Source organism: Streptomyces sp. NPDC001714 (assembly GCF_042892755.1).
Taxonomy (GTDB): domain Bacteria; phylum Actinomycetota; class Actinomycetes; order Streptomycetales; family Streptomycetaceae; genus Streptomyces.
Window position 1 is genome coordinate 1 of the sequence record NZ_JBIAUL010000017.1, and the last position, 111945, is coordinate 111945.

General features: G+C 70.6%; 119 protein-coding genes, 2 pseudogenes and 1 riboswitch (1 of these 122 only partly in view). Of the genes and pseudogenes, 56 read left to right on the plus strand and 65 right to left on the minus strand.

Translation table 11 applies throughout. From position 1 onward, the window contains the following. Positions 1-231 precede the first annotated feature (231 nt). The 7 genes from rsmD (at position 232) to mutM (ending at position 5274) form a co-directional block, all read left to right on the plus strand. Positions 232-819, plus strand: coding sequence for a 16S rRNA (guanine(966)-N(2))-methyltransferase RsmD (gene rsmD / locus ACFY0P_RS36465; protein ID WP_388923241.1), 588 nt, complete (start codon positions 232-234; stop codon positions 817-819). A 26-nt stretch (positions 820-845) separates the two neighbouring features. After that, positions 846-1325, plus strand: a complete 480-nt coding sequence (gene coaD / locus ACFY0P_RS36470) for a pantetheine-phosphate adenylyltransferase (protein WP_294004943.1) — start codon at positions 846-848, stop codon at positions 1323-1325. Positions 1326-1382: 57 nt separating this feature from the next. Then, the gene (locus ACFY0P_RS36475) at positions 1383-2477 is read left to right on the plus strand and encodes an ATP synthase F0 subunit B (protein ID WP_388923244.1); all 1095 of its coding nucleotides are present in this window, start codon (positions 1383-1385) and stop codon (positions 2475-2477) included. Between the two features lie 165 nt (positions 2478-2642). Next, the gene (locus ACFY0P_RS36480) at positions 2643-3293 is read left to right on the plus strand and encodes a YceD family protein (protein ID WP_388923247.1); all 651 of its coding nucleotides are present in this window, start codon (positions 2643-2645) and stop codon (positions 3291-3293) included. Positions 3294-3295: 2 nt separating this feature from the next. Further along, positions 3296-3469 carry a 50S ribosomal protein L32 gene (gene rpmF / locus ACFY0P_RS36485; protein ID WP_003951102.1) on the plus strand — a complete coding sequence of 58 codons (174 nt, stop codon included), beginning with the start codon at positions 3296-3298 and terminating at the stop codon, positions 3467-3469. Between the two features lie 8 nt (positions 3470-3477). Then, positions 3478-4332, plus strand: coding sequence for a ribonuclease III (gene rnc / locus ACFY0P_RS36490; protein ID WP_388923250.1), 855 nt, complete (start codon positions 3478-3480; stop codon positions 4330-4332). Between the two features lie 81 nt (positions 4333-4413). Continuing rightward, positions 4414-5274, plus strand: coding sequence for a bifunctional DNA-formamidopyrimidine glycosylase/DNA-(apurinic or apyrimidinic site) lyase (gene mutM, locus ACFY0P_RS36495; RefSeq protein WP_388923252.1), 861 nt, complete (start codon positions 4414-4416; stop codon positions 5272-5274). Here the strand turns inward: mutM and ACFY0P_RS36500 are convergent. Together ACFY0P_RS36500 and ACFY0P_RS36505 are read right to left on the minus strand one after the other, a co-directional pair. After that, positions 5247-5648: a winged helix-turn-helix transcriptional regulator gene (locus ACFY0P_RS36500; RefSeq protein WP_388923255.1), complete on the minus strand. Its 402-nt coding sequence runs from the start codon at positions 5646-5648 to the stop codon at positions 5247-5249. The two genes, mutM and ACFY0P_RS36500, sit on opposite strands and share 28 nt — an antisense overlap. Positions 5649-5760: 112 nt before the next feature. Beyond that, on the minus strand, positions 5761-6906 hold the full coding sequence (locus ACFY0P_RS36505) for a CAP domain-containing protein (RefSeq protein WP_388923258.1): 1146 nt from the start codon (positions 6904-6906) through the stop codon (positions 5761-5763). 189 nt (positions 6907-7095) lie between these two features. Between ACFY0P_RS36505 and ACFY0P_RS36510 the strand changes: the two genes are divergently transcribed. The 4 genes from ACFY0P_RS36510 (at position 7096) to ACFY0P_RS36525 (ending at position 13697) form a co-directional block, all read left to right on the plus strand. Then, complete coding sequence (locus tag ACFY0P_RS36510; protein WP_388923261.1) at positions 7096-7377, plus strand: acylphosphatase; 282 nt, start codon at positions 7096-7098, stop codon at positions 7375-7377. Positions 7378-7758: 381 nt separating this feature from the next. Continuing rightward, the gene (locus ACFY0P_RS36515) at positions 7759-7962 is read left to right on the plus strand and encodes a hypothetical protein (RefSeq protein ID WP_093498859.1); all 204 of its coding nucleotides are present in this window, start codon (positions 7759-7761) and stop codon (positions 7960-7962) included. A gap of 248 nt (positions 7963-8210) precedes the next feature. Then, entirely contained in the window at positions 8211-11984 is a 3774-nt protein-coding gene (locus ACFY0P_RS36520; protein ID WP_388923264.1) for an AAA family ATPase, read from the plus strand. 294 nt (positions 11985-12278) lie between these two features. Continuing rightward, positions 12279-13697 carry a sugar porter family MFS transporter gene (locus ACFY0P_RS36525; protein ID WP_388923267.1) on the plus strand — a complete coding sequence of 473 codons (1419 nt, stop codon included), beginning with the start codon at positions 12279-12281 and terminating at the stop codon, positions 13695-13697. 317 nt (positions 13698-14014) lie between these two features. Here ACFY0P_RS36525 and ACFY0P_RS36530 read toward each other — a convergent pair whose 3' ends face one another. Both ACFY0P_RS36530 and ACFY0P_RS36535 read right to left on the minus strand, forming a co-directional pair. Next, a complete protein-coding gene (locus ACFY0P_RS36530; RefSeq protein ID WP_388923269.1) occupies positions 14015-14986 on the minus strand; it encodes an LLM class flavin-dependent oxidoreductase in 972 nt (323 codons plus the stop codon). 60 nt (positions 14987-15046) lie between these two features. Continuing rightward, positions 15047-16519, minus strand: a complete 1473-nt coding sequence (locus ACFY0P_RS36535; protein WP_388923272.1) for a cytosine permease — start codon at positions 16517-16519, stop codon at positions 15047-15049. Positions 16520-16647: 128 nt separating this feature from the next. Between ACFY0P_RS36535 and ftsY the strand changes: the two genes are divergently transcribed. Beyond that, positions 16648-17850, plus strand: a complete 1203-nt coding sequence (gene ftsY / locus ACFY0P_RS36540; protein WP_388923274.1) for a signal recognition particle-docking protein FtsY — start codon at positions 16648-16650, stop codon at positions 17848-17850. A 108-nt stretch (positions 17851-17958) separates the two neighbouring features. Here the strand turns inward: ftsY and ACFY0P_RS36545 are convergent, their stop codons facing one another. Beyond that, on the minus strand, positions 17959-18615 hold the full coding sequence (locus tag ACFY0P_RS36545) for a bifunctional DNA primase/polymerase (RefSeq protein ID WP_388923277.1): 657 nt from the start codon (positions 18613-18615) through the stop codon (positions 17959-17961). 457 nt (positions 18616-19072) lie between these two features. Between ACFY0P_RS36545 and ACFY0P_RS36550 the strand changes: the two genes are divergently transcribed. The 6 genes from ACFY0P_RS36550 to ftsH all read left to right on the plus strand — a co-directional run bounded on the left by ACFY0P_RS36550 (position 19073) and on the right by ftsH (position 28691). Continuing rightward, complete coding sequence (locus ACFY0P_RS36550) at positions 19073-20557, plus strand: hypothetical protein (protein WP_388923280.1); 1485 nt, start codon at positions 19073-19075, stop codon at positions 20555-20557. 332 nt (positions 20558-20889) lie between these two features. Further along, the gene (locus ACFY0P_RS36555) at positions 20890-22230 is read left to right on the plus strand and encodes an ammonium transporter (RefSeq protein ID WP_388923282.1); all 1341 of its coding nucleotides are present in this window, start codon (positions 20890-20892) and stop codon (positions 22228-22230) included. Beyond that, positions 22227-22565 carry a P-II family nitrogen regulator gene (locus ACFY0P_RS36560; protein ID WP_093498850.1) on the plus strand — a complete coding sequence of 113 codons (339 nt, stop codon included), beginning with the start codon at positions 22227-22229 and terminating at the stop codon, positions 22563-22565. The genes ACFY0P_RS36555 and ACFY0P_RS36560 overlap by 4 nt, the downstream gene beginning before the upstream one ends. Positions 22566-22600: 35 nt before the next feature. After that, on the plus strand, positions 22601-25057 hold the full coding sequence (locus tag ACFY0P_RS36565) for a [protein-PII] uridylyltransferase (protein WP_388923284.1): 2457 nt from the start codon (positions 22601-22603) through the stop codon (positions 25055-25057). Between the two features lie 93 nt (positions 25058-25150). Next, positions 25151-26698 (plus strand): signal recognition particle protein, encoded by a 1548-nt coding sequence (gene ffh, locus ACFY0P_RS36570; protein ID WP_388923287.1) that lies wholly within the window; start codon positions 25151-25153, stop codon positions 26696-26698. 49 nt (positions 26699-26747) lie between these two features. Further along, the gene (gene ftsH, locus ACFY0P_RS36575) at positions 26748-28691 is read left to right on the plus strand and encodes an ATP-dependent zinc metalloprotease FtsH (RefSeq protein ID WP_388923290.1); all 1944 of its coding nucleotides are present in this window, start codon (positions 26748-26750) and stop codon (positions 28689-28691) included. Between the two features lie 129 nt (positions 28692-28820). On the opposite strand, the gene ACFY0P_RS36580 is transcribed toward ftsH, so the two are convergent. Continuing rightward, positions 28821-29681, minus strand: coding sequence for a class I SAM-dependent methyltransferase (locus ACFY0P_RS36580; RefSeq protein ID WP_388923293.1), 861 nt, complete (start codon positions 29679-29681; stop codon positions 28821-28823). Between the two features lie 586 nt (positions 29682-30267). On the opposite strand from ACFY0P_RS36580, the gene ACFY0P_RS36585 reads away from it, so the two are divergent. From ACFY0P_RS36585 to ACFY0P_RS36650, 14 genes and pseudogenes are all read left to right on the plus strand, one after another. Then, a complete protein-coding gene (locus tag ACFY0P_RS36585) occupies positions 30268-30864 on the plus strand; it encodes a hypothetical protein (protein ID WP_093498845.1) in 597 nt (198 codons plus the stop codon). A 384-nt stretch (positions 30865-31248) separates the two neighbouring features. Continuing rightward, on the plus strand, positions 31249-31668 hold the full coding sequence (rpsP, locus tag ACFY0P_RS36590) for a 30S ribosomal protein S16 (protein WP_352363426.1): 420 nt from the start codon (positions 31249-31251) through the stop codon (positions 31666-31668). A 5-nt stretch (positions 31669-31673) separates the two neighbouring features. Then, a complete protein-coding gene (locus tag ACFY0P_RS36595; RefSeq protein ID WP_003973401.1) occupies positions 31674-31913 on the plus strand; it encodes an RNA-binding protein in 240 nt (79 codons plus the stop codon). A 100-nt stretch (positions 31914-32013) separates the two neighbouring features. Next, entirely contained in the window at positions 32014-32559 is a 546-nt protein-coding gene (gene rimM / locus ACFY0P_RS36600; protein ID WP_388923296.1) for a ribosome maturation factor RimM, read from the plus strand. After that, on the plus strand, positions 32556-33389 hold the full coding sequence (trmD, locus tag ACFY0P_RS36605; RefSeq protein WP_388923299.1) for a tRNA (guanosine(37)-N1)-methyltransferase TrmD: 834 nt from the start codon (positions 32556-32558) through the stop codon (positions 33387-33389). The genes rimM and trmD overlap by 4 nt, the downstream gene beginning before the upstream one ends. Before the next feature lie 136 nt (positions 33390-33525). Continuing rightward, positions 33526-33876, plus strand: coding sequence for a 50S ribosomal protein L19 (gene rplS / locus ACFY0P_RS36610; RefSeq protein ID WP_093498841.1), 351 nt, complete (start codon positions 33526-33528; stop codon positions 33874-33876). 83 nt (positions 33877-33959) lie between these two features. Then, positions 33960-34667, plus strand: coding sequence for a signal peptidase I (gene lepB, locus ACFY0P_RS36615; RefSeq protein WP_388923303.1), 708 nt, complete (start codon positions 33960-33962; stop codon positions 34665-34667). Next, positions 34660-35805 (plus strand): signal peptidase I, encoded by a 1146-nt coding sequence (lepB, locus tag ACFY0P_RS36620; RefSeq protein ID WP_388923306.1) that lies wholly within the window; start codon positions 34660-34662, stop codon positions 35803-35805. Before lepB (ACFY0P_RS36615) ends, lepB (ACFY0P_RS36620) begins: the two co-directional genes overlap by 8 nt. Then, complete coding sequence (gene lepB / locus ACFY0P_RS36625; RefSeq protein WP_388923309.1) at positions 35705-36667, plus strand: signal peptidase I; 963 nt, start codon at positions 35705-35707, stop codon at positions 36665-36667. The genes lepB (ACFY0P_RS36620) and lepB (ACFY0P_RS36625) overlap by 101 nt, the downstream gene beginning before the upstream one ends. A 135-nt stretch (positions 36668-36802) precedes the next feature. After that, positions 36803-37588, plus strand: coding sequence for a signal peptidase I (gene lepB, locus ACFY0P_RS36630; protein ID WP_388923312.1), 786 nt, complete (start codon positions 36803-36805; stop codon positions 37586-37588). Next, complete coding sequence (locus ACFY0P_RS36635; RefSeq protein WP_388923315.1) at positions 37578-38084, plus strand: NUDIX hydrolase; 507 nt, start codon at positions 37578-37580, stop codon at positions 38082-38084. Before lepB (ACFY0P_RS36630) ends, ACFY0P_RS36635 begins: the two co-directional genes overlap by 11 nt. A gap of 56 nt (positions 38085-38140) precedes the next feature. Continuing rightward, entirely contained in the window at positions 38141-38449 is a 309-nt protein-coding gene (locus ACFY0P_RS36640; RefSeq protein ID WP_008745401.1) for a DUF2469 domain-containing protein, read from the plus strand. A 144-nt stretch (positions 38450-38593) separates the two neighbouring features. Beyond that, entirely contained in the window at positions 38594-38980 is a 387-nt protein-coding gene (locus tag ACFY0P_RS36645) for a YraN family protein (RefSeq protein WP_388923318.1), read from the plus strand. A gap of 1 nt (position 38981) precedes the next feature. Beyond that, a pseudogene (locus ACFY0P_RS36650) lies at positions 38982-39980 on the plus strand (ATP-binding protein); the annotation flags it as partial. A 1032-nt stretch (positions 39981-41012) separates the two neighbouring features. On the opposite strand, the gene ACFY0P_RS36655 reads toward ACFY0P_RS36650, so the two are convergent. From ACFY0P_RS36655 to ACFY0P_RS36665, 3 genes are all read right to left on the minus strand, one after another. Then, positions 41013-41474, minus strand: coding sequence for a glycine-rich domain-containing protein (locus ACFY0P_RS36655; RefSeq protein WP_388923321.1), 462 nt, complete (start codon positions 41472-41474; stop codon positions 41013-41015). A gap of 120 nt (positions 41475-41594) precedes the next feature. After that, positions 41595-42074, minus strand: a complete 480-nt coding sequence (locus ACFY0P_RS36660; protein ID WP_388923324.1) for a hypothetical protein — start codon at positions 42072-42074, stop codon at positions 41595-41597. After that, complete coding sequence (locus ACFY0P_RS36665; protein WP_388923327.1) at positions 42071-42511, minus strand: ATP-binding protein; 441 nt, start codon at positions 42509-42511, stop codon at positions 42071-42073. The genes ACFY0P_RS36660 and ACFY0P_RS36665 overlap by 4 nt, the downstream gene beginning before the upstream one ends. 152 nt (positions 42512-42663) lie before the next feature. Between ACFY0P_RS36665 and ACFY0P_RS36670 the strand changes: the two genes are divergently transcribed. Then, a complete protein-coding gene (locus tag ACFY0P_RS36670) occupies positions 42664-44016 on the plus strand; it encodes a transcriptional regulator (protein ID WP_388923330.1) in 1353 nt (450 codons plus the stop codon). Between the two features lie 62 nt (positions 44017-44078). On the opposite strand, the gene ACFY0P_RS36675 is transcribed toward ACFY0P_RS36670, so the two are convergent. The 18 genes from ACFY0P_RS36675 to ACFY0P_RS36760 form a co-directional block, all read right to left on the minus strand. Beyond that, positions 44079-44342, minus strand: a complete 264-nt coding sequence (locus ACFY0P_RS36675; protein WP_121891635.1) for a hypothetical protein — start codon at positions 44340-44342, stop codon at positions 44079-44081. Continuing rightward, positions 44339-44596, minus strand: a complete 258-nt coding sequence (locus ACFY0P_RS36680; protein ID WP_388923334.1) for a hypothetical protein — start codon at positions 44594-44596, stop codon at positions 44339-44341. The genes ACFY0P_RS36675 and ACFY0P_RS36680 overlap by 4 nt, the downstream gene beginning before the upstream one ends. 78 nt (positions 44597-44674) lie before the next feature. Continuing rightward, positions 44675-45592 carry a GH25 family lysozyme gene (locus ACFY0P_RS36685; protein WP_388923337.1) on the minus strand — a complete coding sequence of 306 codons (918 nt, stop codon included), beginning with the start codon at positions 45590-45592 and terminating at the stop codon, positions 44675-44677. Between the two features lie 71 nt (positions 45593-45663). After that, the gene (locus ACFY0P_RS36690; RefSeq protein WP_388923340.1) at positions 45664-46071 is read right to left on the minus strand and encodes a hypothetical protein; all 408 of its coding nucleotides are present in this window, start codon (positions 46069-46071) and stop codon (positions 45664-45666) included. Between the two features lie 11 nt (positions 46072-46082). Continuing rightward, positions 46083-49277 carry a carbohydrate binding domain-containing protein gene (locus tag ACFY0P_RS36695; protein WP_388923343.1) on the minus strand — a complete coding sequence of 1065 codons (3195 nt, stop codon included), beginning with the start codon at positions 49275-49277 and terminating at the stop codon, positions 46083-46085. Between the two features lie 2 nt (positions 49278-49279). Then, a complete protein-coding gene (locus ACFY0P_RS36700) occupies positions 49280-51490 on the minus strand; it encodes a phage tail tape measure protein (RefSeq protein WP_388923346.1) in 2211 nt (736 codons plus the stop codon). A 43-nt stretch (positions 51491-51533) separates the two neighbouring features. Then, positions 51534-51755: a hypothetical protein gene (locus ACFY0P_RS36705; protein WP_388923349.1), complete on the minus strand. Its 222-nt coding sequence runs from the start codon at positions 51753-51755 to the stop codon at positions 51534-51536. Further along, positions 51752-52243, minus strand: coding sequence for a hypothetical protein (locus ACFY0P_RS36710; protein WP_388923351.1), 492 nt, complete (start codon positions 52241-52243; stop codon positions 51752-51754). Before ACFY0P_RS36710 ends, ACFY0P_RS36705 begins: the two co-directional genes overlap by 4 nt. Next, positions 52243-52737, minus strand: a complete 495-nt coding sequence (locus ACFY0P_RS36715) for a phage tail tube protein (RefSeq protein ID WP_388923354.1) — start codon at positions 52735-52737, stop codon at positions 52243-52245. The genes ACFY0P_RS36710 and ACFY0P_RS36715 overlap by 1 nt, the downstream gene beginning before the upstream one ends. Positions 52738-52749: 12 nt before the next feature. Next, entirely contained in the window at positions 52750-53181 is a 432-nt protein-coding gene (locus ACFY0P_RS36720; protein WP_388923357.1) for a minor capsid protein, read from the minus strand. Next, positions 53178-53528 (minus strand): hypothetical protein, encoded by a 351-nt coding sequence (locus tag ACFY0P_RS36725; RefSeq protein WP_388923360.1) that lies wholly within the window; start codon positions 53526-53528, stop codon positions 53178-53180. The genes ACFY0P_RS36720 and ACFY0P_RS36725 overlap by 4 nt, the downstream gene beginning before the upstream one ends. Then, positions 53525-53842: a hypothetical protein gene (locus ACFY0P_RS36730; RefSeq protein WP_388923362.1), complete on the minus strand. Its 318-nt coding sequence runs from the start codon at positions 53840-53842 to the stop codon at positions 53525-53527. Before ACFY0P_RS36730 ends, ACFY0P_RS36725 begins: the two co-directional genes overlap by 4 nt. Continuing rightward, on the minus strand, positions 53815-54231 hold the full coding sequence (locus tag ACFY0P_RS36735; protein ID WP_388923364.1) for a hypothetical protein: 417 nt from the start codon (positions 54229-54231) through the stop codon (positions 53815-53817). The genes ACFY0P_RS36730 and ACFY0P_RS36735 overlap by 28 nt, the downstream gene beginning before the upstream one ends. A 3-nt stretch (positions 54232-54234) precedes the next feature. Continuing rightward, on the minus strand, positions 54235-54519 hold the full coding sequence (locus ACFY0P_RS36740; RefSeq protein ID WP_388923367.1) for a hypothetical protein: 285 nt from the start codon (positions 54517-54519) through the stop codon (positions 54235-54237). A gap of 2 nt (positions 54520-54521) precedes the next feature. Beyond that, the gene (locus ACFY0P_RS36745; protein WP_388923370.1) at positions 54522-55529 is read right to left on the minus strand and encodes a major capsid protein; all 1008 of its coding nucleotides are present in this window, start codon (positions 55527-55529) and stop codon (positions 54522-54524) included. Between the two features lie 46 nt (positions 55530-55575). Next, the gene (locus tag ACFY0P_RS36750) at positions 55576-56250 is read right to left on the minus strand and encodes a hypothetical protein (protein ID WP_388923373.1); all 675 of its coding nucleotides are present in this window, start codon (positions 56248-56250) and stop codon (positions 55576-55578) included. 82 nt (positions 56251-56332) lie between these two features. Beyond that, positions 56333-56509 carry an Rmf/CrpP fold protein gene (locus tag ACFY0P_RS36755; RefSeq protein ID WP_388923376.1) on the minus strand — a complete coding sequence of 59 codons (177 nt, stop codon included), beginning with the start codon at positions 56507-56509 and terminating at the stop codon, positions 56333-56335. A 3-nt stretch (positions 56510-56512) separates the two neighbouring features. Further along, a complete protein-coding gene (locus ACFY0P_RS36760; RefSeq protein ID WP_388923379.1) occupies positions 56513-58741 on the minus strand; it encodes a phage minor capsid protein in 2229 nt (742 codons plus the stop codon). A gap of 80 nt (positions 58742-58821) precedes the next feature. Between ACFY0P_RS36760 and ACFY0P_RS36765 the strand changes: the two genes are divergently transcribed. Then, positions 58822-59316, plus strand: a complete 495-nt coding sequence (locus ACFY0P_RS36765; RefSeq protein WP_388923382.1) for a hypothetical protein — start codon at positions 58822-58824, stop codon at positions 59314-59316. Here ACFY0P_RS36765 and ACFY0P_RS36770 read toward each other — a convergent pair. From ACFY0P_RS36770 to ACFY0P_RS36785, 4 genes are all read right to left on the minus strand, one after another. After that, positions 59309-60793: a phage capsid protein gene (locus ACFY0P_RS36770; RefSeq protein WP_388923385.1), complete on the minus strand. Its 1485-nt coding sequence runs from the start codon at positions 60791-60793 to the stop codon at positions 59309-59311. The two genes, ACFY0P_RS36765 and ACFY0P_RS36770, sit on opposite strands and share 8 nt — an antisense overlap. A gap of 411 nt (positions 60794-61204) precedes the next feature. Further along, positions 61205-62443 (minus strand): PBSX family phage terminase large subunit, encoded by a 1239-nt coding sequence (locus ACFY0P_RS36775; RefSeq protein ID WP_388923388.1) that lies wholly within the window; start codon positions 62441-62443, stop codon positions 61205-61207. A 6-nt stretch (positions 62444-62449) separates the two neighbouring features. Next, on the minus strand, positions 62450-62980 hold the full coding sequence (locus ACFY0P_RS36780) for a helix-turn-helix domain-containing protein (RefSeq protein WP_388923391.1): 531 nt from the start codon (positions 62978-62980) through the stop codon (positions 62450-62452). 69 nt (positions 62981-63049) lie between these two features. After that, a complete protein-coding gene (locus ACFY0P_RS36785; RefSeq protein WP_388923394.1) occupies positions 63050-63466 on the minus strand; it encodes a hypothetical protein in 417 nt (138 codons plus the stop codon). 366 nt (positions 63467-63832) lie between these two features. Between ACFY0P_RS36785 and ACFY0P_RS36790 the strand changes: the two genes are divergently transcribed. Then, the gene (locus ACFY0P_RS36790) at positions 63833-64060 is read left to right on the plus strand and encodes a hypothetical protein (protein WP_388923397.1); all 228 of its coding nucleotides are present in this window, start codon (positions 63833-63835) and stop codon (positions 64058-64060) included. A gap of 110 nt (positions 64061-64170) precedes the next feature. Here the strand turns inward: ACFY0P_RS36790 and ACFY0P_RS36795 are convergent, their stop codons facing one another. The 20 genes from ACFY0P_RS36795 to ACFY0P_RS36890 all read right to left on the minus strand — a co-directional run bounded on the left by ACFY0P_RS36795 (position 64171) and on the right by ACFY0P_RS36890 (position 76695). Continuing rightward, positions 64171-64575 (minus strand): hypothetical protein, encoded by a 405-nt coding sequence (locus ACFY0P_RS36795; RefSeq protein ID WP_388923400.1) that lies wholly within the window; start codon positions 64573-64575, stop codon positions 64171-64173. A gap of 79 nt (positions 64576-64654) precedes the next feature. Then, positions 64655-65335: a hypothetical protein gene (locus tag ACFY0P_RS36800; protein ID WP_388923403.1), complete on the minus strand. Its 681-nt coding sequence runs from the start codon at positions 65333-65335 to the stop codon at positions 64655-64657. A gap of 63 nt (positions 65336-65398) precedes the next feature. Further along, positions 65399-66580, minus strand: coding sequence for a hypothetical protein (locus tag ACFY0P_RS36805; protein WP_388923406.1), 1182 nt, complete (start codon positions 66578-66580; stop codon positions 65399-65401). Between the two features lie 202 nt (positions 66581-66782). After that, positions 66783-67595 (minus strand): hypothetical protein, encoded by an 813-nt coding sequence (locus ACFY0P_RS36810; RefSeq protein WP_388923409.1) that lies wholly within the window; start codon positions 67593-67595, stop codon positions 66783-66785. Beyond that, positions 67592-68404: a hypothetical protein gene (locus tag ACFY0P_RS36815; RefSeq protein WP_388923412.1), complete on the minus strand. Its 813-nt coding sequence runs from the start codon at positions 68402-68404 to the stop codon at positions 67592-67594. The genes ACFY0P_RS36810 and ACFY0P_RS36815 overlap by 4 nt, the downstream gene beginning before the upstream one ends. Then, positions 68401-68622 carry a hypothetical protein gene (locus ACFY0P_RS36820; RefSeq protein ID WP_388923415.1) on the minus strand — a complete coding sequence of 74 codons (222 nt, stop codon included), beginning with the start codon at positions 68620-68622 and terminating at the stop codon, positions 68401-68403. Before ACFY0P_RS36820 ends, ACFY0P_RS36815 begins: the two co-directional genes overlap by 4 nt. Further along, positions 68619-69149, minus strand: a complete 531-nt coding sequence (locus ACFY0P_RS36825) for a hypothetical protein (RefSeq protein ID WP_388923417.1) — start codon at positions 69147-69149, stop codon at positions 68619-68621. The genes ACFY0P_RS36820 and ACFY0P_RS36825 overlap by 4 nt, the downstream gene beginning before the upstream one ends. 160 nt (positions 69150-69309) lie before the next feature. Continuing rightward, a complete protein-coding gene (locus tag ACFY0P_RS36830; RefSeq protein ID WP_388923420.1) occupies positions 69310-69813 on the minus strand; it encodes a single-stranded DNA-binding protein in 504 nt (167 codons plus the stop codon). Further along, a complete protein-coding gene (locus tag ACFY0P_RS36835) occupies positions 69813-70328 on the minus strand; it encodes an HNH endonuclease signature motif containing protein (RefSeq protein ID WP_388923423.1) in 516 nt (171 codons plus the stop codon). The genes ACFY0P_RS36830 and ACFY0P_RS36835 overlap by 1 nt, the downstream gene beginning before the upstream one ends. A gap of 298 nt (positions 70329-70626) precedes the next feature. Then, a complete protein-coding gene (locus ACFY0P_RS36840) occupies positions 70627-71088 on the minus strand; it encodes a hypothetical protein (RefSeq protein ID WP_388923426.1) in 462 nt (153 codons plus the stop codon). After that, complete coding sequence (locus tag ACFY0P_RS36845; RefSeq protein ID WP_388923428.1) at positions 71085-71789, minus strand: cell surface glycoprotein; 705 nt, start codon at positions 71787-71789, stop codon at positions 71085-71087. Before ACFY0P_RS36845 ends, ACFY0P_RS36840 begins: the two co-directional genes overlap by 4 nt. A 4-nt stretch (positions 71790-71793) precedes the next feature. Next, positions 71794-72681: a hypothetical protein gene (locus ACFY0P_RS36850; protein WP_388923431.1), complete on the minus strand. Its 888-nt coding sequence runs from the start codon at positions 72679-72681 to the stop codon at positions 71794-71796. Between the two features lie 74 nt (positions 72682-72755). Beyond that, positions 72756-72920 (minus strand): hypothetical protein, encoded by a 165-nt coding sequence (locus ACFY0P_RS36855; protein ID WP_388923434.1) that lies wholly within the window; start codon positions 72918-72920, stop codon positions 72756-72758. Next, complete coding sequence (locus ACFY0P_RS36860; protein WP_388923437.1) at positions 72917-73696, minus strand: DNA methylase; 780 nt, start codon at positions 73694-73696, stop codon at positions 72917-72919. The genes ACFY0P_RS36855 and ACFY0P_RS36860 overlap by 4 nt, the downstream gene beginning before the upstream one ends. Continuing rightward, complete coding sequence (locus tag ACFY0P_RS36865) at positions 73693-74448, minus strand: hypothetical protein (protein ID WP_388923440.1); 756 nt, start codon at positions 74446-74448, stop codon at positions 73693-73695. Before ACFY0P_RS36865 ends, ACFY0P_RS36860 begins: the two co-directional genes overlap by 4 nt. Next, positions 74445-75509: an ERF family protein gene (locus tag ACFY0P_RS36870; protein WP_388923443.1), complete on the minus strand. Its 1065-nt coding sequence runs from the start codon at positions 75507-75509 to the stop codon at positions 74445-74447. The genes ACFY0P_RS36865 and ACFY0P_RS36870 overlap by 4 nt, the downstream gene beginning before the upstream one ends. Continuing rightward, positions 75506-75880 carry a hypothetical protein gene (locus ACFY0P_RS36875; RefSeq protein ID WP_388923446.1) on the minus strand — a complete coding sequence of 125 codons (375 nt, stop codon included), beginning with the start codon at positions 75878-75880 and terminating at the stop codon, positions 75506-75508. Before ACFY0P_RS36875 ends, ACFY0P_RS36870 begins: the two co-directional genes overlap by 4 nt. Further along, positions 75877-76191, minus strand: coding sequence for a hypothetical protein (locus tag ACFY0P_RS36880; protein WP_388923449.1), 315 nt, complete (start codon positions 76189-76191; stop codon positions 75877-75879). The genes ACFY0P_RS36875 and ACFY0P_RS36880 overlap by 4 nt, the downstream gene beginning before the upstream one ends. 91 nt (positions 76192-76282) lie before the next feature. Then, positions 76283-76474, minus strand: coding sequence for a hypothetical protein (locus ACFY0P_RS36885; RefSeq protein ID WP_388923452.1), 192 nt, complete (start codon positions 76472-76474; stop codon positions 76283-76285). Then, a complete protein-coding gene (locus tag ACFY0P_RS36890) occupies positions 76471-76695 on the minus strand; it encodes an XRE family transcriptional regulator (protein ID WP_388923455.1) in 225 nt (74 codons plus the stop codon). The genes ACFY0P_RS36885 and ACFY0P_RS36890 overlap by 4 nt, the downstream gene beginning before the upstream one ends. 319 nt (positions 76696-77014) lie before the next feature. On the opposite strand from ACFY0P_RS36890, the gene ACFY0P_RS36895 reads away from it, so the two are divergent. The 7 genes and pseudogenes from ACFY0P_RS36895 (at position 77015) to ACFY0P_RS36925 (ending at position 83169) form a co-directional block, all read left to right on the plus strand. Then, positions 77015-77476: a helix-turn-helix domain-containing protein gene (locus ACFY0P_RS36895; protein WP_388923458.1), complete on the plus strand. Its 462-nt coding sequence runs from the start codon at positions 77015-77017 to the stop codon at positions 77474-77476. Positions 77477-77498: 22 nt separating this feature from the next. Further along, complete coding sequence (locus ACFY0P_RS36900; protein ID WP_388923461.1) at positions 77499-77840, plus strand: hypothetical protein; 342 nt, start codon at positions 77499-77501, stop codon at positions 77838-77840. Then, a complete protein-coding gene (locus ACFY0P_RS36905; protein WP_388923464.1) occupies positions 77837-79483 on the plus strand; it encodes a recombinase family protein in 1647 nt (548 codons plus the stop codon). The genes ACFY0P_RS36900 and ACFY0P_RS36905 overlap by 4 nt, the downstream gene beginning before the upstream one ends. A 50-nt stretch (positions 79484-79533) precedes the next feature. Continuing rightward, positions 79534-80175: pseudogene (locus ACFY0P_RS36910) on the plus strand (ATP-binding protein); the annotation flags it as partial. Then, complete coding sequence (gene dprA / locus ACFY0P_RS36915) at positions 80172-81317, plus strand: DNA-processing protein DprA (protein WP_388923466.1); 1146 nt, start codon at positions 80172-80174, stop codon at positions 81315-81317. The pseudogene ACFY0P_RS36910 and the gene dprA, both read left to right, overlap by 4 nt. Positions 81318-81641: 324 nt before the next feature. Further along, positions 81642-82484, plus strand: coding sequence for an RNA polymerase sigma factor WhiG (gene whiG / locus ACFY0P_RS36920; protein WP_089098491.1), 843 nt, complete (start codon positions 81642-81644; stop codon positions 82482-82484). Between the two features lie 127 nt (positions 82485-82611). Continuing rightward, entirely contained in the window at positions 82612-83169 is a 558-nt protein-coding gene (locus ACFY0P_RS36925) for a TetR/AcrR family transcriptional regulator (protein ID WP_388923929.1), read from the plus strand. A 283-nt stretch (positions 83170-83452) separates the two neighbouring features. Here ACFY0P_RS36925 and ACFY0P_RS36930 read toward each other — a convergent pair whose 3' ends face one another. After that, positions 83453-84037, minus strand: coding sequence for a peptidoglycan DD-metalloendopeptidase family protein (locus ACFY0P_RS36930; RefSeq protein ID WP_388923469.1), 585 nt, complete (start codon positions 84035-84037; stop codon positions 83453-83455). Between the two features lie 271 nt (positions 84038-84308). Between ACFY0P_RS36930 and rpsB the strand changes: the two genes are divergently transcribed. The 4 genes from rpsB (at position 84309) to frr (ending at position 87867) form a co-directional block, all read left to right on the plus strand. Beyond that, positions 84309-85226, plus strand: a complete 918-nt coding sequence (gene rpsB, locus ACFY0P_RS36935) for a 30S ribosomal protein S2 (RefSeq protein ID WP_351959659.1) — start codon at positions 84309-84311, stop codon at positions 85224-85226. 133 nt (positions 85227-85359) lie between these two features. Then, positions 85360-86196: a translation elongation factor Ts gene (gene tsf, locus ACFY0P_RS36940; RefSeq protein WP_388923472.1), complete on the plus strand. Its 837-nt coding sequence runs from the start codon at positions 85360-85362 to the stop codon at positions 86194-86196. Between the two features lie 208 nt (positions 86197-86404). Next, the gene (gene pyrH / locus ACFY0P_RS36945) at positions 86405-87163 is read left to right on the plus strand and encodes a UMP kinase (protein ID WP_388923475.1); all 759 of its coding nucleotides are present in this window, start codon (positions 86405-86407) and stop codon (positions 87161-87163) included. Positions 87164-87309: 146 nt separating this feature from the next. Beyond that, a complete protein-coding gene (frr, locus tag ACFY0P_RS36950; protein WP_089098486.1) occupies positions 87310-87867 on the plus strand; it encodes a ribosome recycling factor in 558 nt (185 codons plus the stop codon). 191 nt (positions 87868-88058) lie between these two features. Here frr and ACFY0P_RS36955 read toward each other — a convergent pair whose 3' ends face one another. Further along, positions 88059-88322, minus strand: a complete 264-nt coding sequence (locus tag ACFY0P_RS36955; RefSeq protein WP_388923950.1) for a hypothetical protein — start codon at positions 88320-88322, stop codon at positions 88059-88061. Between ACFY0P_RS36955 and ACFY0P_RS36960 the strand changes: the two genes are divergently transcribed. From ACFY0P_RS36960 to ACFY0P_RS36990, 7 genes are all read left to right on the plus strand, one after another. Next, positions 88215-89234 (plus strand): phosphatidate cytidylyltransferase, encoded by a 1020-nt coding sequence (locus tag ACFY0P_RS36960; protein ID WP_388923478.1) that lies wholly within the window; start codon positions 88215-88217, stop codon positions 89232-89234. The two genes, ACFY0P_RS36955 and ACFY0P_RS36960, sit on opposite strands and share 108 nt — an antisense overlap. Before the next feature lie 222 nt (positions 89235-89456). After that, the gene (locus ACFY0P_RS36965; protein WP_388923481.1) at positions 89457-90689 is read left to right on the plus strand and encodes a cytochrome P450; all 1233 of its coding nucleotides are present in this window, start codon (positions 89457-89459) and stop codon (positions 90687-90689) included. Positions 90690-90716: 27 nt separating this feature from the next. Continuing rightward, on the plus strand, positions 90717-91505 hold the full coding sequence (locus ACFY0P_RS36970) for a VOC family protein (RefSeq protein ID WP_388923484.1): 789 nt from the start codon (positions 90717-90719) through the stop codon (positions 91503-91505). 67 nt (positions 91506-91572) lie between these two features. After that, a complete protein-coding gene (gene rlmN, locus ACFY0P_RS36975) occupies positions 91573-92679 on the plus strand; it encodes a 23S rRNA (adenine(2503)-C(2))-methyltransferase RlmN (protein ID WP_388923487.1) in 1107 nt (368 codons plus the stop codon). 24 nt (positions 92680-92703) lie between these two features. Beyond that, positions 92704-92811: riboswitch (TPP riboswitch) on the plus strand. Between the two features lie 72 nt (positions 92812-92883). Beyond that, complete coding sequence (locus ACFY0P_RS36980) at positions 92884-93954, plus strand: thiamine ABC transporter substrate binding subunit (protein WP_388923490.1); 1071 nt, start codon at positions 92884-92886, stop codon at positions 93952-93954. Between the two features lie 44 nt (positions 93955-93998). Then, positions 93999-95597 carry an ABC transporter permease gene (locus ACFY0P_RS36985; RefSeq protein WP_388923932.1) on the plus strand — a complete coding sequence of 533 codons (1599 nt, stop codon included), beginning with the start codon at positions 93999-94001 and terminating at the stop codon, positions 95595-95597. Beyond that, entirely contained in the window at positions 95597-96616 is a 1020-nt protein-coding gene (locus ACFY0P_RS36990) for an ABC transporter ATP-binding protein (RefSeq protein ID WP_388923493.1), read from the plus strand. Before ACFY0P_RS36985 ends, ACFY0P_RS36990 begins: the two co-directional genes overlap by 1 nt. A 78-nt stretch (positions 96617-96694) precedes the next feature. Here the strand turns inward: ACFY0P_RS36990 and ACFY0P_RS36995 are convergent, their stop codons facing one another. From ACFY0P_RS36995 to ACFY0P_RS37030, 8 genes are all read right to left on the minus strand, one after another. Next, the gene (locus ACFY0P_RS36995; protein WP_388923495.1) at positions 96695-97417 is read right to left on the minus strand and encodes an LAETG motif-containing sortase-dependent surface protein; all 723 of its coding nucleotides are present in this window, start codon (positions 97415-97417) and stop codon (positions 96695-96697) included. Between the two features lie 138 nt (positions 97418-97555). Beyond that, complete coding sequence (locus ACFY0P_RS37000) at positions 97556-98725, minus strand: LOG family protein (RefSeq protein ID WP_388923498.1); 1170 nt, start codon at positions 98723-98725, stop codon at positions 97556-97558. Positions 98726-98814: 89 nt separating this feature from the next. Next, positions 98815-99126, minus strand: a complete 312-nt coding sequence (locus ACFY0P_RS37005) for a LamG-like jellyroll fold domain-containing protein (RefSeq protein ID WP_388923500.1) — start codon at positions 99124-99126, stop codon at positions 98815-98817. Between the two features lie 164 nt (positions 99127-99290). Then, positions 99291-99698, minus strand: a complete 408-nt coding sequence (locus ACFY0P_RS37010; RefSeq protein ID WP_388923503.1) for a VOC family protein — start codon at positions 99696-99698, stop codon at positions 99291-99293. A gap of 95 nt (positions 99699-99793) precedes the next feature. Further along, on the minus strand, positions 99794-101248 hold the full coding sequence (locus ACFY0P_RS37015; RefSeq protein WP_388923506.1) for a hypothetical protein: 1455 nt from the start codon (positions 101246-101248) through the stop codon (positions 99794-99796). Then, positions 101230-101970, minus strand: a complete 741-nt coding sequence (locus ACFY0P_RS37020) for an ABC transporter ATP-binding protein (protein WP_388923508.1) — start codon at positions 101968-101970, stop codon at positions 101230-101232. Before ACFY0P_RS37020 ends, ACFY0P_RS37015 begins: the two co-directional genes overlap by 19 nt. A gap of 203 nt (positions 101971-102173) precedes the next feature. Further along, on the minus strand, positions 102174-103556 hold the full coding sequence (locus ACFY0P_RS37025) for an aspartate aminotransferase family protein (protein ID WP_294008897.1): 1383 nt from the start codon (positions 103554-103556) through the stop codon (positions 102174-102176). Continuing rightward, a complete protein-coding gene (locus ACFY0P_RS37030; protein ID WP_388923935.1) occupies positions 103541-104059 on the minus strand; it encodes an Lrp/AsnC family transcriptional regulator in 519 nt (172 codons plus the stop codon). Before ACFY0P_RS37030 ends, ACFY0P_RS37025 begins: the two co-directional genes overlap by 16 nt. Positions 104060-104224: 165 nt before the next feature. Between ACFY0P_RS37030 and ACFY0P_RS37035 the strand changes: the two genes are divergently transcribed. Then, the gene (locus ACFY0P_RS37035; protein WP_388923511.1) at positions 104225-105664 is read left to right on the plus strand and encodes a gamma-aminobutyraldehyde dehydrogenase; all 1440 of its coding nucleotides are present in this window, start codon (positions 104225-104227) and stop codon (positions 105662-105664) included. A gap of 218 nt (positions 105665-105882) precedes the next feature. Next, positions 105883-107076, plus strand: coding sequence for an extracellular solute-binding protein (locus tag ACFY0P_RS37040; RefSeq protein ID WP_388923514.1), 1194 nt, complete (start codon positions 105883-105885; stop codon positions 107074-107076). 79 nt (positions 107077-107155) lie between these two features. Here the strand turns inward: ACFY0P_RS37040 and ACFY0P_RS37045 are convergent, their stop codons facing one another. After that, a complete protein-coding gene (locus ACFY0P_RS37045) occupies positions 107156-107662 on the minus strand; it encodes a hypothetical protein (protein WP_388923517.1) in 507 nt (168 codons plus the stop codon). A 332-nt stretch (positions 107663-107994) separates the two neighbouring features. On the opposite strand from ACFY0P_RS37045, the gene ACFY0P_RS37050 reads away from it, so the two are divergent. Then, on the plus strand, positions 107995-109401 hold the full coding sequence (locus ACFY0P_RS37050; RefSeq protein ID WP_388923519.1) for an alpha/beta hydrolase: 1407 nt from the start codon (positions 107995-107997) through the stop codon (positions 109399-109401). Positions 109402-109421: 20 nt separating this feature from the next. On the opposite strand, the gene ACFY0P_RS37055 is transcribed toward ACFY0P_RS37050, so the two are convergent. The 3 genes in view from ACFY0P_RS37055 to ACFY0P_RS37065 are tightly spaced (at most 51 nt apart) and all read right to left on the minus strand, a layout consistent with a single transcriptional unit that may run on beyond the window. Then, entirely contained in the window at positions 109422-109595 is a 174-nt protein-coding gene (locus ACFY0P_RS37055) for a hypothetical protein (RefSeq protein WP_388923522.1), read from the minus strand. Positions 109596-109629: 34 nt separating this feature from the next. Beyond that, positions 109630-111645, minus strand: coding sequence for a beta-galactosidase (locus tag ACFY0P_RS37060; RefSeq protein ID WP_388923524.1), 2016 nt, complete (start codon positions 111643-111645; stop codon positions 109630-109632). A gap of 51 nt (positions 111646-111696) precedes the next feature. After that, positions 111697-111945: the final stretch of a carbohydrate ABC transporter permease gene (locus ACFY0P_RS37065; RefSeq protein ID WP_388923526.1), read on the minus strand. Its footprint extends 642 nt past the window's final position; only the last 249 of its 891 coding nucleotides appear in the window; its start codon lies beyond the right edge, outside the window; its stop codon occupies positions 111697-111699.

Below are 111945 nucleotides of genomic sequence, written 5' to 3' on the forward strand. Positions count from 1 at the left end.
CCGGTCAGGGAGCAACGGCTCGATCCGCGACCACTGCGCATCAGTTAACGGCACACCCAGACCAACGACCGACTGATCCAAACGAAACGGCCTAGAGGCGACTGACTCAGGGGCGCGAGGAACTGGGCGAGCAACCACGTCGGACCCGCACCCCCCGTCCCAGACCAGGCACCCACCCCAGTAGCCCTGCCAGACTGAACCCGTAAGCAGCCCTCGAAGAAGGACCCCCCCATGACCCGCGTGATCGCCGGCCAGGCAGGCGGACGGCGCCTCTCCGTGCCGCCCGGCACCGGAACCCGCCCCACCTCCGACCGCGCACGCGAAGGCCTCTTCTCCACCTGGCAGTCCCTCCTCGGCGGCCCCCTGGACGGCGAACGAGTCCTCGACCTCTATGCCGGCTCAGGAGCCGTAGGCCTGGAGGCCCTCTCCCGGGGCGCCGGCCACACCCTCCTCGTGGAGGCGGACCCCAGAGCCGCCCGCGTCGTACGTGAAAACGTGAAGAATCTGGGCCTCCCCGGCGCCGAGGTAAGAGCGGGCAGAGCCGAGCAGATCATCCAGTCCCCGGCACCGGCACAGCCGTACGACATCGTCTTCCTGGATCCTCCGTACGCCGTCACGGACGACGATCTTGGGGAGATTCTCCTCACACTCCACTCTGAGGGCTGGCTCGCGCCGGACGCGCTCGTCACCGTGGAGCGCAGCACCAGAGGTGGCGTTTTCAACTGGCCGGCCGGCTTCGAAGGCCTCCGGTCCCGTCGCTACGGCGAGGGAACGTTTTGGTACGGTCGCGCCGCCTCTACGTGCGAAGACGCACGATGACCGGACCGGAGAGCGAGGGATCACAAGTGCGCCGCGCCGTCTGTCCCGGGTCGTTCGACCCGATCACCAACGGACACCTCGACATCATTGCCCGCGCGTCCCGTCTCTACGACGAGGTCTACGTCGCGGTGATGATCAACAAGTCCAAGAAGGGCCTGTTCGAGATCGACGAGCGGATCGACCTGATCCGCACGGTCACCGCCGACTACGGCAACGTCCGGGTCGAGGCGTTCCACGGCCTCCTCGTCGACTTCTGCAAGCAGCGCGACATCCCGGCCATCGTCAAGGGCCTCCGGGCGGTCAGCGACTTCGACTACGAGCTGCAGATGGCCCAGATGAACAACGGTCTGTCGGGTGTCGAGACGCTGTTCGTGCCGACCAACCCGACCTACAGTTTCCTCTCCTCCTCGCTGGTCAAGGAGGTGGCCCAGTGGGGCGGCGACATCGCCCACCTGGTTCCGCCGGCCGTTCTGGAGGCCCTCAACAAGCGTCTCGGCAAGGACTGATGGGGCTACAGTCGTCCCGTCCGTCTCCAACCCAGCTGTAGAGAGTGGCGAGCACAGGTGGACGTGCAGAAGAAGCTCGACGAGATCGTGAGCACGGTCTCCGGCGCCCGGTCCATGCCCATGTCGGCGTCGTGCGTGGTCAACCGTGCCGAGCTGCTCGCGATGCTCGAAGAGTTGCGCCAGGCGCTGCCCGGCTCGCTCGCGCAGGCCGAGGAGCTGATCGGCGGCCGGGACCAGATGGTCGAGCAGGCCCGCATGGAGGCCGAGCGGATCATCGAGACCGCGCACGCCGAACGCGGCTCGCTGATCTCCGACACCGAGGTGGCCCGCCGCTCCCAGGCCGAGGCCGACCGGATCCTCGCCGAGGCCCGCAAGGAGGCCGAGGAGGTCCGCGCCGACGCGGACGACTACGTCGACTCCAAGCTCGCCAACTTCGAGGTCGTCCTCACCAAGACCCTCGGCTCGGTCGGCCGCGGCCGGGAGAAGCTGCTCGGCACCGGCCCCGGCCTGGACGAGCAGGGGTACGAGGACGAGGACGCCCCCGAGCGCAGCCACGACCCCGAGACCCTGCGCCGGGACGCCGACGCCTACGTGGACGTCAAGCTGGGCGCCTTCGAGGCGGTCCTCGCCAAGACCCTGGAGGCGGTCGGCAAGGGCCGGGCCAAGCTGCACGGCCGGATCGCCACCGACGCGCTCGGCGCCCTCGCCGACGACGACACGACGTTCCAGCACTCCAGCGACGCCGACTACCTGGCCGACCTCGCGGCCCTCGCCGACCAGGACGACCGGGCGGCCCAGGCGGCCCAGGCCGAGCAGCCCGCCGCCGCCCAGCCGCAGTATGACCAGCAGCCCATGCAGCAGCCCGTGGCGCAGGATCCGTACGGCTACCCCCAGCAGCAGCCCGTCTACGCCCAGCAGGACGCCTACGGCTACCAGCAGGACCCCTACGGCTACCAGCAGGCCGATCCCTACGCCGCCGCCTACCAGGGCTACGACACCGGCCAGCAGCCCGTCTACGACCCCCAGCAGCAGCAGCCGGCGGCCCAGCACCAGCAGCACCAGTCGTACGCCCTCGACGAGACCAGCCTCTTCGACACCAGCATGATCACGCCGGAGCAGCTGCGGGCCTACGAACAGGGCCGGGGCCTGTAGAAACCGGGCGGGCGACGGCCGGCAGGGGGGCCGAAGACCGGCGGATTGGGCCGACAGCGAAAGGTCCAGTATCCTGGCTCTTCGGTCGCGTCTACGTCCGCGATCAACGCTGCCCGGAGAGACCTCCGGACGGCGTCCCTCTGAACTCGAAGATCGAAAGCAGGAATGGCTCCTCACGCGCGCCTCGACCACCGCAACCCGTTCGTGTTCGACACGCACGAGCTGGGACGGCGTCCTGGTGCCCTGCAGCGCCTGACCCGCACGATCGACGCTCCCGAGGACTTCGGGATCAAGGGGGTCATCGGAGTGCCGCAGGGCGCCCCGGTGGAGCTCGAACTCCGGCTCGAGTCGGTCATGGAAGGTGTGCTCGTCACAGGCACCGCCCGTGCACAGGCCGAGGGGGAGTGCGTAAGGTGTCTGGAGCCGGTCGAGCAGGAGCTCGAAGCGGACTTCCAGGAACTGTTCTCGTACCCTGACGCCGACGACCGGGGCCGCGTGATCGCGGAACCGGGCGACGACGCCGAGGACGACGAGGACAGGTTCTTCATCGAGGACGGCCTGTTCGACCTCGAACCCGTGCTGCGCGATGCGGTGGTGCTCGCACTGCCGATGCAGCCGGTGTGCCAGGACGACTGCCTGGGCCTGTGCTCCGAGTGCGGAGCCCGGCTCACGGACGACCCGGACCACCACCATGACGCCGTCGACATCCGTTGGGCGGCTTTGCAGGGACTCGCCGGATCCATGAAGGACGGCGAGAAGGACGAGATGAGCGGCGCTGACGCGGAAGCGGGCGTCGACGAGAAGCAGGAGAAGTAGCCGTGGCTGTTCCGAAGCGGAAGATGTCGCGCAGCAACACGCGCCACCGCCGGTCGCAGTGGAAGGCTGCGGTCCCCACCCTGGTTGCGTGCGAGCGCTGCCACGAGCCCAAGCAGCAGCACATCGCGTGCCCGTCTTGCGGCACCTACAACAAGCGCCAGGTCCTCGAAGTCTGAGCGGCCAGGTGAGAGGCACTGTGTCCAGTCCCAAGAAGGGCGAAGAGCCCAACGCGGACCCATCCGCCAAGAAGAAGGCGGACAGCACGGCCTCGTCCCACACGCTTCTGGAAGGGCGGCTCGGCTACAAGCTCGAGTCCGCCCTTCTGGTGCGTGCGCTGACCCACCGTTCCTACGCGTACGAGAACGGCGGCCTGCCGACGAACGAGCGGCTGGAGTTCCTCGGTGACTCCGTCCTCGGCCTCGTCGTCACGGACACGCTGTACAACACCCACCCCGACCTGCCCGAGGGCCAGCTGGCCAAGCTCCGGGCCGCGGTGGTGAACTCGCGTGCGCTCGCGGAGGTGGGCCGCGGTCTCGACCTGGGTTCCTTCATCCGGCTCGGCCGGGGTGAAGAGGGCACGGGCGGCCGGGACAAGGCGTCCATCCTCGCCGACACCCTTGAAGCGGTGATCGGCGCGGTCTATCTCGACCAGGGCCTCGACTCGGCGTCCGAGCTGGTGCACCGGCTCTTCGACCCGCTGATCGAGAAGTCCTCGAACCTCGGAGCCGGCCTGGACTGGAAGACCAGTCTCCAGGAGCTCACCGCGACGGAGGGCCTCGGCGTGCCCGAGTACCTGGTCACGGAGACCGGCCCCGACCACGAGAAGACCTTCACTGCTGCCGCCCGCGTCGGAGGCGTCTCGTACGGCACCGGCACCGGCCGCAGCAAGAAGGAGGCGGAGCAGCAGGCCGCCGAGTCCGCCTGGCGCGCCATCCGCGCCGCGGCGGACGAACGCGCCAAGGCCAAGGCGGCCGAGCAGGCCGCCCGGGCCGAAGCCGAGGAGGACGACGGCCCGCCGTCGTCCGCCGCCTCCGCCTGACGAACAGCGCAGCCCGAGCGCCCGCCACCTTTCCAGGGAGGCGGGCGCTCGGATCGTCCACGGTCCTTCCCGGGAGTCCCGATGCCTGAATTGCCCGAGGTGGAGGTCGTCCGGCGCGGCCTGGAGCGGTGGGTCGCCCATCGCGTCGTGGCCGAGGCCGAGGTCCTGCACCCGCGTGCCGTACGACGGCACCTCGCCGGCGCCGACGACTTCACGCACCAGCTCAAAGGCCACCGCATCGGTACCCCGAGCCGGCGCGGCAAGTACCTGTGGCTGCCGCTGGAGGACACCAACCAGTCGATCCTCGCGCACCTCGGCATGAGCGGCCAACTACTGGTCCAGCCGCACGAGGCGCCGGTGGAGAAGCACCTGCGCATCCGCGTCCGGTTCGCCGACGGCCTGGGCACGGAGCTCCGCTTCGTCGACCAACGCACGTTCGGCGGACTGTCGTTGCACGACAACACGCTCGACGGACTGCCGGACGTCATCGCGCACATCGCCCGCGACCCCCTCGACCCGCTGTTCGACGACGAGGCCTTCCACCAGGCGCTGCGCCGGAAGCGGTCCACCATCAAGAGGGCGCTGCTCGACCAGTCGTTGATCAGCGGAGTCGGCAACATCTATGCGGACGAGGCCCTTTGGCGCGCCCGCATCCACTACGAGCGGCCGACCGCCGGCTTCACCCGCCCGCGCACCGCCGAACTCCTCGGCCATGTACGGGACGTGATGAACGCGGCCCTGGCCGTCGGCGGCACCAGCTTCGACAGCCTGTACGTCAACGTCAACGGCGAGTCCGGCTACTTCGACCGCTCGCTGGACGCCTACGGGAGGGAGGGACTGCCCTGCCGGCGGTGCGGTACGCCGATGCGCAGGCGGCCCTGGATGAACCGGTCCAGCTACTTCTGCCCGCAGTGTCAGCGGGCGCCGCGCGTCTCGTCGTAACGCTCGCGGGCGGCCAGCACCTCGTCCATCCGGCCCTCCACGAAGTGGACGACGGCGAGCAGGTGTTCGGCGACCCCGCGGCCGAGCGGGGTGAGTTCGTAGTCGACGCGCGGCGGGTTGGTCGGCTGTGCCTCGCGGTGCACCAGTCCGTCGCGCTCCAGGACCTGGAGCGTCTGGGAGAGCATCTTCTCGCTGACGCCGTCCACGCGCCGGCGCAGCTCGTTGAACCGGAACGACCCCTCGTGCAGCGCGCTCAGGGTGAGCCCGCCCCAGCGGCCCATGACGTGCTCAAGGGTGGTTCGGGAGGGGCAGGCCCGGGCGAAGACGTCGTACGGAGGCTGCGGCTCCGCGACGCCGTCCTGGGTGATGGTCATGCGTCAAGCGTACGGGAGCACAGCGCTAACCGACAGGGTGCGCTAACTATGGGTTAGTGCCCTGACCGGTGACTCGGTGACTCGGTGACCCGGTGACTCGAGACCGGTGCGGCTAGTAGCCGAAGTCCTGCGTCCACCACGGGCCGCCCTCGCCGAAGTGCACACCGACCCCGAGGGTCTTGAAGTCGCAGTTCAGGATGTTGGCGCGGTGGCCCTCGCTGTTCATCCAGGCGTCCATGACGGCCTGGGCGGTGGCCTGGCCGCGGGCTATGTTCTCGCCGCCGAGGTTGGTTATGCCGACCGCCGCGGCCCGGTCCCACGGCGTCTTGCCGTCCGGGTCGGTGTGGTCGAAGAAGTCCCGCGCGGCCATGTCGTCGCTGAACGCCTCGGCCAGCTTGGTCAGCGAGGAGTTCGCCGACACCGCGCTGCAGCCGACCTTGGCCCGCTCCTCGTTCACGAGCTTCAGCACCTCGGCCTCGACGACGGCCTCCTCGGAGGAGGTGATCGGCGCGGCGGTCTTCACCGGCGCCTTGGTGGCCGTCCTGCTCGGGGTGGCCGTCGCCTTCTTGGACGGCGTGGCGGCGGGCGTCGGCTTCTCGGTCGCCGTCTTCGTCGGGGTGGGCGACGAGGAGGCGGGGGCGGAGGCCGACGCGGAGGCGGACTTCGAGGCGGACGCGGACGGGGTCGGCGAGGCGGAGCGCCGGGTGTCACGGCTGGTCGAGGAGCCGGTGCCGCGGCTCTCGGCGCTGCCGGAGGTGCCGCCCTGCTCGGCGGCCGTGTTGCTGGGCGCGCCGTCGGCCTGCACCCGCTCGCCGCCGGTCGTGCTGCTGCCGCCGCCGAGCTTGTAGTTCTCGAGGCCCGGCACCACGCCGGTGGCCACCGCGACCGTGCCGATGGCGACGGCGGCGGAGACCCCCAGCAGCCCGGTGGCCACGGGCCGGCCCGACTTCTTCCGGCGCCGGTGCCCGCCACCCGAGGTGGGGCCGCCGACCGGGGTGAACTCCTCGGCCGGGAAGTCGGCGGTGTTCATGAAGCGGGCGTAGTCGTCCTCGGTCGCGAACAGGTAGGCCGAGCTGCGCGCGTTGGTGTCGGCGTACTCCTCCTGGCGCAGGTAGGCCGCCGTGCCCGTGCCGTAGCGAAGGCCTGCGTACGAGTCCTGTGGGTCGTGGCCGCCCGGGTACGAGCCGTCGTTCTCCGTGACCCCCGTGGCGTGGCCCGTGGCGGCGCGGCCGGCGGCGTGGCGTCGGTGGCGTCCCATGTCCTTGCCTTCTTCCCTCGTCCTCGCGGTCGGGGTCGACCAGGGGCCGGTGTGGCCAATGACTCCTTCTGGTCAACCAGACTCACCCGATCGAGTGAGTTTCATATGAGATTCATTGGGTGGGGACGGTACCGCATGCCGCCGAACGAGGAAGTGCCCCGAGTGACATTGGCCGGTTAGGTTGCACCCATGAGCGAGGATGTGCGACTGGTCGCCTGGGTCCGTGGACGGGTACAGGGCGTGGGGTTTCGCTGGTTCACGCGGGCCAAGGCGCTGGAGATCGGGGGCCTGAGTGGTTTTGCTCTCAATCTGGGCGACGGCCGCGTCCAGGTGGTCGCGGAGGGCCCCCGGGCGGGCTGCGAAGGGCTGCTCGACTGGCTCCAGGGCGAAGACACGCCCGGGCGGGTGGAGGGTGTCACCGAGATCTGGGACACACCCCGGGGCGGCTACGACGGCTTCGCCATCCGCTGAGCCCGCCCTGTGAAGCGAGGCGGGTGAAGCGGAGCGATCTGCCACCGGCATGTGCCCCGAGCAGAAATGGCCTGGTGGTTGCCAAGAACCGCGTGTCGTGGCAGGCTCCGCACTTACAGATGATCGCCACGCCCTGAGGGCCCCGCAGGAGTCGCAGCGCCGCCCGTCCAGGGCCGTCCGATCCCGGGTTCGCCCGCCAATACGGGCGTGATCGTGTTGACCGTCAAACTTTTTGGTGAGACGCTGAAAGCCCCGCGCACCTTAGCTGTTTGGCATGGCGCAACAGTCGAGCAACACTCGGATGTGTCAAGCACCGCGGGTGCGAATCCCTCACGACCCACACCGCTTCGGTCGGTCACTCAGTGTGGAGGACCATCCATCATGGCAAAGGCGCTTCTCGGTTACGTCGGCGGCTCCGACCCGCGACTCCTCGCCGAGATGCGACGGCTCCAGCAGCGTGTCCAGGACCTCGAATCCGAGCTCGTACGGATCCAGGCCGAGAACGACGCGCTGACGGCTGCCGCTTCTCCCGACAGGATCATGGAGAGCATCGACGCAAACCAGGCGGAGCCTGCGCTCACCTGATCGCTGCATCGCTCCACAACAGCACATGCGGCGGTTGGGCAGCCCTTTCAACCGCTTGAGTTGTCAAGATTTGCAAGGGACGCCCCGGCGTCCCTTCTTTCTTGCGCCCCCGCTCCGAGCCCCGTTCCAGCCCCGCGCATCCTTTCACCTTCTTTAACGTCTGGTGTGCCCTGCATGTTCATGCGCGAAACCGCGAGGTTGCGAGGGGTCGTGGAGTGCGGTAGCGGCGCCGGGTAGAGTCCGACGGCGTGCACCTCAAGGCCCTGACCCTCCGCGGGTTCAAGTCGTTCGCCTCGGCGACCACGCTCCGGTTCGAGCCGGGGATCACGTGCGTCGTCGGTCCGAACGGCTCGGGCAAGTCCAATGTCGTCGACGCGCTCACCTGGGTCATGGGCGAGCACAGCGCCAAGTCGCTGCGCGGCGGCAAGATGGAGGACGTCATCTTCGCCGGCACCACCGGCCGCCCGCCGCTGGGCCGCGCCGAGGTGTCCCTGACCATCGACAACTCCGACGGCGCGCTGCCCATCGAGTACGCCGAGGTCACCATCACGCGGATCATGTTCCGCAACGGCGGCAGCGAGTACCAGATCAACGGCGACACCTGCCGTCTCCTGGACATCCAGGAACTCCTCTCCGACTCGGGCATCGGCCGCGAGATGCACGTCATCGTCGGCCAGGGCCAGCTCGACTCCGTCCTGCACGCGGACCCGATGGGCCGCCGCGCCTTCATCGAGGAGGCGGCCGGCGTCCTCAAGCACCGCAAGCGCAAGGAGAAGGCGCTGCGCAAGCTGGACGCGATGCAGGCCAACCTCGCCCGCGTGCAGGACCTGACCGACGAACTGCGCCGCCAGCTCAAGCCCCTCGGCCGCCAGGCAGCGGTCGCCCGCAGGGCCGCGGTCATCCAGGCGGACCTCCGCGACGCCCGCCTGCGCCTCCTCGCCGACGACCTCGTACGACTGCGCCAGGCACTCCAGACCGAGGTCGCCGACGAGGCCGCCCTCAAGGAACGCAAGGAGGCCGCCGAGCAGGAGCTGAAGAAGGCCCTCCAGCGGGAGGCGCTCCTGGAGGACGAGGTACGGCAGCTCACCCCGCGCCTGCAGCGGGCCCAGCAGACCTGGTACGAGCTCTCCCAGCTCGCCGAACGCGTCCGCGGCACCATCTCGCTGGCCGACGCCCGGGTGAAGAGCGCCACCTCCACGCCCCCCGAGGAACGGCGCGGCCGCGACCCCGAGGACATGGAGCGCGAGGCCCACCGCATCCGTGAGCAGGAGGCCGAGCTGGAGGCCTCGCTGGAGGCGGCCCAGCACGCCCTGGACGACACCGTCGCCCACCGCGCCGAGCTGGAGCGCGCGCTCGCCCTCGAGGAGCGGCGCCTGAAGGACGTGGCCCGCTCCATCGCCGACCGCCGCGAGAGCCTGGCCCGGCTGAACGGCCAGGTGGGCGCCGCCCGCTCCCGCGCCGCGTCCGCCCAGGCCGAGATCGACCGGCTGGCCGCCGCCCGCGACGAGGCCCAGGAACGGGCGGTCTCGGCGCAGGAGGAGTACGAGGCGCTGAAGGCGGAGGTCGACGGCCTCGACGCCGGCGACGAGGAACTGGGCGGACAGCACGACCAGGCCAAGCACCGGCTCGCCGAGGCGGAGGCGGCCCTGACCACGGCCCGCGAGGCCGTCACGGCGGCGGAACGCAAGCGCGCCGCGACCCAGGCCCGCCACGAGGCGCTGGCGCTGGGCCTGCGTCGCAAGGACGGCACCGGAATACTGCTCGGCGCCCGGGACCGCCTCACCGGCCTCCTCGGCCCGGCGGCCGAACTGCTCACGGTGACCCCGGGCCACGAGGTCGCCCTGGCGGCAGCCTTCGGCACAGCGGCGGACGCGATCGCGGTGACGACCCCGGCATCGGCGGCCGACGCGATCAGACTGCTGCGCAAGCAGGACGGCGGCAGGGCGGCCCTACTGCTGGCGGGAGCCCCTGAGGCACCCCAGTCCGTAGCGCCCCAAAGGGGCGCGGGGAACGGCGCGACCAGCCACGACGCACCCGCACCCGAAGACGCCGAGGCCTGGGTAGCCCCCCATGGGGGCGCGGGGAACGGCGCGACCAGCCACGACGCACCCGCACCCGAAGACGCCGAGGCCTGGGCAGCGCCCCATGGGGGCGCGGGGAACGGCGCGACCAGCCCCCACGCACCCGCACCCGACCGCCGACCCACCACGGCACCCCCGTCAGGGCACCTCGCAGCCGACCTGGTGCGGGGCCCGTCCGACCTCATGCCCGCTGTACGACGCCTCCTCAGGGACATCGTCGTCGTCGGCACCCTCGAGGACGCCGAGGACCTCGTCTACCGCCACCCCCACCTCACCGCCGTCACCGCCGAAGGCGACCTCCTCGGCGCCCACTTCGCCCACGGCGGTTCCGCCGGCGCCCCCAGTCTGCTGGAGGTCCAGGCCTCCGTGGACGAGGCCGCCGCCGAGCTGGAAGAGCTCGCCGTCCGCTGCGAGGAGCTGTCGGAAGCCCAGGAGTCGGCCCAAGCACTCCGCAAGGAGTGCGCGGCCCTCGTCGAGGAGCTGGGCGAGCGGCGCCGCGTCGCCGATCGCGAGAAGTCGGCCGTCGCCCAGCAGCTCGGCCGCCTCGCCGGACAGGCCCGCGGCGCGGCAGGCGAGGCGGAACGTTCCACGGCGGCCGCCGCCCGCGCCCAGGAGTCCCTCGACAAGGCCCTGGAAGAGGTCGAGATCCTGGCCGAGCGGCTCGCCGTGGCCGAGGAGATGCCCGTCGAGGAGGAGCCGGACACCTCGGCGCGCGACCGCCTCGCCGCCGACGGCGCCAACGCCCGTCAGACCGAGATGGAGGCCCGCCTCCAGGTACGTACCCACGAGGAGCGCGTCAAGGGGCTGGCCGGCCGCGCCGACTCCCTCGACCGCGCCGCCCGCGCGGAACGCGAGGCACGCGCGCGTGCGGAACAGCGCCGGGCCCGGCTGCGCCACGAGGCGGCGGTCGCGGAGGCCGTCGCCGCCGGTGCGCGGCAGCTGCTCGCGCACGTCGAGGTCTCGGTCGGCCGCGCCGAGCGGGAACGTGCCGCCGCGGAGGCCGCGAAGGCCCGCCGCGAGCAGGAGCTGACCGCCGCCCGCACCGCCGGCCGCGACCTCAAGGCCGAACTCGACAAACTCACGGATTCAGTTCACCGGGGCGAGGTACTCGGCGCCGAGAAGCGGCTGCGGATCGAGCAGCTGGAGGCCAAGGCGCTGGAGGAGCTCGGTGTCGAACCGGCGGGGCTCATCGAGGAGTACGGCCCGCACCAGCTCGTGCCGCCCTCGCCCCCCGCCGAGGGCGAGGTGCTGCCGGACGACCCCGAGCACCCGCGCAACCAGCCGAAGTCCTTCCACCGGGCCGAGCAGGAACGCCGGCTCAAGGCGGCCGAGCGGGCCTACCAGCAGCTCGGCAAGGTCAACCCGCTGGCCCTGGAGGAGTTCGCGGCCCTCGAGGAACGGCACAAGTTCCTCAGCGAGCAGCTGGAGGACCTGAAGAAGACCCGTGCCGACCTGCTTCAGGTCGTGAAGGAGGTCGACGAGCGGGTCGAGCAGGTCTTCACGGAGGCGTACCGGGACACGGCGAGGGAGTTCGAGGGCGTCTTCAGCCGGCTCTTCCCGGGCGGCGAGGGACGGCTGATCCTCACCGACCCCGACAACATGCTCACCACGGGCGTGGACGTCGAGGCCCGCCCGCCGGGCAAGAAGGTCAAGCGGCTCTCCCTGCTGTCGGGCGGCGAACGCTCGCTGACCGCCGTCGCGATGCTGGTGTCGATCTTCAAGGCACGCCCCAGCCCGTTCTACGTCATGGACGAGGTCGAGGCGGCCCTGGACGACACCAACCTGCAGCGGCTGATCCGCATCATGCAGGAGCTCCAGGAGTCGTCCCAGCTCATCGTAATCACGCACCAGAAGCGGACGATGGAGGTCGCCGACGCGCTGTACGGCGTCTCCATGCAGGGCGACGGTGTGTCGAAGGTCATCAGCCAGCGGCTGCGCTGACGCTGGGTCCTGGCCGACGGTCTCGGGTGCGGCGCCGTTGTGGCTGGTCGCGCAGTTTCCCGCGCCCCTTTGGGCGCGTCATCTTCGCCTCTTCTTCAAGAAGTGAACGCATTTTCGTTGCGTGGTATCTGCAACTTCACACGTGACCACCTATTGACTTCGAAACTTGAAGGCATAGTCTCTGCAACGTTGCTTTTACCTTCAGGTGTGAGCGGTGTGGAGATGTGCGCCACTCAGACCTGAGAGGGCTCACCCCCACCCCGGCGGCGTTGCCGGTGGCCCGAGGAGTTTCTTGTGACCAGCACTGCGCGTGCACCCCAGTCAGGAGCCGGGACGGCTCACCCCGATCACCTCGGGCATGTCATCTTCATCGCGGCGGCGGCCGCGATGGGTGGTTTCCTCTTCGGCTACGACAGCTCCGTCATCAACGGCGCCGTCGAGGCCATCCGGGGCCGTTACGACATCGGGTCCGCGGCCCTCGCCCAGGTCATCGCCATCGCCCTGATCGGCTGCGCCATCGGCGCCGCGACCGCCGGCCGCATAGCCGACCGGATCGGCCGGATCCGGTGCATGCAGATCGCGGCCGTGCTGTTCACCATCAGCGCCGTCGGCTCCGCGCTGCCGTTCGCCCTGTGGGACCTCGCCTTCTGGCGGATCATCGGCGGATTCGCCATCGGCATGGCCTCCGTCATCGGCCCCGCCTACATCGCCGAGGTCGCCCCGCCCGCCTACCGCGGCCGTCTCGGCTCCTTCCAGCAGGCCGCGATCGTGGTCGGCATCGCCATCTCGCAGCTGGTCAACTGGGGTCTGCTGAACGCCGCCGGTGGCGACCAGCGCGGCAAGCTGATGGGCCTGGAGGCCTGGCAGGTCATGCTCGGCGTCATGGTGATCCCGGCCGTCCTGTACGGCCTGCTCTCCTTCGCGATCCCCGAGTCCCCGCGCTTCCTGCTGTCCGTCGGCAAGCGTGAGCGCGCTCGCGCGATCCTCGAAGAGGTCGAGGGCAAGAGCGTCGACCTGGACGCCCGGGTCGCCGAGATCGAGCACGCGATGAAGAGCGAGCACAGGTCCACGTTCAAGGACCTGCTCGGCGGTTCCTTCTTCTTCAGGCCGATCGTCTGGGTCGGTATCGGCCTGTCGGTCTTCCAGCAGTTCGTCGGCATCAACGTGGCGTTCTACTACTCCTCCACGCTGTGGCAGTCGGTGGGTGTCGACCCGACGGACTCGTTCTTCTACTCCTTCACGACGTCGATCATCAACATCATCGGCACCGTGATCGCGATGATCTTCGTGGACCGCATCGGCCGCAAGCCGCTGGCCCTGATCGGCTCGGTCGGCATGGTCGTCGGCCTCGCCCTGGAGGCCTGGGCGTTCTCGTACCACCTCGTCGACGGGAAGCTGCCGTCCACGCAGGGCTGGACCGCCCTGGTCGCCGCCCACATCTTCGTCCTCTTCTTCGCCCTGTCCTGGGGCGTGGTCGTCTGGGTCTTCCTCGGCGAGATGTTCCCGAACCGGATCCGCGCCGCCGCCCTGGGCGTGGCCGCCTCCGCGCAGTGGATCGCCAACTGGGCCATCACCGCGAGCTTCCCGTCGCTGGCCGACTGGAACCTCTCCGGCACCTACGTGATCTACACGGTCTTCGCGGCCCTCTCCATCCCGTTCGTCCTCAAGTACGTCAAGGAGACGAAGGGCAAGGCCCTGGAGGAGATGGGCTGAGCGCGCCCCCGACTCGGGGGGAAGGGCCAAGTCCCCGCTGCCCCTCTCCCCGTATCCCCCCGCCGCCCCGCCCGGTCACTGCCCGGGCGGGGCGGCGGTCCGCGCCGTTCCACGACCCGCTCCCGGCGCCGTAGGACCGTGGACGCGGGAGCGATCGGCACCGCCGGGCAGCGACGTCGTGCATGGTGCCGCACGGGCTCTCCGTTTCTTGATCCGCCGCAGAGTCCTTTCACCGCCGCGACGGCGATCGGCCACGACGGTGCTGCCCTGCGGTGCCGAACCCTCCGGCGCCCATCCGCCGACTCGCCCTGCCCCTGTCACGCCGACAGCGCCGGAAGCACGGCCTCCGCGAACAACCGCAGGCTCCGCCATCCCTCCGCCACCGGCATCCCGCCCGCCAGCGGATGCAGCACCAGGTTGTCCAGTCCCGCCGTCACGCACTCCTGCGGGGTGAGGATCCGGTAGACGCCCTCCGCGCGGAGCTCCTCCACCGTCGTGGCCGCCGACCGCACCGCCGAGTGGATGTCGCCGGACTGCCAGGAGGCGTACGTCCGGGCCTCGTGCAGGAAGTGCTCGCCGTACCGGGCCCACGCCCGGTCCGGGTCCTCGGCGATGTGCAGCAGCGGCGTCTCGGCCGTGGGCATCATCGTCCAGCCCTCCGTGCCGTACTCGGTGAGCCGCTCCTTGTAGTACGCCTCCAGCTCCGGCAGATGCGCGCTCGGGAAGAACGGCAGGCCGAGGCGGGCGGCGCGGCGGGCGGCGGCCTTGGAGGAACCGCCCACCAGGAGGAGGGGGTGCGGGTCCGTGAAGGGGCGCGGGGTGACCCGTACCGTACGGCCCCGGTACGCGAACTCCTCGCCGGTCCAGGCCTTCAGCAGCGTCTCCAGCAGCTCGTCCTGCAGCCGCCCCCGCCGCTTCCACTCCACGTCGAACAGGGCGTACTCCTCGGGCCGGTAGCCGATCCCCGCCACCGTGACCAGTCGGCCCCCGCTGAGCAGGTCGAGCACCGCGATGTCCTCGGCCAGCCGCAACGGGTCGTGCAGCGGGCCGATCACCGCCGACACGGTCACCGCGATGGTCCGGGTCGCCCCGAACACCGCGCCCGCGAAGGCGAACGGCGACGGCAGCCAGTTGTTGTCGACGCCGTGGTGCTCCTCGGTCTGCACGGTGGTGACCCCGTGCTCGTCGGCGTACGCGGCCATGTCGAGGGCCGCTCGGTACCGGGCGCCCAGCGCCGCCGGGGACGCGCCGGGTTCGACGAGGTTGAAGCGGACGACCGAGACGGGCATGGGAGCTCCCCTTCACCTTGGCTGGCCGGGCGGTGTGCGGGGACAGTAGCTGACGGTGCGTCAGACGGCCAGGGGTGCGGGCTTCCCGGCCGTCGCCGGGACCACCGCCGGCTTCGGCAGCACCGCGTACAGCAGGCCCGAGACGACGATCGTCGCGACCCAGCCGAGGCCGTACCGGCCGACGGGGTTGTTCGTGGCGAGCGGGCCGGTGAACCAGTCGCACGTGGTGAAGACCAGGCCGGCGGCCAGGCCGAGCGCCCAGGCCGCGACGGCGGCGGGGGAGAAGCCCGCCCGGTACCAGTAGGCGCTGGTGCGCGTGGTGTCCAGCAGGGCCGCGGCGTCGTACCGGCGACGGCGGAGCATGTCGACCCCGAAGACGCCCACCCACGCCGAGAACGCCACCGCCAGCAGCGACAGGAAGGCGATGAAGGAGGCCAGGAAGGAGGTCGCGGCCAGCATCAGGACGCCGCCGAGGGCCAGCGAGATCACCGCGTTGACCGAGACCGCCCACGGGCGGGGGATCCGGAAGCCGAGCGTCTGCGCGGTGAAGCCCGCCGAGTACATCGACATCGCGTTGATCAGCAGCATCCCGACCAGGGCGATGAGGAGGTAGGGGACCGCCAGCCACAGGGGCAGGATCTCGCCGAGGAAGGAGACCGGGTCGGCCGCCCTGGCGAGGCCCGGCGTGGCGGACGCCGTCACCGCGCCCATCAGGACCAGGGGGAGTACGACGATGCCGGCACCGCCGACCGTGTTGCGTACGATCGCCGCCGAGGACGCCGTATCCGGCAGATACCGCGTGAAGTCCGGCGCGGCAGGCGCCCAGCTCATCCCGCCCGCCGCGATCAGCCCGGCCCCGGTGACCATCGCGGCCGCGGTGCCGGCGGGCTGCCCGAACACCCTCGCCCAGTCCGTCGCCACGATCAGACGTCCGAGGACCAGCAGCGAGAAGGCGCCGAACAGCCAGGTCGCCCAGCGGTTGCAGTACCGCACCGCCTTGATGCCCATCCCCGAGATCGCGAACGTGGCGATCACGAAGAGGAGGAGCGTGACGATGATCAGGACGGTGTTGCTCCTGATCCCGAACAGGATGTCGAGGACGGTCAGCAGCGCGTAGGCGCCGGTCACCGCGTTGATCGTCTCCCAGCCCCAGCGCGCCACCCAGATCAGCGCGCCGGGGAGCAGGTTGCCGCGCTGGCCGAAGACCGCCCGGGAGAGGGCCATGCCCGGTGCGCCGCCGCGCTTGCCCGCGATGCCGACGAGCCCGACCAGGCCGTACGACACGATCGGCGCCACGATGCCGACCACCAGGGACTGCCAGAAGTTCAGCCCGAACGACACCGCGAGGCCCGCGCCCACGGTCACCAGCAGGACGGTGATGTTCGCGGCGATCCAGGTGGGGAGCAGACCGCGGGGTGTGCCGGTGCGCTCGGAGTCCGGGACCGGTTCGAGGCCCCGGGTTTCGAGGCCGTGGTGCTCCAGCGACTCTTCGAGATGTTCGAGCGCGCCATCGTGGTGGGCGGTGGTGCTCATAGGCATTCATCGTACGTTAATTGGTCGAATGCCCTCAAAACCGGCATCCGGATTCGGGGGATCATCCAGAAACTCCCGCGCGAGGGAGCAAAGTCGGCCGTGGGGGAGGGATGGATACTGGACGCGTTATGGAAACCGTCATCCTTGCTGTAGTCATCGCCGTGGTCGTGCTCGGTGCGCTCGGCGGGCTCGTCGTCGGCAGCCGGCGCAAGAAGTCGCTGCCCCCGCCGCCCCCCGCCGCGCCCGACATCACCGCGCCCCCGGCCGAGCCGCACGTCGGCGACGAGGCCGAGACGCCGCGCGACGAACCGCGCCGGACGATAGAGGAGGTCGACCTTCCCGACGGCTCGGCTCCCGTCGCCGTCGAAGAGCCCCCCGCGGTCGAAGCGCCCGAGATCGAGATCCCCGAGCCCACCGCCGGCCGGCTGGTCCGGCTGCGCGCCCGGCTCTCCCGATCGCAGACCGCCCTCGGCAAGGGGCTGCTCACGCTGCTCTCGCGCGAGCACCTCGACGACGAGACATGGGAGGAGATCGAGGACACCCTGCTCACCGCCGACGTCGGCGTACAGCCCACCACCGAGCTGGTCGACCGGCTCCGCGAGCGCGTCCGGGTGCTCGGCACCCGCACCCCCGACGAACTGCGCGGCCTGCTGCGTGAGGAGCTGCTCAAGCTGGTCGGCACCGACGTCGACCGCGTGGTGAAGACCGAGCCCGCCGACCGCAAGCCGGGCATCGTGATGGTCGTCGGCGTCAACGGCACCGGCAAGACCACCACCACCGGCAAGCTCGCGCGCGTCCTCGTGGCCGACGGCCGTACGGTCGTGCTCGGCGCCGCCGACACCTTCCGGGCCGCCGCCGCGGACCAGCTCCAGACCTGGGGCGAACGGGTGGGCGCCCACACCGTGCGCGGGCCGGAGGCCGGTGACCCCGCCTCCGTCGCCTTCGACGCGGTGAAGGAGGGCAAGGAGATGGGCGTCGACGTGGTGCTCATCGACACCGCGGGGCGGCTGCACACCAAGACCGGCCTCATGGACGAGCTGGGCAAGGTCAAGCGGGTCGTGGAGAAGCACGCCCCGCTGGACGAGGTGCTGCTCGTCCTCGACGCCACCACCGGCCAGAACGGACTCGTCCAGGCCCGGGTCTTCGCCGAGGTCGTCGACATCACCGGCATCGTCCTCACCAAGCTGGACGGCACCGCCAAGGGCGGCATCGTGATCGCGGTCCAGCGCGAACTGGGCGTCCCCGTCAAACTCATCGGCCTCGGTGAGGGCGCGGACGACCTGGCGCCGTTCGAGCCGGAGGCGTTCGTGGATGCTCTTATCGGTGACTGAACCAAGGGGGGTAAATTTACCCGCCCCGAGATCGCGGAGAAGCGCCCGATCCCCAAGGCACGGCCGGGGACGGGCGCTTCGGCGTAGGGGCCGCTCGGGCCCCTGCGGCTACGCCCGCGACCGGTGGGCCACGTACGCCAGCGTCCCCAGCAGCAGCCTCGCCGCCGGCGGCCTGGTCGCCGAGTCCAGGGCCGGCGGGCGCAGCCAGCGCACCGGGCCCAGGCCGCCCCGGTCGGACGGCGGGGCGGTGATGTACGTGCCCGTGCCGAGGCCGCGCAGGTCCAGGGAGGTCGGGTCGTCCCAGCCCATGCGGTAGAGCAGCTCGGGGAGTTCGGCGGTGGCGCCGGGGGCGACGAGGAAGTGGGCGCGGCCGTCCGGGGTGGCGGTGACCGGGCCGAGCGGGAGGCCCATGCGCTCCAGGCGGACCAGGGCGCGGCGCCCGGCGGGTTCGGCGACCTCGATCACGTCGAACGCACGGCCGACCGGCAGCATCACCGCCGCGCCCGGGAACTCGCCCCAGGCCTTGGTGACCTCGTCGAGTGTGGCGCCCGCGGACACCTGGGGCGCGAAGTCCAGCGGATGCGCTCCCGGTGCGGGGCAGTCGGCGTGCCCGCAGGAGCACGCGCCGGCCGCGGCCCGGGCGCCGGGCACCACGTCCCAGCCCCACAGTCCGGTGAACTCGGCGACGGCGGTGCAGTCCGATGAACGACCGCGCCGGCGTGTGCCGGAGCGGATCTCGCGAATGCCGCCGATCGTGAAGCCCATGCCCCCTCCAACGGGTCCGGCGCGCCGGTGGTTACGACACGGAACGAGACGGAAACGGAACGTGACGCTACGGCTCCGCCTTCCCTTTGGCCCGCAAGGTCATGGCAGCGCTCTGAAGCTTCCCGGGTGGTGCACCTCGGGATGTGCGCCCCTGAGTGCACCGCTCCGCCTACTCCCGGCCGTCCTATGTCAAGTGAATCGCGCCAAGGGCATCGTGAGTTCATTCGAAGGGGTGGCGAATGGTGGCGTTTCCGGGATCGCCGTGGCTGGAGCAGTGATCGTAGGATTACTTTGAGTGCACGAGGCCTGGGGGCACTTGCACTCGTGGGTATGCCGGAGGCAACTCGGTATCCCGTTCGAAGGGTGAGAACTACCGGACGGGCGGCCGTATTTACCGGCATTCTGATAGGGCTTGGCGCATCCGGCATCAAGTGGTCTCAGGGATGGGGGCGTTCCAGTGGGCGGCAACGGCGGAAGCGGGGCGACCGCGACCAGCACCGACAAGCGCCCCAACGAGCTGCTCAACTCGTGGTTCGTGCGCAGCGGCTGGTCGAAGGGCGAGCTGGCGCGGCAAGTGAACCGCAGAGCACGCCAGTTGGGCGCCAACCACATCTCCACGGACACGTCCAGGGTGCGCCGCTGGCTCGACGGGGAGAACCCGCGCGAGCCGATCCCCCGGATCCTCTCCGAGCTCTTCTCCGAGCGCTTCGGCTGTGTCGTCTCCGTCGAGGACCTCGGTCTGCGGGCCGCCCGCCAGTCACCCTCCGCGACCGGCGTCGACCTGCCCTGGACGGGCCCGCAGACGGTGGCCCTGCTCAGCGAGTTCTCGCGCAGCGACCTGATGCTGGCGCGGCGCGGCTTCCTCGGAACCTCGCTGGCGCTGTCTGCGGGCCCGTCCCTCATCGAGCCCATGCAGCGCTGGCTGGTCCCCTCGCCGGGCGGTCCGCAGCAGGACCCCGAGCCGGCCGTCGACCCCCGCCGCCCCGGCCGCATCTCCAAGCCCGAGCTGGCCCTCCTGGAGTCCACCACGGAGATGTTCCGCCAGTGGGACGCCCAGTGCGGCGGCGGCCTGCGCCGCAAGGCGGTCGTCGGCCAGCTGCACGAGGTCACCGACCTCCTCCAGGAACCCCAGCCCGAGGCCACCGCCCGCAAGCTCTTCAAGGTCGCGGCCGAACTCGCCGAGCTGGCCGGCTGGATGTCCTACGACGTCGGCCTGCAGCCCACCGCCCAGAAGTACTTCGTGCTCGCCCTGCACGCGGCCAAGGAGGCCGGCGACAAGCCGCTCGGCTCGTACATCCTCTCCAGCATGAGCCGCCAGATGATCCACCTCGGCCGGCCCGACGACGCCCTGGAGCTGATCCACCTCGCCCAGTACGGCAGCCGGGACTGCGCGAGCCCGCGCACCCAGTCGATGCTGTATGCGATGGAGGCCCGTGCCTACGCCAACATGGGCCAGCCCGGCAAGTGCAAGCGGGCGGTCCGGATGGCCGAGGACACCTTCGCCGAGGCCGGCGAGTGGGACGAGCCGGACCCCGACTGGATCCGCTTCTTCTCCGAGGCCGAGCTCTACGGCGAGAACAGCCACTCCTTCCGCGACCTCGCCTATGTCGCAGGCCGCAGCCCCACCTACGCCTCGCTGGCCGAGCCGCTGATGCAGAAGGCGGTGGAGCTGTTCGCCAAGGACACCGAGCACCAGCGGTCGTACGCGCTCAACCTCATCGGCATGGCCACCGTGCACCTGCTGCGCGGCGAGCCCGAGCAGAGCACGGTTCTGGCCTCCGAGGCCATGGGCATCGCCAAGAAGGTGCGCTCCGAGCGGGTGAACACTCGTATCCGAAAGACGGTCGACTCGGCCGTCCGCGACCACGGCGACCTCGCGGCCGTCGTCGACCTCACCGAACAGCTCGCCGTCGACCTCCCGGAGACCGCCGAGGCGGTCTGAACCCCGGCACTTCCCAGACCCCGGCCGCGGCCGGCCCTCCCGAACTGCCCGACTCGGCTCCCCCACGCCAGGTCATCGGAAGGCCGTCCGCGGCCGGTTCCTTTCCCCCCGAGAGAAGGTTGCGCCACGATAACGATCCCGCAGCGGGACATCTCGCAATTCATCTACCCGTAACACGCCAGGCGCCTTCGTCACTCCGGCGAAACAACGAGGGGCAACGACCGAAACCGCGCTGCGCCAATCTCATGGCGCATAACCGGCCCACCCCCCGCTTGACCGGATCGCTCACGCTCCGACCCGCACGGGGCCGTACAACCGACGAGGAGACGCCGATGGCACCAGCCGCCATCACGCTTGCCGCGGAGGCACCCAAGCTGTCCTCCGCGAACACAGGCTTCATGCTCATCTGCTCCGCCCTGGTGCTGCTCATGACGCCGGGTCTCGCCTTCTTCTACGGCGGCATGGTCCGCGTCAAGAGCACGCTGAACATGCTGATGATGAGCTTCGTCAGCATCGGGATCGTCACCATCCTGTGGGTGCTCTACGGCTTCTCCCTGGCCTTCGGCACCAAGAACGGCTTCATCGGCTTCGACTCCCACTGGCTGGGCATGAGCAACGTCGGGCTGACGGAGCTCTGGCCCGGCTACACCATCCCGGTGTTCGTCTTCATGGTCTTCCAGATGATGTTCGCGGTCATCACCCCGGCCCTGATAAGCGGTGCCATCGCGGACCGTGTGAAGTTCTCGGCCTGGGCGCTCTTCGTCGCCCTGTGGCTGACGATCGTCTACGTCCCGGTCGCCCACTGGGTCTGGGGCGCCGACGGCTGGGCCTACAAGCTCGGCGTGATCGACTTCGCCGGTGGTACCGCGGTCCACATCAACGCCGGTGCCGGCGCCCTCGGCGTCATCCTGGTCATCGGCAAGCGCGTCGGCTTCAAGAAGGACCCGATGCGCCCGCACAGCCTCCCGCTGGTCATGCTCGGCGCCGGTCTGCTGTGGTTCGGCTGGTTCGGCTTCAACGCCGGCTCCTGGCTCGGCAACGACGACGGCGTCGGCGCGCTGATGTTCGTCAACACGCAGGTCGCCACCGCCGCCGCCATGCTCGCCTGGCTCGCCTACGAGAAGATCCGGCACGGCGCGTTCACCACCCTGGGCGCCGCCTCCGGCGCGGTCGCCGGTCTGGTCGCGATCACCCCGTCCGGTGGTGCGATCTCCCCGCTCGGCGCGATCGCCGTCGGCGCCATCGCCGGTGTCGCCTGCGCCGCGGCCGTTGGCCTGAAGTTCAAGTTCGGCTACGACGACTCCCTCGACGTGGTCGGCGTCCACATGGTCGGCGGCATCATCGGCTCCCTGCTCATCGGCTTCTTCGCCACCGGCAAGGGCCAGTCCACCGCGACCGGCGTCTTCTACGGCGACCACTCCTTCACCCAGCTGTGGAAGCAGTTCGCCGGTGTCGGCGCGGTCCTCGGCTACTCCCTGGTCGCCTCCGCGGTCCTCGCCTTCCTCCTCGACAAGACCCTCGGCATGCGGGTCAGCGAGGACGAGGAGGTGTCCGGCATCGACCAGGCCGAGCACGCCGAGACTGCATACGACTTCAGCGGCACGGGCGGCGGTGTCATCGGCTCGGTCTCCGCCGCGGCCCTGGCCGGCACCAGCAAGAAGGTGGACGCATGAAGCTCATCACCGCCGTCGTGAAGCCCCACCGGCTCGACGAGATCAAGGAGGCCCTCCAGGCCTTCGGCGTCCACGGCCTCACGGTCACCGAGGCCAGCGGCTACGGTCGGCAGCGCGGCCACACCGAGGTCTACCGTGGTGCGGAGTACACGGTCGACCTGGTGCCCAAGATCCGTATCGAGGTGCTGGCCGAGGACGAGGACGCCGAGCAGCTGATCGACGTCATCGTCAAGGCCGCCCGCACCGGCAAGATCGGTGACGGCAAGGTCTGGTCGCTCCCGGTCGAGACCGCCGTACGGGTCCGCACCGGCGAGCGCGGACCGGACGCGCTGTAGAACAGAACCATCTGAATACAGGCAGGAGTCGCTGGGTGACGGGTACGGAAGTTCGGAACGACGCGGAGAACACGGGACCCAGCGGCTACGCGGCGGCCCGGCTGCGCCTCCTCACCGAGGGGGCGCGGTCCGGGCCGCCGCGCCGTACCGCCCTCGCCGAGCTGACCGACGAATGGCTGACCGGGCTGTTCGCGGCGGCCACGGAGGGCATCAGGGGCGGCGTCTCCCTGGTCGCCGTGGGCGGCTACGGCCGCAGCGAACTCTCCCCGCGCAGCGACCTCGACCTCCTGCTGCTCCACGACGGCGCCGACTCCGGCACGGTGGCCGCCGTCGCCGACCGGCTCTGGTACCCCGTCTGGGACCTGGGCCTGGCCCTCGACCACTCCGTACGCACCCCCGCCGAGGCCCGCAAGACCGCCGGCGAGGACCTCAAGGTCCAGCTCGGCCTCCTCGACGCCCGCCACATCGCCGGCGACCTCGGCCTCACCTCAGGACTGCGCACCGCGATCCTCGCCGACTGGCGCAACCAGGCGCCCAAACGCCTCCCCGAACTCCAGGAACTCTGCGCCGAGCGCGCCGAACGCCAGGGCGAGCTCCAGTACCTCCTCGAGCCGGATCTGAAGGAGGCCCGCGGCGGCCTCCGCGACGCCACCGCCCTGCGCGCCGTCGCCGCCTCCTGGCTGGCCGACGCCCCGCGCGAGGGCCTCGCCGACGCCCGCAGGCGCCTCCTCGACGTCCGCGACGCCCTGCACCTGACCACAGGGCGCGCCACCGACCGCCTCGCGCTCCAGGAGCAGGACCAGGTCGCCGCCGAACTGGACCTCCTCGACGCCGACACCCTGCTGCGCCAGGTCTACGAGGCCGCGCGCGTCATCTCGTACGCCAGTGACGTCACCTGGCGTGAGGTGGGGCGGGTGCTGCGCTCGCGCGCCGTCCGGCCCCGGCTGCGCGCCATGCTGGGCGGCGGCAAGCCGGTCGCCGAGCGCTCCCCGCTCGCCGAAGGGGTGGTGGAGCAGGACGGCGAGGTGGTGCTCGCCCGCGCCGCACGCCCCGAACGCGACCCCGTGCTCCCGCTGCGCGCCGCGGCCGCCGCCGCCCAGGCCGGCCTGCCGCTCTCCCTGCACGCCGTACGGCACCTGGCCGCCACCGCACGCCCGCTGCCCACGCCCTGGCCCGCCGAGGCCCGCGAGCAGCTGGTCACCCTGCTCGGCTCCGGCCGCCCCACCGTCGAGGTCTGGGAGGCGCTCGAGGCCGAGGGCCTGATCACCCGCCTCCTGCCCGACTGGGAGCGGGTCCGCTGCCGGCCGCAGCGCAACGCCGTGCACATCTGGACCGTCGACCGGCACCTCATCGAGACCGCCGTCCGCGCCTCCGAGTTCACCCGCCGCGTCCACCGCCCCGACCTGCTCCTGGTCGCCGCCCTGCTGCACGACATCGGCAAGGGCTGGCCCGGCGACCACTCCGTGGCCGGCGAGATCATCGTCAAGGACGTGGCGGCCAGGATCGGCTTCGACCGCGCCGAGGTGGCGGTCCTGTCGACCCTCGTCCGCCACCACCTCCTCCTCATCGAGACCGCCACCCGGCGCGACCTGGAGGACCCGGCCACCGTCCGGCTGGTCGCCGACGCCGTCGGCACCCAGGGCACCCTCGAGCTGCTGCACGCCCTCACCGAGGCCGACGCGCTGGCCACCGGCCCGGCGGCCTGGTCCTCCTGGCGCGGCTCGCTCGTCGCCGACCTGGTGAAACGGGTCTCGGCCGTCCTCGCCGGGGACGCCGACGACGAGCCCGAACCGGGCGCGCCCACGGCCGAACAGGAGCGGCTGGCCATCGAGGCCTTCCGCACCGGCGCCCCGGTCCTGGCCCTGCGCGCCCAGACCGAGCCCGCCGCCACCGACGAGGAACCCCCCGGCGACCCCGAACCGCTCGGCGTCGAGCTGCTCATCGCCGTACCGGACCAGCCGGGCGTGCTCCCGGCCGTCTCCGGCGTGCTGGCCGTGCACCGCCTGACGGTCCGCACGGCCGAGCTGCGCACCCTCCGGCTCCCGGACGACGTCGACGACGGCACGGTCCTGCTGCTCGACTGGCGGGTCGCGGCCGAGTACGGCTCCCTGCCGCAGGCCGCCCGCCTGCGGGCCGATCTCGTACGGGCGCTGGACGGCTCCCTGGACATCGCCGGCCGCCTCGCGGAGCGGGACGCCGCCTACCCGAGGCGCCGGGGCTGGGTGGCCCCGCCGCCGCGCGTGACGGTGGCCTCCGCGGCCTCCCGGCACGCCACGGTGTTCGAGGTACGGGCCCAGGACGCACCGGGACTGCTGTTCCGGATCGGACGGGCGCTGGAGGACGCCGAGGTGCGGGTACGCAGCGCGCATGTCAGCACGCTCGGGTCCAACGCCGTCGACGCCTTCTACGTGACCGGCACCGACCACTCGCCGCTGCCCGCGGAGGAGGCGGCCTCCGTGGCGCGCAAGCTGGAGGAGACACTGAGGGGCTGATCGCACGGTCGTGCAAGGCGGGGACCACTTCCTTGCGCGGCCGGATACCCTGGAAGACGCTCACTGCCCCCGACTCCGAGGACCGACGCCGCCGTGTTCGACACTCTCTCCGATCGCCTTTCAGCGACCTTCAAGAATCTGCGCGGCAAAGGGCGTCTGAGCGAAGCGGACATCGACGCCACGGCCCGGGAGATCCGCATCGCGCTCCTCGAGGCCGACGTGGCCCTCCCGGTCGTCCGCACGTTCATCAAGAACGTCAAGGAGCGCTCGCTCGGCGCCGAGGTCTCCAAGGCGCTCAACCCGGCCCAGCAGGTCCTGAAGATCGTCAACGACGAGCTGGTCACGATCCTCGGCGGCGAGACGCGCCGGCTGCGGTTCGCCAAGCAACCGCCCACCGTGATCATGCTGGCCGGTCTCCAGGGCGCCGGTAAGACCACCCTCGCGGGCAAGCTCGCCCACTGGCTCAAGGAGCAGGGTCACTCCCCGCTGCTCGTCGCCGCCGACCTCCAGCGCCCCAACGCCGTCAACCAGCTGAGCGTGGTCGCCGAGCGCGCCGGTGTCGCCGTCTACGCGCCCGAGCCGGGCAACGGCGTCGGCGACCCGGTCAAGGTCGCCAAGGACTCCATCGACTTCGCGAAGTCCAAGGTCCACGACATCGTGATCGTGGACACCGCCGGCCGGCTCGGCATCGACCAGGAGCTGATGCAGCAGGCGGCCGACATCCGGGACGCCGTCTCGCCCGACGAGATCCTCTTCGTCGTCGACGCCATGATCGGCCAGGACGCCGTCACCACCGCCGAGGCCTTCCGCGACGGCGTCGGCTTCGACGGTGTCGTCCTGTCCAAGCTCGACGGTGACGCCCGCGGTGGTGCCGCGCTCTCCATCCGACAGGTCACCGGCAAGCCGATCATGTTCGCGTCGAACGGCGAGAAGCTCGACGACTTCGACGCCTTCCACCCGGACCGGATGGCCTCCCGCATCCTCGACATGGGTGACCTGCTCACCCTGATCGAGCAGGCGGAGAAGACGTTCAGCCAGGAAGAGGCCCAGAAGATGGCCTCCAAGCTGGCGTCCAAGAAGGGCCAGGACTTCACCCTGGACGACTTCCTGGCCCAGATGGAACAGGTCAGGAAGATGGGCAGCATCAGCAAGCTGCTCGGGATGCTGCCCGGCATGGGCCAGATCAAGGACCAGATCAACAACCTCGACGAGCGGGACGTCGACCGCACCGCCGCGATCATCAAGTCGATGACCCCGGCCGAGCGCCAGGAACCGACGATCATCAACGGCTCGCGCCGCGCCCGGATCGCCAAGGGTTCCGGTGTCGAGGTCAGCGCGGTGAAGAACCTGGTCGAGCGGTTCTTCGAGGCCCGCAAGATGATGTCCCGCATGGCGCAGGGCGGCGGGATGCCGGGCATGCCGGGGATCCCGGGCATGGGCGGCGGCCCCGGCCGGCAGAAGAAGCAGCCGAAGCAGGCCAAGGGCAAGCAGCGCTCCGGCAACCCGATGAAGCGCAAGCAGCAGGAGCTGGAGGAGGCCCAGCGCCGCGAGGCCGCCGCACAGGGCGGCGCCTTCGGGCTCCCGCAGCAGGGCGCCCAGGACTTCGAGCTTCCGGACGAGTTCAAGAAGTTCATGGGCTGAGTTCACCTGAGCGGGTGCCAGGGGTTGGTCCGTGTCGTACGGTCCGCATATGACCAACCCCGCCCCGCCGCGCAAGTCACCCGACCAGCCCTGGCGTACCGAGGGCGCTCCCGAGGAGCCGCCCAAGCCGCCGAACGGCGGGCGGAAGATGCACGGCGGCTGGTGGCGGCTGATCGTCACCGCGCTGGTCGTGTACCTGCTGGCCAACCTGGTGCTGTCGTACTTCGACCAGGCGAACGAGCCGACGATCTCGTACACCGAGTTCAGCAAGCAGGTGAACGACGGCAACGTCGAGAAGATCTACGCCAAGGGCGACTCGATCCAGGGCCAGCTCAAGAAGGAGCAGAAGAACCCCGAGGGCGGCGGGAACTACACCAAGTTCAACACCGAGCGCCCCTCCTTCGCCGGCGACGACCTCTGGACCAGCCTGACCAGGCACGACGTGACGGTCACCGCCGCCCCGGTCGTCCAGCACCGCAGTTTTCTCGCCAATCTGCTGATCTCGCTGGCGCCGATCATCATCCTCGTCGCGGTGTGGGTCTTCATCGCCCGCCGGATGAGCGCGGGCCTCGGCGGCGCGGGCGGCATGCTGGGCCGCAAGGCGCCGCCCAAGCCGGTCGAACTGGAGCCCGGACAGCAGCGGACCACCTTCGAGGACGTGGCCGGCATCGACGAGGTCGAGGGCGAGCTCAACGACGTCGTCGACTTCCTCAAGAACCCCGACGCCTACCGCAGGATGGGCGCCAAGATGCCGAGGGGCGTGCTCCTCGCCGGGCCGCCCGGCACCGGCAAGACACTGCTCGCGCGGGCCGTCGCCGGCGAGGCGGGGGTGCCGTTCTTCTCGGCCTCCGCCTCCGAGTTCATCGAGATGATCGTGGGCGTCGGCGCCTCACGCGTGCGCGAACTGTTCGCCGAGGCCCGCAAGGTCGCCCCGTCCATCATCTTCATCGACGAGATCGACACCATCGGGCGGGCGCGTGGCGGCGGCGCCTCCATGGGCGGCCACGACGAGCGCGAGCAGACCCTCAACCAGATCCTCACCGAGATGGACGGCTTCTCCGGCTCCGAGGGCGTCATCGTGATCGCGGCCACGAACCGCGCCGACGTCCTCGACCCGGCGCTCACCCGCCCCGGCCGCTTCGACCGGGTCGTCCAGGTCTCGCCCCCCGACCGCACCGGCCGCGAGGCCATCCTCCAGATCCACACCCGCCAGATCCCGCTCGCCGAGGGGGTCGACCTCGCCCAGGTCGCCCGCACCACCCCGGGCATGACCGGCGCCGAACTGGCCAATCTCGCCAACGAGGCCGCCCTGCTCGCCGTCAAGCGAAAGCAGGACAAGGTCACCCAGTCCGACCTCTCGGAAGCCCTGGAGAAGGTCCAGCTCGGCGCCGAACGGCCGTTGGTGATGCCCGAGGAGGAGCGCAGGCGGACCGCCTACCACGAGAGCGGGCACGCCCTGCTCGGCATGCTGCAGCCCGGCGCCGACCCGGTCCGCAAGATCACCATCGTGCCGCGCGGCCGCGCCCTCGGCGTCACCCTCTCCACGCCGGACGCCGACAAGTACGCGTACACCGAGGAGTACCTGCGCGGCCGGATCATCGGCGCCCTCGGCGGCATGGCGGCCGAGCAGGTCGTCTACGGCGTGATCACCACCGGTTCGGAGAGCGACCTGGAACAGGTCACCGGCATCGCGCGCGGGATGGTCTCCCGCTGGGGCATGAGCGAGGAGGTCGGCCGCCTCTCCGCCCTCCCCAGCGACGCCCAGCAGGCCTACGGCCTCGCCGCCGCACCCCAGACCCTCGACGTGATCGACACCGAGATGCGCCGCATCGTCGACGAGTGCTACGACGAGGCCCGCCGCAAACTCCAGGACCACCGGAGCCAGCTGGACGCCCTGGCCCAGGCCCTCCTGGAGAACGAGACCCTGGAGGAGGCGGACGCGTACCGCATCGCGGGGATCACCCGACTGACCAAGGACCTGGACGAGGTCTGACCGTGTGAGCGTCCCGGTTTCGAGCGCCCCAAAGGGGCGCTGGGGGTACCCCCGGCCGAAGGCTGGGGGAGGAACTGCGCGACCAGCCCCCACGGCGCCGCACCCGAGGACGGCGGCCCCCGCGAAGCGTCAGCGAACCCGCGCGATCAGGTACCGGAACACATTCGGCATCCACACCGTGCCGTCCGCACGCTGGTGCGGATGAAGCGCCTCGGCCAGCTCCTTGCCGACCTGCTCCTCGTCGGCCGCCAGGATCCCCGCATCGAACAGCCCGGTCGACAGCAGCCCCCGCACCGCGCTGTCCGCGTCGGCGTACCCGAACGGGCAGGAGACCCGCCCGGAACCGTCGATCCGCAGACCGGCCCGCTGCGCGACCTCCTCCAGATCGTCACGGCACGACGGGCGCCAGCTTCCCGCGCTCCGCAAAGGATCGGCCAACTTCGCCGCCACCCGCAGCACGGACGAGGTCGCGCAGCGCTCCGGCGGACCCCAGCCGGCCAGCACCACGGCCGCCCCGTGCTCGGCCAGCGGAATCGCCTCGGCCAGCAGGTCCCCGAGCCTTTCGGCGTCGCCGGCCAGGCAGCCGATCGGGTCGAAGGCGGTGATCAGGTTGTACGCCGGCGCCTGCGCGTCCGCCGCGTCCCGGGGCGTGCCCTCGACGATCCGGGCGGCGCGGCCACGCGCGCGTACGCCCAGGGCCGGGTCGGGCAGCAGGCGCTCACGGGCGAGGGCGAGTCGTTCGGGGGAGGAGTCGACACCGGTGACCGCGGCCCCTCTGGCCGCCGCCATCAGCAGGGCGAGACCGGAACCGCAGCGCAGGCCGAGCAGCCGGGTGGCCGGGCCCGCTTCGAGTCGCTCGTGGACGGTCTCGTAGAGCGGCACCAGCATCCGCTCCTGGATCTCGGACCAGTCACGCGCGCGTGCGCCCAGGTTCACACGGGGTGGTGAGTCCGCGTGAGACAGGTGGTGCCGCACGAGCGTAGGTGTCATAGGTAAGCGCCCCAATCCGCCGAGAGTTACGCACTGACCGATTCCGTGGCCCCCGTGCCGTGCGCCCGCACTTCCCACCTATGCCACATAACTCCGGGCTCGCGGTGGCGTCCAGAGGTCGCGGGTCCCCGCTTGTACGTGGGCTGTGACTGTGGCGAGATTTCACATCCCGGCAACTTGGGGCTCTACCATCGGACCCACGACACGGCGGTTCTGGCCATGGTCCGCGGGCACGGTGGCCGTACGGCGTCCGGGCGCCGGAGCCGGGCCGGTGCCGGATGACGACGGGCTGCGAGTAACGTCCGGACCGCCGCGCACGCTGACCGGGGTGGGACCTCGGCCACGAGAGCGACCGAAACGCCTCTTGCGCATCCGCCGGCCTCCGTCACACAGGCGTCCGCGCCGGGGGTACGCGGCGGGTCGTACGTCAGACTACGCACCGGCTTGGTACGAGCTGTGAGGCTTCTCCGCAGATCAGCGCACCCGTACTCGTCTCCACGCATCAGCGGCAACTGACGGGTACGTGCAAATTATTTGGGATGCCCCGGAATAGGAACACAGGGGCCCTCCCGCTCGTTCTCATTACGTGAGCACGACACAGACACCACCTGTTCTCGCCGCAGAGCTGGCAGAGGCGTGGGCCGACATTCAGCGGTACCACCCCGAGCTGCCGGACCTTGCCGCGCCAGAGTCCCTGATCGGGGAGTCGTCGTCCGCGTGCGGTCACGAACTCTCCTTCGAACGGCTGCTCCATGAGGCAGTCCACGGCATCGCCGCCTCCCGGGGAGTGCGCGACACCTCCCGGGCCGGCCGCTACCACAACCGCCGATTCCTCGCGATCGCCGAGGAGCTGGGCCTGGACCACCCCGACGAGCCGCATCCCAGCAGCGGCTTCTCGCTGGTCACGCTCAACCCCGAGGCGAAGCGACGCTACCGCCCGACCATCGAGAGACTGCAGCGCGCTCTCAAGGCACACACGGTGGCCACGTCCGCCGACACCTCCCGCACCTTCCGCGGCCCGGCCGCCCGCCACGGCTCCTCCGGTGGCGGCGTCCGCGTCAAGGCGGTGTGCGACTGCGGCCGCAACGTCCGGGTGGTGCCGTCGGTCCTGGCCCAGGCCCCGATCGTCTGCGGCGGCTGCGGCAAACCGTTCCGCATCCCGGAGGTCGTGGGGGCGGCATAGGCCACGGCTGCTCGTGGCAGCCGCAGCCATTGCCCCCTCCCGTATCCCCGCGGGCAGTCGTGCCTCCCCCCAGGGCCTTGAGGGCCTGGGAGGTACCCCCAGGGCGGCACGGGTGGGCGCGGGACGGCAACTTCACAGCGCCGGTCAATCGCACCCGACGGGACACCTCCACGCCGGGTGCGACTTCGGCATGCCCAGGCACCCCCACCCGACCGTCGGCCAAAAGCGACCCGCAGGGTATGGCACAATGGCTAGCTGTACTCGACAGCCGCACAGGACCCCTCTCTCCTCCGGCTGACGCGTCCATCGGGCACTCGGGTACCGCAACCCCACGCGGCAGTCTCGCCGTGCCCAACCACGTCAAATCCAGGAGAACCCACTCCCGTGGCAGTCAAGATCAAGCTGAAGCGTCTGGGCAAGATCCGTTCGCCTCACTACCGCATCGTCGTCGCCGACTCCCGCACCCGCCGTGACGGCCGTGCGATCGAGGAGATCGGCAAGTACCACCCGACCTACAACCCGTCGGTCATCGAGGTGGACGCCGACCGCGTGGCGTACTGGCTCGGCGTCGGCGCCCAGCCGACCGAGCCCGTGCTCGCCATCCTGAAGAAGACCGGCGACTGGCAGAAGTTCAAGGGCGAGGCCGCCCCGGCGCCGCTGCTCGTGGCCGCTCCGAAGGCCACGCGTCCGTCGTTCGAGGCGCTCGGCGGTGACGACGAGGGCAAGGGTGAGGCGATCACCCAGAAGAAGAAGGCTGAGAAGAAGGACGAGGCCGCGGCTGAGTCCGAGTCGACCGAGGCCTGAGCAGCATGCTCGAAGAGGCGCTTGAGCACCTCGTGAAGGGCATCGTCGACAACCCTGACGATGTGCAGGTCGCCTCGCGCAACCTGCGCCGCGGGCGCGTGCTGGAGGTCCGGGTGCACCCCGACGACCTCGGCAAGGTGATCGGCCGCAACGGCCGCACCGCGCGTGCCCTGCGCACCGTCGTGGGTGCCATCGGCGGTCGCGGAGTCCGCGTCGACCTCGTCGACGTCGACCACGTCCGCTGACGCTTATCGCAACCGGCTCGGGCCGGGGAGGGCCACTGGCCGTCCCCGGCCCGCAGTCGTATGAGCAGGTCGAGCAGGAGATGACAGGAGAACAGGCACAGTGCAGCTGGTAGTCGCACGGATCGGCCGCGCCCACGGCATCAAGGGCGAGGTCACCGTCGAGGTACGTACCGACGAGCCGGAGCTCAGGCTCGCGCCCGGCGCCGTACTCGCCACCGATCCCGGGTCGGCGGGGCCGCTCACCATCGAGACCGGCCGGGTGCACAGCGGCCGGCTGCTCCTGCGCTTCGAGGGCGTCAAGGACCGCACCGGCGCCGAGGCCCTGCGCAACACCCTCCTGATCGCCGAGATCGACCCGGAGGAGCTGCCCGAGGGCGAGGACGAGTACTACGACCACCAGCTCGTCGACCTGGACGTGGTCACCCAGGACGGCACCGAGGTCGGCCGGATCACCGAGATCTCGCACCTGCCCTCCCAGGACCTCTTCATCGTGGAGCGGCCCGACGGCAGCGAGGTGATGATCCCGTTCGTGGAAGAGATCGTCACCGAGATCGACCTCGAGGAGCAGCGGGCCGTCATCGCACCGCCGCCCGGCCTGATCGACGACCGTGCGGAGATCGACTCGTCCAGGGACGACGAAGCATGAGGCTCGACGTCGTCACGATCTTTCCCGAGTACCTCGAACCCCTGAAGGTCTCGCTGGTCGGCAAGGCACGCGCGCGTGGGCAGCTCGGCGTCCAGGTGCACGACCTGCGCGCATGGACGTACGACCGGCACAACACGGTCGACGACACGCCCTACGGCGGCGGGCCCGGCATGGTCATGAAGACCGAGCCCTGGGGCGACGCCCTCGACACCGTCCTCGCCGACGGCTACGAGACCGGCGCGCACGCCCCCGCGCTCATCGTCCCCACCCCCAGCGGCCGCCCCTTCACCCAGGAACTCGCCGTCGAACTGTCCGAGCGCCCCTGGCTGATCTTCACGCCGGCCCGCTACGAGGGCATCGACCGCCGGGTGATGGACGAGTACGTCACCCGGATGCCGGTCTACGAGGTCTCCATCGGGGACTACGTCCTCGCCGGCGGCGAGGCGGCCGTACTGGTGATCACGGAGGCCGTGGCGCGGCTGCTGCCCGGCGTGCTCGGGAACGCCGAGTCGCACCGGGACGACTCCTTCGCGCCCGGCGCCATGGCCAACCTCCTGGAGGGACCCGTCTACACCAAGCCGCCCGTCTGGCGCGGCCGGGACATCCCCGACGTGCTGCTCAGCGGCCACCACGGCAAGATCGCCCGCTGGCGCCGCGACGAGGCACTGAAGCGGACCACCGCCCACCGGCCCGACCTGATCGAGCGCTGCGACCCCAAGGCCTTCGACAAGAAGGACCGCGAGATGCTCTCCATCCTGGGCTGGGCCCCGGACCCGGAGGGCGAACCCCACGGCCGATTTTGGCGCAGGCCACAGGGCGTGGAAGAATAGCTCGCTGTTGTGCGTCCGTCCGGCGTGCGCCCCTGCCACAGGGGGACACGACGCCCGCCCCGATCCGCACGGCAAACCCCATGGAACACCTAGTTTCCGTTGATGACCTGTGGCATCAGCGAGGAAAGCAGACGAAATGTCTCACCTGCTCGACACCGTCGACTCCGCGTCGCTGCGCAGCGACGTCCCGGCCTTCCGCCCGGGTGACACCGTCAACGTCCACGTCCGCGTCATCGAGGGCAACCGCTCCCGTGTGCAGCAGTTCAAGGGCGTTGTGATCCGCCGCCAGGGCAGCGGTGTCCGCGAGACCTTCACGGTCCGCAAGGTCTCCTTCTCCGTCGGCGTCGAGCGCACCTTCCCGGTGCACACCCCGATCGTCGAGAAGATCGAGCTCGTCACCCGCGGTGACGTGCGTCGCGCCAAGCTGTACTACCTGCGCGACCTGCGCGGTAAGGCCGCGAAGATCAAGGAGAAGCGCGAGAACTGATCTCGCGTACCGGCACCCGGAAGCCGTAGGCGGACGAGCCGGTAAGAGGGAGTCTCATCGAGGCCGGATAGCATCTGGCCCCGATGGACACCGAAGCACAGCAGACGGAGCGCGACCGCTCCTCCCGCCCCGAACCAGAGGCCGTGGAGAACCGGTCGCGTTTCGCGTTGGTGGCGCGGGCCACCGAACGGGTCACCGACTGGCTGCCGGGCGGCTGGATCACCCTGACCCTCTTCGCCTGCCTGGCGTTTTTGCTCGTCCTCAACACTTTCGTGGCGCAACCATTCCAGATTCCCAGCGGATCCATGGAACAGGGATTGAGGATCGGGGACCGCGTTCTCGTAAATAAGTTGGCGTACCGTTTCGGTGCCGGGCCGCGCCGGGGAGATGTCGTGGTGTTCGACGGCTCCGGCTATTTCGGGGACGCCGACTACATCAAGCGCGTCGTCGGTGTGGGAGGAGACCACGTGGTCTGCTGCGACAAGAAGGGGAGGATCGAGGTGAACGGCCGGTCGGTCGACGAGACCGCGTTCCTCTATCCCGGGGACACCCCCTCCACCGTGCCCTTCAACGTCGACGTCCCCGACGGCACGCTCTTCGTTCTCGGCGACCACCGCGGTGACTCCAGCGACTCCCGTGACCACCTCGGCTCGCCCGGCGGCGGCATGATCCCCGTCAGCAAGGTCATCGGCCGGGCCGACTGGATCGTCTGGCCGTACGCCCACTGGACCCGTCTGTCCCGTCCCGCCGCCTACGCGCGCGTGCCGTCTGCCGGAGCGTCCCATGGGTAACCGGGGCAAACCGCGCGGCGTGCCGGTCGACGCGGCCGCCAACCTCCTGCCCACCGGGGCCCGGCGCGCCTCCGGGTCGTCCGGCGGCGGCCGGTCCCGCGCGGAGCGGCGCAAGCTGCAGCGCAAGGTCAAGCGCAAGCGCCGGCGCGGAGCGGTACGGGAGATACCGCTGCTGGTCGGCGTGGCCGTCCTGATAGCGCTCGTGCTGAAGACGTTCCTCGTCCAGGCCTTCGTGATCCCGTCGGGCTCCATGGAACAGACGATCCGGATCGGCGACCGCGTCCTGGTGGACAAGTTCACCCCCTGGTTCGGGTGGCAGCCGCACCGCGGCGACGTCGTCGTCTTCCACGACCCGGGCGGCTGGCTGAACGACGAGCAGACCACCAAGGCGAACGACCCCGTCGGGGTCAAGCAGGTCAAGGAAGGGCTCACCTTCATCGGTCTGTTGCCCTCCGCCAACGAGAAGGACCTCATCAAGCGGGTCATCGGTGTCGGCGGCGACCACGTCAAGTGCTGTGACGCGCAGGGCCGGGTGACCGTCAACGGCGTACCGCTGACCGAGGGCGACTACCTCTATCCCGGGAACGTCCCCTCCGCTCAGCCGTTCGACATCACCGTCCCGAAGGGGCGGCTGTGGGTGATGGGCGACCACCGCGGCAACTCCGCCGACTCGCGCGCGCACCAGGACACCGACTACGGCGGCACGGTGGCCGTGACCTCGGTGGTGGGCCGGGCCATGATGATCGGCTGGCCCATCGGCCACTGGACCAAGCTCGACGAACCTAAAACCTTCGCAAGCGTTTCTGACTCCGGGTCGGGGTCGACCGCGGCTCCCCGGCTGTCGCATAGGGTTGCCTCCGACGATCCGAACGGATACATCCAACTCCCGACCCCTGCGGAACTCCCGCTCGTTATGGGAGTGGTGGGCTTGCGCCGGGGATGGCGCAGGCGGCGGCACGGAGTAAGGAGTTGGCGTGGGGGATGTGGCGGTAGGCGCACGGTCGGGACACGACGGCGAGGAGCACAGCGGGCGCCCCGTGGAGAATGCCCCCTCCCCGGACGGCGCCTCGACCTCCGGGAACGGCATCGCGCCCGGTGGAGACGGCACCCCGGCGGACGGTCCGTACTCCGGCGGTGACGGCGCGGGTACGGACGGGGACCCCGGCGAATCGGCGGCGCCCGCACCGAAGAAGCCTCGCTCCTTCTGGAAGGAGCTGCCGATCCTGGTCTGTATCGCCCTGGTACTGGCGCTGCTGATCAAGACGTTCCTGGTGCAGGCGTTCTCGATCCCGTCGGACTCGATGCAGAACACCCTCCAGCAGGGTGACCGCGTCCTGGTCGACAAGCTCACGCCGTGGTTCGGCTCCGAGCCGGAGCGCGGCGAGGTCGTCGTCTTCCACGACCCGGACGACTGGCTGGCGGGTGAGCCCACCGCTCAGCCGAACGCGATCCAGACCTTCCTCAGCTGGATCGGCCTGATGCCGTCCGCCGAGGAGAGGGACCTCATCAAGCGGGTCATCGGTGTCGGCGGCGACACCGTCTCCTGCAAGAACAGCGGCCCGCTGATGGTCAACGGCAAGCCGCTGAACGAGCCTTACGTGTACCCGGGCAACACCCCGTGCAGCGTCGACGACCAGGGTGGCCAGTTCACGGTGCACGTGCCCAAGGGCTACATCTGGGTGATGGGCGACCACCGCCAGAACTCCCGGGACTCGCGCTACAACCAGTCCGACAGGCACCACGGCATGGTCCCGGTGAAGGACGTCGTCGGCCGTGCCATCGTCAAGGCCTGGCCGATCAACCGCTGGGGCACGCTGCCGATCCCGGCCACCTTCGACCAGAGCGGCATCAACACGCAGTCGTCCGCCGCGGCCTCCCTGACGGTGGCGCCGGAGGGCGGGGCCATCGCCGCCGTTCTGCCGGTCGTGGTGTGGCGCCGTCGGCGGGGCGACCGCATCGAGCGGAAGTTCGACAAGCGCGTGGCCGCGGGCAAGCGCTGACCGCGTGCCGCGCGATGTGACCGCATCCCGTGTGCGTCTGCTGACCGTCCCATGTGAAGCCCTTGGGGAGCTTGTGACCAGGGGCGCCGAAGAAGGGCTGCCTCTGCCCGGTACCGCCGGGTAGGGTGCGGCCTCATGGGCGACAGCACGATACGTACGGCTCCGCGTGGCGGCGCAGGCACCAGCACGAGCGCGGCACAGGCCGGCGGCAGGCTCGGACAGCGGTTGTCCGGGATCGCCGTCGCGCTGGGCATCGTGCTGTTCCTCGGCGGGTTCGGCTGGGCAGCGGTGGTCTACCGGCCGTACACCGTCCCCACCACTTCGATGACGCCGACGATCGACGCCGGGGACCGGGTCCTCGGCCAGCGCATCGACGGCAGCGAGGTGCGCCGGGGCGACGTCGTCGTCTTTCGCGACAAGAGCTGGGTCACCAACGCGGATGTCGTCAAGCGGGTGGTCGCGGTCGGCGGGGACACGGTGGCCTGCTGCACCGACGGCAAGCTGACCGTCAACGGCAAGCAGATCGACGAGCCGTACCTGCCGGCGGGCACCCAGGCCGAGCTCCAGGGCTTCCCGACCGTCACCGTCCCGAAGGGCCGGCTCTTCCTCCTCGGTGACGAGCGCCAGGGCTCCCTGGACTCCACCGCTCACCTCACGGACGCGGCGCAGGGCACGGTGGCGCGCAGCGCCGTCAGCGCCCGGGTGGACGCCGTGGTCTGGCCGATGAAGGGCCTGCTCAAGCGCCCGACCGGCTTCGAGATCCTGGGCTCCCTCTCCCAGCCGGGCCCGCTGCGCATGATCGAGTTCATGATCGTGGCCGGTGGGGTGCTGGTCCTCGCGGGCGGCGCGTACGGTCCGGTCGCCAATCTGCTGGGCCGCTCCCGCACCCGTGCCCGCACGGAGGCCGCCGGTGCCCGCTGAGGCGCTGTCGGAGGACGGCCTGCGCAAGGTGGCCCGGGTGGTCCTGCTCGACCCCGAGGACCGCATCCTGCTCCTGCACGGCCACGAGCCCGGCGACCCGGCCGACGACTGGTGGTTCACGCCCGGTGGAGGCCTGGAGGGCGACGAGACCCGTGAGCAGGCCGCTTTGCGGGAACTCGCCGAGGAGACCGGCATCACGGACGTGGACCTGGGTCCGGTGCTGTGGCGCCGGACGTGCTCCTTCCCGTTCGACGGCCGCCGCTGGGACCAGGACGAGTGGTACTACCTGGCCCGTACGACGCAGACGGCCACCGAGGCCACAGGCCTGACCGAGCTGGAGCGGCGCAGTGTGGCCGGAGCACGTTGGTGGACGTGCCAGGAACTGACCCGGGCACATGAGACGGTGTATCCGACCAGACTCGCCGAGCTGTTCCGTAGGCTGCTCGACGAAGGTCCCCCCGCCGGGCCCGTCACCCTTGACACCGAAATCGTCTAGGGGCGTGCGGGACTGGCGCACAATGGTGGGATCGCACGGCTGAAGGGGAACATGCCATGAGCGCCGAGGACCTCGAAAAGTACGAGACCGAGATGGAGCTGAAGCTCTACCGGGAGTACCGCGATGTCGTCGGTCTGTTCAAATACGTGATCGAGACCGAGCGGCGCTTCTACCTCACCAACGACTACGAGATGCAGGTGCACTCGGTCCAGGGCGAGGTGTTCTTCGAGGTGTCCATGGCGGATGCCTGGGTCTGGGACATGTACCGGCCGGCCCGTTTCGTGAAGCAGGTCCGCGTTCTCACGTTCAAGGACGTGAACATCGAGGAGCTGAACAAGACCGACCTGGAGCTTCCGGGCGGCTGAGCCGGCCGTCGACGGCCGGCTCGCGTCGCGTGGGCGGGGGTCGCTCGGGCGGGTGACGAGGTTGTCCACAACCGCTGAGTAACTCACCAAGATCAACTTCTTGGCGAGGGATGCGTGACCGTTGGCGCCGGAGGTGGTGCCGACATGAACACGAATCAGGCACGCGTAAATCGGGCACGCAGCGCACTCGGCAGGTACGGCGAGACGCTGGCCGCACGGCGGCTGGCCGAGGCCGGTCTGACAGTCCTGGAGCGCAACTGGCGCTGCGGCAGGACGGGCGAGATCGACATCGTGGCGCGGGACGGGGACGTCCTGGTCGTCTGCGAGGTCAAGACCCGGCGGGCGGGCGTCTTCGAACATCCCATGGCCGCGGTCTCCCCGGAGAAGGCGCAGCGCCTGCGCGGTCTCGCCGAACACTGGATCCACGCCCACGGAGGGGCACCGCCGGGCGGCGTCCGCATCGACGTGGTCGGCGTGCTGCTGCCGCAGCGCGGGGCGCCCGTGGTCGAGCACGCCCGGGGGGTGGCGTGAGATGGGGTTCGCGCGTACCTGCTCGGTGGCGCTGGTGGGCGTCGAGGGCGTGGTGGTGGAGGTCCAGGCGGACCTGGAGCCCGGGGTGGCGGCCTTCACCCTGGTGGGGCTGCCGGACAAGAGCCTGACGGAGAGCCGGGACCGGGTCCGGGCGGCCGTGGTGAACTCGGGCGCCTCCTGGCCCTCGAAGAAGCTCACCGTCGGGCTGAGCCCGGCGTCCGTGCCGAAGAGCGGCAGCGGCTTCGACCTCGCGGTGGCCGCGGCCGTGCTCGGGGCGGCCGAGCGGATCGATCCCCGGGTGCTCGCCGAGATCGTGATGATCGGCGAGCTCGGCCTGGACGGCCGGGTCCGGCCGGTCCGCGGCATCCTCCCCGCCGTGCTGGCGGCCGCCGAGGCCGGGTACGAGCAGGTGGTGGTGCCGGAGACCGCGGTGCCGGAGGCCTCGCTGGTGCCGGGGGTGTCCGTGCTGGGCGTCCGCAGCCTGCGCCAGCTGATCGCGGTCCTCACCGACGAACCGGTGCCCGACGAGGAACCCGTCCCCGGCGAGATCCGCCCGGACCCCTTCCTCGCCGGGCTCGCCCTGCCCGGCATGGGTCTCGGCACCGGCGTGGTCACCGGCGACCACGCACCCGACCTCGCGGACGTCGCCGGGCAGCACGTGGCCCGGGCCGCCCTGGAGGTGGCCGCGGCCGGACGCCATCACGTCTTCTTCAAGGGCCCGCCCGGCGCCGGCAAGACCATGCTGGCCGAGCGGCTGCCCGGGCTGCTGCCCGAGCTGGGCCGCCAGGAGTCCCTGGAGGTCACCGCCGTCCACTCGGTCGCCGGGATGCTGCCGCCCGGCCACCCCCTGGTCGACAGGCCGCCCTACTGCGCCCCGCACCACTCGGCCACCATGGCCTCCCTGGTCGGCGGCGGAACCGGCCTGCCACGCCCCGGAGCGGTCTCCCTCGCCCACCACGGCGTGCTCTTCCTGGATAGAGCCTGCAAAACAAGCGGGCGGTCACGACGCACGGACAAGCAACGGCCCCGATACCTCGTTCGGAGGACTCGGGGCCGTCGTACCTGTAGGGAGCCGCGCCGCCCCCGCGGGGGATCGGGGGCGGCGCGGCCGATCAAGGAGAAAGGGCGTGTGTGCCCGCCTGCCGCCCTTTCTCGCGGTGGGTGGCCCATGTCCCGGCGGCGGCCGTGAGTGCGGCTCTGTGGGGCAGGGGGCGCGTTCGTTCCCAGTCTTCCCATGCGGTGTAGACCGTGCGCGCGAACATGGTGACGGTGTCAGGGACGGCGGCCCGGTATACAGGAACTTGTCGAGCGATCATCTCTGCTTGCTCTGGTGAGTGGCCGGCGGAGATGAGCCGGGGGATTGTCAGTGCGGTGTCTGCCCAAGCGGGGGCAGGGCAGGCAAGGGCCCAGTCCACGAGCACCAGCTCGCGTGTAGCGGTCACCAGCATGTTGTGTGGGGACATGTCCGTGTGCGCGAGCCTTCGGCCTTGCAGGCCGGCCGGAACGTCCTCGGGAAGGAACTCGGCCCACCGGGTGTGAAGCGGCTTCTTACGCAGAGTCTCGGGCCATGCCGTCTCGGATACGGCGATGAGTGTGCGCACAAGGGGGGCGAGATCATCGGACCCTGGAGTCAGGTCCGGATATCGCCCATCAACGTGTTCGTACCCGTAGAGCAGCCACCCGCCGGCGTCGACCTCCCACAGCGCGCGTGGAGCGCGTGGCGCGTACCGCGTGACCTGTGCCTCGTGGCGGTACACCCACCCCTGTGGGTCGTCTTGGGGGGTGCCCTTGACGAACGCTCGGCCTGATCGGGTGCGGATAGTGCAGGCGAGCCGGGACATGACGCCATGGGGCGCGGTCTCGGCCTGCTCGACCGGCCCTGTGTGGCGCTCGACGGCCGTCCGGGTCTGCGCTGGTAGGTCGTGCCATTCGATGCGGTCCACCCGCGATCTCCCGCGTTGGTCGTACAGAACGGGGCCTGCCCCCGGCCTGGCCACAGCGTGGCACAGACCGGAGGCAGACAACGGGGACGTCAGGGATGGTTCGGGCTGTCCGAGCAGTTCGCGTGGCACTGCGAGCACTCGGCGAGGTCCAGCTCGGGCCAGAACTCCATGTCGATCTCGTACCCGGCGAGGGTGATCGAGTCGACCGTTCGGGCGCGGAGGGCCTTGCCGCCCCCGTGCTCCTCCGGGTCGAGGTATCCGGGCTGGTGGTCCAGGAATCGGCCGAACGTCTTCTCGCAGAACTCCCGGTACGCCTTGGTGTGGAGCAGGAAGGTGTGCCAGAAGTCATCGACGAGAGGGGAGGGGCTGAGCGGCCTCGTGCTGTAGTCGCATGCGGCGAGGAACGCGAGCATCTGCCCGACGCCGCGGTCAGCCTTCTCCTCTGTCAGCTGCGGGAACTTGGCGCGCATGTTGTCGACCAGGGTTTCGCGCAGTTCCGTGCTGATCAACGTTCGCGCGTCGGTTGCAGAGCGTTCCTGTGCGGTGGTCACGTGCTTGCCTCCATGACTTGGGGTTGGGTGCTGGCACTTGCGGGACTCTCGGCCGGTTACGCTCGGCCTCAGCGGGTCGGCCCGGGGTCCAATCCACCTCGGGGCGGCCCGTCTGCCGGTTCAGCTGAGGCGTCGGCGGAGGAACGTCGTTCCCCACATGAGCTGACCGTGTTCGAGGCTGTCGGTGAGGTGCTGCATGGTCTCGGCCCTGTCGGCGCCCAATGAGAGAGGGCCCAACGTGAGATACAGCCGGCAACCGGCACCCGCGGAGACCAGGGCTAACCAGTCCGGTGACGGTTGCGGAACCGTCATCACGTACTGATCGTGCCCGTAGTCGAGCGCTACGCGCCCACGGCTGAGCATGAGCTGTCTGCCGACGGATGGTGCGGGCTGATCACCGGGGCCGAGGTGCAGCGCGGTTGCGAGGCGGTGCATGCCGTCCAGGACGGTTTCAAGGCTCTCGTTTCGGCGGCTTGGTCCGGGGTGCGTGATGAGTAACTGAGCGGTCGCTTTCGTGCCGTTACGGTGGATGCCGGTTGCGGCGGTCACTGTGGCGACGAATCCGGGGCCTGGGGGTATGTCGAGGGGCGGCGCGGTCATGATGCCTTCACCTCGGCCCACACGGTCTTGCCGGACAGCGCATCGGTGATTCCCCACTTGACGCACAGGGCGTCAAGGATGATCAGACCGCGTCCTCCTTCGCTCTCTGGTAACTCGGGACGTGGCCGTGGGCGGCGCTTCACAGGGTCTTGTACCTCCACTCGGGTTCGGGTGTCGTTGACGTCGAGTTCGAGTCGCATTGAGTCGCCGGAAGCCGTGCCGTAGCGGATGGCGTTGGTGACCAGCTCGCACGTCACCAGTTCCACCGCGTCGATGTACTCGGCAGATGCGTCCGGTAATTCGTACTCGAAGTGATCACGCACGAACTTTCGGGCGACGCCGGCTGACACGGCCTCACCCGCCAAGAGCAGCACCGGCGGGGGGCCGTCAGCGGGTGCGCAGCAGACGGGCGCGGCGGCCCGTCGTCGTTCGATCATGTGTCTCCCCTTACGGGTTGACCGTCCCGGCCCAGGGAGCGGACCGGATGGTTCGTCCGACTAGGCAACACGCGCGGCGCGGCTCGGGGTACCGTCGAGGGGGGTGTCGAAGGGTGTCGCTTTCGGTACCCACAGTCGTGAAGGGTGCGGGGATGACGTCACCGAATGAGGCTCTTGCGTACTGGCTTGAGCGTTCCGGGATCAGCCGGAAGAATCTCGCGCGGCGTGTGCAATCGAAGGCGCGGGAGTGGGGCCAACCCAACATTGCTACGAACGCAACGCGGGTACGGGGCTGGTTGGAAGGTGGAACGCCCCGCGCGCCGATCCCAGATTTGTTGGCCGCGGTGTTCTCCGACCACTTCGGTTTCCGGGTAACGACGTACGACTTGGGGCTCGGCGAGGGCAGTTCGGTCGACGCCGGCCTCGCCTACGACCCCAGTTTCGCGGTTACGGTGGAAGTCGTCGCCGACCTGGGGAGAGCTGACGTGGATCGTCGGAAGTTCCTTGCAGCCGCGCCGTTCGCGGCGGTGGCCGGGGTCGGTCCCTCGCGGGACTGGCTACTCAATACGCTTGATCAGGAACCGGAGCCGGGGCCGCGCGTGCGGCTGGAAGACGTGATGGCTGTCCGGAACATGTTCTCGACCTTCCAGCAAATGGACATCTTCCAGGGCGGCGGATCCGGGCGCCTGGTCCTGGCGGAGTACATGAACCAGCACGTCTACCCGCTGCTTCGGCGGTCGCATGACGAACAGGTGCGGTACGCGCTGTGCGAGGCCGCGGCGGAACAGACGTACCTACTGGGCTGGATGGCCTACGACAACGGGGAACACAGCGTTGCGCAGCGCTACTTGATCCAGTCGCTACGCCTCGCCGAAGAGTCGCGGAATCCGGCGCTCGGCGCGCACGTCCTCGCCGGGATGGCTGATCAGGCCACCCTCTTGGGCAACCCGCGCGAGGGCCGGCGCCTCGCGCAGGCCGGACGGCAAGGGTTGGCGAAGTCGTCGTCATCGGCCTGCCTCGCCGACCTGTGGTGTCTGGAAGCGCGGGCGCTCGCCATTCTCGGCGACAAGACGGCGGCGGCTCACGCGGTCGTGCAGTCGGAGAAAGCGGCCGAGCAGATCAACCTTTCCGAAGAAGCAGAGTGGGCAGCCTTCATCGACCCTGCGTACCTGCATGGCGAGCACGCGAACACCTTCCGGGACTTGGAAGACGCGAAGTCCGCGGAGGAACACGCACGGCGGTCCATCGACCATGCCCGGATGCAGAATCGGGCCCGTCGCGGCGCCATGTCGCAAGCGGCGCTTGCCGTGTCCCACCTCCAGCGGAAGGACCTCGACGCGGCGTACGCGGCCGGCATGCGCACCCTGCGGCTCACGGGGCGGGTGAAGAGTTCGAGGGCGGTCGAGGCCGTGCAGGATCTCACCCGCCGCATGGAACCCTTCGGCGGGAACCGTCTGGTCGCGGACTTCAAGGACCGGGCGCGCGAGCTGGTCGCCGCGGCGTAGGCCAGAGAACGCAGAGAACGCCCCCCGCACGGCCGTAAGGCCGTGCGGGGGGCGTTGTGCTTCTACTTGCCGAGTTGCCAGAGGGACAGGGCGAGGCCGGCCACGCTGACCAGGGCGGCGAGGGACGGCAGGGGCCAACGGCTGCGTTCGAGGGCGTCGAGGCGTTTCGCGTGTTCCTTGATCTCCGCGTCGGTCTGGTCGGTGCGCTGCACCAAGAGGGCGAGGGCGCCGTCTTGGCGGGTGAACCCCACCTCGATACTCCTGCGGATGCGTTCGAGTTCGAGGGCGACGGCGGCCGGGTCGGACGGCGGGGGCTGGGCGGTCACTCAGTGCCCCCTCCGTCGTCTGTGAGGCCGATACCGAACCGGTCGAGGAATGTCTCGACGGCGGGCAGGGCCATGATGCGCGCGAACCCGGCGGCGATGGTGGCGGCGGTCGGCGCGGCGGCGGCGAGCCACGGCAGAGCCTCGGCGAGGCCGTCGGTGTTGGCGATGGCGGCGGCGAGCAGGGGCACGACGGCGGCGATGGCGAGCAGGGTCTGAATGCCGGTGCGGATGGCTCGCTTGGCGGTGGGGCTCATGGGCGGTGCCTCGTTTCCGTGTGGGTGGGGTACGGCAGGGCCCGCCCTTGGCGTGGTGCCGAGGGCGGGCAGGGGCGGCTACTTGCTGTAGGCGAGGCGGAAGAGGTATGCCCACCCCTTCGGGCCGATGGCCGGGTCGGACTTCTTGCCCGCCGCGCGGTACTGCGGGTGCGCGTTGTGGAACTTGATCACGCCGGCCTGCGTCTGCGGGCCGTAGTGCGGCGACTCGGGCACGGACTTGGGCATGTAGCCGGCGGCCTTGAGCGCGCGCTGAAGCGTCACGGCGGGCGGCTTGGCCTTGTTCGGGGCGAGGCCGGCCGGGAACGCCGGCGGGGTGTACGGCTTGGCGTCGTCCTCGTCGGCGTCGCCCTTGGCCCACGTCTTGAGCGCGCTCGGGGACATGTAGCAGATGGACCGGTCGAGCGGGGTGGAAGTGAACTGCCAGAACGTCACGGCACGGCCGGACGGCGCGGGCCGGGTGTGCTTGTCGGCCTCGGCGTACGTGTCGACGCTCGCGCCCGGGTACGCCGGGTACCACAGCGGGACGCCGGTCGGGACGCGGCCGGCGGCGATGTCCGACGCGCTCGTGTAGACGCCGACGCGCTGCCCGGGGAACGCCTTCTGTACGGCGGCGATCCACGCGGACGCGTACGCCCTGATCTGGGCGGCGGTCTTCCCGTTGTAGTTGCGGCCGTCCGAGTAGCGTTCGAGATCGAGCCAGTGAAGGAATCCGGGGCCGGCGTACGCCTTGACGGCGCTGATGTAGTTTGCGGCCTCGACCGCGGCGGACTGATTCGGCCACGCGAAGTGATACGCGCCCGGTATCAGGCCGGCGGCCTTGATGCCCTTGATGTGGGTCGCGAACCGAGCGTCGCGGCCCTTCTGCCCCTCGCTGGCCTTGGCGAACGCGAAGGTGAGGCCGTCGGCCTTGTGCTTGGTCCAGTTCTGCGTGGACTGGTAGGCGGACACGTCGATACCGCGCGAGGTGCTGGTCATACGGGGTGCCTCCTGGGCATGAAAAAACGCCCGGCGCGGTGCGCTCGGGCGTACGGGTGGGGTGGTGGGGGTTAGGCCCCGGTGATGAAGGTTTCGGAGATGCGGATGTTGCGGCCGGCGGGGGTGGCGGTGGCGTAGCCGACGCTGCGGATGGTCACCAGGCCGGTGGTGCCGATGGTGGCCTCGCCGGCTTGGGAGCCGTCGCCCCAACTGGTCGAGACGACGCCGAGCGGTCGGTAGCCGTCGGGGAGGGTGCAGGCGAGGGTGTCGCCGATGTTCTCGCTTGCCGAGGGGGCGGCTATGTCGGTAGCGACGGTGATCACTAGCTCGACCTGTGTGATTCCTCCGCACTTGCGGCCGACGAAGCTGGACAGGGTGAACCCGGTTGCGGCGACGGCGCCGGTTGTGGTGATGACCGGGTCGGGTCCTTCCATGAGGCGGCCGGCGGTGATGGTCATGCCGGGCTGCCATGCGGTCACGCTTTCTCTCCTTACAGGGCGACGGTGGCGGGGTAGGCGAGGCGTACGTCTGCGCCGGCCGGCTGCGGTTTGACGATGCCGTTGACGGAGCGCGTGACGGTCATTGCCTGCGGGCTGGACGCGTACGACGTCACGGCGATGAGGTGGATGCCGTCGGCGTAGATGAGCAGGCCGGATGCGGGGGTGCCGGCGCAGGTGAGCAGGATGCCGGCGCGGGCGGCGGTGGCCGGCGCGGTGAACACCGTGTTGTACAGCTCCCACACCCCGACGCCGGGAACGCGCGTGTTCGAGGTGGTGCTGAGGAACGTGCCGGCGGAGTTGTACCAGTTGACCGAGATCGAGACGCCGGCGGTGAACGCTTGGGCTGCGTACACCCAGCCGGCCGCGCGGTATTGGGCGCCGGCGGTCACCGTGACGCTCTTCGCCTCGAACCGGGGCGTTGCGGCGCCGTTGGTGGTGAGCAGGCATGAGCGGGTGCCGGTCTTGGCCTGCGCGGTCGAGGTGCTGATGGTGCCGCCGCCGAACGCGGTCCACCCGGTGATGCCGGCCTCGAAGTCGGGGTTGTCGTTGAGGACTTGACCCACGGCGGTAACCGTCATGATCTCGCCGCCGACCCGAATATCCCACGGGGCTTCCGCCGGGTCCGGTGTCCACAGCAGGCCGGCGTTCACGGCCACGCTGAGCACCGTGTCGGCCGTGCCGACCGCGGCGGCGAGCGCGCTGCCGTCGGTGTCCGCCTTGCCGAGCACCACGTCGCCGGCGGCGGCGACCGACCAGGGGCCGGCCGGCGCGCAGGTGTAGGTGATCGTCCACGCGCGGGGGAGGAAGGTTTCCGCCCAGCCGTCGACGAGCAGGTCGACCGTGCCGCCGCCGGTGAAGCGCTTGGGCAGGTTGATGATGCGGATCTTGTCGCCCTCGTGCAGGTCGAGGACGCCCGGAATCAGTTCAGGGAACTTGTGCAGGTACAGGGTCACGGACGGGTACCGGCTGTCGTCCCAGGTCGAGACGTGAAGTAGCCAGTTCGCCATGGGCTCGGTCTGCTCATCCGTCGCCAGATTCAGCGTCACCGAGTCGTCGACCAGGCCGATACCGTCGGGCGGGTCGAGCACGGACAGGGCGCCCTCGTCGAGGGTCGCGGTGCCGCTGGAGCCGCCGTCTCGCTGCACGGTCCATTCGTTGCGGATCGTGTCGTCCTCGACGGGCTCGAACGGCGGTGCAATGTGGCCGGCCGCGTAGTCGAGGACGAGTTTCGGGGCCTGGTTGTACAGACTCGCCCGCGTCCGATACAGAAGCTGCCGGCGGTCGGCGGTCTCGCCGAAGATCCCGCCGTCGGTGTTGGCGCACTCGCGCAGCAGGTCGAGCAGGGAAAGCGCGCGCTGTGGGCCCATGGGCACGGTGTCGTCCAGGTTGCCGGTGATGGCGAGGGAAACGCCCTCTTCCTGGCACAGGCGGCGCATGCGCGCGCCCGCGGTCTCGCCGGACCATGCGGTGATGGCGTTCTCATAGCCGAGGTTGTCGGCCGTGGGCCATGCGGTGATGTGGCCGAGGACCATGCCGGCGAGGTCGGCCGCGTAGCCGTCAGCAGGCGAGGCAACGGCCGTGGGGCGGCCGATCGTCGCGGTCAGTGAGTCGTTGGCGGCGACGCCGTTGCCGTCGAAGGTGACCCACCCCATGTGCCACGCGATGGAACTGCCGCTCTGTACGACGTTGAACTCGGCTTTGATCCACTTGCCGGCGATGGTGGAGAGGGTTCCCCAGACGTACGACTTGGTGGTGAGGGTGGTGCCGTCGTCGTCCCTGGCGATGACCGTGAACCCGGTGCTGTTGGCCTGGAGAAGCCACTGTGCGACCGTGCCCGTGGACAGGACGCGCATATAGGTGCGCATGGTGGTGTTGACGGTGTCGATGCGGAACAGCCACTGAACGCCCCACTCCGTCGGCGTGCTGACTGGGGCCGGTATCCGGCCGAGCATCGTGCACGGCTCACTCGTGGTGGGGTTGAGTACGGGCAGCGCGCCGGAGGCGGGAACGCTGGTGTCCTGCGCCCAGCGCACCCCCCGCAACTTCAACGGGGTGATGCGGGCGAGCGGCGAGACGGCTTGACTGGCCGAGACGCCATCTTCCAACGGCCAGTAGGCGAGCGGCTTGTAGGAGGGGATACGGCGCCGTAGCGCGGACTGAAGCGACTTCTTGCCCTGCCCGAACCGGCGCAGGATGCCGCCGGCCTTGACCGACACCCACCCATCCCGCCCGGACGTCTCCCACTTCGCCGGCCACTCCGGCACTTCGCCCTCGAACCGCGTGATGCGGTCGGTGATCTGCGCCCCCGCGGCCACCGTCCACACACGGCCGGCCGAGTCCGTGAACGACGTCGCGCCGACCGCCTGCGCGGTGAAGTCGGGGGCCGCGACGACCGTGCCGCCGATGCCGCTGCGGACCTCGGCCTTGTACACGGTGCCGGCCACGGGCCCGCCCGGTGTCGAGCCGCCGGTCTGCTGCGGTGCGATCGACAACGGCGCGGTGCCCGCGAAGATGCTGATGGGTGCGGGTCCGATGACATCGGTACTGAACTGCACCCAGGGGCCGGCGAGGGAGGTTGCCCAGTACAGGCGCAGGGTGAATCCGCCGGCGCCGTTGTCGGCGTCAATGGTGGCGCGGACCGCGGCGCGGCGCGGCAGGTCGCCGGGCAGGCTCGCGTATCCGCCGCCGTCGATGGTGGTCCCGGCGCTGGTGGTGTTGAAGATCAACCGCCCGTTCTGAAGACGCAGGTTGTACGAGCGGTTGCCTGCCGCGCCCCACTTGCCGATCAGGAACTGAGCGCCGGCGGCGTACCAGTCCGCCTCGCCCTCCCATCGGACGTCGATGTCTGCGGTGATGTCGAGGGCTGCGGCGTCGGGGGTGGTGGCGGAGTCTGCGGCATCCGCGAGTTCGAGATGGACCGGGCCCCCAGGCAGGGTGAACCGAAACGGGGTGTTGCGGTTGAACTGGCCGTAGAACGTGCCCTCGGCGTTGCGCGGGGTGTACGTGCCGTCGACGTTGCGGAACGTCGCCGAACACGCCGAGGGGTCCGCGGCGTTCGACTTGTACGGGCGCCCCCGCGTGTGGGAGATGGGGTCACGGGTGTACAGGTCGCCGGTGACGTTCACCCACGTCTGCCCCATGCGCAACTCGCCCTTGAGGCTGAGCGGGGTGTCGGGGAATGCCACGGTTATGCGCTCCTTCCTGTGACAGCGAACTGGACGTTGCCGCCGCGGACGTTGACCGCGTCGCGGAACACCGACAGCAGGAAGTCACCGACGCGGGAGCCGTCTGAGGTGAAGGTGATGACCGGGCGCGCGCCCGAGCTGCCCGACGCGCTCGCGGTCTGCGCGGCCACGTTCGCGGCCGTGGCCTGTCCTGCGGTCGGCACAGACACGAGATTGGACATGGCCCGGTCGACCGCGCCGGAGCCAGATTCGATGCCGTCGACGACGCCGGCGGGAATCCACCGACCGACCTCGCGCGCCATCACCTTGGAGGGCGACGCGATGCCCAAGGCTTTCGCGACCGGTCCGGGGATGACGTCCTTGGTCCAACCGATGATCTTGTTTCGGAGCCAGCTACCCATGGACACGATGCCGTTCCACAAGCCGCGGACCACGTCCGTGCCCTTGCCGGTCAACAGGCCCTTGAGCGAACCGATGCCGTTCGAGATCTTGGCGGGCAAGCCCCGGACCCAGTCGACCATTTCCATGGCCTTGGTCACGGTGGCCGTTTTGATCGCCGACCAGTGCTTGACGATCAGGCCGAGCAGCGTCCAGTTAAGAAACGCCTTGTAGAGCAGTCCGGGAATGCTCCTGACCCAATCAACTATGGCTGTCCACCACTGAACCGCGGTCTTCTGAATTGAGGACCAATGGCTGATCAGTAGACCGATTAGCGTGAAGTTCATGAACGCACTGATCATCGCGTCCTTGGCCCAGATCAGTTTGCCGACGATCCAATCCCAGATATTGAGCGTCCACTGTTTGATCTGGTCCCAATAGGTGATGACCAGCACGACCAGGGCGGCAATGGCCATGCCGATCCAACCGGCCGGGCCGAGACCCACAATCCATGCCGCGGCCATCTGTGCGCCGGCGATTGTCGCCGCCGCGCCGATAGCGGCGAACGCGGCGCCGATCACTACCGCCGCAACGGTGAACTCGGTCTTGTGCTTGCCGACGAAACCGAAGAAGTCTGTCAAGATCGGGACGACATTGTTACCGAGGAATTCGACGAGGTTCTGTTGCATCGAATTCTTGAAGGCCGTGAGCTGTGCGCCGGCGTTGTCGCGCAGGGTGTTGCCGAGGTTGTCGGCCGCGCCACCCACGTCGCCGAGACCCTTTGCCGCGGTGGTCGGGTCCATCGCGAACAACGCTTTACCAAGGTCTTCGGCCTGTGTTCCGAACAGGGCGGTTGCCGCGGCGCTCTGCTGTACCGGGTCCTTGATCGCGCGCAGGCGGTCAAGGGTGGTGTCCAGTGCCGCGGTGGCGGACTTGCCGCCCTTGCCGAACTTCGCGGCCATGTCCTGAGCGTTCAGGCTGAGTGCCTGAAAACCGGCGGCCGTAGTCGCGGAGCCGTCGACCGCGCGGATAGAGAATTCCTTGATGGCGTCCGCGGCGATATCGCTATCACGGGCACCTGCTTGGATCGCCTGATTCATCAGGCCAACGGCCGTCGCGCCATCCAATCCCGCTTTACGGAATTGCGTGCCATATTCATTGAAGGTATCGACCAAGTCATCGGCTTTATTTGCCGACGACTGGAATCCGGCCGTGAGGATATCGAATGCTTCGTTGGCGCTTGACGCGAGGCCGGTACGCAGCATCTGAGAAACGGCGTTGGTGACACCGCCCAAATCTTGATCGAAGGTATTCGCGAGGTCGGCGACCTTCGTCGATATCGATTCGATCTGCGCGTTTGTCGCGTCCGGCGGGAGCAGGCCGGCGCCCATGGTCGCTTTGATCGCGTCCGCGGCGCCCTGGAAATCCTCGGTGACGGCATTGGAATACAGCTCGCCCGCTATCTCGCCGTACTTCTTCGCCTCGGCCGGCGTCGCCCCCAACTGTGCGCCCAGCTTGGCCGTGATCTGCCCTTGGTCCATGGCCTCGGTCAGACCGGCCATGAGGGCGGCGCCGAGTGCCCCGCCCACGACGCCCATGGCAAGCCCCTTGAGCTTGCCCGTCAGGGTGTCGCCGGCCTGCTCGGCGCCGTCGCCGGCGGCCTCGTCGAGGCCGTCGCCCAGTGCGCTGCCGGCGTCCTCGCCGCCGGCGCGGGCGCGGTCGGTGATCCGGGCGAGGGCGGTGCGCAGACGGTTTTGGAAGCTGTCGAGGCCGTGTTCGGCCTCGCTGTCGTCGACGGTGATCGTGGCGGCCAGCTCGCCGACGGTGAGCGCCATACGCAGGCCTCCTCATCACAGGGGCCGCGGTAGGCGGCGGTGTTCAGTTGTGGAGATGCTTCGGCTTCGCCTTGGGCGGTGCCGGGGGCGGGTTGAACAGGCGGTTGATGCGGCTGTCGGCGGACAGTAGGCCGAAGATCCGCACGCGGAGCCATCGCCAGGAGCGGTTATCGAGCAGGCCGGGCGCTCCGACGTCGAGGCCGTACACCTCGTGTAGGTCGGCCTCGATCAGGGGCCACTCGTCGAGGAGCTGGGCCCAGGTCACTTGCGGCGCGCGCCGCTGCCCCTTGCGCCGCGGCGGTTGTCCGGGCGCGGTCTCGTACCACTCGTAGAGCCCCGAGACCGGGTCGAACTCGCCGCGCCCGATGGGGCCTTGCGGCGCTGTTCCCGGTTCGGGGCCAGACGAGAAGGGGCGCCGCCCGAGTTCCAATAGGCCTCGGCGCGGTCCTTGTCCTGCATGATCCACACCATGGCCGTGACGGCGGCGTGCTTGAGCGTGGGCCACTCGACGCCATCGGCGACCATCTCGGCGTGCGCGCTGCCGAGCACGTCGCGGTACATGTCGCGTTCGGCGGCGTCGGCCAACATCTCTCGGTCGACCTCGCCCCCGTCCGCGGCTGCGGCGGCGGCCTGCATGATGCTCTGCACCCGCAGACCGGTCGCCGCGGACGGGGCGGGCACGGTGTAGACCTTGCCCTTGATCGGCAGAGACAGGGAGTCGTCGAGCAGGTTGCCCAGTTCCTTGAAGGCCATTACGAACCACTCCCCGCGAGCGGGTTGGTGATCGCGGTCTTCGCGCCCTTGCCGGTGAGCGTGACGCCCACCGAGTCGAGGTCATCGGTGGCGCCCCCGTCGGGGTCCCACGTCACCAGGGCGCGGCCCTCGTAGGCGTCGGCGCGGCCCTCGCGGTCGTACCAACGCACGTGCACGGTCGCGCCGCTGCCGAAGCTCTCGGCGGCAAGCCTCAGCTTCTCCTGAGCGGCGTTGAACGCCTTCGTGGTCGGGTGGTAGCGGTGCAATAGCGTCAGCTCGATCGACCACGCAAGCTGAGTGACCGTGCTGTCGGCCCACCCGCTGTCTTCGTACGTGGTGGAATCCTGCTGTGTGGGGTCGACCGCCGGGTCGAAGTCCTGGATGCCGGGCACGATCACCCACGAGGGGGTGCTCGTCGAGCTGGTGTCGAGTTCGAGGCGGTACCGGCGTGCGAGTGCGGTCTCGGTCTCGGCCGGCTGTACGGGGGTGGACAAGGGACGGTCCTCCTACTCAAGTCGGGGGTGCGGCCGGTGGGCGCGCACGGCGTAGTTGCTGGTCCGCTCAAAGCGGCCGGCCGGGTCGACACCGAGCGGAGCGGCGGACTGGCGGGTGATCAGCACGACTCGGGCCGTGCCGAACAGGAACGGGCCGGAGTTGTGCAGCACGTCGAACACCGCGTCGTCGAGGGCTGCGACCTCGCGCGGGTCGGGGCCGGCGCGGGTGCGTACCTGCACGTAGACGGTGGTGTCGGTGAGAGTCTGCGCGTTGGCCGTGTCGTAGGCGGTGAGGACAACGGCGCGGTCCGGCTGGTCGGGCATGACGGTGTCGGTGATGGCGGTCTCGGTCGCCTTGTACACGCCATCGGGCCGGTAGGTGGCGACGCCGGCGGCGTCGAGCGTCTTCGCCAACCCGTCCACAAGGTCAACAAGGAAGGTCACCGGAGCGACCGCCGGACCTGGGCGGCGATGATGTCGGTGATTGTGCCGTTCTCTTCGTGCAACGGTCCTTCCAGATACTTCGCGGTCCGGCCGTGGTCGTGGCGGTACGTCAGTTCCTCGTGCTGCCGAACGGCGTACGGGGTGTCGTAGGAGACGGCGGCCGTGACGGACTGCTCGTCGACGGAGACCACGCCGGAACGCTCCAACGTGCCCTCCTCGATCGGCACTCGACCGCGGGAGACCTGCAACAGGTGCTCGGCGCCGAGTTGGACGCCCCGCAACGCGCCCTCGCGCATGCGACCGAGGGCGGCGGCGCCGTTCCATGTGATGCGTCCGCGCTGGGTCATTCGCACATCACCTCCGTCGATTCAGGGGCGCCGAGGCCCGGGGCGGTGTGCTCGGTCAGGCTGATGACGGTGGTGGTGCGCCCGTCCGGGAGAGTGATGCGGGACCCCGGCGGCGCGGTGAGGCCCGGTGCGGCGTAGACCTGCGCGGTGCTGACGACTTCGGCGCCGGTCGCGTCGCGCACGCGCTTGACGGTGCCGGTGACCAGGGCGCGCACTTCCTCGCCGGCCGCGTACCGGGCGCCGTACGCGCTGGTGCCGAGATACGCCTCGACGGTGATCCGGTGTCTCAGTAGCCACCGTGGCAGTGCGGGCACTCGCCGATCACCCCCGGGAGCAGGCCGGCGCGGTTGAGGGCGCGGTGCGCGCGGTCGGCGAGGTCGACGGCGCCCGGGTAGATGGGCCCGCCGCGGGGCCCGGACAGAGACACCGGGCCGAGGCTTACGGACGTCCAGCGGCCGGCGGCCCCGGTGCCGGTGTCGCCGGTCTCCTGCCAATACTCGATCTGCGCACAGACGGCGTCGGACAGGGCCTGTGTCACCTCGGAGTGGGTGGGCATGCCGGCGGCGTCGGTGCAGTAGACGGCGGTGAGTAGGGCCTCGTCGATGTCCTGGGACGCGCGGGCGAGGAGACGGCCGGCGTCCGTGGGGGCCGGCTGCCCGGTCCATGCCGCCAGTTGCTCGGGGGTGGCGTAGACGCGGGCCACAGCTCACCCGCCGTACTGCTCGGTGAGCTGCTCCTTGGTGAGCTGCTCGGCGGTGGCCTCGTCGGCGCCTTGTGTGAGGGCGTAGGCGACCCATTCGGCCTTGGACGCGGAACGGGCCGGAGGCTTGGTGTCCTGCGGCCCGTCCTCGTCGCCCTCGACGTCGTAGCCGTGGCGTCTCGCGTACGCGATGACGGCGGGGTTGCTGGTCTCGGCGCGGCCGTCCTCGAAGATGACGCCACCGACGCCGGGCCCGCTGTAGCCCTGAACGGGCGCGGTGATGGTCGCCATGGTCAGGCCACCTTGATGTTGCGGAACACGGCGGCGGCCTTGGTCGCTTTGAGCGCAACGGCGACCGGGCCCATTTCGACCTCGCCGCGCTTGACGGCGCCGGCGGTGGTGAAGTCGGGCAGGTAGCTGGACACGATCTGTCCGCCGGCGGTGGCCACGGCGTGGAAGCCGTCGAGGCCGGCCCGGTAGGCGTAGAGGTCCGTGAGGTTGGTCGCGGCGGTGCCGCCCACGGTCCGGTTCTCCACGGGGATGATCGGGTTGTTGGTGCCGGCCTTGGCGCCCGGGTCGGCGAACACGATGTTGCCGTACTGCTCGCGCTCGATCGGCCGGCCGTCGGCGCCGAGCAGGCCGTCGACGGGGTTACGGGTGTACATGCCGGCGCGGCGGGCGGCGGCGCGCACGCGGGCAAGCGCCTTGGCGTTGCCGAGAACGATGGTCGGCGCACCGTCGAGCAGAGACAGGAACTCGTCGAGGGCATCGAGCGCCTGGTGCACCGTGGCCGGGTTCGTGTCGAAGTTCGACCAGTCGGTGACCTGGGCGGCGCGGTACTCGGTGTCGGTGCCGGTGAGCGCCTTGTCGAGGCCGTCGAAGCCGTTCGCGTCGACCGCGACGTCACCGTTGACCACGGCGTCCTGAAACTGCGTCGAGGTCGCCTTGATCTTCTGCGCCATGTTCAGCGCGACGGACCCCGACGCGGCCGGGCCGATCTGCGCAATCACGCGGTCGACCGAGAACGACCCACCGAGGACGGCGAGGTCAACGCTGTACTTCTGGGTGGTGACGTTGCTGTCGGTGTACTCGCTGTTGAGTGCGCGGAAGCTCGCGGTCGGCTGGGTGATCAGGCGCCGGTACCCGTAGGTGAGGGTCGCGCCCCCGCCGGCCGGGTTGACGGCCTGGTCGAACTGGAGGGAATCGAGGACGGCGGACGACTTGCGGAACTCGTCGATGACCTGCACGTCGAGGTCATCCTGTGCGTTGTTCTTGGCCTCGGCCAGAGAAACGGCGGGCATGGGCGGTGCTCCTGTCTACGGGCCCGGTCGGGCAGGGGTGGGATGATCAGCCGGTCGCGGCGAGACGCGCCGCAATGGCCTGGTCGAGCGTGGTGGGCTTGCTGTCGCCGGCCGGGTTGGCATCGAATGCGGCGCCGCCGCGGGCCGGGCCGAGGGTGAGGGCGAGGTGCGGGTTTGCCTGCACGGCGGCAGCGATGGCGGCGGTGACGGCGGTCGCATCGGCCGGGTTCACCTGCGCCATGGCGTCCATGAACGCGCGGGAGTCGAGCAGGCGGCCCACGTCGGCGCCGGCGACCGGCGCGGCGGCGATCACGGCGGACTGCGTGGCGAGCTGCCGGGCGGCATCCTGCCCGCCGGTCACGGCCTGCTGCGCCCACTTCGGCAGACGGTTGACGTCGCCCTCGGCGGCCGGGGCCTGCGGCGCGGGCGCGGCCGGTGCGGTGGGCGCTTGCGGGACCGCGGCCGGCTGCTGGGCGCCCTTGATCATGTCCTGGGCCCACTGGGGCAGGCTCGCGATGTCCTGCGATTCCGGCGCGGGCGGAGCCGGCGCGGTCGGTGTGGCGGGGGTCTGAGGCGCGGCCGGAACGACGGGCGCGGCCGGGGCCGGGGCGACGGGGGCCGGATTCTGCGGTGCGGCCGGCGCCGCGGGGGCGGTGAGCGCAGCCGGGGCGGTCGGTGCTGCCGGCGCGGCGGGAGAGTTCGAGGGGGTCGGCTCGGGCATCGGGGGTCCCTTCCTGGGGTCGCGGGCATGCAAAGGGGGCCCGCGGTGGCGGGCCCCCTGGGGATGGTGTGGTCGGTGAGTGCTACGTATCGGCGTCCTCGTCCTGGTCGGCGACCGGACGGGAACGGGCATAGCCCTTGATCCATGCCGTACGGAGCAGGGAGGTTGCGGGGTACGGGCACGTGGTCGGCTCGTCGCCGTTGCGTGCGGCCTCGGCGCCTGCCAGAACGGCGCGCACGATGTCCTCGCGGGTCCCCACGGCTCACCTCTTGTTCTGGTGGTCGGACTCGTTCTTGCGGGCGTCGGCGGCCCACCGTTGGGCCTTGCCGGTCGCCTGTTCGATGAACTCGGCTTGCGTGAGTCGGCCGTGTTCGGCCCACCACTCTTTCAGCTCGTCCGACGCGCGTGCATAGGCGATGCGGGCCGGCCCGCTGAACAGGGTGATGGGGTTATGCCCTGCGGCCTGGGCCTTCTTGTTGAGGAGATAGCCGTTCGTGGCGTCCTCGGCCGCGAGCATCTGCTGATACACGTACTCGTCGTACATGGCGCGGGCCTCGGCCCGGGTGACGATGCGCGCGGTTTCCTCGGTCACGCCTCGGGCGGCGTCGGCGGCGATGGCGGTTGCCAACTCGTCAGCCCATGCGGCGTCGTCGGCTAGGGCGCCCCACCCTTCGGGGTCGGGGGCGTTGCCCATGGCGTCGGCGAGGGCGTCGCGGTTGGCGAGCAGATCGGCCACGGCGTCGCCGGTCGCGGCCGGTGCGGGTAGGGGCACGGCGTCGCGGCGATCCATCTCGGCGGCGATCCGTAGTAGCTCGTCATCGTTGGCGTACTGCATGCACCACGCCAACGCGTCGTCCCCCACGGCCGAAAGATCGGCGGCAAGGGTGCCGTTGGGGAAGTACGCGGCGAGCAGGTCGCGGCGGTGTGCCTCGGCGGCGAGGCTGGGCACGTCGTCGGTGCCGTGCGCGAGGGCGTCGCGCACGCGGGCGGCCAACTGGTCGTCCGACAACTGCACAAGGTCGGTGCGGACGTTGGGTAGACGGGCGGCGAGGTCGCGGCGGTCGAACTCGCCGGCGATACGCAGTGCGTCGGACGTGTCGACGTGGCCCAGCAGGCGGCTCAACTCGGTGTCTGACAACCCGGTGAGGTCGTCGGCGAGGCGTCCGCCGGGGGCGGCGCGGTCGAGTAGGTCGGCGAGGTCGCGGCGGTCGGCTTCGGCGGCGATCCGGTCGCGGGCGCGCTGGTCGAGCAGGTCCGACCGTTCCGCGGCGGCGAGCTGGTCGTCAGACATGGCGCGCACGCTGCGCTCATCGCCGGACCACACGCGGGCGGTGTCGACCTGCTCGGGCGTCGCCTCGACGCGCCGCTCGGGGAGGTTCGAGGCGCCCGGTTGCTCGCGGTGCCTGAGCCGGCGTAGGTCGGGGTGGGCGTCGAGGTGGTCGCGCATGGCGCCCTGCCACTGCCTCACCTTGGCGTTCGCCTGGCGCTTGGCCTCGGGGTCGACCGCGGCGGCGGCGCGGTTTTTGTACCGGCGGATGTTCCGCTCGATCGCGCGCTGTCGCTGTCCGGCCTCGTACCCGTCCGGGTCGCTGCTCGGCTCGTCGAGGCGGGTCAGGCCCGGGGCGTAAGCGCTGGTCGAGTGCCGGCAATTGGGGTGCTGGAGTCCTGCGCGGCGGGCCTCGTCGAGGGATCCGGCGACGTGCACACGGACCATGCGCCCGTCGTCGACGGCGTGCTCGACCTCGATCGTGCGTTGCCCGTCCGCCCCGGACAGGGACAACACCTTGCCTTCCCATGTGCGACACAGCGGACATTCCCGCGGGGCGTCGGAGACGATGACCAGATCGATTCCAGCGTCGGTGAGGGTGCGCGCGTGCGCCTCGGTCGCGGCTCGCCCGACGGACGTGCGTACGGCCATCTCGGCGTAAGAGGTGAGTTGCCATCGGCGGCCGGCGCGGTCTGTGAACGATGTGATGCCGCGGTCGGCCCATGCGCGCATGGCGTCCTGCGTGGCGTGCCGGCGGGTGCCGGTACCGAGCAGGGGCGTTGCGGTGACCTCGGCGACAACGGCGCGGTAGCCGTCCTCGACGGTCCGCAGAATGGACGCGTGCCGGTCGGTCAACAGGGTGACGGTCTGCTCGGCGAGGCGGTCGACGGCCTGCGCGTTCGGGGTGACGTCGTCGACCAGCCGGCGCGCGTCGTCGGCCAGGGCGCCCAACTCGGCTACGGCGGCCCGGTGACCGGTGTTGTACGCCTCGGCCACGGCGTCGAACACGTCGAGAGTGACGGCCTTGCCCACCTCGTCTACAACGGCCTGTGAGGCGGTGCGTAGGGCCTGCACAGCGGACAGCTTTCGCTCGGCCCACCCTGGGGCGTCGAGGCCGGCGGCGAGCTGTCGGGCGATGATGCCCAACAGGCGCTCCTCGGCATGCGCGTACAGGTCGCGGGTGCCCGCGGCGAGGTCTTCGACCATGCCCGGGTGAATCGGCATCGACTCACCCCCCGTTCGCCGGAGTTCGCTGGTAAGCCGTTGGCCCAACTGCCATGCTGTGCAGGGGAGAGGATGTCGAAGTGGCCGACAATCACAAAGCGTCCGACGGCGGTTCTACCTTCCGTATCGGAGGGGATACGGCTGGAGTCCTCTTAGGCGGTGGCCAGGTCATGTTCAGCGTTGCTGCTGGCATGGCTGCGGCACCCTTTCTGCAAGCCGTTGCCAGCCACTACGGAAACAAGGCCGCGGCGGCGGTTGATGAGTCAGCTAAAAGACTCATCGATCGCCTCCTACGCCGCGAGCCCACGACTCGTGATTCCACGGAACCTGAGTGGGTTTATGCCAAGACGGATGGGGGCTGGGACCTCCTCATGCCGGTGGATATCTCATCCGAGGGGCTAGGGCAGCTCGTTGCGTTGGGCACCGCGCCGCCCCCGCCGCTTGCCGGAGATCCCACGCCGCGGCTCATGTGGCAGGAAACGAAGTGGGTGGCGAGCGGCGCCGTTCCGAATGAGCGGCGCATCGTCCAACATGTCTGGAACGTCGGTGAGAGTCGTTGGAGCGACGCTATGTAGCGGGGAACGTCCCGACCGGATCCGGGGCGCTGGCGCCGGTCTCGGCGAGGATGAGTGCCACCTCGGCCATCACTGCCGTGTCGTCCCATTCCGGGTGCAACACCTTGACCTTGGTCGCGGTGCTGACGGCGCCGGCGCGGGCGAGCAGGTCGAGGGTCGTCCCAACGGACTGCATCGACTCGGCCACGCCCGATCCGAACTCGACGTTGGGGCGCTGCGGCGTGACCCTGCTGCCGAACATGGCGCGGTCGAGCAAGAGCTGTACGTGCAGTTGCTCGGCGAGGGCGTGCCGCCAGTGTCCGGCCTTCTTGGTCCGGGTGATCATGCTGCGCTGCGTGCGGGCGTCAACCTCGGTGGCGGTTGCCGGTTGCCCGTCGGCGTCGAGGCCGAACGAACTGGGCGAGTAGCCGGCGGCCTGTGCTGCCTGCTTGACCAGACTCTCGGCGGTCGCCCGGTGCTCGTCGACTCGGATCCCGAACTGGGCGAGGGTGATGCCGTTCCCGCCCTCGGTCGGCGGGATCTTCAGGCCGGCCCATACCTCTTGATCGGCGTCGAACGATGCGCCCTGTCCGGGGCCGTTGTCGCGTAGGTACCCGTCCGGGACGATCAGCCGCGCTCGGGCGAGGCGGATGTCTCGCATCCAACTCGTCCATGTCTCGTCGAGGCTGTCGAACAGGTCGTGAATCGGGGCGGCGTAGTCGCTGCGCCCGATGGGCGCGGTGCGGTGCAGCCGGTTGGGCAGCATGTTCGGCACGTAGCTCGCGGTGAGCTGCGGTATGCCGGTGCTGATGGTCTGCCCGTCTCCCTCGCGGTCGAGGCTGTCGACCAGGGCGAGCGTGTCGGGGTGGTCTGCGAGGGACCTGAGCCGGCCGAGGTTGTCGCGGGTGCCCTGGTACAGGGCGTGCCGGACGTAGCCGGGTTCGTGTGCCTCGATGTGCCGCCAGACTTCGCGGTCGCCGCCGGGGCCGGGGAGTTCCCGCCAGAACAGGACCGACCGGAGCATGCCGAACCTGAACTCGGGTATGGCGGCGTCCGGTTGCATGGGCGTGATCATCGGGTAGTCGGCAACGTTGCGGTCCCACGTCGTCCGCAGGTAGACGCCGGACAGGGCGGCGGCCTGCTCGGCGGCGCCGAGGCAGAGGGATTGCAGCCGGCCGCGGTCGGCGAGGTCGTCGAGGCGATCCTGTGTCGCGGTGTCGGCGGCCGTGATCTTCGGCATGTCGGCGAACAGGAGATCGGCGGACGTCGCGGCGATGTCGCCGGCGAGGGGGACGTGTAGGCGGTGGTCCGGCCGGGTGTCGTCGTGACGCCGGCGCCCCCACAGTCGCCATTTCCGCTCGCGGGTGGCGTGGTGACGGTAGAGGCGGGACAGGCGGTGTCGGTCGCCGGAGTACCACGCATCGTCTACGGCCATTTCGCGGTAGTGGCGGGCCCACTGCGGCGGCGGCCACGGGGTGTTGTCCGCGGGGAGCGGCATCGGTGATCACCTCGTTGATGTTCGTTTCTGGCTGGCCGGCCTGCTGGTTTCAAGGCACCCGCTCAACTGAGCGCCCGATTACAGAGAGTTAGGAAACCAACCACGCGTTGGATTCGTATAAGTGCATGGAGAGACCAACGCGGGCGACAGGAACGCCTCGTAGTCATGGTTTCTGTCGATACGAAAGGGACGGTCCATGTCGGAGCCGCAACCGGCGCCGGTGTGCAATCACCGTGTGTATGAGGTTGTGATCATGGCTCAGTTGAGCCTGATTGCCGGAGTCGTAGTCGCTGTTGCCGTAGGGATGTTGGGAGCGTCGCGACTGGCCGCTGTGATGGCCGGAGGTGCGGCTTTCCCCACCCTATTCGGCATCTTTCTGACCGGCGTGGCGTATGCCAGGAAGCGTGACGCCTAGGCGGCGAGAGTGAGCAGGTGGCGCCACTCGTGGGCGGTGGAGTGGACGGCGTAGCGCAGTGCGTCGGCGCTGTGGTCGTCCGCCTTGATCGGGGCGTCGTCGCCGCGCTCGGTGGCCTTGGGGTCCCATGAGTAACCGGGCAACTCGGTGAGCAGGCCGGTACAGGATTCGTGCACCAGTAGCCGGCCGGCGGCGAGCAGGGCGGCCACGGACCGGATTCCTTCCACCACGTCGTTCCGTGCGCGGGCGAGGCCGGGGTGCCCGTCCTGCCACATCTGCGTAGAGAACGATGCGGCGCTCGGGTCGATGAACGTCCACTCGGGTATCACGGCGAGGTCGGCGAGCCACGATCGGACGGCGGCGCTGTACTGCGCATCGGTCATGCTGCGGTGCGCGGCGCGGGAGTCGTGGCGCCACTCGTTCGTCACGTACAGCCGGCCGTCGACTCCCTCGCCAAGCAGGACGGCGGCGAACGGGTTGGTGGTGCCGTAGTCGATGCCGCACCAGAAACGGCGCATCGGGGGCAACACGTCGACGACGTGCCGGGACTCGTCCCACATGTCATAGACGGCGCCCTCGGCGACCACCCACGCCCCATCGATCATGCGGCGGCGCCACAATCCGACGTACTCGGCGGAGAGGTCGGCGACGTACTCGGGCGACAACGACGGGTTGTCGGCGAGCTTGAAGTGCCACGCACGCAAGTTCAGTTCGGCGCCGCGGTCGATGTATCCCGTCTTGAGCCAGTGCCGCGGCGAGTCGGGGTTCGTCGTGGCGAACAGGCGCGCGCCGGGCACGGACAGGCGGGCGAGTAGCTGAGTCCAAAACCCCTCGGGCAACAGGGTCGCCTCGTCGACGTACGCGAGTTGCGCCGTGAGGCCGCGTAGCCGGCCCTCGGCGCGCGCGTCGGCGGCGCCGATCAGGTGGACGGTCCGGCCGAGGACGGTCGCCGTGGTGGCGCCCCTGGTGTGCACGACGTGCCGGGCGAGGGGACCGAATAGGGCGCGGTCCTGTAGGGGCTCCAACACGTTGCGCTCGATCGTCTGGAGGCTGCGCCCACAGACGATGATCAGCCCGGACGGGCCGGCCGTGGCGACGGCGATCACGAACGCCAGTAGCGAGGCGATCGTCTTGCCCGACCGGACCGACCCGTGCCACAGGTTGATACGGGCGGTCGCTTGTCCGATGGACGTGAGCTGTTTGCGAGACAGGGGCAGGCGGTCGAGGTCGAGCAACAGCGCTCACCCCCCGCCGGCGTCCTCCGTGGCGTCCGGGTCGCCGGCGGCCTGCGTCAGTGCCTCGCCGAGAGCACCCAACATGCTGCGCACCTGCTCGGCGCCCTCGCCGCCCTCGACGGGGGCGAGGCGTAGGGACTGCTGTACGGCGGTCGCGGTGGCGCTGATGATCTGCCGTTGGTCGGCAAACCGCGGTTGGTCGAGGTGGACCTGTTGCCACTTGCCGTCCTTGCCGGCGAACTCGCCGTAGATCGTCGGTTGCCAGAGCTGGGCGCGTAGCCGCTCGGCGTCCTCGTGCAGGGCGAGGGCGAGGGCGCTGCGCCGGTCGGCGAGATCGGCCTTACGGACGGCGGTCGCCGCGGCGACCTCGGCGGCGCGGTCGAAGGTAAGCGGCGGCTCGAACGATCCGGCAATCTTCGAAACGGTCGAAGGGCTGCGCTTGATGGCGCGGGCGATGTCGTTGCGGGACTTGCCCGCGGCGTGCAGCTCGCGCACCCGGCGGCGGTCGTTGTCGTCGATGGGGCGGCCCGCGGCCATGGGCGGTCACCTCCCGGACATGCGAAACGCCCCACCGTCGCGGACGGTGGGGAGTCGAGGGCGGGGCCGCTACGCGGTCTTGCAGAACGTCGCCAACGCGGCGTTGATCTGCTTTGCCTCGGCGTCGCTCACCTCGTGCGAGCTGGTGCCGAATCGCTGTTGCGCGGACCAATCGACCTTGGCTGACTTGCCGTTGATGGCAGAGCACTGGTTGCGGCTGTTGTCGATTGCGTCGTCTTCGTCCACAACCAGGGCGGGACTGACCTTGCGCAGTGCGGCGAGTAGGTCGGTGCGCGCCTGCCCGGTCGGCTTCGCCGGAATGCCGGCGTTGTGCAGAGCGGCGGCGGCGTCGCTGGCGCTCACGGACTCGGGCGCGGCCGTCGACGTCGACTTCTTCGCCGAGGCGTCGTCGCTGCTGCTGCATGAGGTGAGCGCTGCGACGGTGGCGACGGCGGCGAGGGTTAAGGCGGTGGCGCGATGCTTCACGGGTTGTCCCCCCACGGGTTGGTAAGCGTTACGTAAGAGGGACGTGCGACGCGTGGGGATGGTTGCAGGGCACATGCGAATGCCCCGCTGCTGGGGGAGCGGCAGGGCATTCGATGTAGGGCGTCCGTGTGCGGGCACGCCGAAGACGCGGCCAACAATAGGTCACGGAAAGGTCACGACGCAAGTGATCAGTTCGATGACTGGGAATGCCCTTCGCAGTGTTGTCCGGCGGGATGCTGGGCTGCGCTTTCGTTTCCGGCGGCAGGTACAGGCTGTGCACTTGGGGGGCGCCTGCCGGGAGACGCGAGGACTCGGGCACAGCCGGGCTCTCGGTTCGTCCACCAACGAAATGGTGGCCGATCCGGGATGCCCGCGCGTACCGGTACCGGCCACTCGACCGAGAGGCCGGTACCGATGGAAACGGTGGGATGGATCGCGGCAGCCGTCGCCACGATCGGCGGGGCTTCCGTGATCGTGGGGCATGCCCTTGATCAGGCATCAGTTCTGTCGAGCAAGGCGGTGCGGGCACTCAGGGCTGCGGCAAAGCTGCGCGATGAGTGGCGCAATTTCCGTCATCACACCAAGGCGCGGTAGCGGCAGCGCGCGTGAGCGGGCCCGCGACCGGTCGGCGCCGCTGCTGACGGCGGCGCCCCGCCTGCCGACGATTCGGCGGACGGGGCGCGTTGCTGCTGCTGATGCGTCGGCTACGGGCGGACGGGCGGTCGGCTGGTCTGCTGACGCTGCGGCGGCCGTGTCGGCTGCTGATGCCGACGGACGTCATCCGTGCTGGTCTGTCTGCTGCTGGGCGTCCACATAGGCCCGGTGTGGTCGACCTGCGGGAGGCTGGACGGGCCGACGAACGGCGGCTTCTCCATGAACCGGTATGACCCGAGCGTCGGCGCGGTGCCGACGGGAACGATCTGGTGGTGCCACGCGGTCCGGTAGAGGTTGGCCACGATGCCGACGGCCGTCCGCATGGCGGTCGTCAGATCGTCGCCGGTCTCCATGAGGACGGCGAGGTCTCGGGCGAACTGTTCGTCGAGGCGGACGGTCGGCCGGGTGCCGGCGATCGGGCGGGCGCGGCGCTGGGTACGCTGCGGTGTAGCCATCTTGGGTCGCTCCTTGGTGGTCAGGGCCCGTCCATACGGTTTGTGAGGAACCGGGCGGGCCCGCTGCATGTGCGGGCCTCTATCGCTTGGGGCGCAGTTCGCGGTACACGGCGTCGGTGTCGTCGCCTGCGCTGCCCTTCCAGATGTGAATGCGGGCCTGGTTTCGCGGGCTGGTCTCGGCGAGCAAGCGCTCGGCGAGGCGATAGAGGTTGGCTGGCGTCACGTCGGCTTCGCCGGTCTTGCTGGTCCGGCCATCAGTGCCATGGACATCGATACGCCATGTGTACCGCGTGGGCGGCGCGGCGCGGTGCTCCTTCTCCTGCCGGATGAACTGGGCGACGCGGGACGCGGTATAGCCGGTTCGCTTGGCGATGTCGTCAGGGCTCATGCCCTCTTCACGGGCGGTGTGGGCCATCCGCGGCATGGCGTCGGCGAGGGCGGCGGCCACGTTCCGGATGATGTGGACGTCGTAGAGGGTGAAGTTGTCGGCAACCTCGTCGAGTAGGCGGGCGCGCTTGTACTCGTCCTGGGCGCGGTCGTGGCTCTTGGCGATCCATCCCAAGTAGCTTCTGCTGAGCGGATCGATTCGCTCACTCTCGGCGGCCTCAGCCTGTTCAGCGCTGTAGTCGTCGATCAGGTCAACGATGGTTTGTAGGAAGGTGTTCTGTGCGGCGGTTCGCAAGATGCCGCCCCGCGGTGCCTCCTCCATGGTTGCGAGCAGGTACTCGCGGAACTCCATGAGACTTGGGCGGTTGCTCATCTGGGGTGCTCCTGTCGGTGCTGTGCGGGGCCCGCCCTCGGGCGAGGGTGGGCCGGTCGGGGGCTATTGGGCGGCGCGGCCGTCGAACAGGGCGCCCTGTTCCGTTGCCCGGTCGACGTCGAACAGGGCGTCGGCGGCCTGGCGCTCGCCGATCCATGCGCCCTGCCATGTGCCCTCGGTGGCCTCGGCGGCGAGGGCCTGGTCGTCGTCGAGCTGGGCGCGGGCGTTGATGCGGGCGGCGTAGGCCGTCAGTAGGTCCCCCTCGGCCTTGCGGTCGAGGCAGGTAAGCCACCCGCCGCGGGCCTCCGCCTCGCGGCGGGCGGCTGCGCGGTGCTGTGTGATGCCGGCGGCCTGCTCCAACGCCTCGAAACGGCGGCCGTGCGACTCGCGTGCGAGCTTGCTGGCGCCGGTGATGCAACGGGCGCCCGCGGCGACGCGGCACGTCGGGCACACGACGGTGAGGACGAGGGCTTCGACGGAGAGGGGTTCGGCGGTGGCCTGGTCGTCGTCCTCGACGGGGTTCCCCTGCTCGTCGACGGGCCACGCGTGGCGGAACATCGTGGCGGCGGCGCGCACCTCGTCGAGGGTGCCGGCGGCGCGGGTAGAGGTGGTGCGGCAGAGTCCACGCTCGCAGACGTCGCGGGGGGCCTCGCACACGCGGAGCTGGTACCGGCCGGGGCGCGGTGCGTCGAGCAGGCCGGCGGTGCCTTGCTCAAATGCGTTCGTTGCGACGGGGGCGGCCTGTACGGCGGGGGCCTCGGCCTGGTCGGCGGTGAGGACTGTGGCGACGGTGCGGCCGAGGTCGGTCGCGCGGTAGTGCATCACCTTGAAGATGCGGCCCTCGAAACCGACGAACGTCTCGCCGGTGTCGTACTTCTCGGCGAGGCCGCGACGGATGAGCGCTTGCAAGCTCGGGTCGGTGACGCCCTTGGGGAGGTTGGCGAGACCGGTGTCGCGGAAGCTGACGGCGGCCACGACGGCGGGCAGAACCTCGCGCATCTTCGGGGTGAGGGACTGGGCGAGGGCCTGCTCGGCGGCGCCCTCGCGGTGGCTGTCGGCGACGGCCTCGGCCTCGGCGCGGTCGCGGGCCTCGGTCTTTGCGCACGCCTTGCAGATGGCGAGGAACTGCTCGGCCGGGGTGGGGGTGTGGTCGAGGTCGCGCCCGCAGTGCGAACGGTCGGTGCCGGGCTTGCGGTAGTGGCCGGTCGTGCGCTGGGTGGCGCGGCGTGCGGCGAAGGTGTTCACAGTGTCGCTCCTGTGCTGGTGGGTGGTGCGCCGGGTGAGGTCCGGCGTTCCTGCCGGGGTGAGGACCCGTCAGGAATCCTTACAGTAGCGGTTACAGCAATGATTGCAGCAATGGTTACAGGTGGCGTTACTGAGCCGTGATGTGGGCGGCTGCGGTGGCGCCCTCGGGTGGCGCTCCCGGGGGCGTGCGCTCTGGTGCGCCCTACGCGGGCACGGTGCGCCGGGCGTCAAGGGCCGTCCACAGATCGACCAGGGCGGGCCCCCGCCATGCGCGGCGCCCTCGCTCGGCCTCGACCGGGGCCGGGCACGTCGGGCCGGTCGAGCAGGTTGCCACGGCGGCGCGCGGGTCGCCTCCGCCGTTGTGCACGGTGATGCGGCCGGCCTGGCAGAACGGGCACGCGTCGTCGAGTGTGATCGTCCGGACGTTGCGGCCGAGGGCGCCCTCGACGCGGCGGCGTGCGGTGCGGGCGACGTCGGCGATCTGGTCGACCAGGGCCGCGGGGGTGAGGGCGAACAGGGCGCGGTCGGCCGGGTCGTCGTCGAGGGCTCGCCCCTCCAGCCATACGGCGGCCCAGTGAAGGCCGTACGCGCGTGAGCCGGCCGAGGCGACGCTCGCGGGGCCCGCGTCGCGGTGGGTGGGCACGTGCCAGAGACGCGGGTCGCTCGCGTCGTGGGTGGGGAGTTGCACGCGGTCGGTCACGGCGTCGCACATGTCGAACACCTCGCGCTCGACGTCGAGGGCGGCGTCGAGGGCCCGCAGGTTGGCCGGTGCCGGATGCTCGCGGACGGTGAGCGGCAGACGGCCGACGGCGGCATTGGCGAGGGCCTGGTCGTCGTCGGCGCGGTCGTCGTCGGCGCGGTCGTCGGCGGCGAGCTGGTCGAGGAATCCGCGGCGCTCGTAGGGCATCCATTCAGCAGGGCGGGGCGGCTCGGCTATGGCGGCGAGCAGGTCGCCCCACTGCTCGCGGACGGCGGCGAGGTCGTCGGCGGCGCGCTGGCCGGGGGTGGTCGTCATGCGTGCTGCTCCTGGTGCTCGTTGTCGATGGCGAGGGCCTGCTCGATACGGTCGGCGTAGATGGCGGCGGCGCCCTGGGGCGAGCCGGCGCGCATCCGTGCGGTGAGGGCGCGCACGCGCTCGACGGCCTGTGCGAGGGGCAACTCGGCTGCCATGGCGGTGCGGTCTGCGCGGCGGTCGCGGCGGGCGGCGAACCATGCGGTTCGGTACCGGATGGCGCGGGCCTGCGTGGCGGTGAGCGCGGTGCCGAGGGCGTCGAGCTGGTGCACGGCGGCGCGGCGGACGGTGGCCAACTCGATTGCGTGGGAGCGGGTTTGCTCGGCGAGGCGGGCCTCGGTGCTGTCGGCGGCCGTGGCGAACGCGGTGTGTACGGCGACCTGCTCGGGCGACAGGCCGTCGTGTTCGGCGACGGCGGCGAGGGCGGCGCCGAGGGTGGCGGCGGCGCGCACGCGGGCGAGGGTGGCCTCGGCCTGCTGGGCGCGGGCCTGCCACTGGGACCACTGTTCCGTGACGGCCCGGTACGCGGTGAGCTGTTCCTCGGCGTCGACGGCCCGCTGTTCCAACTCCCGTATGGCGGCGTCGGCTGCGCCCCGGTGGCGTGCGAGTGCCTGCGTGGTGCCGGCCATGGCGCGGCGGTTCTCGTCGGCGAGGCGTACCTCTTCGGCGACGTGCTCGCGCAACAGGGCGGCCTCGGCGGTGGACAGGGCGCCGCGGTCGGCGCGACCGAGCAGGACGTCGAGGACGGCCCGCCGGTCGGTGCGGTCGCGGTTGCGACCCTTGGGCGCTCGGTGCGCCGATCGGGGGCTCAAGGCTGCTGCTCCTGGTGGTGCTTGCGGTCGTGGTGGCGGGCGAGGCGCAACAGGTCGCGGTCGTCCTGGGCGCGGCGACGGTCGCGACGGTCGGCACGGTGTCGGCCACCGAGGGGACCGGGGTCGCGGCGGCCGGCCCACCATCCGAAGGGAGCGCCGGCAACGATCACGGTTGCCGTGGCGACCAGCACATCGGCGGCGAGGCTCTGCGTAGTCACTGCTGCGCCTCGGCCGGGTCGAGGCTGGTGGCGTGCGCGTCGAGGGCCTTGCGGATGCTGTCCATGCCAGTAAGCAGGGCGCGGGTGCCGCGGTTCACGCCCCATCGCTCGCGGGTCTCCTCGTGCCGGGCGCGGGCGAGGCGGGCGCACTCGCGGGTGTGGGCGGCGAGCAGAGTGCGGGCGGTGGCGTACGCGGCATCGGCGGTGCGCGACTGGGGGTCGAGCAGGGCAGCGGCAAGGGCATGCAGCGCGGGCGAGCTGCTGCTCGCGTTGAAGGCGAGGGACTGCTGTGTCTCCTCGATGGCGCGGCGGCCGTTCGGCCCGACGGTGGCGATGGCGCGGGTGAAGGCTTCGGCGGCGCCGGCCGAGGTGGCGAGCAGGGCGGCCGAGGACGACAGGGGGTGATCGGGGCACGGGGCGCCGGTGGCGAGGGCGCGACCACAACGGCCGTGCTGCGCCATGACGTCGACGGCGGGACGGTGCTGGGCGAGGTCGACAACCTCGGCGGGGGTGTGCTGCTCGGGCACGGGGCGACTCCTGAAACGGTGCGGACTTCGCGGTGTTGGCGGTGAACCACTGTGCGTGTCGTGTTCGGGGTGGCGGTGAACACGGACGCGATGCACACGAACGGGCGGCTTCCCGCGCGCGGGGCGGCTGGCGACCGGTCGCGGGCGCGCGCGGGATCGGTCAGAACGCCGGCTCGTCGCCGTAGCGGCCGGCAGGGGTGTTGGTCTGCCACGGGTCGCCCTGGGCTTGCTGGCCGTAGCCGTATCCGCCCTGCTGGGCCTGCTGCTGGCCGTAGCCGTTCGAGGGAGTGCTCTGGCGGCCGTTGGCCTTGGTGACGGCGGCGGTGGCGTTGCGGAGACTGGGCCCGACTTCCTCGACGTCGAGTTCGTACACGGTGCGCTTGATGCCCTCGCGGTCCTCGTAAGAGCGCTGCTTGAGTCGGCCCTGAACGATGACGCGGGTTCCGCGGGCGAGGGATGCGGCGACGTTCTCGGCGGCCTGTCGCCACACGGAGCACGTCAGAAACAGGCTCTCGTCGTCCTTCCATTCGTTGGTCTGGCGGTCGAACGTGCGGGGCGTCGAGGCCACGCGGAACTTCGCCACGGCGTGGCCGGACGGGGTGAACTTCAGTTCGGGGTCGTCGACCAGATTGCCGATGACGGTGATGGTGGTCTCTCCAGCCATTACGCGGCGGTCCTCTCACAGATGCGGTGGGTGGGCAAGGGGATGACGGCGGCGCCCTGCTCGGCGCGGCGGGCGCGGGCACGGGCGTTCTTGCACGCGCGGCACTTCCGGGTCCCGTTGGCTGCGCGGATGGTGTTCGCGTCGTCGTACGGGTGATCGGCCGGGCAGTGCGTGACGGCGGCGCGGGCGGCGACGTGGTTCGAGCTGCGCAAGACGTTTTCGCGGTGGGTCACTGGTTCGAGGTGGGCGCGGTTCACGCATGCGCGGCGACGGCATCGGTGGTCGACGTCGAGGCCGGCGGGGACGGGCGCCCCGTCGGCGAGGGCGACGGCGGCGCGGTGCGCCTTGACGGTCCGGCCGTCGAGCCAGAAGTGCCCGTAACCGTCCTCGTTGATCGCCCCGTCCCACAGTCGGCACGGGCCGGGGCAGTCTCGGCGGAGCGACCAGGGGCCGGGCTTCGTCTTGGCGCTGAAGCGTTCGGCCGGGGCTGGCACGGTCCGGGCTATGGGCGCCATGGTGTACCTCCGCCGAGTAGATGCATGGGCCGTGAGCGGTAGATACCGCCCACGGCTGGACGATAGCAGGTGTGGCGATGCGCAGGAATCCGAGAATTCCCCGGGGTGACCTGCTACAGGGGGCGGTGCGCGGCTGTCTCCGGCCCGTTCGCGACTGGGGCCGAGACGATCACCCACCCGTCGGCTTCAAGAGCGCGAATGATGCGCCACGCTGTGATACCGGGCCGGTTCAGTAACTCGCGCACGGTGGCGTCTTCAAGTGCGGCGCGGACAACGGCGGTTGCGGCGTGGGGCGTGGTCACGGGCGCGCTCCTGCGGTGTGGCGGGCGGTGACGCGGCCGGTAGCGTCGCGGGGGACGGGCGGGCACATCATCAGCCGTTCGAGGGCGGCCGTTTCGCGGTCTCGCTCCTCGGCGTCGGCGAGGCGGCGCTCGGCCTCCTCGGCGCGCTGGCGGGCCTCCTCGACGGCGGCCCGCTGCGCCCTGCGGTGCTCGGCGACCAGGGCGGGGCCGTCGAACTCGTCGAGGGTCTTCCATGTGTCCCAACCGGCGTGTTCCTGAACGATCACGTACGCCCCATCGGCGGCCCATGTGCGGGCGATGCGGTACGCCTTGCGCTTGTCGGGCGTCTTGGTGGCGGCCGGACGGTCGGGCCGGTCGTTCCAACTCCCCTCCACACGGAATGAGTTGACGTTGTGCGTGCGGTCGCTTGGCCGGGCCTTGCGGCGGTGCTGGCGGGCCTGCTTCGGGGTCGGACTCATCGGGCGGTCTCCTGGGCGTTGTGGCGGACGGTGGCGAGGTCGAGGCGGGAAGGGTGAGGAGTGGCGCGCGGTGCGCGGCGGGCGTTGCGGCACGGGTCGCCGGCGTCGGCGAGGCAGTGCTCGTAGGGGCACGGCACGTCGAGGGCGTCGGGCCGGTTCTCGGCGGCGGCCCGCTCGCGCGCTGCTCGGCGGGGCCGGTGCTCGGCGAGGGCTTCGGCGACGCTGCGCGGCATGTACTCGCCGAGGGCGGCGCGGCGGGCCTCGGCCTTGGCGCGCTCGCCGGGCGTGAGTGCGACGGCGGCGCCGTACGTCAGTTCGCGGTACGACGTGGCGGTGACGGCTCCCGTGGCGACGGCCTGTCGGCCCGCGTACAGCGCTTGCACGTACGCAACCGAGTTGTCCGGGTCGACGGCCGGCACGGGGTCGTGATGGCGGCCGATCACGTCGGCTTTGAAGGTGTGCCACGGCCGGGACACGTCCGACGGGCGGATCGGGTACGGGCTGGTGGCGATGTGGTGGCGAACAACCTGGGACGCGTCCCAGTGACGGCCCTCGGGGTGCGGGGCGGTCGGGGCGACGTCTGACAGCAAGTCGACCCACTGATCGAGCCGTTCGCCGGCGGCCTCGCGGGTCTTGGGCGCCCGGTCGGGGTCGAGGCGGTCGGCGTAGGCGAGCAGGGCGGCGACCTGGCGGCGATCCATCGGGTTACTTCTCCTCGGCGAGCAGGTCGGCGTACCAGCCGGCGGCCTGAGCGGCGCGGCCGGTGCCGGTGGTGCGGGGGCGGTTCAGCGGGATCACGTCGGCTCCGGGGCCCGCGGCCGGTGCGGCGGGTGCGGTGCCGGCAGCGGGGGCGGGCGGGAGTCCGGACCATGCCCGCAGGAAGTAGCGGGCGTGGGAGACGTCGCGGCGGCCGGCGGCGCGGACGGCGGCCGAGGCGAGCATGTCGGCGCCGGACCGCTTCAGCAGGGCGTCGAGGGTGAACCACTCGGCGGGGTTCAGGTCCCATCGGACGATGACGCCGGCGGCGGTGATCGCGTCGACCAGGGGGCGGGCGAACTCCGGGATGGGGGCCACGCGCGCGGGCCCGCGCTCCCTCACTCCTTCACTCACTCCCTCTATGGGTGAGTGATGGGGTACGGATTCCGGACCACTAGCGGTCTGGAACTCCGACCAGAAACCGTCTGGGGCCGCTTCCCCTTGCGGACCGGATTCCGGACCGCTATCCGGCGCGGTTGCGGTCGGGGCCTCGGACCGCAAACGCGTTGTGGTCTGAGATTCCGACCGCGGGGGTTGTGGTCCGGATTCCCGACCACTACGGCGGCTGTAGTTGACGGCGGCCGGGATGCGGTACAGCGCCGCGCGACTGCCCGCGGCCGGCTCTACGGTCTCCAACTCGCCCGACTCGATCGCCGAGGCGACGGCGGCGAGGGTGGTGCCCTTGGTGGCGTTCAGGCGGCGTACCAGGGCCGCGGTGCCGATACGCGCGGTCGCCTCGGGCCCGGTGATGGCGTCGGCGACCGCGAGCATGACCATGCGCGGGTTGCCGCGGGTGCGCGAGTGCTGCCACACCCAATCCATGGCGTCGAGGGTCACGGCGGGGGGTGCTCCTGTCGGGGTGGGGCGGCCGGCGGCGAGGGGCGCGGGGCTCGTCCTCGCCACCGGGCCGGTCATTGGGAAGGGGTGAAGTACGGCCGGGTGCGCGTGGGCTGGTGCTCGTCGCACCGGTAGCCGCACGCGTAGAAGCGGACGGGGCGGGCGCCGCATCGGGGGTTGCCGTGGTCGCACGCGGGCGGCGGCTTGTCCTCGCGCCGTGCGCGCTCGGCGGCGTTCACGCGGCCACTCCGTACCGCTCGGCGAGGATCTGCTCGGCGGCTTGCTCGCCGAGGAACTGCGTGTACGCGGGCGGGATGGCCTCGGTGAGTTCGTGGCGGATGTCGGTCCACGTGATGCCCATGGCGGCCTGCATCTCGGCGACGGTGGCCTTACCGCCCCCGTTGCCGTACGCGGCGACATACTCGCCTTCGTAGTGTTTGCCGTGCCGCCACCCCCGCACGCGCCCGCGGTGGGGCGTGTGCGGCAGTGCGAGGGGGAACCAACCGTGCGCCTCGAACTTGCGGTGCCGCAGGATCGGAAGGCCGAACATGGTCCCGCACAGCACCACATCCGGGCGCGCATCCGGGTTCTCGATCACGCACGGCCGGCCGGTGGAGAGCATCGCCTCGCGGCCGGGGCCGATCAGGTTGGGGTACGTCTCGCGTAAGTGTGCGTTCGTGCCCTTGGTGATCGCGGCGCCGTACTGGCACGGCCAACTCGCGTGCACCATGTCGTACTCGTGGCCGTGGGCCCGGATGTACTCGATGGCGTCGCCGAGGATGAACGGGAAGGGGTAGTTCGGCTGGTTCTCCTTGTCGATGCCGATGACGTCCCAACCGGCGAGGTACCAACCCATTCCGGCGCCGCCGGCACAGCAACAGGCGTCGAGGACGGTGAGGCCGTTCCACGGGCGGGCGGGGAGCGGGAATCCGGTTCGACTGGACGCCTGGGAGTGGTCCAACTGGCCGGGCACGTGGACGGTACCCGGCTGGTCGAGGACGGCGGCGCCGCTCACTCCTCGGGCTCCGTGGCCGAGGCAGGGGTAGCGGGGGCGAGGGCGGGCAGATGGGCGGCGAGGGCGCCGGCGCGCCACGCGGCGGCGACCAACTCGCGACCGGTGGCCGGCTGCGCTTTGCTGCCGCGGGTGTAGGTGATGCGGTGCGAGGCGGCGCGGGACGGTCGTATCTCGACGCCGGGCACGTCGTGCACCACTCCCGACGACTCGTCGACGTAGCGGGCGGCGCCGGCCGCGGTCGCCTCGGCGAGCACCTTCCCGGAGAAACCGGGGCGCACGCTGGTCACCACCTGGGCGGGGATGACCTCGACGACGTGCTCAGTGGGGAAGTGGTCGCGCACCCATACCCGGAACGCTTCCTCGTCGACCACCTGCGCGGCCCGCTCGCCACCCTGTCGCGAGACGCTGCCCACCTTCATCCCATTGGGCAAGGTGGCGTCCGTCTTGGTGGTACCGCTCGCCTTGTACTGCCGTTCGAGCAGGTCATCGGCGGCGCACTTGGCGTCCTTGTACGCGTCCTTGACCTGGTCGAGCAGGGCGCCGAGGACGGCCTGACGGGTGACGGCATCCCGCACGGCCGTCGGGTCCGGCGCGGTCGACTCCTCGCCGGCCTCGGCCTCCTCGGCGGCCGGCTCCGCAGGCTCCTCGCCACGCGCGGCCCGCTCCTCGACGTCGAGCCGATTGAGGCCGATGCGGTCGGTGACGGCGTCGAGGTGATGCTGTTCTATCTCCGTGAGGGGCTGCTCGGTCACTGGCCACCCCCGGCGGCGGCTTCGATCTGCTTGCGGAACGCGTCGAGGGTGACGGCCGGGGCCTCGGCGATCGTCTTGCCGAACGCGCGCTCAAAGTCGGCGTCGAGAGTGGGCAGATTGGCGCGACTGGCGGCGAGCCTGAGCCGGTTCTCGGCCTCGGCGCGGGCCCGCTCGACGTTCGCCAGTACGGCGGACTCCTGCTCGGCCGGCGTCTCGCGCTGCTCGCCCTGCTCCGGGTCGCGGTGGCGGTGCGGGTTGTTCGTGACGGCCTGTTCGCGTTGGCGGGCCACGGCGTCGAGGCGGTCGAGGTAGTCGGCAGGGGCGCCAGCCTTGACGGCGGCGGCCCGGATCGCGTCGAACGCTTCACGGCTGGGCGCCTGCATCGCCTCGGCGAGGTAGTCGCGGCGCGAGGGCTGCGGCGCCTGCTCCCACGGTCCGGGCTCGGCCCGGTGGGAGCGGCGCGGCTGCTGCCCGCGCGGGGCGCGCTGCTGTCGCTGCTGGGTGCGCTGCTGCCGTTCGGCGCGGTGCTCGGCGGGCGGCTCGACGGGGTGATCCCGGTCGCCATCGTCGATGCTGCGGCCGTCCACGGGGATCATGAACAGGGTGAACAAGAGGTACTTGAGGGCGGCGGACTGAGCCTTGTTGGTGGCCTTGTCGGCGAAGTCGCTTGCCTCGCCCGGTACTTCGGCAGTGAGGCAGTCACCCGCGGGCCCGTAGACGTGGTACCGCATGGTGATGTTGACGTGCGTCATCTTCTCGCCGCGGCGCTCGGCGCGGTGGGCGGCGATGCTCGGCAGGATGAACAGACCGTGGGCCCGCATCGGTCCGGCCATGGCGGACATCGCGTCATCGACTCCGCGGAACTTGTAGCGCTGCTGTTGGTTCTCCTTGTCCTTGGCGACGGGCATCACGTCGCGCATCACGGCGGCGATGGCGGCAAAGACGCGCGGCGCGTCGTCCGGGGCGCCGGCGGGGGCCGGCTGGTAGATCGAGGCCGGGACCGGTGCTGCGGGCATCGGCGCGGCCGGGGCGGCGGGCAGGGGCAGAGCGGTGACGGTCACGGGCGCGGGCTCCGGGTCGTGCGGTGGCGGATGTGGGCGGCGAGCTTGGTGAGGCGGGTGCCGAGGGTGATTGCGTCGTCGGGCGTGAGCACGTCGTCGAGGCGATCGGCACTGGGGCACTCGTCGAGCAGGGCCTCGCGGGTGCCGTCGGCCTCGGCGGCGCGCATGGCGCGCACGTGGTCGGGCACGTCATCGGAGACCTCAGCGAAGTCGAGGCGCAGCACGCGCGCGGCGTGCGCGGCGAGCAGGGCGCCCACGGTGTCCGGGTCGGCGGCGTAGGACAGGGCGAGGTCGTCGAGCAGGGCGGCGGCGCGGCTGCCGACGGGCAGGCGAACGGCCTGCCCGTCGACGGTGAGCTGAGGGGCAATCACGCGGCTGGCTCCGAGTCGGTCACGGTGCCGGTGGCCACGTCGTACGTACGCGCTCCGGTCCAATCGACCTCGGGCAGCAACCGGCGCAGCAGGCCGTACGCGGCGCGGTGCTGCTCGGCGTCGGCGCCCACGGGCCGGCCGTCGGCGCTGGAGAGGACAACCCACTTGGCGCGGCCGTCCTCTCCGGCGTGCGTCTGCACGGCGGCGGTACCGGGGGCGATCTGTTCGAGCTGACGCGCGATGACGCTGCGGCGGGTGAGCTGCCGGCGGGCGCGGTGGGCCCCCTGTAGGCCAGATATGGCGCGAGGCATGCGGGTACTCTGCGGGGTGTTCACGATGGTGCCCTTTCTGGTGCTGTCGGGCGGGCCGTCCGGGCGCAATCCGGGCGGCCCGCCGTGCTTTTCAGGCGGCGGCGCGGTGCGCGGGGGCCGGGGGCTGCTGGCGCTGCTGGCGTTCGAGGCGGCGCATGATCAGCTCGACCTCGGCCGGTAGGCGGCCGGCGGCCCGGTCGGTGTCGCGGCGGGCGCGGGCGGCGTCGAGGACGCGGCGCGCGTTGGCGATGGCCTGCGCGCGGGGGATCACGTCGGCGTTCATGCGGTGGCCTGCTCGGTGGCCGGTGTCGGTGTGAGGAGCTGGGCGGCGGTCACGCCGTAGTGCTGCTCGACGACAACGGCGAGGGCGGCGGACGGCGCGTTGCGGCCGTGCCACAGACGCCATGCAGTGGTCCGTGCAACCTTCAACCGGCCCTGTAGGTCTACGGGGCGGTGGTCGCCGAGGCTTCGCGCGGCGGCGTGCAGGGTTGAGCGGTCGTACATGTGACTGTCCTTCCCGTGAACGGTACGTATCGCCCACGGGTGGAACAGTACACGCGTGGGCGGTCCGCGCAAGATCAATGCGTGCGGAACGTGACCGCGGATTTTTACTTTTCCCTCACCAAATCCCCATCTACGCTGGTCAGAAGGCGCTTGCTGATCACACGGCGCGAATCGGTGGCCACGGAACGCGAGCCTCCTGTAGGGTTTCGCTCACCTGTTCGACATGGGGGCCGGTTGGCATGGGGGCAATTCGGACGGCCGTAAGGCCGGTTTTTGACGTGTGCGCGTACGGACCACCCGTGCGCGGTATGTTCCACGGATGGAACAAGAACCTGAGCGGGACGAAGAGCAGACGAGACGCGCGTTCGGCGCGTGGCTGCGCACGTGCCTGGAAGAGCGGGGCTACGTCCTCACGCCACGCGGGGGCGGGCAATCGCGCTTCGCTGAAGACGCCGGCCTCGGCCGCTCCACGGTGGGACGCATCCTCAACGGCCAGGGCGCCACAGATACCGACGTACTCAAAACCATCGCGAAGACTCTGAACGTGAGCTACGGGGAAGTGCTCGTTCGCGCCGGCATCGCGACAGTCGAAGAACTCGCCGCCGTACGCAACGCAACACTTTTCACGCCAGATGCCGGCTCGCTCACGATCGAGCAAGCGGCCGTCGGGCTGGGTTTCGTCGACGAACCGGAACGCGGGCTATTCGTCGCTATGACCTCCACACTGCTACGCCAACAACAGGCCAGGACCAACGACGAAAACCGCGCCGCCGGCACCTGACCTCTCACACAGGAGAGACCGAATGAGAAACCGCGCCGCTGATGTCCTCGCACCTTTAACACTTGCCTCTGGCATATCCGGCGTCTTGCTCGGTCTCGTCCGCAAGAACCAACGGCTCACATGGGCCGGATCCGCGGTGGTGACAATCGGCGCCGTCGCCGCCGTGCACCACACGGTGAAAACACAGCAGGCCACTAACGCCCGACTCGCAGCGGCCGAGGTCAAGGGCTACCGCCAGGCGCTACGCGACGTGGGGGCCGGCCTGTTCAACGACGGCAACAGAGAAGCCTGCACGAAAGACAACGTTATCCACATGCGCCCGCCGAACGATGGGGGCGCAGAACGCGAACGGAAGGCACAGTGACGCAACTGCACGTACCGCCTACGTTCCAAGGCTCGCCTGAAATCGACGGCGAACCCTGGCTCGGATACATCCGCGTCAGCACATGGAGAGAGGAGAAGATCAGCCCCGAACTACAGGAAACCGCCTTACGAGCGTGGGCCAGGCGGACCGGTCGACGCCTGCTCGAACCACTGATCATCGACCTTGACGCGACCGGCCGGAACTTCAAACGCAAGATCATGAGTGGCATTCAGCGCGTCGAGAAGGGTGAAGCCCGCGGCATCGCCGTATGGAAGTTCAGCCGCTTCGGCCGCAACGACCTCGGCATCGCCGTCAACCTCGCCCGCCTCGAACACGCCGGCGGGCAACTCGCTTCCGCCACGGAAGATATCGACGTGCGCACAGCCGTCGGACGCTTCAACCGACGCATCCTGTTCGACCTCGCCGTATTCGAATCCGACCGCGCCGGCGAACAGTGGAAGGAAACCCACCAGTGGCGCCGCGCCCACGGCCTACCGGCCACTGGCGGCAAACGCCTCGGCTACATCTGGCACCCACGCCGCATCCCCCACCCCACCAAACTCGGAGAGTGGACCACTCAAGACGAGCGGTACGAGGTCGACCCGTCCGCACGTGAGGACATCGAAACCCTGTGGAGCCGCAAACTCGGCATCGGCCAACCAGCCCCCGACGGATACGGAAGCCTCGCCGCGTGGCTCAACGCCCTCGGCTACCGCACCGGCAACGGCAACCCGTGGCGGGACGACAGCCTGCGCCGCTACATGCAGGCGGGATTCCCGGCGGGCCTGCTCCGCGTGCATGACCCCGACTGCCATTGCGACTACACAGCCAACGGCGGACGGTGCACGCGATGGATCCACATAGACGGAGCCCACGAAGCGATCATTGCCCCAGAGACGTGGGAGCGATACGAGGCACACAGCGCTGAGCGACGGAGCATCGCGCCGCGGGCTCGCAACCCCCTGTACCCCCTCACTGGCCTCGCACGGTGCGGAGGTTGCCGAGAGGGCGCCGCCAATACCTCAGCCCGGCGGGCCGCCGGCCGCATCCTCGGCTATGCCCTCGCTTGTGGGCAGAGCCGCAACGGCCTCTGTGACAACCCGGTATGGGTACAGCGCGCCATCGTTGAGGACGAAGTGCGAACGTGGCTCGCCCGGGAGGTCGCCGAGGACATCGACGCTGAACCGCCCACGCCCATTCCCGAACCTCGCGACGAGCGCGCCGCCGCGGGCCGAGAGCGGGAACGCCTCCAAGCAGAAGAGACGCGGCTTACGAACGCCCTTACGAACCTCGCCGTGGACCGCGCCAAGAACCCCGAGGCGTACCCCGAGGGCGTGTTCGAGGCCGCGCGGGCAAGGATTTTGAAGGATAAGAAGGCTGTTACCGACGCCCTTGAAGAGGCGGCACAGGTCGAGGCCATGCCGCAGCGCGCCGAACTGGTCCCCCTAGCCGTCGGCCTGCTCGAAGAGTGGGGCACGTTCGAGGCCGCCGAGACGAACCGAATACTGCGGTCCCTTATCCGCCGAGTGGTGGTCACGCGGGGCGCCGCCGGCCGCAAGGGTGTCGAGGGCAGCGGACAGACCACCATCGAGATTCACCCCCTGTGGAAGCCCGATCCGTGGGCGGAGAAACCGGCAGCGTAGTCACGCCCAGTTCTCACCGGCAGTAGCCACTTGTTTTACACGTCTCGTCCCTGGACGAGGCCGCCGAGTTCCACGCCAGCGTCCTGGACGCCCTGCGCCAGCCCCTGGAGTCGGGCCACGTCGTCATCGCCCGGGCCGCCGGGATACTGCGGATGCCCGCGAAGTTCCTCATGGTCCTGGCCGCCAACCCCTGCCCCTGCGGCCGCCACGGCACTCCCGGCGACGTCTGCGAGTGCCGGCCCTCCTCGATCCAGCGGTACCGGGCCCGGCTCTCCGGCCCCCTGATGGACCGCGTGGACCTCAGGGTCGCCGTGGAACCGGTCGCCCGGGAGGAACTCCTGCGGCTGCACACCGGCGCCGAGCCCTCCGCCGCCGTGGCCGACCGGGTGCGCACGGCCCGGGAGCGGGCCGCCCGCCGCTACGAAGGGCTGCCCTGGCGCACCAACAGCGAGGTCCCCGGCCACGAGCTCCGCACCCGCTGGCACGTCCGGCCGGGCGCGCTGCTGAAGGCCGAGCTGGACCTCGACCGGGGCCTGCTCACCGCCCGCGGCCTGGACCGGGTGCTCCGGGTCGCCTGGACCCTCGCCGACCTGGCGGGCCGCGACCGGCCCTCGGCCAACGACGTCAACCTGGCGCTGGAGCTGCGCACCGGCGTCCGGCGCGGCGCGGTCCTGGAAGGGATCGCCCCATGAGCGACGCCGAGCTGCTCGCCCGGGTCTTCCTGGCCCGGGTCGTCGAGCCCGGGGACGAGGCGGCCGGGCGGTGGGTGCGGGAACGGGGCGTGCACCAGGTGGCGACCCGGCTGCGCGAGGGTGGGCCGCCGCTGCCCGGCGTCGGCGCCAAGCGGTGGGCGGGCCTGCTGGCCCGCGCGGCACTGGCCGATCCCCGCGCCGACCTCGCCGTCGCGCGGGACGCGGGCGCACGGTTTGTGTGTCCCGGCGACACCGAGTGGCCCAGCCAGCTCGACGGCCTCGGCGACGCCCGCCCCCTCGGCCTCTGGGTGCGCGGCCGGCCCAGTCTCCGGATGTGGGCGCTCCGGGCCGTCGCCGTCGTCGGCGCACGGGCCTGTACCGAGTACGGCGCCCACATGGCGGCAGTCCTCGCCGCGGGACTCGCCGAGCGCGGCTGGGTGGTGGTGTCCGGCGGAGCCTACGGCGTCGACGGATCCGCCCATCGCGGAGCCCTCGGCGCCGGCGGGGCCACCGTCGCCGTGCTGGCCTGCGGGGTCGACCGGCCCTACCCTCGAGGCCACACCGAGCTGATCAACAGGATCGCCGACCAGGGACTGGTGGTGGGGGAGCTGCCGCCCGGCGAGCATCCGACGCCGAGCAGGTTCGTGCTGCGCAACCGGGTCATCGCGGCGCTCACCAGGGGAACGGTCGTCGTGGAGGCCGCCCACCGCAGCGGCTCGCTGGTCACCGCGCGGGCGGCGCAGCGGCTCGGCCGGTTCACCATGGGCGTGCCCGGACCGGCCACCAGCGGCCTCTCGGCCGGGGTGCACGAGTTGCTCCGCGGGGAGGCCGTGCTGGTCACCGACGCCGCGGAGGTCGTCGAGCTCGTGGGCGACATGGGCGAGCTGGCCCCGGCCAGACGCGGCCCGGTCCTCCCGCGTGACCTGCTGGAACCCGCCGCCCGGCAGGTCCTGGCCGCCCTGCCCGGCAACCGGCCGGCCTCACCCGAAGAGGTGGCACGCGGGGCGCAGACGTCCGAGGACGAGGCCGTCGCGAGACTGTACGAACTCCGAGCACTTGGTTACGTCGAACGACACGGCGACGGCTGGAAGTTGACACGCCAGGCGATGATCTCGGTCCGGGCCGGTCGGAGCCGGTGCTGACCGAGCGTGTTCGGCCGTCCGGGGGAACCCCCGACGCCCTTGGGAATTCCCGGAGTTGACGCTTCCTGCCGATCACACAGAGCGACGCTCCGGGCGCGGTGGGGCGTGCCGTGCAGGGGGTTCGCGCGGGGGTGGAGCCTCACTGTTCGCGCACCGCGACTCCTCAGTCACGCTACGCTCACGAAAGGCCTGGCGCAGACCGTGCCAACCGACATGAGACCGACACCTCGCCCAACCATCGCTCTTCACCCCCCGCTCACCCCCACTCCACGGCACATCACAGCACTTCCTGGCACTTCACGGCAGAACGGCACAAGGCGACGAATGCCCCAGCACACCTCCGGGTCCGACCGGGCGGCGATCCCCCCAGCCGCCCGCGACGGTGGCAGCGTGCGGCCGCCCGCTCCCTCGACGCTCGACGAGCTGTGGCGGTCGTACAAGGCGACGGGGGACGACCGGCTGCGGGAACAGCTGATCCTGCACTACTCGCCGCTGGTCAAGTACGTGGCCGGGCGGGTGAGCGTGGGGCTGCCGCCCAACGTGGAGCAGGCCGACTTCGTCTCCTCCGGGGTGTTCGGGCTCATCGACGCGATCGAGAAGTTCGACGTCGACCGGGAGATCAAGTTCGAGACGTACGCGATCACGCGGATCCGGGGCGCGATGATCGACGAGCTGCGGGCGCTGGACTGGATCCCGCGCTCGGTCCGGCAGAAGGCACGGAACGTGGAGCGGGCCTACGCCACCCTGGAGGCGCGGCTGCGGCGGACGCCCTCGGAGGGCGAGGTGGCCGCCGAGCTGGGCATCGAGGTGGACGAGCTGCACGCCGTCTTCAGCCAGCTGTCGCTGGCCAACGTGGTGGCGCTGGAGGAGCTGCTGCACGTCGGGGGCGAGGGCGGCGACGGGCTGAGCGTGATGGACACGCTGGAGGACACCGCCGCGGACAATCCCGTGGAGGTAGCCGAGGACCGGGAGCTGCGGCGTTTCCTGGCGCGGGCGATCAACACGCTGCCGGAGCGGGAGAAGACCGTGGTGACCCTCTACTACTACGAGGGGCTCACGCTCGCCGAGATCGGGAACGTGCTCGGGGTCACCGAGAGCCGGGTGAGTCAGATCCACACCAAGTCGGTGCTGCAGCTGCGGGCGAAGCTGGCGAGTTTCGGCCGCTGAGCGGGGGTGGGCGGGGGAATTTCGGCCGTCGGCCGCGACCGGTGCACAGCGTCTCCGCCGTGCTGCCTCCCGTCCGGCCCGGCGCGTCCGTAGAGTGGTTGACGTGCCAAGGATTCGAGCGGCCTCCGTGGCCGAGCACCGGTCGATGCAGCGAGCCGCCCTGCTGGACGCGGCGCGGTCCCTCCTGTCGGAGGGCGGGACGGAGTCGCTGACGTTCCCCGCGCTCGCCGAGCGCACGGGGCTGGCCAGGTCGTCCGTCTACGAGTACTTCCGTTCCCGGGCCGCCGTGGTCGAGGAGCTGTGCGAGGTCGACTTCCCCGTGTGGGCGGCGGAGGTCGCGGCGGCGATGGAGCGGGCGCCTTCCGCCGAGGGCAAGGTCGAGGCCTATGTGCGGCAGCAGCTCGCCCTGGTCGGGGACCGGCGGCACCGGGCGGTGGTCGCGATCTCGGCGAGCGAGCTGGACGCGGGGGCCCGGGAGAAGATCCGGGCCGCGCACGGCGGTCTGGTCGCGATGATCGTGGAGGCGCTGGGGGAGCTGGGGCATGAGCAGCCTCGGCTGGCGGCGATGCTGGTGCAAGGGGTTGTGGATGCCGCGGTCCGGCGGATCGAGCTGGGGGCGGCGGAGGATCCGGTGGTGATCACCGAGGCCGCTGTGGCCATGGCACTGCGGGGTGTGCGGGGCTAAGGCCAGCGGGGGCCGGGGCCGGGGGTGGGAACGCTTACCGGCGCCGGCAGGGTGCCTCCCCCACGCTCGGCTTCGCTCGCGCGGGGACCCCCATCGCCCGCCCGTGCCGCCCTGCGGGCACCTCCCAGGCCCTTGAGGCGCTGGGGGAGGGACTTGCCCGCGGCGTGAGAGAAACAGCTGCGGAGCGCCCTGTAAGGGGCGCCGGGGGTACCCCCAGTCGAAGGCTGGGGGAGGAACTGCGCGAGCAGCCCCCACGCCCGCGCAGTCGCGCGACCGTCCGCAATCACCCCTCCGGTAGCGGCACCCCCAGCACCGGCAACAACCTCGACGGCCCCGCGTTCAACAACCACGGCGGCAAGAGCAGCAACGGGTCCAGATATGCGTCCCCCCTGAGCAGCCCCCAGTGCACACACGACCGAGCACCGCAGTGCGCGCCCCCCGGTTCCGCCGTGCCCACCACCTCCCCCGCCGCGACCTCCTGCCCCTTCTCCACCGTCGCCGTCACCGGCTCGTAGGTCGTGCGCAGATCCGTCCCCGCCAGCGTCACCGACACCACACCCCTCCCCGCCACCCGCCCCGCATAGGAGATCCGGCCCGCCGCCACGGCCCGTACCGGCTCGCCGGGGGCCGCGCCCAGATCGACCCCCCGGTGCCCGGGGCCGTACACCGTCGCCGGTGGCTCCCAGCCGCGCAGGACCGGCGGCCGTACCCCCACCGGCCAGGCGTGGGCGATCGCCGGCACGGGCGGCCCGGCAGGGGGCGGCGGGCCGTCCGCCCCGACCCAGGCCCGGGCCGCGGTCGCTCCCAGGGCCAGCGGCAACACCGTCGCCGCCCACATCCATCGCATCGCGCGTCGCATGACCACCATGGCCGAACGCTCCCGCATCCCCGCCGATCATGGCCGGTACCTGTGGATTACTCCCGAGTTGTGGACAGCGACGTCACCCGGGGCCTCGCCGGTCCCGTACACTTCTTCTGGCGATCCGGGTCACCGGGTCGACTTCGCACGCCCCGACACCTGGCCAACAACAGCAGATGTCAGCGCTTCTCGGTCCTTCGCGGCACAGCGCACACGGGCGTCAGGCGCGGGAGCCGTCCGGCCCCCGCGGCACAACCGAGAAATTCAAGGAGATACGGCCATGGCCGTCGTCACGATGCGGGAGCTGCTGGAGAGCGGCGTCCACTTCGGTCACCAGACCCGTCGCTGGAACCCGAAGATGAAGCGCTTCATCTTCACCGAGCGCAACGGCATCTACATCATCGACCTGCTCCAGTCGCTGTCGTACATCGACCGCGCCTACGAGTTCGTCAAGGAGACCGTCGCCCACGGCGGCACGGTCATGTTCGTCGGCACGAAGAAGCAGGCGCAGGAGGCCATCGCCGAGCAGGCCACCCGCGTCGGCATGCCCTACGTCAACCAGCGCTGGCTGGGCGGCATGCTCACCAACTTCTCGACCGTCTACAAGCGTCTGCAGCGCCTCAAGGAGCTCGAGCAGATCGACTTCGAGGACGTCGCCGCGTCCGGTCTGACCAAGAAGGAGCTTCTCGTGCTCTCGCGCGAGAAGGCCAAGCTGGAGAAGACCCTCGGCGGTATCCGCGAGATGCAGAAGGTGCCCAGCGCCGTCTGGATCGTGGACACCAAGAAGGAGCACATCGCGGTCGGTGAGGCCCGGAAGCTCAACATCCCGGTCGTCGCGATCCTCGACACCAACTGCGACCCCGACGAGGTCGACTACAAGATCCCGGGCAACGACGACGCGATCCGCTCCGTCACCCTGCTCACCCGCGTGATCGCCGACGCCGTCGCCGAGGGCCTCATCAGCCGCTCGCGCGTCGCCACCGGCGACAAGGGCGAGAAGGCCGCCGGCGAGCCGCTCGCCGAGTGGGAGCGTGACCTGCTCGAGGGCGAGAAGAAGGCGGACGACGCCGAGGTCCAGACCTCCGCCGAGACCGAGAAGGTCGCCGACGCCGAGCAGGCCGAGGCTCCGGCTGCCGCCGAGGCCGCCGCCGAGGCGCCGGCCGCCGAGGCTCCGGCCGCGGACGCCGAGCAGGCCTGACCCGTCAGCGTTGACGGCGGGGGCGGCGACATCCCGTACGCCCCCGCCGTTCACCCATAGATTCGCGCTCCACATCTACGTGTGGTTCGTGGATCGGGCAGATCTCCCGACTTCGAGAAAGACTTAACGACTCATGGCGAACTACACCGCCGCTGACGTCAAGAAGCTCCGCGAGCTCACCGGCGCCGGCATGATGGACTGCAAGAAGGCCCTGGACGAGGCCGAGGGCGACGTCGACAAGGCTGTCGAGGCGCTCCGCATCAAGGGCCAGAAGGGCGTCGCCAAGCGCGAGGGCCGCTCCGCCGAGAACGGCGCCGTGGTCTCGATCATCGCCGACGACAACTCCTCCGGCGTCCTCGTCGAGCTGAAGTGCGAGACGGACTTCGTCGCCAAGGGCGAGCGGTTCCAGGCCGTCGCCAACACCATCGCCGAGCACGTCGCCAAGACCGCCCCGGCGGACCTGGAGGCCCTGCTCGCCTCCGAGATCGAGCCCGGCAAGACCGTCCAGGCGTACGTCGACGAGGCCAACGCCAACCTCGGCGAGAAGATCGTCCTGGACCGCTTCGCGCAGTACGCCGACGGCTACGTCACCGCCTACATGCACCGCACGATGCCCGACCTGCCCCCGCAGATCGGTGTCCTGATCGAGCTCGACAAGCCGAACGCCGAGATCGCCAAGGGTGTCGCCCAGCACATCGCCGCCTTCGCGCCGAAGTACCTCGCCAAGGAGGACGTGCCGGCCGACGTCGTCGAGTCCGAGCGCCGCATCGCCGAGGAGACCACCCGCGCCGAGGGCAAGCCCGAGGCCGCCCTGCCGAAGATCGTCGAGGGTCGCCTCAACGGCTTCTTCAAGGACGCCACGCTGCTCGGCCAGCCGTACGCGCTCGACAACAAGAAGTCGGTCCAGAAGGTCCTGGACGAGGCCGGTGTCACCCTGAAGCGCTTCACGCGCATCAAGGTCGGCATCTGAGTCCGTACCGCGATCGACGCGCGACCCGCGGGGAAATCCCGATAGGGTCGGTCGACAGCAGTCGTCCGCACACACCGCCACACCCAGGGACGTGACGGACGACGGCAGATCTGACGAGGAGGCCATTGCCGCGCATGGGCAGCGAAAAGCGACCCCACCGGCAATGGCCTTCTTTGTATGTGCACCACGTGAAAGAGGCGGGATCTCCATGACCACCAAGGCCCAGAAGAGCGACGACGGCAAAGTACACGGCCGGTTTCTGCTGAAGCTGTCCGGAGAGGCCTTCTCCGGTGGCGGCGGCCTGGGCGTGGACCCCGACGTGGTGCACAAGATCGCCCGTGAGATCGCGGCCGTCGTCCGCGACGGCGCGCAGGTGGCCGTCGTCATCGGCGGCGGCAACTTCTTCCGCGGCGCCGAGCTCCAGCAGCGTGGCATGGACCGGGCCCGCTCCGACTACATGGGCATGCTCGGCACCGTCATGAACTGCCTCGCCCTCCAGGACTTCCTGGAGAAGGAGGGCATCGACAGCCGGGTGCAGACCGCGATCACCATGGGCCAGGTCGCCGAGCCGTACATCCCGCTGCGTGCCGTGCGCCACCTGGAGAAGGGCCGTGTGGTCATCTTCGGCGCCGGTATGGGCATGCCGTACTTCTCCACCGACACCACTGCCGCCCAGCGCGCCCTGGAGATCGACGCCGAGGCGCTGCTCATGGGCAAGAACGGCGTGGACGGGGTCTACGACTCCGACCCCAAGACCAACCCCGACGCGGTCAAGTTCGACTCCCTCGGCTACGGCGAGGTCATCACCCGCGAGCTCAAGGTCGCCGACGCCACCGCGATCACGCTCTGCCGTGACAACAAGCTGCCCATCCTGGTGTTCGAGCTGCTGGCGGAGGGCAATATCGCGCGCGCCGTCAAGGGTGAGAAGATCGGCACGCTGGTGGGTGACCAGGGCAGCCGGGACTGACCGGCACTGCCTGACGGACCCTGACCGGGGGATGGACAATGTCCTGCCGGTCGGGAACCGTCAGGGAAAGAAGACGCGACGCAGCCGGCCGCCGCCCCCGGGCGGAACCGCAGCCGGGCCTTACTCAAGACACGCAGGAGCAAGTGGTGATCGAAGAGACCCTCCTCGAAGCCGAGGAGAAGATGGAGAAGGCCGTCGTGGTCGCCAAGGAGGACTTCGCCGCGATCCGCACCGGCCGTGCGCACCCGGCGATGTTCAACAAGATCGTGGCCGACTACTACGGCGCGCCGACGCCGATCAACCAGCTGGCCTCGTTCTCCGTGCCGGAACCGCGCATGGCGGTCGTGACCCCGTTCGACAAGACGGCCCTGCGCAACATCGAACAGGCGATCCGCGACTCGGACCTGGGCGTCAACCCGAGCAACGACGGCAACATCATCCGGGTGGTGTTCCCCGAGCTCACCGAGGAGCGCCGCCGCGACTACATCAAGGTCGCCAAGGGCAAGGCGGAGGACTCCAAGGTCTCCATCCGCTCGGTCCGCCGCAAGGCCAAGGACGCCATCGACAAGCTGATCAAGGACGGCGAGGTCGGCGAGGACGAGGGCCGCCGCGCCGAGAAGGAGCTCGACGACACCACCGCGAAGTACGTCGCGCAGGTGGACGAGCTCCTCAAGCACAAGGAAGCGGAGCTTCTCGAAGTCTGATGAACGACTCATCCTGGGGAGCCCCGCCGCACGCCGGGCCGCAGCCCGGGCAGGCCGGACCACCGGCCGGGTACTGGGAACCGACCGATCAGGGCACCGGCCAGGGGTACGACCACGGCTCCGGTCAGGGATACGGCCCCGGCCCTGCCCACGGCTCAGGCCAGGGGTACGGCCCCGGCCCTGCGCACGGCTCAGGCCAGGGGTACGGCGCGGGCGCAGACCCTGCCCGGGGTCCCGGTCAGGGGTACGACCTCGGTCGCGCCCACGGCTATGACCAGGGGCAGGTCCCGGGAGCCGGCCCGGGGGGTCCCGCGTACGATGCGCAGAACGCGCAGCAGACTCGCCCCATGCCCCTCGTGCCCGACGACGTACCCGCGTACGGCTCGGACCAGGACGGTGACAGGGGGGCCGCTCGGCTGAGCGGCCCCTTGTTCCGAGACGAGACGTTCCGCCACGACACACCGTCGGCGCAGCCCCTGCCTCACGCGGCGGCGTCGCAGAATCCGGAGCCCATGCCCGACGCCCCACAGCCGGCGCCCGCGCCGCAGAAGAAGAGCGCGGGACGCGACCTGGGTGCGGCCATAGGGGTCGGCGTCGGACTGGGCGTCGTGATCGTGGCGTCCCTGTTCGTCGTCAAGGCCGTCTTCGTCGGTGTCGTGGCGATCGCCGTCGTGGTGGGCCTGTGGGAACTGACCAGCCGGCTCCAGGAGCGCAAGGGCATCAAGGCGCCCCTGGTCCCGCTGGCGCTGGGCGGCGCCGCGATGGTGGTCGCCGGCTACGCGCGGGGTGCCGAGGGTGCCTGGGTCGCCCTGGCGCTCACCGGCCTGGCGGTCCTGGTCTGGCGGATGACGGAACCGCCCGAGGGCTACCTCAAGGACGTCACGGCGGGTCTCTTCGCGGCGTTCTACGTCCCGTTCCTGGCGACGTTCGTCGCGATGATGCTCACGGCCGACGACGGCCCCTTCCGGGTGCTGACCTTCCTGCTCCTCACCGTGGTCAGCGACACCGGCGCCTACGCGGTCGGCTGGCGCTTCGGCACCCACAAGCTCGCCCCACGCATCAGCCCCGGCAAGACCCGCGAGGGACTGGTCGGCGCGGTGCTGTTCGCGATGGTCGCGGGCGCGCTGTGCATGGAGTTCCTGATCGACGACGGCACCTGGTGGCAGGGCCTGCTGCTGGGCCTCGCGGTCGCGGCCAGCGCCACGCTCGGCGACCTCGGCGAGTCCATGATCAAGCGGGACCTGGGCATCAAGGACATGGGCACCCTCCTCCCGGGCCACGGCGGCATCATGGACCGCTTGGACTCCTTGTTGCCGACGGCGCCGGTGGTGTGGCTGCTCATGGTGCTGTTCGTCGGCAGCGGCTGACCGACCCGGACGCAGGTTGGTCCACCGAGACGTCGGCAGTGGTCGCCGTACATCGGCAGTGGTCGCCGTGCGGCTTTCGTAGGTGAGCCCCCGTCCTTCGCAGGGCGGGGGCTCGGCGGCATGTCGGCCCCGGATGACGCAGCAGAAATCGCATGGTCATTCCGGTGGGCGGCAGACTTCCTGTGAGGACGCCGTCTCCTCCGATGTGCAGGGAGTGTGCCCATGCCCCTCGACCCGGCTCCGGCCTCCACCCCGCCTCCTCCGCCGGTGCGGTTCTGGCCGGTCGACGACCTGCCCGCCCTCGACCCGGACCCGTTCCTGGACGAGGTGATGCGCGAGGAGCCGGTCACCCGGGTCCGACTCGCGTACGGCGAGGGGGACGCCTGGCTGGTCACCCGGTACGAGGACGTCCGCTTCGTCACCTCCGACCCGCGTTTCTCCCGGGAACTGGTCGTCGGCCGCGACGTCACCAGCATGCGTCCGGCGCCCGTGGCCTCCCAGACGGCGGGCCTGCAGTACATCGACCCGCCCGGGCACAACCGGCTGCGCCGGGTCGTCGCCCGTGCCTTCACCGGGCGGGCCATGCAGCGGCTGCGACCGATGGCGGAGCGCAGGGCCGGCGAACTCCTCGACACGATGGAGGCGGCGGGCCCGCCGGCCGACCTCATGGAGCATCTGCACGGCCCTTTCCCAATCGCCGTGATCCGTGACTTCCTCGGCGTCGACGAGAAGGACTGGCACCGCTGGGCGGCGACCGGCGAGGCGCTGCTCTCCGCCGGCCCCGACGCCGAGGAACGCGCCCGGGAGGCCGCCAGGACAACCCGGGCCCGGATCGCCGAGCTGCTGCACAGCCGCCGCGAGGAGCCTCGCGAGGACCTCGCCGGAGTGCTGGCCCAGGCCACCGCGGACGGCGAGATCACCGACGACGAGGCGATCTCCCTGGCCACCGCCATCCAGGTCAGCGGCGGCCACGCGGTCCGCAACAACAGCGGCTCGATGATGTACGCGCTGCTCACCCACCCCGAGCACCTGGACCGGCTGCGCCGCGAGCCGGAGCTGCTCCCCAAGGCGGTGGACGAGCTGTTCCGCTACGTCCCGCACCGCAACGGCGTCGGCATCCCACGGGCGGCCGTCGAGGACGTCGAGGTCGGCGGCCAGCTGATCAGGGCCGGCGACGTCGTCTACAACGCCTACGTCGCCGCCAACCGCGACCCCGCGGTCTTCACCGACCCCGACGACCTGGACTTCGACCGCTCGGGCGGCCCCCACCTGGCCTTCGGCCACGGCCCCCACCACTGCATGGCCGCCATCATGGCCCGCATGGAGGCCGAGACCATGATCGGCTCGGTCCTCGCCCGCTTCCCCGGCATCCGCCTGGCCGTACCCCCCGAGGAGGTCGAGTTCCAGCGCCAGGGCCTGATCCGCGGACCGCGTACGCTGCCCGTGACCTGGTGACCGGCGAGGCCCGAGGAGGACCCGACCATGCTGACGACCACCTACGTTCCAGGCGCTCCGAACTGGCTCGACCTGGGGACCCCGGACACCGACGCGAGCGCCGCCTTCTACGCGGCCGTCTTCGGCTGGCAGCACCGGTCCGCCGGCCCCGAGGCGGGCGGCTACGGCTTCTTCCAGCAGGACGGCGCGACGGTCGCCGGGATCGGCCCGCTCACGGCGGAGGGCGCGACCCCGTCCTGGCGGGTGTACTTCCACACCCCGGACGCCGACGCCACCGCCAAGGCCGTGGAGCAGGCGGGCGGCAGCGTCCGGATCGCCCCGACGGACGTCTTCGCCTTCGGGCGGGCAGCCGCCTTCATCGACCCCGCCGGCGCGGACTTCGCGGTCTGGCAGCCGGGCGAGACCCGGGGCCTGGACCTGGTCGCGGTCCCCGGCAGCCTGTCCAGGACGGAGCTCTACACCACCGACGCGAACGCGGCGAAGGCGTTCTACGCGTCGGTCTTCTCCTGGCAGACGCGGGACGTGCCGATGGGCCCGGGACTGACCTACACGATCCTCACCCCGGCCGGCGCCGGCCCGGCGGCGGCCCACGGCGGACTGATGCAACTGCCCCAGGCCAACCTCGACGCCGGCTCGACCCCGGAATGGCACCCCTACTTCGAGGTGACCGACTGCGACGCCACCTTCGCCAGGGCCACCGAGTCCGGGGCCACCACCCTCATCCCGGTCACCGAGGCCCCCGGCATCGGCCGCTTCGCCATGTTCCTCGACCCCTCCGGCGCCCTCTTCGCCATCATCACGACGGCCGGGCGCTGAGCCCCCAAGTCCCCGCCGAACCTTCGGTCGCAGGCCACCTCAGTTGATCTGCGACACTGGTACAGCCATGCCTAATCCCGGAGAACTCACTTTCGTCGCGCCGCGCGGAGCCAAGAAGCCGCCGCGGCATCTCGCCGATCTCTCGCCCGCCGAGCGCAAGGACGCGGTGGCCGAGGTCGGGGAGAAGCCGTTTCGTGCCAAGCAACTGTCGCAGCACTACTTCGCGCGGTACGCGCACGACCCCGAGCAGTGGACCGACATCCCGGCCGGCTCGCGGGACAAGCTGCGGGAGGCGCTGTTCCCCGAGCTGATGACCGTCGTACGGCACCTGTCGACCGACGAGGGGACCACGCGCAAGACGCTGTGGCGGCTGTTCGACGGCACGCTCGTCGAGTCGGTGCTGATGCGCTACCCGGACCGGGTGACCATGTGCATCAGCTCGCAGGCGGGGTGTGGGATGAACTGCCCGTTCTGCGCGACCGGGCAGGCGGGTCTGGACCGGAACCTGTCGACCGCCGAGATCGTGCACCAGATCGTGGACGGGATGCGGGCGCTCCGGGACGGGGAGGTCCCCGGTGGACCGGCGCGGCTGTCGAACATCGTCTTCATGGGGATGGGCGAGCCGCTCGCCAACTACAAGCGGGTGGTCGGAGCGATCCGCGCGCTCACCGACCCCGCCCCGGACGGGCTCGGGCTCTCGCAGCGCGGGATCACCGTCTCGACCGTCGGACTGGTCCCGGCCATCCACCGGTTCGCCGACGAGGGCTTCAAGTGCCGGCTCGCGATCTCGCTGCACGCCCCCGACGACGAACTGCGCGACACCCTCGTCCCCGTGAACACGCGGTGGAAGGTGCGCGAGGTCCTCGACGCCGGGTTCGAGTACGTCGAGAAGAGCGGGCGGCGCCTCAGCATCGAGTACGCCCTCATCCGCGACATCAACGACCAGGCCTGGCGAGGCGACCGGCTGGGGCGCCTGCTCAAGGGCAAGCCCGTGCACGTCAACCTCATCCCGCTGAACCCGACGCCGGGTTCGAAGTGGACCGCGTCGCGGCCGGAGGACGAGAAGGCGTTCGTCGAGGCGATCGAGGCGCACGGTGTGCCGGTGACGATCCGGGACACCCGTGGGCAGGAGATCGACGGCGCCTGTGGTCAGCTCGCGGCCACCGAGCGGTAATCTGAGGGCCGTAGGTACATCTTCATATTCCGACAGGGGAGCGCCACAGCGCTGAGAGTGCGGCAACCGGGCCGCAGACCCTCTGAACCTCGCCCAGGTCATTCTGGGTAGGAAGTTCGGTCATCACTCAAGCTGTTGCGCCCTGCCCGCACATCGTGGGCAGGGCCGCGTCTCTTCCTGGTCAACCCCAGGAGGAAAACACCAGTGCACACAAGGACCTTCTTGGCCGCGGCCGTCGGGCTCGGTCTCGTCACGCTGTCCGCCTGCTCGTCGTCGTCGGGTTCCGACGCCGGCTCCAAGACCGTCACCCTCGTCAGCCACGACTCGTGGGCCGTCTCCAAGAACGTGCTGCAGGACTTCGAGAAGCAGTCCGGCTACAAGGTCAGGGTCCTCAAGGACGGCGACGCCGGGCAGGCCGTCAACAAGGCGATCCTGACCAAGGACAACCCACAGGGCGACGTCTTCTTCGGCGTCGACAACACCCTGCTCTCCAGGGCTCTCGACAACGGTCTCTTCCAGCCGTACGAGGCGAAGGGGCTCGACACGGTCGGCACGGCGTACCAACTCGACGCGGCCAAGCACCGCGTCACGCCCATCGACTACGGCGACATCTGCGTCAACTACGACAAGGCGTACTTCAGCAAGCACAAGCTGACCCCGCCGGCCTCGTACGCCGATCTCGTCAAGCCGCAGTACAAGAACCTCCTCGTCACCGAGAACGCGGCCACCTCCTCGCCCGGGCTCGGCTTCCTGCTCGGGTCCGCCGCGCAGTACGGGGACAGCGGGTGGCAGGACTACTGGACGAAGCTCAAGGCCAACGGCGTCAAGGTCGTCGACGGCTGGGAGCAGGCCTACAACGAGGAGTTCTCCGGCTCGGCCGGCGGGAAGAAGGCGGGGGGCGACCGGCCGCTCGTCGTGTCGTACGCCTCCTCACCGCCCGCCGAGGTCATCTACGCCGACCCGAAGCCCAGCACCGCGCCCACCGGCGTCGCGACCGGCACCTGCTTCCGGCAGATCGAGTTCGCCGGACTGCTGAGCAACGCGGGGAACACCAAGGGCGGCAAGGCGCTCATCGACTTCCTGGTCTCGAAGGAGTTCCAGGAGGACATGCCGCTCAACATGTTCGTGTACCCGGTGGTGAAGGGGGCGAGCGTGCCTGCCGAGTTCACGAAGTACGGGCCCGCCGCCCAGAACCCGGAGACCATGGCGCCCGACAAGATCGCCGCCAACCGTGACCAGTGGGTCAAGACGTGGACGTCACTCGTACTGAAGTAGCCCCGCACAAGGGCCGTTCGGGGAGCGCGGCGCGGCTCGGGCTGATGTTCGTGCCGGTCGCGTTCTTCGCCGTCTTCTTCGCCTGGCCGGTCGTGGCGATCGTCACGCGCGGGCTGAAGGCCGACGGGGTGTGGCGGTTCGGGAGGATCGTCGATGTCGTCGGCGAGTCCGACATCCGGCACGTGCTCTGGTTCACCACCTGGCAGGCGCTCGCCTCCACCGCGCTCACCCTGCTGGCCGCGCTGCCCGCCGCCTACGTCTTCGCCCGCCTCGACTTCCCGGGCAAGCAGGTGCTGCGGGCCGTGGTGACGGTGCCCTTCGTGCTGCCGACGGTGGTGGTGGGGACCGCCTTCCTCGCGCTCGTCGGGCGGGGCGGGCTGCTGGACGAGCTGTGGGGCGTACGGCTCGACACCACCGTCTGGGCCATCCTGCTGGCACACGTCTTCTTCAACTACGCCGTCGTCGTACGGACCGTGGGCGGGCTGTGGGCCCAGCTGGACCCTCGGCAGGAGGAGGCCGCCCGGATGCTCGGCGTCTCCTCGCCGGCCGCCTGGCGGAAGGTCACCCTGCCCGCGCTCGCGCCCGCCGTGGCCGCCGCCGCGCTGATGGTCTTCCTGTTCACCTTCACCTCCTTCGGTGTGGTGCAGATCCTGGGCGGGCCGACCTTCGCCACCCTCGAAGTGGAGATCTACCGGCAGACCTCCGAGATCTTCGACCTCTCCACGGCCGCCGTCCTCACCCTCGTGCAGTTCGCCGCGGTCGGCGCGATCCTCGCCGTGCACGCGTGGACGGTCCGGCGGCGGGAGAGCGCGCTCAGGCTGGTGGACCCGTCGGTGACGGCGCGCCGGCCGCGCGGGGCCGGGCAGTGGGCGCTGCTCGGCGGGGTCCTCGCCACCATCGCCGTCCTCCTGGTGCTGCCGCTGGCCGTGCTGGTACGGCGGTCGCTGGACGGCGGGTTCGGGTACTACCGGGCGCTGGGCGACGCCGACGGCGGGACCTTCCTGGTCGCGCCGATCGAGTCGGTCGTCAACTCGCTGCAGTACGCGGTCGTCGCCACCGCCGTCGCCGTGGTGATCGGCGGGCTCGCCGCCGCCGCGCTGGCCCGGCGGGACGCAGGGCGCCTCGTACGGGGGTTCGACGCGCTGCTGATGCTGCCGCTCGGGGTGTCCGCGGTGACCGTGGGCTTCGGGTTCCTGATCGCGCTCGACAAGCCGCCGCTGGACCTTCGCCAGTCCTGGATCCTCGTCCCGCTCGCGCAGGCGCTGGTCGGCGTCCCCTTCGTCGTACGGACCATGCTGCCCGTGCTGCGGGCCGTGGACGAGCGGTTGCGGGAGGCGGCGGCCGTGCTCGGGGCCTCGCCCTGGCGGGTGTGGCGGGAGGTCGATCTGCCGTTGGTGCGGCGGGCGCTGCTGATCGCGGCGGGTTTCGCGTTCGCGGTGTCGCTGGGGGAGTTCGGGGCGACGGTGTTCATCGCGCGGCCCGACAACCCGACCCTGCCGGTCGCCGTGGCCCGGCTGCTGTCCCGTCCCGGTGATCTCAACTACGGCCAGGCGATGGCCCTTTCCACGATTCTGATGGTGGTGTGCGCGGTGGCGCTGCTGGTCCTCGAGCGGCTGCGGACCGACCGGACGGGGGAGTTCTGATGCTGCTGACCCTGGATGCGGCGACCGTGCGGTTCGGCGGGCGGGCCGTGCTCGACGCCGTCGGCCTGGAGGTGGCCGAGCACGAGGTGGTGTGCGTGCTCGGGCCGAGCGGGAGCGGCAAGTCGACGCTCCTGCGGGCGGTTGCCGGGCTGCAACGGCTCGACTCCGGGCGGGTGTTGCTCGACGGGCAGGACCAGGCGCGGGTGCCGGCGCACCAGCGGGGGGTCGGGCTGATGTTCCAGGATCATCAGCTGTTCCCGCAGCGGGACGTGGGCGGGAACGTGGCTTTCGGGCTTCGGATGCGCGGTGCCGGGAAAGCACAACAGGCCGAGCGGGTCGGCGAGTTGCTGGAGCTTGTGGGGCTCCCGGGTGCGGCCCGGCGGGCCGTCGCCGGGCTGTCCGGCGGTGAGCAGCAGCGGGTGGCGCTCGCCCGGGCGCTGGCGCCCCGGCCCCGGCTGCTGATGCTCGACGAACCGCTCGGGCAACTGGACCGCTCGCTGCGGGAGCGGCTCGTGGTCGAACTGCGGGAGCTTTTCGGGCGGTTGGGTACGACCGTGCTCGCGGTGACGCACGACCAGGGCGAGGCGTTCGCGCTGGCCGACCGGGTGGTCGTGATGCGGGACGGGCGGATCGCCCAGTCCGGCACGCCGCTGGAGGTCTGGCAGCGGCCCGCGGACGAGTTCGTGGCCCGTTTCCTCGGCTTCGGCAACGTGGTCCCGGCGACCGTCGAGGGAACGGTCGCGGTGACGCCCTGGGGGAAGGTGCCGGTGCCCGGGGGCTCGGGGCAGGGGACGCGGACGCTGCTCGTCCGTCCGGCCGGCGTACGGCTGATCGCCGCCGACGCGGGGCTGCCCTGCACCGTGGCCGCCCGCACCTTCCAGGGCACCCACGTCACCGTCCACCTCCAGCCCGAGGACGGCCCCCGCCTGGAGGCCGCCTGTGCGCTGCGGGCGGCGCCGGAGGCCGGGGACATGGTCGGCGTCGAGTTCGACGCGGCGGAGACCGTCGTACTGGACTGACCGCGTGCCCGGACGTGGTCGAGGCCCGTCCCCGGGGATACGGGGACGGGCCTCCGCGGTGTACGGGGGAGCGGCGCGTCAGTTGCCGCTGTGCGCCCCACGACGGCGCATGCCGAACCAGACGGCTCCACCGCCGACCACCACGAGCGCGGCGGCGATACCGGCGATCAGGCCGGTGTTGGAGTTGGCACCGGTCTCGGCGAGGTTGGACTCACCGACGGCCGGGGACGGGGCGTTGTCCGACGTGCTCGCCGGGGCGGTGGTGCTGTCCGTGGCCGACGGGGTCGGGGAGTCCGACTCGGCCGGGGTGGTCTCGGTCGCCGACGGCGACGGGGTGGCGGAGTCCGACGGGGAGGGGCTGGAGCTCTCCGCGGACTTGCAGGCGGTGGAGGGAGTGGTCAGGTTGTCCTTGATGTCCGCGTCGACCTTGCCGTTGTCGGTCGTGACGCGGATCCGGTACACCGCGTTCGGCGCCCAGTCCTCGGAGAAGCTGACCGTGGCGCCGTCCTTGGTGCCCTTGATGGGCTTCGCGTCGCCGACCTGCCTGGCGTCGGCGCCGTTGTTCTCGAGGAAGACGCTGATGGTGGCCGGAGTACCGGAGGCGTCCTTGTCGGTGACCGTGATGACACCGTTGGAGCCGTCGCAGGTGGCTTCGGCGGAGAACTCTTTGATGTTGCACGCGAAGGCGCTGCTGGAGACGCCCAGGGCCAGCGCGGCCGACGCGGAGGCAACACCCAGGATGCGCACGGAACGACGTGCACTGCGGCGGGATATGGGCACGTTTGTCCTTACTGAGTGCATAACTGCGGGGGGTAGAGCGGGAATTGACGCGACGACGAGGTGAGGCATCAGAATCCCCAAGAGGCTCACAGGTCTATAAGCGCTCCGTAAGTAGTGTCAATGCATATGCGGTCCACGGGCGTTGACTTTGCCTGCTTATTAATTGCCGAGACGTTTCAGCGCGTGTGAAGCTTGCTCGATCCGGTCAACCAGGGCGATACGGGACGCCATCGCGCGCTCCCCCGCGAGCGAGGTCAGAAGCTGCCAGGCCGGCAGCTTCCCGCTCCAGTGCGCCTCGTTCACGAGCACCATCGGGGTCGGCTCGCCCCGTGACTCGTAGTAGTTGGGGGTCGCGTTGTCGAAGATCTCCTGTACGGTCCCGGCGGCGCCCGGCAGGAACACCACACCGGCGTTGGAGCGGGCCAGCAGGCCGTCCTCGCGGGTGGCGTTGGCGAAGTACTTGGCGATGTGCGCGGCGAAGGCGTTCGGCGGCTCGTGGCCGTAGAACCAGGTCGGGATGCCGACCGACGGTCCGCCCTCCGGCCAGCGCTCGCGGACCTCGAAGGCGGCGCGCGCCCAGTCGGTGACCGACGGCCGGAACGACGGCGCCTTGGCGAGGAGCTCCAGGGCCTCGTCCAGCATCCCGTCGTCGAAGGGCGCCGCGTACGCGCCGAGGTTCGCCGCCTCCATCGCGCCCGGGCCACCGCCGGTCGCCACGGTGAAGCCGGCCCGCGCGAGCTCCCGGCCGAGCCGGGCGGCACCCGCGTACTCGGCCGTGCCGCGCGCCATCGCGTGCCCGCCCATCACGCCCACCACCCGGGCGCCGACGAGGAGTTCGTCCAGCGCGTCGGAGACCGCGTCGTCGTGGATCGAGCGCAGCATCGAGCCGAATATGTCGCCGTCCGCCTTGGTCTGCTGGAACCAGGCGTACGAACGGGCGTCCGAGGTCGCCTCGTAGCCCGCGTCGAGCGAGTCGAACAGCTCGTCGGGCGTGTAGACGAAGGCGCGGTAGGGGTCGAAGGGGAGGTCCGGGACGGGCGGGAACACCAGGGCGCCGGACGCGCCGACCCGGGCGGCGGCCTCGGGGGACATCGGGCAGCCGAGGAAGACGGCGCCGGCGGTGTCGGTGGTCAGGAGGACGTCCGTACGGGCCGTCAGATCGACGGCCTGGAGCCGGTACCGGGCGAGCGTCCCGTGCGCGGCGACGACCTCGTCGAACTCGGCGAGGGACTCGATCTCACGGTCGCGGGCGGCCCGGTGCGACGGCGTGGAGCCTGGCTGGACGGAACCTGGCTGGGCGGGGTGCGGCTGGGCGGGTGTCGGATGCACCCGCCCATGCTAGGCATCAGCCCCGCACCGCGGCCGGGAGACAGCCGTCTCCCGGCCGCGCCGGGGCGATCAGGGGTGCCTGGACGGCGTCACAGCAGCTGTCGGTTCAGCGCGTCGGCCTCCTCGGGGGTGAGGGCGTGGTTCCAGGCTTGGACGTGGCTGACGGCGCCCGGCACGAAGTCGGTGGCCGCGCCGTTGTACTGGCCCCTGCCGACGGTGAAGGCACCGGAGGAACTCCAGGAGGTGGCACCGGTGAGGGTGGCGGCGAGGGTGCCGTTGACGTACAGCTTGGCCGTCCGGGTGGTGGCGTCGTAGGTGCCGAGGAGCTGTGTCCAGGTGCCCGCGGTGGCGCCGGATGTTCTGGACGGCCGGTATCCGCTGGGCGACATGCTCGTGGACATTCTTGACCGGATGTCAGAAGCCGGAGTTCTTCTCAAGGACGAGGACGACGCGCGGTACAAGTGGAACCCGGCGCCCATCGATCTGTCGTGAAGGCGCAGTCAGCCGCATGGGCCGGGCTCGTCCGCTCGGCCCATGCCAGGCACCGGGATTCCGCTTTGCGGGCTCAGCCCTGCACCGCCGCCGGGTCCATCCACACGACCTCCCAGCTGTGGCCGTCCAGGTCCTCGAAGGAACGGCCGTACATGAAGCCCTGGTCCTGGACGTCGTCGTTGGCCGTGCCGCCGGCCGCGACCGCCTTCTCCACCAGCTCGTCGACCTTCTCGCGGCTCTCCGCGCTCAGACAGATCAGCACCTCGCTGGTCTTCGTCGAGTCGGCGATCTCCTTCTTCGTGAAGTCGGCGTAGCGCTGCCTGCTCAGCAGCATGGCGATGATCGTGTCGCTGATCACGACGCAGGAGCAGTCGTCGGTGCTGAACTGCGGGTTGATCGAGTAGCCGAGCTCGGTGAAGAACTTCCGCGACGCGGGGACGTCATTGGTGGCCAGGTTCACGAAGATCATCTGCTGGTACATGGGGTCTCTCCCTCGGGTGTTGTGCCGTTCGCGGGGATAGACCAGGGGGTGCGGCGAAAGTCATCGCCGGGCCCGGATTTTTTTCGTACGGCCTTTCAGCGGGCGAGCGGGAGTGCGGCGAGCTCCGCGATCAGCAGGGTGAGAGGGCCGAAGAGGGCCAGCAGGGCACCGCTGCGCAGGGCCGCCGCGCTGCGCAGTACGGTCGCCGGAGCCCCCAGGCGGAGCAGGGCCGCGGTGATGTCGGCGCGGGACTGGCGGGCCTCAACGGCGGCGGTGAGGAGGGTGGCGACCGTGCAGCCGGCCACCACGAGGCCGCCGACGGCGGTGAGGGGACCGAAGGCGGGGGTGCTGCCGTCGTCGCCGTGGAGAGTGGTGGCCGCGAAGGCCGCCGAGGCCACCGCGCAGACGACGCCGAGGGGGCGGCCGATGCGGGTGGCCTCCGCCATCAGGACGCGGCCGGCGAGGAGGCGCCGGGCGCCGGGGCGGACGGCCTGGAGGAGGCGGCCGCAGAGGTGGGTGAGGCCGGGGGCGGCGAGGATCAGGCCGAGGGCGGTGAGTGCCCAGCCGGCGAGGACGCCGACGGGGCCGCCCGCCAGACCACCGGGGAGGGGCGCGTGCGGGGCGGTTTCGGTGACACCGGCGTAGGACTCCACGGCGAGGCCGGCGGCGAGGACGGCGATGCCCCAGGGGAGGCCGGGGGGTGCGGCGGCGGGGAGGTCGGGGAGCGGGGGCGGGGTGTCGTCGGCGGGGTCGGCTGGGGCCGGGGCGAGGGGGGTGTCGCTCACCGGCGCCGGCGGGGTGCCGTCCGCGCCCACGGTCCCCCCCATCGCCCCAGCGGCCCCACTGCCCGCGGGCTGAAGCGGTGGCTGGGGGCCGTCCGTGGGCTGGACGGACTCAAGCGGTGGCCGGGTGGCGGTCGTGGGGCCGCGGAAGAAGCGGGCGCCGAAGCGGCCGTAGGTGCCGAAGGTCTCGCGTTTCGCCGTTCGGTCGTAGGCGCCGAAGCGGCCGTAGACGCGGCTGCGGGTCTCCGGGTGGGGCAGGTCGCGGGGGCGGAGGGTCAGGGCGACCGTCGTGGACGCGAGGACCGGGAGGACGGCCAGGAGGGTGAGGGCCGCCGGGACGGGCAGGGACCTGTCCGCTGCCAGGAAGTCCTTCGCCGCGCCGTCGAAGGGCATGCCCGTGAGGTCGCCGCGCAGGTGGAGGAAGACCAGGAGGGCCAGCAGGGAGCCCAGGGTGCAGGCGAGGGCCGTGTTGAGGGCGGCGAGGGCCATCAGGCGGGCGGGGCCCAGACCGAACGCGGAGAGACCGGAGCGCGGCTTGGCGCCGGGGTCGGTGCGGGCCACCGCGACGGCGAGGTGCACCGTGCTGGCGAGCGGGATCGCGCACCAGGACAGGCGCAGGAGAGCCGTCGTCGAGTGGGTCGGGTGGGTCAGCGCGTAGCCGAGCGCGGACAGGAGGAGGAAGCCCGTGCCCGCCGCCGCGGCGGCCACCAGGAGGCGGCGCAGGTGGACGGCCGGGTGGGCGGCGCGGGTCAGGCGGAGAGCGAGCACTCGGCCCGGCCTTCCGTCTCGGGGACCGGCGGAAGGTGGACCGTGTTCACCCGGCGGCCGTCCAGGAGCGCGACCGTGCGGTCGGCGAGGGCCGCCGTCTCCGCGTCGTGCGTGGCGAGGACCACCGTGATGCCGTGCGAGCGGGCCGCCGTGGTGAGCGTGCGCAGCACGTGGGCGCGGTCGGCGCGGTGCAGCGGTGCCGTCGGCTCGTCCGCGAAGAGGACCGTGGGTGCGGGGGCCAGGGCGCGGGCGATGGAGACGCGCTGGCGTTCGGCCTGCTGGAGTTCGGCCGGGTGCTTGCGGGCCTTGTCGCCGACGTCGAGGCGCTCCAGCCACTCCAGCGCGGCCACCTTGGCCCGGCGGCGGCCGGTGCCGCGCAGCATCAGGGGCAGGGCCGTGTTCTCCCAGACGTTCAGCTCCGGGACCAGCGTGGGGGCCGGGTCGATCCAGCCGAAGCGGTCGCGGCGCAGCCGTTCGCGGGTGAACGGGCCCATCCGGTGCACGGCCTTGCTGTTGAACCAGACCTCGCCGCCCTGCGCCGGTACCAGGCCGGCCAGGCACCTCAGCAGCGTGGTCTTGCCGCTGCCGCGCGGCCCGCTGACGGCGAGGATCTCGCCCTCCCGCACGCCCAGCGAGACGCCGGTGACACCGGGCGAGCCGTCCTGGTGGCGGAAGTGCAGGGCACGTGCCCACAGCACGTCGTTGTCCGGCGGGGCCTCCATGGGCGTACACCTCGGTTCTGATCCGTTTTGCCGTGCCTTCCCACGTCCGGGGGAACGAAGGGGGAACGAAGGCTGGGCCGATCGGTCACGTGCACGCTAGGCAGGTCGGTGGGCGGAGCCCGGGAAGCACACGGCCCCGGGCCGCCGTTCTCACTCGAACGGGCGGCGCCGGGGCCGGATGACAAACACCGCTGATCCGATGATCAGAGCTTGGTCCACGCCTCCGTGAGGGTGGCGCGCAGGATCTGCTCGATCTCGTCGAAGGTCTCCTGGTTGGAGATCAGCGGCGGGGCGAGCTGGACGACCGGGTCGCCGCGGTCGTCGGCACGGCAGTACAGGCCGTTCTCGAACAGGGCCTTGGAGAGGAAGCCGTACAGGACGCGCTCGGTCTCCTCGTCGTTGAAGGACTCCTTGGTGGCCTTGTCCTTGACCAGCTCGATGCCGTAGAAGAAGCCGTTGCCGCGGACGTCGCCGACGATCGGCAGGTCGTGCAGCTTCTGCAGGGTGGAGAGGAAGGCGCCCTCGTTGTCCAGGACGTGCTGGTTGAGGTTCTCGCGCTCGAACAGGTCGAGGTTGGCGAGGCCGACCGCCGCGGAGACCGGGTGGCCGCCGAAGGTGTAGCCGTGCAGGAAGGTGTTGTCGCCCTTGTAGAAGGGCTCGGCGACGCGGTCGGAGACGATGCACGCGCCGATCGGGGAGTAGCCCGAGGTCATGCCCTTGGCGCAGGTGATCATGTCCGGGACGTAGCCGAACTTGTCGCAGGCGAACATCGTGCCCAGGCGGCCGAAGGCGCAGATGACCTCGTCGGAGACCAGGAGCACGTCGTACTGGTCGCAGATCTCGCGGACGCGCTGGAAGTAGCCGGGCGGGGGCGGGAAGCAGCCGCCGGCGTTCTGGACCGGCTCCAGGAAGACCGCGGCGACGGTGTCGGGGCCCTCGAAGAGGATCTGCTGTTCGATCTGGTCGGCGGCCCAGCGGCCGAAGGCCTCCGGGTCGTCGCCGTGGATCGGGGCGCGGTAGATGTTGGTGTTCGGGACCTTGTGGGCACCGGGGACGAGGGGCTCGAAGGGGGCCTTCAGCGCCGGGAGACCGGTGATCGACAGGGCGCCCTGCGGGGTGCCGTGGTAGGCGACCGCGCGGGAGATGACCTTGTACTTGGTCGGCTTGCCCTGCAGCTTGAAGTACTGCTTGGCCAGCTTCCAGGCGGTCTCGACGGCCTCGCCGCCGCCGGTGGTGAAGAAGACCTTGTTCAGATCGCCCGGCGCGTGGTCGGCCAGCCGCTCCGCCAGCTCGACGGCCTTCGGGTGGGCGTACGACCACACCGGGAAGAACGCCAGCTCCTGGGCCTGCTTGAAGGCGGTCTCGGCGAGTTCGGTGCGGCCGTGACCGGCCTGGACCACGAACAGACCGGCGAGACCGTCGAGGTAGCGCTTGCCCTTGTCGTCGTAGATGTAGGTGCCCTCGCCCCGGACGATGGTCGGGACGGGCGAGTTCTCGTACGAGGACATGCGGGTGAAGTGCATCCACAGGTGGTCGTACGCGGTGCGGCTGAGGTCCTTCTGGGTCACGGTTATCGGGTTCCCCACATGTAGGTCTGCTTCTTCAGCTTCAGGTAGACGAAGCTTTCGGTGGAGCGCACGCCGGGCAGCGCCCGGATGCGTTTGTTGATGACGTCCAGCAGGTGGTCGTCGTCCTCGCAGACGATCTCCGCGAGGATGTCGAACGAGCCCGCGGTCATCACCACGTACTCGACTTCCGACATGGCCGTCAGCGCGTCCGCGATCGACTCGACATCGCCCTCGATGTTGACGCCGACCATCGCCTGCCGGCGGAAGCCCACGGTGAGCGGGTCCGTGACGGCGACGATCTGCATCACGCCCTGGTCCAGCAGCTTCTGGACGCGCTGCCGCACGGCCGCCTCCGACAGGCCCACGGCCTTGCCGATCGCGGCGTACGGACGGCGGCCGTCCTCCTGGAGCTGCTGGATGATGGCGAGGGAAACGGCGTCCAACTGGGGAGTGCCGTTCCTGGACTCGCGGGACGAGTCCCTCTGGTCTGCGCTTCGACTGGCCACGACCTCACTGTGCACGACGTCTCGACGGTTCCGCAAGGCCGTATCGATGAAATTCGTTGTTTGAGGTGGCATGGATTGCGGATTTCGCAGACTCGGCGGCGGTGGGGGTGTTGAAAACGTGGGATCTCGGATTACTGTGGGTGTCTCAGCGAATGGACACCCGAACTTGGAGGGCCGGCAGTGAGCACCGAGCTGCGTCGTCTGCGCAACTACATCGACGGTGAGTTCCGGGACGCCGCCGACGGACGGACCACCGAGGTGGTCAACCCCGCGACCGGCGAGGCGTACGCGACGGCGCCGCTTTCCGGGGCGGCGGACGTCGACGCCGCGATGGCGGCCGCTGCCGCGGCCTTCCCGGCCTGGCGGGACACCACCCCGGCCGAGCGTCAGAAGGCGCTGCTGAAGATCGCGGACGCGTTCGAGGAGCGGGCCGAGGACCTCATCGCGGCCGAGGTGGAGAACACGGGCAAGCCGACCGGGCTCACCCGCTCCGAGGAGATCCCGCCCATGGTCGACCAGATCCGGTTCTTCGCCGGCGCGGCCCGGATGCTGGAAGGCCGCTCGGCCGGCGAGTACATGGAGGGGATGACCTCCATCATCCGCCGCGAGCCGGTCGGCGTCTGCGCGCAGGTCGCGCCGTGGAACTACCCGATGATGATGGCCGTGTGGAAGTTCGCCCCGGCGATCGCCGCGGGCAACACCGTCGTGCTGAAGCCGTCGGACACCACCCCCGCGTCGACCGTCCTGATCGCCGAGATCATCGGGGAGATCCTCCCCAAGGGCGTCTTCAACGTCGTCACCGGCGACCGTGACACCGGCCGCCTGATGGTCGAGCACCCGGTCCCGGCGATGGCCTCCATCACCGGTTCCGTACGGGCCGGCATGTCGGTCGCCGAGTCCGCGTCCAAGGACCTCAAGCGGGTCCACCTGGAGCTGGGCGGCAAGGCGCCGGTCGTCGTCTTCGAGGACACGGACATCGCCAAGGCCGTCGAGGACATCTCCGTCGCGGGCTTCTTCAACGCCGGGCAGGACTGTACGGCGGCGACCCGGGTCCTCGTCCAGGAGTCCATCCACGACGAGTTCGTGGCCGCGCTCGCGAAGGCCGCGGCCGAGACGAAGACCGGGCAGCCGGACGACGAGGACGTGCTCTTCGGCCCCCTCAACAACCCCAACCAGCTCAAGCAGGTCTCCGGCTTCATCGAACGGCTCCCGGCCCACGCGAAGGTCGAGGCCGGCGGTCAGCGGGTGGGCGACAAGGGCTACTTCTTCGCGCCGACCGTCGTCTCCGGGCTGAAGCAGGACGACGAGATCGTCCAGAACGAGGTCTTCGGACCGGTCATCACCGTCCAGTCCTTCTCGGACGAGGACCAGGCCGTGGCGTGGGCCAACGGCGTCGAGTACGCGCTGGCCTCGTCCGTGTGGACGAAGGACCACGGGCGGGCGATGCGGATGTCCAAGAAGCTGGACTTCGGCTGCGTGTGGATCAACACGCACATCCCGCTGGTCGCGGAGATGCCGCACGGCGGGTTCAAGAAGTCGGGCTACGGCAAGGACCTGTCGGGGTACGGGTTCGAGGACTACACGCGGATCAAGCACGTGATGACGTCGCTGGACGCGTAGGTCGTTGTCGGCTGCGGGCGCGTGGGGGCTGCTCGCGCAGCTCCTCCCCCAGCCTTCGGCCGGGGGGTACCCCAGCGCCCCTGCCGGGGCGCTGGGGTACCCGGGGGCGAGAAGAACACCGTGTTGACCCGGGGCATCGACAAGGTGTCCGGTCCGCGTCAAGCCGCTCGACGCAGCGTCGATTGCCCGGTGACAGGCGGGCGCGACATCCTTCAGGGGTGCCCCAGACCTCTTCCCGGACGTCCGCGCTCTCCCGTCGCTCCCTGCTGCGCGCGCTCGGCGGCACCGCCGCGCTCGGCGCGCTGGCGGGCTGCGGGGTGCCCGCCGCCTACGTCAAGGCCGGCGACCGCGCCGTGACCGACGTGTCCGCCTCGGACCACAGGCTGGTCTTCGCGAACTGGCCGCTGTACATCGACGTGGACGACGACAACCCGAACAAGCGGCCCACCCTGGACGCCTTCGAGAAGAGCACCGGGATCTCCGTCGACTACATCGAGGAGATCAACGACAACGACGAGTTCTTCGGCAAGATCAGCCCCGCGCTGATGAACCACCAGTCCACCGGCCGCGACCTGATCGTCATCAGCGACTGGATGTGCGCGCGGTTCGTCCGCCTGGGCTGGGTCCAGAGGATGGACCGCGCCCACCAGCCGAACGTCGCGAGGTACCTGGACCCGCTGCTCCGCTCGCCCGCCTTCGACCCGGGCCGCCTGTACACCGTGCCGTGGCAGTCGGGCATCACCGGCATCGCGTACAACCGCAGGAAGCTGGGCCGCGAGATCCGGCACGTCAAGGACCTGTGGGCGAGCGACCTGAAGGGCCGGGTGACCCTGCTCTCCGGCCTCGACGAGGCGTTCGCGCTGCTCATGCAGGGCAACGGCGTGGACATCACCAAGTGGACGGCCGACGACTTCTACGACGTCTGCGACGAGGTGCAGCAGCAGGTCGACCGGGGGCAGATCCGCCGCTTCACCGGCAACGACTACACCAAGGACCTGGTCAGCGGGGACGTCCTGGCCTGCCAGGCGTACTCCGGCGACGTCATCCAGCTCCAGGCCGACAACCCCGACATCCGATTCGTCGTCCCCGAGGAGGGCGCGGAGCTCTGGTCCGACTCCCTGATGATCCCGGACCGGGCCGCCCACAAGACCAACGCGGAACGCCTCGTCGACTACTACTACGAGCCGGAGGTCGCCGCCGAACTGGCCGCCTGGGTCAACTACGTCTGCCCCGTACCGGCCGCCCAGCAGGTCCTCGCCGACTCCAAGGACAAGGACACCGCGGCCCTCGCCGACAACCCCCTGATCTTCCCGAACACGGCGATGCGCAAGCGGCTCGCGATCGCCCGGGACATCACGTCGAAGGAACGGGTCGAGTTCGCCAAGCGGTGGAACAGGATCGTGGGGTTGTAGGGAGCCGGGCGCGCTCGTGTGACGAGGATTTTTAGTTGGCACAAAAGAGGGATAGTTGGCACCAAGATCACGGGTGTTCTCACAGGTGACGGCGCATCACCTCGATGCACGTGGCTCGGGCCGCGTTCGATTGGTCCCGGGGATATGGGACTCCGAGGTTCATGCCGCTGTCGGTGGTGATCGGCGGCTGGTCCCAGGCAAGACTCATCTGGGCGCCGGCTTCCGCTCGTGCCGTGGCCACGAGGGCCGCGTAGGGGCCTGCGACGGCTGATGCCTCGATCTGAAGCCATGCCTGGTGGAACGCCATTCGGGCCAGCAAGCCGCTGACCTCGTCCGTGAGCTGCTGTCGTACGGCGGATGAGGATTTGGGGCGCCGCCGTATGCGGTACGGCATCTCCAGGTACTCCTCGACCGCAGTCAGCGCTTCGGCGAAGGTCTTGGCTCGGCGCTCCTTGCGCACGGCCCGCTGATTGAGGGCGTACGTCAGGAAGGCGCCGAAGAGGGCGATGAAGGGGACGATCAGGGCCGTGGTCTGGGCCCACGTCCAGCCGCTTTCCGTCGCTTGTGCCGCCGAGATGACCGCCACGCACCACTCTCCGGCATGCCGTGAGGCGCATCCTGCGCGCGAAGACGGAAGATCATGCGGTGGTCGCGGACACCTCACGCTTCCACGCTGCCACCGGGACTTCGAAGCGTCCTGGCGGTCCTACGCTTAGGGCCGCGCTGATCCCGGCTGACCGGGACGGTTCCGGTGCAGCCTCTCCACGCTCGCTGTGCTGCAGGGCTCCGACCGCAGGCAACGTTGTGCACTTTCTTGACGGCTGTCAGGATTAAGCCCTACATTCCTTGGCACCTTCACTCAGTGCACTGAGCATCTGCCTGTGTCCCGCTCCGTAGCCGCCCTCAGGGAGCCGTTCCATGTCTGCAAGCACCCGTCCTCGCGTCGGCCGCACCCGCCTGCGGATCGCCCTGGCCGCGCTGGCGTCCGCCGCCCTCGTCTCCGTTCCCTTGCCGGCCGCCGTTGCGGACACGCCGGCCGGCGGCCATCTCACCGGCACCCTCTCCGACGGCGCCACCTGGGTGGCGGACGTCCCCGAGCACTGGAACGGCACCCTGCTGCTGTTCAGCCACGGCTTCGGCCCCACCGTCGCCCGGGACGCCCCCACCGACGCCGCACGCACCGAACTGCTTGCCCAGGGCTATGCGATGGCCGGGTCGTCGTACGACCCCCATGGCTCGATGTGGGCGCTGAACAGCGCCGAACGCGACCAGTTCGCCACGCTCGACGCGGTCACCGAGAAGATCGGCACCCCGCAGCGCACGCTGGCCATCGGCAATTCGATGGGCGGGCTCGTCAACGCGCAGCTCGCCCGGGACGGCGGCGGGCGCATCGACGGCGCGCTCGGCCAGTGCGGCCTGGTCGCGGGCGGTACCGACCTGGACAACTATCAGCTCGACGCCGAACACACCATCGCCCAGCTGCTCCTGCCGGAGCAGGACGTCAAGCTGGTCCGCTTCGGCTCCGCCGACGAGGCGGCCGCCACCGCCAAGAAACTCACCGACGCCGTCACCGCCGCGCAGGCCACCCCACAGGGCCGGGCCCGGATCGCGCTGGCCGCCGCCTTCCTCAACCTGCCCGCCTGGTCGCCCGGAAAGGACCGGCCCGCCGCGACCGACTGGGCGGGCCAGGAGGCACAGCAGTACGACTGGTTCGCACAGGGCATCCTGTCCTTCGTCGAGGGCGGCCGGTACGCCATGGAGCAGTCCGTCGGCGGCAACAACTCCTGGAACCTGGGCGTGGACTACACCCGTCTGCTGGCCGACTCCCCACACGCACCCCAGATCCACGCCCTCTACCAGGCAGCCGACCTCGACCTGCGTGCCGACCTGCGCGCGCTGACCGAGGGCGCCACGATCACCGCCGATCCCGCCGCCGTGCGCACCGCGCAGCGGACGTCCTCCGCGGGCCAGGGACTTGACGTGCCGTTGCTCGACATCCACACGGACGGCGACAACCTGGTTCCTGTGGAGCAGGAGAACCGCTTCGCTGCCCGTGTGCGCGCCTCCGGCGACGGCGCGCTGTTGCGGCAGGCGTACGTCGAGCGGCAGGGCCACTGCACGTTCACCACCGCCGAGACCGTGGCCGCCCTGCACGCGCTCGAACACCGCGTCAGCACCGGCCGTTGGGACGACGTCGCGACTCCGGACGCGCTCCAGAGGTCCGCCACGGCGCTCGGTCTGGACGGCGCGGCGTATGTCCCGTACCACCCGGCCCAATTGTCGGTCGGCCGCGACGACCGCCCGGCGCGCCCCACCCGCCACTGACGTTGGGACCGCTCAGTGGCTCACGGCATCCCGGACGTCGATCCGCTTGCCGTGGTCTTGTTGACAGCGGTGTAGCGGGCGAGGACGACCACGTTCTCGCCCGCGACGACGTGAGTGTCGTCGTGGGCGGTCCAGTCTTTCGGTGTGCGGTGGGCCCCGGCGAGGAGGCAGCCGGCCATCTCCGTCCACTCCACGTCCGGAGCGAGGGTCCGCCGCCGGCTGCAGTGATCAGCGGGGTTCGCGGATGACGGCGACTCCTCCCGGTGGGACGGTGACGGTGCCGTCGACCGGTGTGCCGGTGAGGAGTTCGACGCCTTCGGCGGGCGCCTCGGCCCCCTTTCCGGTGTGGTCGATGAGGAACAGGTAGTCGGCCTCCGTGCCGTGGCGCCTGACAACTTCGATCCCGGCGGGTGCCTCGTGCTCCGGTGCGACGTCGGCCTCCTGGCGTATGCGGTGGAGCAGGGCGGTGAGAGTGTCCTGGTCGGGGTGGGTGCCGAGGTACCAGGTGGTGCCGTTGCCGTGCCGGTGGCGGGTGACGGCGGGGTGGCCCGCCAAGGGGCCGTCGGCGTAGGCGGCGACGGCTTGCGCGCCGGTGAGCCGTATGCGTTCCGACCACAGGTCTGCGGTGGCGGCCGGAGGCACGTCGCCGGTCAGGCCGGTTGTCTCTCCCGGCAGCATGGGGAAGAGTTCGTCGGTGACCACGCCGAGGACGTCGCGGAACGCGCCGGGGTAGCCGCCCAGGTACACATGACAGTTCTGGTCGACCATGCCGCTGTGGAAGCCGACGGCCAGGGTGCCCCCGTCTTCGGCGTACCGGGCGAGGTTCGTCGCGGCTGCCTCGGTCACCAGGTACAGCGACGGCGCCAGCACGAGTTGATAGCGGTCGAGCCCAGGGTCGTCGGGGCGTACGAAGTCGACGGAGACTCCCGCCCGCCACATGGGGGTGTACCAGTCCCGCACCAGGTCCTGGTAGCGCAGTTCGCCACTGGGCTGGGAGGGCAGTTCCAGTGCCCACCGGGCGTCCCAGTCCCATACGATCGCCACCTGCGCCGCGACGGTGGAGTCCCGCACCTCGGCCAACGCCCGCAGATCCGCGCCCAGTTGGACGACGTCCCGCCAGATCTGGCTGTCCGTGCCGGCGTGCGGCAGCATCGCCGAGTGCCACTGCTCGGCTCCCGCCTTGGCCGCCCGCCACTGGAAGAACGCGATGCCGTCGGCACCATGGGCGACGTGTGCCAGGGCGTTGCGCCGCATTTCTCCAGGCTGCTTGGCCCGGTTGACCGGCTGCCAGTTGACGGCACCCGTCGAGTGCTCCATGAGGAACCACGGGCCGCCCGCGAGCGACCGCATCAGGTCGCCGTTGAGCGCGATGTCGATCTCGGCTTCCGGGTCGTCGGACATCAGGTAGTGGTCGTTGGAGAGGATGTCCAGCTCCGGTGCCCAGCGCCAGTAGTCGAGAGCGTCGATGGTGCGCAGGACCAGGAAGTTGGTGGTCGCGGGGATGTCCGGCGCGGCCCGGCGCAGCACCTCGCGTTCAGCCGTGCACAGGGAGAGAAGTTCGTCGGAGCAGAAGCGGCGCCAGTCGAGTTGGTGGGTGGGGTTCGCAGGAGCCGCGGTGGCGCGGGGCGGCAGGATCTGGTCCCAGTCGTAGTAGCACTGGCTCCAGAAGGTGGTGCCCCAGGCGTGGTTGAGGGCGTCCAGATTGTTGTCGTAGCGGGCGCGCAGCCAGGTGCGGAAGGCGGCGGCGCTGGTGTCGCAGTAGCAGGCGTCGTTGTGGCAGCCGTACTCGTTGTGGACATGCCACATGGCGACGGCCGGGTGGGCGGCGTAGCGCTCGGCGAGGGCCCGGGCGATGCGCAGGGCCGCTCGGCGGTAGGCGGGGCTGGACGGGCAGAACGTCTGGCGGCTGCCGTACGACAGTTTCCTGCCGTCCCGGTCGACCGGCAGCGCCTCCGGGTACGTCTTGAAGAACCAGGCGGGCGGGGCGGCGGTGGGGGTGGCCAGGTCGGCGGCGATGCCGTTCTCGTGGAGCAGGTCGAGGATCTGGTCCATGCGGGAGAAGTCGTAGACGCCCTCGGAAGGCTCCAGCAGCGCCCAGGAAAAGATGCCGACGCTGACCATGGTCACGCCCGCTTCGCGCATCAGGCGCATGTCCTCTGCCCAGACGTCCTCGGGCCACTGCTCGGGGTTGTAGTCACCGCCGTAGGCGATGCCGGGAACGCGAAGACGGCGTGCGGTACTCACAGGTGGGTGCTCCGGGAGATGTGTAGGGGAGGAGTGGCAAGTGCGGGTGTTTCAGCCCTTGTTGGCGCCGAGGGTGAGTCCGCTGACGAACTGGCGCTGCAGCACGAAGTAGACGATCAGGGTGGGGATCGCGGTCAACAACGCACCCGCGGCGACCAGGTTGGGGTCGGTGAAGTACTGGCCGGAGAGGTTGTTCAGGGCGGAGGTGATCGGCATGTTCTCGCCGGTGGAGATCAGCACGATGGCCCAGAAGAAGTCGTTGTAGATCCAGATCGAGAGCAGGGTGGCCAGGGCCGCCAT

Bases quoted from the DNA above. Each gene is read 5' to 3' on its own strand.
- ACFY0P_RS36990 (WP_388923493.1), top strand. From the start codon at position 95,597: ATGCTGCTGACCCTGGATGCGGCGACCGTGCGGTTCGGCGGGCGGGCC.
- ACFY0P_RS36505 (WP_388923258.1), bottom strand. From the start codon at position 6,906: ATGGGACGCCACCGACGCCACGCCGCCGGCCGCGCCGCCACGGGCCAC.
- ACFY0P_RS36725 (WP_388923360.1), bottom strand. From the start codon at position 53,528: ATGACCCAGCGCGGACGCATCACATGGAACGGCGCCGCCGCCCTCGGT.
- ACFY0P_RS36830 (WP_388923420.1), bottom strand. From the start codon at position 69,813: ATGGCTGGAGAGACCACCATCACCGTCATCGGCAATCTGGTCGACGAC.
- whiG (WP_089098491.1), top strand. From the start codon at position 81,642: ATGCCCCAGCACACCTCCGGGTCCGACCGGGCGGCGATCCCCCCAGCC.
- ACFY0P_RS36835 (WP_388923423.1), bottom strand. From the start codon at position 70,328: ATGGCGCCCATAGCCCGGACCGTGCCAGCCCCGGCCGAACGCTTCAGC.
- lepB (WP_388923303.1), top strand. From the start codon at position 33,960: ATGGACACCGAAGCACAGCAGACGGAGCGCGACCGCTCCTCCCGCCCC.
- ACFY0P_RS36840 (WP_388923426.1), bottom strand. From the start codon at position 71,088: ATGAGTCCGACCCCGAAGCAGGCCCGCCAGCACCGCCGCAAGGCCCGG.
- ACFY0P_RS36560 (WP_093498850.1), top strand. From the start codon at position 22,227: ATGAAGCTCATCACCGCCGTCGTGAAGCCCCACCGGCTCGACGAGATC.
- rplS (WP_093498841.1), top strand. From the start codon at position 33,526: ATGTCTCACCTGCTCGACACCGTCGACTCCGCGTCGCTGCGCAGCGAC.
- ACFY0P_RS36770 (WP_388923385.1), bottom strand. From the start codon at position 60,793: ATGCCGCTCCCCGCGGACAACACCCCGTGGCCGCCGCCGCAGTGGGCC.
- ftsY (WP_388923274.1), top strand. From the start codon at position 16,648: ATGGAAACCGTCATCCTTGCTGTAGTCATCGCCGTGGTCGTGCTCGGT.
- ACFY0P_RS36965 (WP_388923481.1), top strand. From the start codon at position 89,457: ATGCCCCTCGACCCGGCTCCGGCCTCCACCCCGCCTCCTCCGCCGGTG.
- ACFY0P_RS36780 (WP_388923391.1), bottom strand. From the start codon at position 62,980: ATGGCCGCGGGCCGCCCCATCGACGACAACGACCGCCGCCGGGTGCGC.
- ACFY0P_RS36510 (WP_388923261.1), top strand. From the start codon at position 7,096: ATGAGCGAGGATGTGCGACTGGTCGCCTGGGTCCGTGGACGGGTACAG.
- ACFY0P_RS36995 (WP_388923495.1), bottom strand. From the start codon at position 97,417: ATGCACTCAGTAAGGACAAACGTGCCCATATCCCGCCGCAGTGCACGT.
- ACFY0P_RS36580 (WP_388923293.1), bottom strand. From the start codon at position 29,681: ATGACACCTACGCTCGTGCGGCACCACCTGTCTCACGCGGACTCACCA.
- ACFY0P_RS36970 (WP_388923484.1), top strand. From the start codon at position 90,717: ATGCTGACGACCACCTACGTTCCAGGCGCTCCGAACTGGCTCGACCTG.
- lepB (WP_388923306.1), top strand. From the start codon at position 34,660: ATGGGTAACCGGGGCAAACCGCGCGGCGTGCCGGTCGACGCGGCCGCC.
- ACFY0P_RS37010 (WP_388923503.1), bottom strand. From the start codon at position 99,698: ATGTACCAGCAGATGATCTTCGTGAACCTGGCCACCAATGACGTCCCC.
- ACFY0P_RS36760 (WP_388923379.1), bottom strand. From the start codon at position 58,741: ATGCCGATTCACCCGGGCATGGTCGAAGACCTCGCCGCGGGCACCCGC.
- dprA (WP_388923466.1), top strand. From the start codon at position 80,172: ATGAGCGACGCCGAGCTGCTCGCCCGGGTCTTCCTGGCCCGGGTCGTC.
- ACFY0P_RS36480 (WP_388923247.1), top strand. From the start codon at position 2,643: ATGGCTCCTCACGCGCGCCTCGACCACCGCAACCCGTTCGTGTTCGAC.
- mutM (WP_388923252.1), top strand. From the start codon at position 4,414: ATGCCTGAATTGCCCGAGGTGGAGGTCGTCCGGCGCGGCCTGGAGCGG.
- ACFY0P_RS36790 (WP_388923397.1), top strand. From the start codon at position 63,833: ATGCCCGCGCGTACCGGTACCGGCCACTCGACCGAGAGGCCGGTACCG.
- ACFY0P_RS36710 (WP_388923351.1), bottom strand. From the start codon at position 52,243: ATGGCCTTCAAGGAACTGGGCAACCTGCTCGACGACTCCCTGTCTCTG.
- pyrH (WP_388923475.1), top strand. From the start codon at position 86,405: ATGACCACCAAGGCCCAGAAGAGCGACGACGGCAAAGTACACGGCCGG.
- ACFY0P_RS36595 (WP_003973401.1), top strand. From the start codon at position 31,674: ATGCTCGAAGAGGCGCTTGAGCACCTCGTGAAGGGCATCGTCGACAAC.
- ACFY0P_RS36750 (WP_388923373.1), bottom strand. From the start codon at position 56,250: ATGCCCGAGCCGACCCCCTCGAACTCTCCCGCCGCGCCGGCAGCACCG.
- ftsH (WP_388923290.1), top strand. From the start codon at position 26,748: ATGACCAACCCCGCCCCGCCGCGCAAGTCACCCGACCAGCCCTGGCGT.
- rsmD (WP_388923241.1), top strand. From the start codon at position 232: ATGACCCGCGTGATCGCCGGCCAGGCAGGCGGACGGCGCCTCTCCGTG.
- ACFY0P_RS36545 (WP_388923277.1), bottom strand. From the start codon at position 18,615: ATGGGCTTCACGATCGGCGGCATTCGCGAGATCCGCTCCGGCACACGC.
- ACFY0P_RS36535 (WP_388923272.1), bottom strand. From the start codon at position 16,519: ATGAGCACCACCGCCCACCACGATGGCGCGCTCGAACATCTCGAAGAG.
- ACFY0P_RS36795 (WP_388923400.1), bottom strand. From the start codon at position 64,575: ATGGCTACACCGCAGCGTACCCAGCGCCGCGCCCGCCCGATCGCCGGC.
- ACFY0P_RS36880 (WP_388923449.1), bottom strand. From the start codon at position 76,191: ATGCCTCGCGCCATATCTGGCCTACAGGGGGCCCACCGCGCCCGCCGG.
- ACFY0P_RS36930 (WP_388923469.1), bottom strand. From the start codon at position 84,037: ATGGTGGTCATGCGACGCGCGATGCGATGGATGTGGGCGGCGACGGTG.
- ACFY0P_RS36665 (WP_388923327.1), bottom strand. From the start codon at position 42,511: ATGATCGAACGACGACGGGCCGCCGCGCCCGTCTGCTGCGCACCCGCT.
- ACFY0P_RS36680 (WP_388923334.1), bottom strand. From the start codon at position 44,596: ATGAGCCCCACCGCCAAGCGAGCCATCCGCACCGGCATTCAGACCCTG.
- ACFY0P_RS36895 (WP_388923458.1), top strand. From the start codon at position 77,015: ATGGAACAAGAACCTGAGCGGGACGAAGAGCAGACGAGACGCGCGTTC.
- ACFY0P_RS36810 (WP_388923409.1), bottom strand. From the start codon at position 67,595: ATGACGACCACCCCCGGCCAGCGCGCCGCCGACGACCTCGCCGCCGTC.
- ACFY0P_RS36515 (WP_093498859.1), top strand. From the start codon at position 7,759: ATGGCAAAGGCGCTTCTCGGTTACGTCGGCGGCTCCGACCCGCGACTC.
- ACFY0P_RS36900 (WP_388923461.1), top strand. From the start codon at position 77,499: ATGAGAAACCGCGCCGCTGATGTCCTCGCACCTTTAACACTTGCCTCT.
- lepB (WP_388923312.1), top strand. From the start codon at position 36,803: ATGGGCGACAGCACGATACGTACGGCTCCGCGTGGCGGCGCAGGCACC.
- ACFY0P_RS37020 (WP_388923508.1), bottom strand. From the start codon at position 101,970: ATGGAGGCCCCGCCGGACAACGACGTGCTGTGGGCACGTGCCCTGCAC.
- ACFY0P_RS36685 (WP_388923337.1), bottom strand. From the start codon at position 45,592: ATGACCAGCACCTCGCGCGGTATCGACGTGTCCGCCTACCAGTCCACG.
- ACFY0P_RS36500 (WP_388923255.1), bottom strand. From the start codon at position 5,648: ATGACCATCACCCAGGACGGCGTCGCGGAGCCGCAGCCTCCGTACGAC.
- tsf (WP_388923472.1), top strand. From the start codon at position 85,360: ATGGCGAACTACACCGCCGCTGACGTCAAGAAGCTCCGCGAGCTCACC.
- ACFY0P_RS36740 (WP_388923367.1), bottom strand. From the start codon at position 54,519: ATGGCGACCATCACCGCGCCCGTTCAGGGCTACAGCGGGCCCGGCGTC.
- ACFY0P_RS37005 (WP_388923500.1), bottom strand. From the start codon at position 99,126: ATGTCCACGAGCATGTCGCCCAGCGGATACCGGCCGTCCAGAACATCC.
- ACFY0P_RS36845 (WP_388923428.1), bottom strand. From the start codon at position 71,789: ATGGATCGCCGCCAGGTCGCCGCCCTGCTCGCCTACGCCGACCGCCTC.
- ACFY0P_RS36660 (WP_388923324.1), bottom strand. From the start codon at position 42,074: ATGACCGCGCCGCCCCTCGACATACCCCCAGGCCCCGGATTCGTCGCC.
- ACFY0P_RS36700 (WP_388923346.1), bottom strand. From the start codon at position 51,490: ATGGCGCTCACCGTCGGCGAGCTGGCCGCCACGATCACCGTCGACGAC.
- ACFY0P_RS36985 (WP_388923932.1), top strand. From the start codon at position 93,999: ATGTTCGTGCCGGTCGCGTTCTTCGCCGTCTTCTTCGCCTGGCCGGTC.
- ACFY0P_RS36745 (WP_388923370.1), bottom strand. From the start codon at position 55,529: ATGCCCGCCGTTTCTCTGGCCGAGGCCAAGAACAACGCACAGGATGAC.
- rpsB (WP_351959659.1), top strand. From the start codon at position 84,309: ATGGCCGTCGTCACGATGCGGGAGCTGCTGGAGAGCGGCGTCCACTTC.
- ACFY0P_RS36670 (WP_388923330.1), top strand. From the start codon at position 42,664: ATGACGTCACCGAATGAGGCTCTTGCGTACTGGCTTGAGCGTTCCGGG.
- ACFY0P_RS36555 (WP_388923282.1), top strand. From the start codon at position 20,890: ATGGCACCAGCCGCCATCACGCTTGCCGCGGAGGCACCCAAGCTGTCC.
- ACFY0P_RS36890 (WP_388923455.1), bottom strand. From the start codon at position 76,695: ATGTACGACCGCTCAACCCTGCACGCCGCCGCGCGAAGCCTCGGCGAC.
- ACFY0P_RS36640 (WP_008745401.1), top strand. From the start codon at position 38,141: ATGAGCGCCGAGGACCTCGAAAAGTACGAGACCGAGATGGAGCTGAAG.
- rlmN (WP_388923487.1), top strand. From the start codon at position 91,573: ATGCCTAATCCCGGAGAACTCACTTTCGTCGCGCCGCGCGGAGCCAAG.
- ACFY0P_RS36530 (WP_388923269.1), bottom strand. From the start codon at position 14,986: ATGCCCGTCTCGGTCGTCCGCTTCAACCTCGTCGAACCCGGCGCGTCC.
- ACFY0P_RS36645 (WP_388923318.1), top strand. From the start codon at position 38,594: ATGAACACGAATCAGGCACGCGTAAATCGGGCACGCAGCGCACTCGGC.
- ACFY0P_RS37050 (WP_388923519.1), top strand. From the start codon at position 107,995: ATGTCTGCAAGCACCCGTCCTCGCGTCGGCCGCACCCGCCTGCGGATC.
- trmD (WP_388923299.1), top strand. From the start codon at position 32,556: ATGAGGCTCGACGTCGTCACGATCTTTCCCGAGTACCTCGAACCCCTG.
- ACFY0P_RS36800 (WP_388923403.1), bottom strand. From the start codon at position 65,335: ATGAGCAACCGCCCAAGTCTCATGGAGTTCCGCGAGTACCTGCTCGCA.
- ACFY0P_RS36960 (WP_388923478.1), top strand. From the start codon at position 88,215: ATGCCCCTCGTGCCCGACGACGTACCCGCGTACGGCTCGGACCAGGAC.
- ACFY0P_RS36885 (WP_388923452.1), bottom strand. From the start codon at position 76,474: ATGAACGCCGACGTGATCCCCCGCGCGCAGGCCATCGCCAACGCGCGC.